At 73.1% G+C, this 107,736-nt stretch carries 91 protein-coding genes, 1 tRNA gene and 3 riboswitches; of the genes, 40 read left to right on the forward strand and 52 right to left on the reverse strand.

Features of this window, described 5'->3' with window-relative positions; translation table 11 throughout:
* Positions 1–156: 156 nt before the first annotated feature.
* The 3 genes from AB0F71_RS26260 to AB0F71_RS26270 are packed head-to-tail and all read right to left on the reverse strand — an operon-like array spanning position 157 to position 3,385.
* Positions 157–1,233, reverse strand: a complete 1,077-nt coding sequence (locus AB0F71_RS26260; protein WP_360238858.1) for a low specificity L-threonine aldolase — start codon at positions 1,231–1,233, stop codon at positions 157–159.
* Entirely contained in the window at positions 1,230–1,988 is a 759-nt protein-coding gene (locus AB0F71_RS26265; protein WP_360238703.1) for an SDR family NAD(P)-dependent oxidoreductase, read from the reverse strand. The genes AB0F71_RS26260 and AB0F71_RS26265 overlap by 4 nt, the downstream gene beginning before the upstream one ends.
* The gene (locus tag AB0F71_RS26270; protein ID WP_360238705.1) at positions 1,985–3,385 is read right to left on the reverse strand and encodes a DUF6421 family protein; all 1,401 of its coding nucleotides are present in this window, start codon (positions 3,383–3,385) and stop codon (positions 1,985–1,987) included. The genes AB0F71_RS26265 and AB0F71_RS26270 overlap by 4 nt, the downstream gene beginning before the upstream one ends.
* Before the next feature lie 502 nt (positions 3,386–3,887).
* Here AB0F71_RS26270 and AB0F71_RS26275 point away from each other — a divergent pair.
* The 5 genes from AB0F71_RS26275 to AB0F71_RS26295 all read left to right on the forward strand — a co-directional run bounded on the left by AB0F71_RS26275 (position 3,888) and on the right by AB0F71_RS26295 (position 8,330).
* Entirely contained in the window at positions 3,888–4,781 is an 894-nt protein-coding gene (locus AB0F71_RS26275; protein WP_360238707.1) for an ABC transporter substrate-binding protein, read from the forward strand.
* A 101-nt stretch (positions 4,782–4,882) separates the two neighbouring features.
* Entirely contained in the window at positions 4,883–5,704 is an 822-nt protein-coding gene (locus AB0F71_RS26280) for an amino acid ABC transporter permease (RefSeq protein WP_360238860.1), read from the forward strand.
* The gene (locus AB0F71_RS26285; protein WP_360238709.1) at positions 5,701–6,459 is read left to right on the forward strand and encodes an amino acid ABC transporter ATP-binding protein; all 759 of its coding nucleotides are present in this window, start codon (positions 5,701–5,703) and stop codon (positions 6,457–6,459) included. The genes AB0F71_RS26280 and AB0F71_RS26285 overlap by 4 nt, the downstream gene beginning before the upstream one ends.
* 159 nt (positions 6,460–6,618) lie before the next feature.
* A complete protein-coding gene (locus tag AB0F71_RS26290) occupies positions 6,619–7,197 on the forward strand; it encodes a DUF5134 domain-containing protein (RefSeq protein ID WP_360238711.1) in 579 nt (192 codons plus the stop codon).
* 185 nt (positions 7,198–7,382) lie between these two features.
* Positions 7,383–8,330: a M56 family metallopeptidase gene (locus AB0F71_RS26295; protein WP_360238713.1), complete on the forward strand. Its 948-nt coding sequence runs from the start codon at positions 7,383–7,385 to the stop codon at positions 8,328–8,330.
* A 53-nt stretch (positions 8,331–8,383) separates the two neighbouring features.
* On the opposite strand, the gene AB0F71_RS26300 is transcribed toward AB0F71_RS26295, so the two are convergent.
* On the reverse strand, positions 8,384–8,833 hold the full coding sequence (locus tag AB0F71_RS26300; protein WP_360238715.1) for a MarR family transcriptional regulator: 450 nt from the start codon (positions 8,831–8,833) through the stop codon (positions 8,384–8,386).
* An 87-nt stretch (positions 8,834–8,920) separates the two neighbouring features.
* On the opposite strand from AB0F71_RS26300, the gene AB0F71_RS26305 reads away from it, so the two are divergent.
* Both AB0F71_RS26305 and AB0F71_RS26310 read left to right on the forward strand, forming a co-directional pair.
* Positions 8,921–10,435: an MFS transporter gene (locus AB0F71_RS26305; RefSeq protein WP_360238717.1), complete on the forward strand. Its 1,515-nt coding sequence runs from the start codon at positions 8,921–8,923 to the stop codon at positions 10,433–10,435.
* A 200-nt stretch (positions 10,436–10,635) separates the two neighbouring features.
* Entirely contained in the window at positions 10,636–11,274 is a 639-nt protein-coding gene (locus AB0F71_RS26310) for a helix-turn-helix domain-containing protein (RefSeq protein ID WP_360238719.1), read from the forward strand.
* Positions 11,275–11,362: 88 nt separating this feature from the next.
* Here AB0F71_RS26310 and AB0F71_RS26315 read toward each other — a convergent pair whose 3' ends face one another.
* The gene (locus AB0F71_RS26315) at positions 11,363–12,229 is read right to left on the reverse strand and encodes a helix-turn-helix transcriptional regulator (RefSeq protein WP_360238721.1); all 867 of its coding nucleotides are present in this window, start codon (positions 12,227–12,229) and stop codon (positions 11,363–11,365) included.
* 418 nt (positions 12,230–12,647) lie between these two features.
* On the opposite strand from AB0F71_RS26315, the gene AB0F71_RS26320 reads away from it, so the two are divergent.
* Positions 12,648–13,217, forward strand: coding sequence for an ATP-binding protein (locus AB0F71_RS26320; protein ID WP_360238723.1), 570 nt, complete (start codon positions 12,648–12,650; stop codon positions 13,215–13,217).
* A gap of 346 nt (positions 13,218–13,563) precedes the next feature.
* Here the strand turns inward: AB0F71_RS26320 and AB0F71_RS26325 are convergent, their stop codons facing one another.
* Positions 13,564–13,827, reverse strand: coding sequence for a DUF397 domain-containing protein (locus tag AB0F71_RS26325; RefSeq protein WP_360238725.1), 264 nt, complete (start codon positions 13,825–13,827; stop codon positions 13,564–13,566).
* Between the two features lie 558 nt (positions 13,828–14,385).
* Between AB0F71_RS26325 and AB0F71_RS26330 the strand changes: the two genes are divergently transcribed.
* From AB0F71_RS26330 to AB0F71_RS26340, 3 genes are all read left to right on the forward strand, one after another.
* Entirely contained in the window at positions 14,386–15,333 is a 948-nt protein-coding gene (locus AB0F71_RS26330) for a hypothetical protein (RefSeq protein ID WP_360238727.1), read from the forward strand.
* Between the two features lie 505 nt (positions 15,334–15,838).
* Positions 15,839–16,001, forward strand: a riboswitch (cyclic di-AMP (ydaO/yuaA leader).
* 7 nt (positions 16,002–16,008) lie between these two features.
* On the forward strand, positions 16,009–17,310 hold the full coding sequence (locus AB0F71_RS26335) for a transglycosylase family protein (protein ID WP_360238728.1): 1,302 nt from the start codon (positions 16,009–16,011) through the stop codon (positions 17,308–17,310).
* Between the two features lie 160 nt (positions 17,311–17,470).
* The gene (locus AB0F71_RS26340; RefSeq protein ID WP_360238730.1) at positions 17,471–17,671 is read left to right on the forward strand and encodes a hypothetical protein; all 201 of its coding nucleotides are present in this window, start codon (positions 17,471–17,473) and stop codon (positions 17,669–17,671) included.
* Positions 17,672–17,869: 198 nt separating this feature from the next.
* Here the strand turns inward: AB0F71_RS26340 and AB0F71_RS26345 are convergent, their stop codons facing one another.
* The 5 genes from AB0F71_RS26345 to AB0F71_RS26365 all read right to left on the reverse strand — a co-directional run bounded on the left by AB0F71_RS26345 (position 17,870) and on the right by AB0F71_RS26365 (position 23,992).
* Positions 17,870–18,889: a LacI family DNA-binding transcriptional regulator gene (locus tag AB0F71_RS26345; protein WP_360238732.1), complete on the reverse strand. Its 1,020-nt coding sequence runs from the start codon at positions 18,887–18,889 to the stop codon at positions 17,870–17,872.
* 25 nt (positions 18,890–18,914) lie between these two features.
* The gene (locus AB0F71_RS26350; RefSeq protein ID WP_360238734.1) at positions 18,915–20,630 is read right to left on the reverse strand and encodes a glycoside hydrolase family 13 protein; all 1,716 of its coding nucleotides are present in this window, start codon (positions 20,628–20,630) and stop codon (positions 18,915–18,917) included.
* 55 nt (positions 20,631–20,685) lie between these two features.
* A complete protein-coding gene (locus tag AB0F71_RS26355; protein WP_360238736.1) occupies positions 20,686–21,591 on the reverse strand; it encodes a carbohydrate ABC transporter permease in 906 nt (301 codons plus the stop codon).
* 39 nt (positions 21,592–21,630) lie between these two features.
* On the reverse strand, positions 21,631–22,632 hold the full coding sequence (locus AB0F71_RS26360) for a sugar ABC transporter permease (protein WP_360238738.1): 1,002 nt from the start codon (positions 22,630–22,632) through the stop codon (positions 21,631–21,633).
* Between the two features lie 79 nt (positions 22,633–22,711).
* Entirely contained in the window at positions 22,712–23,992 is a 1,281-nt protein-coding gene (locus AB0F71_RS26365; RefSeq protein WP_360238740.1) for an extracellular solute-binding protein, read from the reverse strand.
* 309 nt (positions 23,993–24,301) lie between these two features.
* On the opposite strand from AB0F71_RS26365, the gene AB0F71_RS26370 reads away from it, so the two are divergent.
* The gene (locus tag AB0F71_RS26370; RefSeq protein ID WP_360238742.1) at positions 24,302–24,808 is read left to right on the forward strand and encodes a GNAT family N-acetyltransferase; all 507 of its coding nucleotides are present in this window, start codon (positions 24,302–24,304) and stop codon (positions 24,806–24,808) included.
* Positions 24,809–24,821: 13 nt separating this feature from the next.
* Here the strand turns inward: AB0F71_RS26370 and AB0F71_RS26375 are convergent, their stop codons facing one another.
* Positions 24,822–25,898, reverse strand: a complete 1,077-nt coding sequence (locus AB0F71_RS26375) for an aldose epimerase family protein (protein WP_360238744.1) — start codon at positions 25,896–25,898, stop codon at positions 24,822–24,824.
* A gap of 182 nt (positions 25,899–26,080) precedes the next feature.
* The gene (locus AB0F71_RS26380) at positions 26,081–29,086 is read right to left on the reverse strand and encodes an AAA family ATPase (protein WP_360238746.1); all 3,006 of its coding nucleotides are present in this window, start codon (positions 29,084–29,086) and stop codon (positions 26,081–26,083) included.
* Positions 29,087–29,419: 333 nt separating this feature from the next.
* On the opposite strand from AB0F71_RS26380, the gene AB0F71_RS26385 reads away from it, so the two are divergent.
* The 3 genes from AB0F71_RS26385 to AB0F71_RS26395 all read left to right on the forward strand — a co-directional run bounded on the left by AB0F71_RS26385 (position 29,420) and on the right by AB0F71_RS26395 (position 32,773).
* Positions 29,420–30,367, forward strand: a complete 948-nt coding sequence (locus AB0F71_RS26385; protein WP_360238748.1) for a terpene cyclase — start codon at positions 29,420–29,422, stop codon at positions 30,365–30,367.
* A 355-nt stretch (positions 30,368–30,722) separates the two neighbouring features.
* Positions 30,723–32,246 (forward strand): aldehyde dehydrogenase family protein, encoded by a 1,524-nt coding sequence (locus AB0F71_RS26390; protein WP_360238750.1) that lies wholly within the window; start codon positions 30,723–30,725, stop codon positions 32,244–32,246.
* 203 nt (positions 32,247–32,449) lie between these two features.
* Positions 32,450–32,773 (forward strand): nuclear transport factor 2 family protein, encoded by a 324-nt coding sequence (locus tag AB0F71_RS26395; RefSeq protein ID WP_360238751.1) that lies wholly within the window; start codon positions 32,450–32,452, stop codon positions 32,771–32,773.
* Between the two features lie 47 nt (positions 32,774–32,820).
* On the opposite strand, the gene AB0F71_RS26400 is transcribed toward AB0F71_RS26395, so the two are convergent.
* Positions 32,821–34,041 carry a serine hydrolase domain-containing protein gene (locus tag AB0F71_RS26400; RefSeq protein WP_360238753.1) on the reverse strand — a complete coding sequence of 407 codons (1,221 nt, stop codon included), beginning with the start codon at positions 34,039–34,041 and terminating at the stop codon, positions 32,821–32,823.
* 86 nt (positions 34,042–34,127) lie between these two features.
* On the opposite strand from AB0F71_RS26400, the gene AB0F71_RS26405 reads away from it, so the two are divergent.
* The 3 genes from AB0F71_RS26405 (at position 34,128) to AB0F71_RS26415 (ending at position 37,661) form a co-directional block, all read left to right on the forward strand.
* A complete protein-coding gene (locus tag AB0F71_RS26405; RefSeq protein ID WP_360238755.1) occupies positions 34,128–34,646 on the forward strand; it encodes an NUDIX domain-containing protein in 519 nt (172 codons plus the stop codon).
* Between the two features lie 215 nt (positions 34,647–34,861).
* Positions 34,862–35,686, forward strand: coding sequence for a TetR/AcrR family transcriptional regulator (locus AB0F71_RS26410; RefSeq protein WP_360238862.1), 825 nt, complete (start codon positions 34,862–34,864; stop codon positions 35,684–35,686).
* Between the two features lie 139 nt (positions 35,687–35,825).
* Positions 35,826–37,661, forward strand: coding sequence for a hypothetical protein (locus tag AB0F71_RS26415; RefSeq protein WP_360238757.1), 1,836 nt, complete (start codon positions 35,826–35,828; stop codon positions 37,659–37,661).
* A 105-nt stretch (positions 37,662–37,766) separates the two neighbouring features.
* On the opposite strand, the gene AB0F71_RS26420 is transcribed toward AB0F71_RS26415, so the two are convergent.
* The 12 genes from AB0F71_RS26420 to AB0F71_RS26475 form a co-directional block, all read right to left on the reverse strand.
* Positions 37,767–38,819: a TetR/AcrR family transcriptional regulator C-terminal domain-containing protein gene (locus AB0F71_RS26420; RefSeq protein ID WP_360238759.1), complete on the reverse strand. Its 1,053-nt coding sequence runs from the start codon at positions 38,817–38,819 to the stop codon at positions 37,767–37,769.
* 49 nt (positions 38,820–38,868) lie between these two features.
* On the reverse strand, positions 38,869–39,579 hold the full coding sequence (locus tag AB0F71_RS26425; RefSeq protein WP_360238761.1) for a spermidine synthase: 711 nt from the start codon (positions 39,577–39,579) through the stop codon (positions 38,869–38,871).
* A gap of 154 nt (positions 39,580–39,733) precedes the next feature.
* Positions 39,734–40,762: a putative sulfate exporter family transporter gene (locus tag AB0F71_RS26430; RefSeq protein WP_360238864.1), complete on the reverse strand. Its 1,029-nt coding sequence runs from the start codon at positions 40,760–40,762 to the stop codon at positions 39,734–39,736.
* 80 nt (positions 40,763–40,842) lie between these two features.
* Positions 40,843–41,424: a cysteine dioxygenase family protein gene (locus tag AB0F71_RS26435; protein ID WP_360238763.1), complete on the reverse strand. Its 582-nt coding sequence runs from the start codon at positions 41,422–41,424 to the stop codon at positions 40,843–40,845.
* Between the two features lie 110 nt (positions 41,425–41,534).
* A complete protein-coding gene (locus AB0F71_RS26440; protein WP_360238866.1) occupies positions 41,535–42,440 on the reverse strand; it encodes a LysR family transcriptional regulator in 906 nt (301 codons plus the stop codon).
* 141 nt (positions 42,441–42,581) lie between these two features.
* The gene (locus AB0F71_RS26445; RefSeq protein ID WP_360238765.1) at positions 42,582–43,448 is read right to left on the reverse strand and encodes an amino acid ABC transporter permease; all 867 of its coding nucleotides are present in this window, start codon (positions 43,446–43,448) and stop codon (positions 42,582–42,584) included.
* On the reverse strand, positions 43,445–44,089 hold the full coding sequence (locus tag AB0F71_RS26450) for an amino acid ABC transporter permease (protein WP_360238767.1): 645 nt from the start codon (positions 44,087–44,089) through the stop codon (positions 43,445–43,447). Before AB0F71_RS26450 ends, AB0F71_RS26445 begins: the two co-directional genes overlap by 4 nt.
* Before the next feature lie 12 nt (positions 44,090–44,101).
* Entirely contained in the window at positions 44,102–45,025 is a 924-nt protein-coding gene (locus AB0F71_RS26455; RefSeq protein WP_360238769.1) for a glutamate ABC transporter substrate-binding protein, read from the reverse strand.
* Between the two features lie 10 nt (positions 45,026–45,035).
* The gene (locus AB0F71_RS26460) at positions 45,036–45,764 is read right to left on the reverse strand and encodes an amino acid ABC transporter ATP-binding protein (protein ID WP_360238868.1); all 729 of its coding nucleotides are present in this window, start codon (positions 45,762–45,764) and stop codon (positions 45,036–45,038) included.
* A gap of 47 nt (positions 45,765–45,811) precedes the next feature.
* A complete protein-coding gene (locus AB0F71_RS26465; protein WP_360238771.1) occupies positions 45,812–46,057 on the reverse strand; it encodes a LapA family protein in 246 nt (81 codons plus the stop codon).
* A 129-nt stretch (positions 46,058–46,186) separates the two neighbouring features.
* On the reverse strand, positions 46,187–47,965 hold the full coding sequence (locus tag AB0F71_RS26470; protein WP_360238773.1) for an ABC transporter ATP-binding protein: 1,779 nt from the start codon (positions 47,963–47,965) through the stop codon (positions 46,187–46,189).
* Between the two features lie 88 nt (positions 47,966–48,053).
* On the reverse strand, positions 48,054–49,814 hold the full coding sequence (locus tag AB0F71_RS26475) for an ABC transporter ATP-binding protein (RefSeq protein ID WP_360238775.1): 1,761 nt from the start codon (positions 49,812–49,814) through the stop codon (positions 48,054–48,056).
* 452 nt (positions 49,815–50,266) lie between these two features.
* Here AB0F71_RS26475 and AB0F71_RS26480 point away from each other — a divergent pair, with 452 nt between their 5' ends.
* The gene (locus AB0F71_RS26480) at positions 50,267–51,130 is read left to right on the forward strand and encodes an aldo/keto reductase (RefSeq protein ID WP_360238777.1); all 864 of its coding nucleotides are present in this window, start codon (positions 50,267–50,269) and stop codon (positions 51,128–51,130) included.
* Positions 51,131–51,350: 220 nt separating this feature from the next.
* Here AB0F71_RS26480 and AB0F71_RS26485 read toward each other — a convergent pair whose 3' ends face one another.
* Positions 51,351–52,247 carry a MarR family winged helix-turn-helix transcriptional regulator gene (locus tag AB0F71_RS26485; protein ID WP_360238779.1) on the reverse strand — a complete coding sequence of 299 codons (897 nt, stop codon included), beginning with the start codon at positions 52,245–52,247 and terminating at the stop codon, positions 51,351–51,353.
* Between the two features lie 377 nt (positions 52,248–52,624).
* Here AB0F71_RS26485 and fabG point away from each other — a divergent pair, with 377 nt between their 5' ends.
* Both fabG and AB0F71_RS26495 read left to right on the forward strand, forming a co-directional pair.
* A complete protein-coding gene (gene fabG, locus AB0F71_RS26490; protein WP_360238781.1) occupies positions 52,625–53,392 on the forward strand; it encodes a 3-oxoacyl-ACP reductase FabG in 768 nt (255 codons plus the stop codon).
* Positions 53,393–53,737: 345 nt separating this feature from the next.
* The gene (locus AB0F71_RS26495; protein WP_360238783.1) at positions 53,738–54,385 is read left to right on the forward strand and encodes a phosphatase PAP2 family protein; all 648 of its coding nucleotides are present in this window, start codon (positions 53,738–53,740) and stop codon (positions 54,383–54,385) included.
* Between the two features lie 70 nt (positions 54,386–54,455).
* On the opposite strand, the gene AB0F71_RS26500 is transcribed toward AB0F71_RS26495, so the two are convergent.
* Positions 54,456–54,674, reverse strand: a complete 219-nt coding sequence (locus tag AB0F71_RS26500) for an I78 family peptidase inhibitor (protein ID WP_360238785.1) — start codon at positions 54,672–54,674, stop codon at positions 54,456–54,458.
* 77 nt (positions 54,675–54,751) lie between these two features.
* Here AB0F71_RS26500 and AB0F71_RS26505 point away from each other — a divergent pair, with 77 nt between their 5' ends.
* Positions 54,752–55,024 (forward strand): DUF6343 family protein, encoded by a 273-nt coding sequence (locus tag AB0F71_RS26505; protein ID WP_360238787.1) that lies wholly within the window; start codon positions 54,752–54,754, stop codon positions 55,022–55,024.
* Positions 55,025–55,128: 104 nt separating this feature from the next.
* On the opposite strand, the gene AB0F71_RS26510 is transcribed toward AB0F71_RS26505, so the two are convergent.
* From AB0F71_RS26510 to AB0F71_RS26580, 15 genes are all read right to left on the reverse strand, one after another.
* Positions 55,129–56,529, reverse strand: a complete 1,401-nt coding sequence (locus AB0F71_RS26510) for an aspartate aminotransferase family protein (protein ID WP_360238789.1) — start codon at positions 56,527–56,529, stop codon at positions 55,129–55,131.
* Complete coding sequence (dxs, locus tag AB0F71_RS26515) at positions 56,519–58,429, reverse strand: 1-deoxy-D-xylulose-5-phosphate synthase (protein ID WP_360238791.1); 1,911 nt, start codon at positions 58,427–58,429, stop codon at positions 56,519–56,521. The genes AB0F71_RS26510 and dxs overlap by 11 nt, the downstream gene beginning before the upstream one ends.
* 137 nt (positions 58,430–58,566) lie before the next feature.
* A complete protein-coding gene (gene hpnH / locus AB0F71_RS26520) occupies positions 58,567–59,595 on the reverse strand; it encodes an adenosyl-hopene transferase HpnH (protein WP_360238793.1) in 1,029 nt (342 codons plus the stop codon).
* A 2-nt stretch (positions 59,596–59,597) separates the two neighbouring features.
* Complete coding sequence (locus AB0F71_RS26525; protein WP_360238795.1) at positions 59,598–60,278, reverse strand: 1-hydroxy-2-methyl-2-butenyl 4-diphosphate reductase; 681 nt, start codon at positions 60,276–60,278, stop codon at positions 59,598–59,600.
* Positions 60,275–62,197 (reverse strand): squalene--hopene cyclase, encoded by a 1,923-nt coding sequence (gene shc / locus AB0F71_RS26530; RefSeq protein WP_360238870.1) that lies wholly within the window; start codon positions 62,195–62,197, stop codon positions 60,275–60,277. The genes AB0F71_RS26525 and shc overlap by 4 nt, the downstream gene beginning before the upstream one ends.
* 166 nt (positions 62,198–62,363) lie before the next feature.
* Entirely contained in the window at positions 62,364–63,434 is a 1,071-nt protein-coding gene (locus tag AB0F71_RS26535; RefSeq protein ID WP_360238872.1) for a polyprenyl synthetase family protein, read from the reverse strand.
* Positions 63,435–63,643: 209 nt separating this feature from the next.
* Complete coding sequence (gene hpnE / locus AB0F71_RS26540) at positions 63,644–65,086, reverse strand: hydroxysqualene dehydroxylase HpnE (RefSeq protein ID WP_360238797.1); 1,443 nt, start codon at positions 65,084–65,086, stop codon at positions 63,644–63,646.
* 154 nt (positions 65,087–65,240) lie between these two features.
* Positions 65,241–66,098 carry a presqualene diphosphate synthase HpnD gene (gene hpnD / locus AB0F71_RS26545; protein WP_360238874.1) on the reverse strand — a complete coding sequence of 286 codons (858 nt, stop codon included), beginning with the start codon at positions 66,096–66,098 and terminating at the stop codon, positions 65,241–65,243.
* 41 nt (positions 66,099–66,139) lie between these two features.
* Positions 66,140–67,087: a squalene synthase HpnC gene (gene hpnC / locus AB0F71_RS26550; protein WP_360238799.1), complete on the reverse strand. Its 948-nt coding sequence runs from the start codon at positions 67,085–67,087 to the stop codon at positions 66,140–66,142.
* Positions 67,088–67,386: 299 nt separating this feature from the next.
* Positions 67,387–68,196: an ABC transporter ATP-binding protein gene (locus tag AB0F71_RS26555; RefSeq protein WP_360238801.1), complete on the reverse strand. Its 810-nt coding sequence runs from the start codon at positions 68,194–68,196 to the stop codon at positions 67,387–67,389.
* Positions 68,189–69,130: an ABC transporter permease gene (locus tag AB0F71_RS26560; protein ID WP_360238803.1), complete on the reverse strand. Its 942-nt coding sequence runs from the start codon at positions 69,128–69,130 to the stop codon at positions 68,189–68,191. The genes AB0F71_RS26555 and AB0F71_RS26560 overlap by 8 nt, the downstream gene beginning before the upstream one ends.
* 142 nt (positions 69,131–69,272) lie before the next feature.
* Positions 69,273–70,175, reverse strand: coding sequence for a glycosyltransferase (locus tag AB0F71_RS26565; RefSeq protein ID WP_360238805.1), 903 nt, complete (start codon positions 70,173–70,175; stop codon positions 69,273–69,275).
* Positions 70,172–70,909, reverse strand: a complete 738-nt coding sequence (locus AB0F71_RS26570) for a CDP-alcohol phosphatidyltransferase family protein (protein ID WP_360238876.1) — start codon at positions 70,907–70,909, stop codon at positions 70,172–70,174. The genes AB0F71_RS26565 and AB0F71_RS26570 overlap by 4 nt, the downstream gene beginning before the upstream one ends.
* 91 nt (positions 70,910–71,000) lie before the next feature.
* Positions 71,001–72,062, reverse strand: a complete 1,062-nt coding sequence (locus AB0F71_RS26575; protein WP_360238807.1) for an iron-containing alcohol dehydrogenase family protein — start codon at positions 72,060–72,062, stop codon at positions 71,001–71,003.
* The gene (locus AB0F71_RS26580; RefSeq protein WP_360238809.1) at positions 72,050–72,805 is read right to left on the reverse strand and encodes a phosphocholine cytidylyltransferase family protein; all 756 of its coding nucleotides are present in this window, start codon (positions 72,803–72,805) and stop codon (positions 72,050–72,052) included. The genes AB0F71_RS26575 and AB0F71_RS26580 overlap by 13 nt, the downstream gene beginning before the upstream one ends.
* Before the next feature lie 503 nt (positions 72,806–73,308).
* Here AB0F71_RS26580 and idi point away from each other — a divergent pair.
* A complete protein-coding gene (idi, locus tag AB0F71_RS26585) occupies positions 73,309–73,956 on the forward strand; it encodes an isopentenyl-diphosphate Delta-isomerase (protein WP_360238811.1) in 648 nt (215 codons plus the stop codon).
* Positions 73,957–74,066: 110 nt separating this feature from the next.
* Here idi and AB0F71_RS26590 read toward each other — a convergent pair whose 3' ends face one another.
* Positions 74,067–74,486 (reverse strand): ATP-binding protein, encoded by a 420-nt coding sequence (locus AB0F71_RS26590; protein WP_360238878.1) that lies wholly within the window; start codon positions 74,484–74,486, stop codon positions 74,067–74,069.
* A gap of 521 nt (positions 74,487–75,007) precedes the next feature.
* Between AB0F71_RS26590 and AB0F71_RS26595 the strand changes: the two genes are divergently transcribed.
* Positions 75,008–75,092, forward strand: a tRNA-Leu gene (locus tag AB0F71_RS26595).
* 296 nt (positions 75,093–75,388) lie between these two features.
* Positions 75,389–77,056 carry an APC family permease gene (locus tag AB0F71_RS26600; RefSeq protein ID WP_360238813.1) on the forward strand — a complete coding sequence of 556 codons (1,668 nt, stop codon included), beginning with the start codon at positions 75,389–75,391 and terminating at the stop codon, positions 77,054–77,056.
* An 82-nt stretch (positions 77,057–77,138) separates the two neighbouring features.
* Here the strand turns inward: AB0F71_RS26600 and AB0F71_RS26605 are convergent, their stop codons facing one another.
* The gene (locus AB0F71_RS26605; RefSeq protein ID WP_360238815.1) at positions 77,139–78,122 is read right to left on the reverse strand and encodes a class I SAM-dependent methyltransferase; all 984 of its coding nucleotides are present in this window, start codon (positions 78,120–78,122) and stop codon (positions 77,139–77,141) included.
* A 399-nt stretch (positions 78,123–78,521) separates the two neighbouring features.
* Here AB0F71_RS26605 and AB0F71_RS26610 point away from each other — a divergent pair, with 399 nt between their 5' ends.
* Positions 78,522–79,052, forward strand: a complete 531-nt coding sequence (locus tag AB0F71_RS26610) for a DUF6624 domain-containing protein (protein ID WP_360238817.1) — start codon at positions 78,522–78,524, stop codon at positions 79,050–79,052.
* 115 nt (positions 79,053–79,167) lie between these two features.
* Positions 79,168–80,598: an aldehyde dehydrogenase family protein gene (locus AB0F71_RS26615; RefSeq protein WP_360238819.1), complete on the forward strand. Its 1,431-nt coding sequence runs from the start codon at positions 79,168–79,170 to the stop codon at positions 80,596–80,598.
* 73 nt (positions 80,599–80,671) lie between these two features.
* Here the strand turns inward: AB0F71_RS26615 and AB0F71_RS26620 are convergent, their stop codons facing one another.
* Positions 80,672–82,189, reverse strand: a complete 1,518-nt coding sequence (locus tag AB0F71_RS26620; protein WP_360238821.1) for a glycine hydroxymethyltransferase — start codon at positions 82,187–82,189, stop codon at positions 80,672–80,674.
* Positions 82,190–82,209: 20 nt separating this feature from the next.
* A riboswitch (ZMP/ZTP riboswitch) is annotated at positions 82,210–82,304 on the reverse strand.
* Positions 82,305–82,610: 306 nt separating this feature from the next.
* Here AB0F71_RS26620 and AB0F71_RS26625 point away from each other — a divergent pair.
* The 5 genes from AB0F71_RS26625 to AB0F71_RS26645 all read left to right on the forward strand — a co-directional run bounded on the left by AB0F71_RS26625 (position 82,611) and on the right by AB0F71_RS26645 (position 89,170).
* On the forward strand, positions 82,611–83,582 hold the full coding sequence (locus AB0F71_RS26625; RefSeq protein WP_360238823.1) for an ABC transporter permease: 972 nt from the start codon (positions 82,611–82,613) through the stop codon (positions 83,580–83,582).
* 144 nt (positions 83,583–83,726) lie between these two features.
* Complete coding sequence (locus tag AB0F71_RS26630; RefSeq protein ID WP_360238825.1) at positions 83,727–85,481, forward strand: ABC transporter substrate-binding protein; 1,755 nt, start codon at positions 83,727–83,729, stop codon at positions 85,479–85,481.
* Positions 85,482–85,608: 127 nt separating this feature from the next.
* The gene (locus AB0F71_RS26635) at positions 85,609–86,601 is read left to right on the forward strand and encodes an ABC transporter permease (protein ID WP_360238827.1); all 993 of its coding nucleotides are present in this window, start codon (positions 85,609–85,611) and stop codon (positions 86,599–86,601) included.
* Positions 86,602–86,648: 47 nt separating this feature from the next.
* On the forward strand, positions 86,649–88,373 hold the full coding sequence (locus AB0F71_RS26640; RefSeq protein WP_360238829.1) for an ABC transporter ATP-binding protein: 1,725 nt from the start codon (positions 86,649–86,651) through the stop codon (positions 88,371–88,373).
* A gap of 233 nt (positions 88,374–88,606) precedes the next feature.
* Positions 88,607–89,170 carry an EF-hand domain-containing protein gene (locus AB0F71_RS26645; RefSeq protein ID WP_360238831.1) on the forward strand — a complete coding sequence of 188 codons (564 nt, stop codon included), beginning with the start codon at positions 88,607–88,609 and terminating at the stop codon, positions 89,168–89,170.
* A 112-nt stretch (positions 89,171–89,282) separates the two neighbouring features.
* Here AB0F71_RS26645 and AB0F71_RS26650 read toward each other — a convergent pair whose 3' ends face one another.
* On the reverse strand, positions 89,283–90,317 hold the full coding sequence (locus AB0F71_RS26650) for an EamA family transporter (RefSeq protein WP_360238832.1): 1,035 nt from the start codon (positions 90,315–90,317) through the stop codon (positions 89,283–89,285).
* A gap of 134 nt (positions 90,318–90,451) precedes the next feature.
* Here AB0F71_RS26650 and AB0F71_RS26655 point away from each other — a divergent pair, with 134 nt between their 5' ends.
* The 6 genes from AB0F71_RS26655 (at position 90,452) to AB0F71_RS26680 (ending at position 95,015) form a co-directional block, all read left to right on the forward strand.
* Positions 90,452–90,895 carry a gamma-glutamylcyclotransferase family protein gene (locus AB0F71_RS26655; protein WP_360238834.1) on the forward strand — a complete coding sequence of 148 codons (444 nt, stop codon included), beginning with the start codon at positions 90,452–90,454 and terminating at the stop codon, positions 90,893–90,895.
* A gap of 195 nt (positions 90,896–91,090) precedes the next feature.
* Complete coding sequence (gene cbiE, locus AB0F71_RS26660; RefSeq protein ID WP_360238880.1) at positions 91,091–92,323, forward strand: precorrin-6y C5,15-methyltransferase (decarboxylating) subunit CbiE; 1,233 nt, start codon at positions 91,091–91,093, stop codon at positions 92,321–92,323.
* The gene (gene cobM, locus AB0F71_RS26665; RefSeq protein WP_360238836.1) at positions 92,320–93,081 is read left to right on the forward strand and encodes a precorrin-4 C(11)-methyltransferase; all 762 of its coding nucleotides are present in this window, start codon (positions 92,320–92,322) and stop codon (positions 93,079–93,081) included. The genes cbiE and cobM overlap by 4 nt, the downstream gene beginning before the upstream one ends.
* Complete coding sequence (locus AB0F71_RS26670; RefSeq protein WP_360238838.1) at positions 93,078–93,857, forward strand: cobalt-precorrin-6A reductase; 780 nt, start codon at positions 93,078–93,080, stop codon at positions 93,855–93,857. The genes cobM and AB0F71_RS26670 overlap by 4 nt, the downstream gene beginning before the upstream one ends.
* 57 nt (positions 93,858–93,914) lie before the next feature.
* The gene (locus tag AB0F71_RS26675) at positions 93,915–94,418 is read left to right on the forward strand and encodes a DinB family protein (RefSeq protein ID WP_360238840.1); all 504 of its coding nucleotides are present in this window, start codon (positions 93,915–93,917) and stop codon (positions 94,416–94,418) included.
* 90 nt (positions 94,419–94,508) lie between these two features.
* Positions 94,509–95,015: a protein phosphatase gene (locus AB0F71_RS26680; protein ID WP_360238842.1), complete on the forward strand. Its 507-nt coding sequence runs from the start codon at positions 94,509–94,511 to the stop codon at positions 95,013–95,015.
* A 25-nt stretch (positions 95,016–95,040) separates the two neighbouring features.
* On the opposite strand, the gene AB0F71_RS26685 is transcribed toward AB0F71_RS26680, so the two are convergent.
* Both AB0F71_RS26685 and AB0F71_RS26690 read right to left on the reverse strand, forming a co-directional pair.
* Entirely contained in the window at positions 95,041–96,570 is a 1,530-nt protein-coding gene (locus tag AB0F71_RS26685; protein WP_360238844.1) for a UDP-N-acetylglucosamine 1-carboxyvinyltransferase, read from the reverse strand.
* Between the two features lie 193 nt (positions 96,571–96,763).
* Positions 96,764–97,996: a cobalt-precorrin-5B (C(1))-methyltransferase gene (locus tag AB0F71_RS26690; protein WP_360238846.1), complete on the reverse strand. Its 1,233-nt coding sequence runs from the start codon at positions 97,994–97,996 to the stop codon at positions 96,764–96,766.
* A 303-nt stretch (positions 97,997–98,299) separates the two neighbouring features.
* Here AB0F71_RS26690 and AB0F71_RS26695 point away from each other — a divergent pair, with 303 nt between their 5' ends.
* A complete protein-coding gene (locus AB0F71_RS26695) occupies positions 98,300–100,039 on the forward strand; it encodes a TIGR03767 family metallophosphoesterase (protein ID WP_360238848.1) in 1,740 nt (579 codons plus the stop codon).
* A 143-nt stretch (positions 100,040–100,182) separates the two neighbouring features.
* Here AB0F71_RS26695 and AB0F71_RS26700 read toward each other — a convergent pair whose 3' ends face one another.
* Genes AB0F71_RS26700 through AB0F71_RS26710 form a run of 3 tightly spaced genes read right to left on the reverse strand, consistent with a single transcriptional unit; the run spans position 100,183 to position 103,675 of the window.
* A complete protein-coding gene (locus tag AB0F71_RS26700; protein WP_360238850.1) occupies positions 100,183–101,721 on the reverse strand; it encodes a precorrin-2 C(20)-methyltransferase in 1,539 nt (512 codons plus the stop codon).
* A complete protein-coding gene (locus AB0F71_RS26705; RefSeq protein WP_360238852.1) occupies positions 101,718–102,344 on the reverse strand; it encodes a precorrin-8X methylmutase in 627 nt (208 codons plus the stop codon). The genes AB0F71_RS26700 and AB0F71_RS26705 overlap by 4 nt, the downstream gene beginning before the upstream one ends.
* Positions 102,341–103,675 (reverse strand): hypothetical protein, encoded by a 1,335-nt coding sequence (locus tag AB0F71_RS26710; protein ID WP_360238854.1) that lies wholly within the window; start codon positions 103,673–103,675, stop codon positions 102,341–102,343. Before AB0F71_RS26710 ends, AB0F71_RS26705 begins: the two co-directional genes overlap by 4 nt.
* A gap of 259 nt (positions 103,676–103,934) precedes the next feature.
* Positions 103,935–104,020: riboswitch (cobalamin riboswitch) on the forward strand.
* Between the two features lie 157 nt (positions 104,021–104,177).
* Here AB0F71_RS26710 and cobN point away from each other — a divergent pair.
* The coding region (gene cobN / locus AB0F71_RS26715) for a cobaltochelatase subunit CobN (protein WP_360238856.1) at positions 104,178–107,736 on the forward strand (3,559 nt) is incomplete at its 3' end.

The following is a 107,736-nucleotide window of genomic DNA, read 5'->3' on the forward strand; positions in this document are numbered from 1 at the left end:
GGATTCGCTTTCCGCTTTGTCGCCCCGGTCTCCCGCGGCGACTCCGGAACTGTACGGGGACCGACCCGCCACATGCAAATCGCCTCCGCCCGGGGTCCGGGCGGAGGCGATGCGGTGTCAGATCCGGCTGTCAGGTCCGGCTGTCGGGCCCAGCTGTCAGGCCCGGCCCATCTCCTCGGCGATGGCCGCCGCGAAGGCGTCGATGTCGGCCTCCGTGGTGTCGAAGGAGCACATCCAGCGCACCTCACCGGTCTGCTCGTTCCAGAAGTAGAAGCGGTAACGCTTCTGCAGCCGCTCGCTGACCTCGCGCGGAAGGATCGCGAACACCGCGTTGGCCTGGACCGGGCGCACGACCTCGACGCCGTCGATCTGCCGGACCGCGGCATCCAGGCGGCGGGCCATCGCATTGGCGTGGCCGGCGTTGCGCAGGTAGAGGTCGCCCGCGAGCAGCGCCTCGAACTGGACGGAGACGAAGCGCATCTTCGAAGCGAGCTGCATCGAGGTCTTGCGCAGGTACTTGATGTTGCGCACCCGCTCCGGGTTGAGCACCACCACGACCTCACCGAGCAGCAGGCCGTTCTTCGTACCGCCGAAGGACAGCACGTCGACGCCCAGGTCGGTGGAGAAGGCCCGCATCGGCAGGCCGAGCGAGTCGGCCGCGTTCGCCAGGCGGGAGCCGTCCATGTGGACGAGCATGCCGAGCTGGTGGGCGTGGTCGATGACCGCGCGGAGCTCGTCGACCGTGTAGAGGGTGCCGAGCTCGGTGCTCTGGGTGATGGACACCGCGAGCGGCTGCGCGCGGTGCTCGTCGCCGAAGCCGTAGGCCTGCTGGTCGAGCAGCTCGGGGGTGAGCTTGCCGTCCGGGGTGGGGACGGTGTGCAGCTTGATGCCGCCCATCTTCTCCGGCGCGCCGCCCTCGTCCACGTGGATGTGGGCGGTGTCGGCGCAGACCACGGCGCCCCAGCGCGGCAGCAGCGCCTGGAGGGCGACCACGTTGGCGCCGGTGCCGTTGAACACCGGGTAGGCCTCGGCCTTGTCGCCGAAGTGGCGGCGGAAGACGTCCTGGAGGTGCGTCGTGTACTCGTCCTCGCCGTACGAGATCTGGTGGCCGCCGTTGGCGAGGGCGATCGCGGCGAGTACCTCGGGGTGCACGCCCGCGTAGTTGTCGCTGGCGAAGCCGCGAACGGCGGGGTCGTGCCGCCGTACCGCGTCCGTACGGGTGAGGTCGGTCATCGGGCTGTCAGCCACAGGTGCTGTCCGTTCAGTTCTGCTGCGGGGCGGTCCCAGAGGTCCGCCAGGTGTCCGGCGAGGTCGGCGGTGTCGGTGAAGCCCGTGAACTTGGCCTCCGGCTTCTCGGCCCTCATCTCGGGGCTGACCAGCGCCTTGATGACCAGGATCGCAGCTGCGGCGGTGGGCTCACCGTCCGGGGAGGTGGTCTCCTTCTTGAAGGAGTCGGCCATCGCGAGGGTCCAGGCCTCGGTGGCGGCCTTGGCGGCCGCGTAGGCGGCGCCGCCCGCGGTGGGCTTGTGGGCGGCCGCGGCGGAGACCATCGCGTACCGGCCGGCGGGGCTGCGGACCAGCGCGGGCTGGAAGGCCAGCGAGGTGTGCTGGAGGGTGCGCACCACGGTGTCGTGCAGGAAGTCCCAGTCGTCCAGGCGGCTGTCGAAGAAGGTCTTGCTGCCGCGCCAGCCGCCGACCAGGTGGAACAGGCCGTCGACGTGGCCGTGCTCGGCCTCCAGGTGGTCGGCCCAGTCGTGGACCTCCTGCGGGTCGAGCAGGTCGATCACCTGGCCGCTCACCTTAGCTCCGCGCACCGCGACCCGGGTGGCGTCCAGGGCGGACTCCAGGCGCCGGGGGTCGATGTCGGCGCCGATCACGGTGGCGCCCTCGGCCGCGAGGCGGCGCAGCACGGCCTGGCCGGCCGGGCCGCTGGCTCCGGCGACCGCGATGACCTTGCCGGCCAGCTTGGTGGAGGGGTTGGTGGTCACGCGGCGACTCCCTGGATACCGGCGCCGGTGATGCCGGCGGTGGCGGCGATGACGCCGCGGAGCTTCTTGGACAGGGCCTCGTAGAACATGCTCAGCGGGAACTCGTCCGGGAGCACGGCGTCGCACAGCGCCTTGTTCAGGGCCTTGCCGTCGGTGATGTCGAGCGGGAGGGCCTCGGGGCCCTTGGCCCAGGTCGAGGCCGGGTGCGGGGTGAGGTAGCGGGAGACCAGCTCGTAGGCGGCGATCCAGTGGGCCGGCTTGGGCCGGTCGATGCCGTCGCGGTAGAGGGTCTCGATCTCGGCGCAGAGGGCGTTGGTGACCTGCGGGGCGCGCTCCCAGTCGATGGTGAGGCGGTTGTCGCGCCAGCGCAGCGCGTCGTGCTTGTGCAGGTACGCGAAGAGCAGCTGGCCGCCCATGCCGTCGTAGTTGCGGACGCGGTCACCGCTGACCGGGAAGCGGAACAGCCGGTCGAAGAGGATCGCGTACTGGACGTCGCGGGCGTGCGGGTTGCCCTCGGCCTCCAGCTGCACCGCCTCCTTGAAGGTGGTGAGGTCGCAGCGGAGCTCCTCCAGGCCGTACATCCAGAACGGGCTGCGCTGCTTGATCATGAAGGGGTCGAACGGCAGGTCGCCGTGGCTGTGGGTGCGGTCGTGGACGAGGTCCCACAGCACGAAGGTCTCCTGCGCGCGCTGCTGGTCCTGGAGCAGGCCCTCGGCGTCGGCCGGGATCTCCAGGCCGAGCTGCTGGACGGCGCTGGTGGTGACGGCGCGGAAGCGGGCGGCCTCGCGGTCGCAGAAGATGCCGCCCCAGGTGAACCGCTCCGGCGCCTTGCGCACGGCGACCGTCTCGGGGAAGAGCACGGCGGAGTTGGTGTCGTAGCCGGCCGTGAAGTCCGTGAAGGTGATCGGCACGAACATCGGGTTGTCGAACCGGGTGCGCTCCAGCTCGGCCAGCCAGTCGGGCCAGACCACGCTCAGCAGGACGGCTTCCAGGTTGCGGTCCGGGTTGCCGTTCTGGGTGTACATCGGGAAGACGACGAGGTGCTCCAGGCCGTCCTCGCGCCGCTCGGCGGGCTGGAAGGCGAGCAGCGAGTCCAGGAAGTCGGGCTCGCGGTAGCCGGTGTCGGCCCACTTGGCGAGGTCCGCGTCGACGGCCTTCAGGTAGGCGGCGTCGTGCGGGAAGTACGGGGCGAGCTCCTCGATGGACGCCCGGACGTCGGCGACCAGCGGGTCGACGGTGTGGCGCTGGACCGCGGACAGGTCGATGGAGCCGTCCTTGGACTGCAGCGGGCGCAGCGTCTCGACGGCCTCCTTCAGGCGCAGCCACGCCGGGTGAGCGGCGAGGGTCGAGGCCGGGGCGTCGGCCGCCGCAGCGAGCCTTGGCGAAAGATTCTGCATCGTGGACTCACTTCGACAGGAGTTATTTCAACGAGGACACCATAAGTACGAAAGGTTCTCCCGTTCAAGGGGGTCCCAACCGGCAAACCTCCCGTGTACCGCCGCTCCGGCCCCGGAAGTTCCGCCGGAGCCCCGGGTTGTCCGGTATGTGGACGGTTTCCTGGATGTTCTGGACAGCCGCGCCGTTGTGATGCGAACCTCCCCGCATGCTCCCGGAGGTGATCACGGTGGCCGAGCGCCACGACAACCCGTTCCGGGCGCCCTCCCGTCAGCAGGCCTGTTGTCCCTGCCGCCGCGCGCCCAGCCGCTGCCACTGCCGCCGCTGTCGCTGATCCGGCCCGGGGCGCCGCGGACGCGGGCCCGTACGCCGACCATGCCGTGTGTGTTCCGGCGCCGCCACCGGGGGGAAGTGACCCGCCGGGAAGCGGCCCGCCCGGTCCGGCCGCAGTACCCCACCGGTCCCTCCCCCTCGTCCCGCCCGGTCCTCCCCTGGAGCCCTGCCATGAGCCTGCGCAAGCCGTCCACCCTCCTGCCCCTCACCGCGCTGGCGGTCGCCGCCGCCGTACTCACCGGGTGCGCGCCGCAGGACGCCAAGTCCGACGGGGCCGCCGCCTCCGGCGCCCCGGGCACCGCGGGTGCGGCGGCGGGCTGCGCGCCGGGGGCGCTGGCCACCCGGACCGCCGGGAAGCTGACCGTCGGCACCGACAAGCCGGCGTACGACCCCTGGTTCTCCGAGGACAAGCCGGAGAACGGGAAGGGCTTCGAGTCGGCCGTGGCGTACGCGGTGGCGGAGAAGCTGGGCTACCCGAAGGACAAGGTCGGCTGGGTGGTCGCGCCGTTCGGCAAGGCGACCGCGCCGGGCGCCAAGGACTTCGACTTCGACATCAACCAGGTGTCCATCAGTGACGAGCGCAAGCAGGCGGTGGACTTCTCCTCCGGCTACTACGACGTGCGCCAGGCCGTGATCGCCTTGAAGGGCTCCAAGGCGGCGGGCGCGAAGAGCGTCGCCGACCTCAAGGGCGCCAAGCTGGGCGCGCAGGTCGGCACCACGAGCCTGGACACCATCACCAACACCATCAAGCCGAGCACCCAGCCGGCCGTGTTCGACTCCAACGACCTGGCCAAGGCCGCGTTGAAGAACGGTCAGGTGGAGGCGCTGGTCGTCGACCTGCCGACGGCGTTCTACATCACCGGCGCCGAGGTGCCGGAGGCCCAGGTGGTGGGGCAGTTCGAATCCGCCTCGAAGACCGAGCAGTTCGGGCTGGTGCTGGACAAGGGCTCCAGGCTGACGCCGTGCGTCTCGCAGGCGGTGGACGCACTGCGCGCGGACGGGACGCTGGCCAAGCTGGAGAAGCAGTGGCTGTCGGACGCCGTCTCGGCACCGGTGCTCAAGTGAGTGCGGAGGCGGGCCCGCCCGGGCCGGTCGACACCGCCGGAGCCGCGGCCGGGTCCGCCTCCCCGGCCGGGGAGGACGGGTACCGCCCGTCCGAGCGGCGGCTGGCGCACGAGGCGTACCGGCGGGCGCGGGCCCGCCGTTCGGCGCTGGTGGCCACCGCCTCGACCGCGCTGACGGCCGTCGCCCTCTACCTGCTGGTCGTCAACTCCCCGGGCTGGGAGGTGACCAGGCGGACCTTCTTCAACCTGGACTACGCCCGCCAGGCGCTGCCCGAGGTGCTCCGGGGGCTGCGGCTCAACCTGGAGCTGATGCTCGGCTGCGGCGCCCTGATCCTGGTGTTCGGGCTGCTGCTGGCGGTGCTGCGGACGCTGCGCGGGCCGGTCTTCCTGCCGGTGCGGCTGCTGGCCACCGCGTACGTGGACTTCTTCCTCGGGCTGCCGATGATCATCTGCCTGCTGGTGATGATCACCGGGGTGCCGGCGCTCCGGCTCACCGGGGTGACCACCGACCCGCTGCTGCTCGGCGGGGCCGCGCTGGTGCTGACGTACTCGGCGTACGTGTCGGAGGTGTTCCGCTCCGGCATCGAGTCGGTGCACCCGAGCCAGCGGGCGGCCGCGCGCTCGCTGGGGCTGACCAACGCCCAGGCCATGCGGTACGTGGTGCTGCCGCAGGCGGTGCGGCGGGTGGTCCCGCCGCTGATCAACAACCTGGTGAGCCTGCAGAAGGACACCGGGCTGGTCTCGATCGGCGGCGCGATCGACGCGGTGTACGCGGCGAAGATCATCGCGGCGCACTCCTTCAACTTCACGCCGTACCTGGTGGCGGGGCTGGTGTTCATCGTGCTGACCGTTCCGCTGACCCGGGTCGCCGACTGGCTGACCGCGCGGATGAACCGTCGGCAGCTGCAGGGAGGTGCGGTTTGAGCGGGACGGAGGTGCTCCGGCTGGAGTCGGTGCGCAAGAGCTTCGGCGGCCAGGTGGTGCTGCGCGACGTCGGCCTCGCGGTGCCCGAGCACTCGGTGACGGCGCTGATCGGGGCGTCCGGCTCCGGGAAGTCCACCCTGATGCGGTGCGTCAACCTGCTGGAGGGGATCGACGACGGCGCGATCTTCCTGGACGGCGAGGAGATCACCGACCCGCGCGCGGACGAGGACGCCGTGCGGCGCCGGATCGGGGTGGTCTTCCAGTCGTACAACCTGTTCCCGCACATGACGGTGCTGGAGAACATCACGCTCGCGCCGCGCCGGGTGCACCGGGTCGGCCGGGCGGAGGCCGAGGAGAAGGCGCTCGCGCTGCTGGACCGGCTCGGGCTGACGGCGAAGGCCCGGGAGTACCCGGACCGGCTCTCCGGCGGACAGCAGCAACGGGTCGCCATCGTACGGGCGCTGGCGGCCGGGCCCCGGCTGCTGCTGCTCGACGAGATCACCGCCGCGCTCGACCCGGTGCTGGTCGGGGAGGTGCTGTCGGTGGTGCGGGACCTCAAGGAGCAGGGGATGACGATGGTCCTCTCCACCCATGAGATGGGGTTCGCCCGCGAGGTCGCCGACCAGGTCTGCTTCCTGGACGACGGGGTGGTGCTCGAACAGGGGCCGCCGGAGCAGGTGTTCGGCGATCCGCAGGAGGAGCGGACCCGGCAGTTCCTCAGCCGGATCGTCGCCTCGGGGCGGCTCCAGGGCTGAGGAACCGCCGGCCCGGGGGCGCTCGGCGGGGGCGTGGGTCTCCCCGGGTGGATCTCACCACGCCGGTCACCACTGTGCGCCCCCGTACGCGCCCTGGCCGCCTCGGGGCGGAGCGGTGATCGTGGACGGGACGATCGTCCGCGCCCCGGGAGGCCGCCGTTGCACGGACCCACCCTGGTCAACTGGCTCCTCGCCCTCCTCACCGCGACCGCCGGCGCCTACTGCCTGACCCGCCTGCGGCAGCCCTCCTGCGCCGCCGCGCCCCACGACGCGCCCCACGGCGCGCACCGCGCCCACCCGCCGCTCGCCCGGGAGTCCGACGCCGCCGAAGCCCTGATGGGGCTCGGCATGGCGGCGATGGCCGTCACCGGCGCCACCGTCCCGGCCACCGTCTGGGCCGTGCTGTTCGGCCTCCCGGCGGCCGTCTTCCTGCTCGCCGCCCTGCAGACGCCCCGCGGCCGCGGCCACCGGCTGCACCACGCCGTCGGCGCGCTCGCCATGACGTACCTGGCCCTGGCGATGACCGTCTCCCCCACCGGCCACCACCACCCCGCCGCCGCCGGAGCACCCCTGCTGACCGGCGCCCTGCTGCTCTACTTCGGCGGCTACGCGCTCTGGACCGGCGCCCGGCTGCTGCGCACCCCGGCCGGGACCCTCGTGGTCGGCACCACGGGTCTGCCGCAGGCCTGCCGACTGGCCATGGGGATCGGCATGTTCGCCATGCTCCTGACCATGTGACGCTCCCGGACCGGCCCGTCCCACGTCCGGACCGGCCCGGTACCGCTCGCTACGGCCCGGCCCGGGTCCCGGCCGCGTGGCGTTGGTCACTGGCTCGCCGAAAGCCGTTCCACCGGGCGTTGCCAGCGCATAGGTTGACAGGGAGCGCGCTGTCGCGCTCCGTGCGTACTCGGGGAGCCCATGCGATGACTGCCCTGACCGGCCTGCTGCTGCTCGGCCTGCTGCTCGCCACCGTGGTGCCCCGGCTGCTGGCCCGGGCCCGCTGGGTGGAGCGCGAACCGGTGCTGGCCCTGCTGGTGTGGCAGTGCGTCGTGGTGGCCGTCCTGCTGTGCTGCGCCCTGGGCCTGGTCCTCGCCGCCTCCGCCGCCGAGCCCGCGCTGCGCGCCTGGGTGTTCGCCGGGGCCCCGCACGGCGTGGAGGCCGCGTACGGTCTCCAGGACGCCGAGGGCTGGGGGCGGCTGTGCGCCGCGGTGCTGGCCGCGGGCGCATTGCAGACGGTGCTGGCGCTCACCCGCGAGGTCCGTACGGCCAAGGCCCTGCGCGACCGTCGGCACGCCCAACTGGCGACCAGGGCACCGGAGTTGCCCGAGGCGATCGAGGCCGCCCGGAGCCGCCGGGAGCGGCTGGTGGTACTGGAGAACGTCCGCCCCGAGGCCTGGTCGCTGCCCGGCCCGAACTCCCTCCTGGTGGTCACCACCGGTGCCCTCCAGCAGCTCACCGACCGGGAGTTGGCGGCCGTGCTGAGCCACGAGCGCGGCCACGTCCGTGCCCGGCACCACTGGCTGCAGCAGTTCGCCCAGGCGCTCGCCTCCGGCTTCCCCGGCATCCGGGTGTTCCGGGCCTTCCGGGACCAGGTGGCGGAGCTGGTCGAGCTGGCGGCCGACGACCGGGCCGCCCGCCGGCACGGGCGGCACACCACCGCCCTCGCGCTGGCCGAACTCAACCTGGACCGCGGGGTGTTCGGCTCCTGTCCGCCCGGGCTGGCACAGTCCCCGAAGCGGGTGGACCGGCTGCTCGCGGGCCGACCCCGGCTCTCCGCCCTGCACCGGCTGCGGCTGACCGCCGCCGCTCTGGCCGCGCCCGCCGCAGCCGTCCTGCTGGCCGTCGCCCCTGGGCTGAACTCGTTGCTCTAGGACCATCGCCAGGGCACTGAACGCACCCGCCGTACAGTGAAGTTGACGTAGCGTCAGCCGTGGGCCGAGGACTCCCCGCAGAGCGGGGCGAACCGGCCGCCGAGGGTCTGCCCGAGCACCTCGCGATGGAGCGGCCGGGCCTGGTCGTAGCGCTCCCGCCCGGCCGGAGTCAGGGCGATCATGATGCCCCGCCGGTCGCTCTCGCACATCGCCCGGGTCACCAGCCCGCCCTTCTCCAGGCGGGCGATCAGCCGGGAGAGCGCGCTCTGGCTCAGGTGGACGGTCGGCGCCAGCTCGCTGGACCGCAGGGCGGGCCGGCCGTCGCCCCGGCAGCCCTCCACCAGGCGTTCCAGCACCTCGAACTCGCTCATGCCCAGCCCGTACTTCTCGCCGAGTTCACGGTCGAGCGCACAGACGGCCGAGGCGTGCCGGGCCAGCAGCTCGCGCCATTCCGCGATCAGACCGGCCTCCGCCGAGGCCTCGAGGGGGTCGAGTTCAGCCACGCCGCCAGGTTAGCACGTGCACCGTAAATTTATGCGTTCACATCTAATTCATTTGCATTGAATGCACGTGCATGTACTCTCCTCCCCATGACCACCGCGACCGTCACGTCTCCCGACGCCCCGTCAACCAGCGGGCTGAACTGGACACCCCGCCTCTGGGGCACCCTGCTCGTGCTCTGCGCCGCCATGTTCCTGGACGCCCTGGACGTCTCGATGGTGGGCGTCGCCCTCCCCTCCATCGGCTCCGAACTGCACCTCTCGACCTCCACCCTGCAGTGGGTGGTCTCCGGCTACGTGCTCGGCTACGGCGGCCTGCTGCTGCTCGGCGGCCGCGCCGCCGACCTGCTCGGCCGCCGCCGGGTCTTCCTGGTCGCCCTCGGCGTCTTCGCCGCCGCCTCGCTGATCGGCGGGCTGGTCGACGACGGCGGCCTGCTGATCGCGGCCCGCTTCCTCAAGGGCGTCAGCGCCGCCTTCACCGCCCCCGCCGGGCTGTCGATCATCACCACGACCTTCGCGGAGGGCCCGGCCCGCAACCGGGCGCTGTCGATCTACACCACCTGCGGCGCCAGCGGCTTCTCGCTCGGCCTGGTGCTGAGCGGACTGCTCACCTCGGTCGGCTGGCGCTGGACCTTCCTGATGCCCGTCCCGGTCGCGCTGCTCGCCCTGCTGTTCGCCGTCCGGCTGCTCCCCCGCCCGGTCGAGGAGCCCGCCAAGGGCGGCTACGACGTGCTGGGCGCGATCACCGGAACCGCGACCGTGCTCCTGCTGGTCTTCACCGTGACCGAGGCCCAGGGCGCCGGCTGGCTGAGCCTGCGCACCCTCGGCTCGCTGGTCGTGGTCGCCGCGCTGGCCGCCGCCTTCCTGCTCGCCGAGAGCCGCGCCGCCCACCCGCTGGTCCGGCTCGGCATCTTCCGCAACGGCTCGGTGGCCCGGGCCAACATCGTCGCCTTCGCGATGGCCGGCGCGTACGGCGGCTTCCAGTTCGTCGTCACGCTCTACCTCCAGCACCTGCTCGGCTGGTCGGCCCTGGAGATGGCCCTGGGCCTGCTGCCGGCCGGCGCCTTCATCGCGTTCTCGGCCCCGTTCATGGGCCCGATCGTGGACCGCTTCGGCACCGGCCGGCTGCTGCCGATCGGCCTGCTGGCCCTGGTCGGAGCCTTCGCCCTGTTCCTGCGCCTGGACGAGCACAGCTCGTACCCGGTCCTGGTGCTGCCCTCGATGCTGCTGCTCGGCGTGGGCTTCGCACTGGCCTTCCCCTCGGTGAACATCGCCGCCACCGACGGGGTGGCCGACGAGGAGCAGGGGCTGGCCTCCGGACTGGTGAACACCGCGATCCAGGTCGGCACCGCGGTGGTGCTGGCCGGGGTGACCGCGATGCTCACCGCCGGGAGCGCGGGCGGCGACAGCCCGCAGGCCCAGCTGGACGGCTACCGGCCGGCGCTGGTCCTGGTCACCGCGGTCGCGCTGATCGGGCTGGCGGTCGCCGCGACGGGTGCCCTGGTGGACCGGCGCCGAAGGGCAACTCCCGTATCGGTGCCGGATTATGATTACCCGTCCGCCGCGCCGTCCGTGGCCCGTACCGAAGTCCTGACCGAGCGCTGACCCACTGGCCCCGCCCCGTACGGCCCCCGGCCGTCGGGGCACTGGTGCCGGCTCCACCAAACCCCCGTGTTGGTGGAGCCGGCCGTATGTGTACCGGCCGCCCGGGGCGGCACCCGCGTGAGGGCGCACGGTTCCACGGCGCGACTGCCGGCTGCGCAAGTATATTGGCCCGGAGTCAACGAACGTTCGGAGCAGACACGATGGCACCTCGCGGGGATTCGGTCAACGAGGAGATGCGGCAACGCTCCCGCCGACGCATCATGCGGGCCACCGTCGAACTGGTTGACCAGCACGGTTACGCCGGCACCACACTGACCGACATCGCCGAACGGGCCGGTCTCGCCCGCGGTCTGCTCTCGTACTACTTCGACGGCAAACGACTGCTGATGCAGGCCGCGACGCACCGGCTGATGCACCAGTCGCTCTCCGGCGCCCTGGCCGAACTGCCGCCGGACGCCACCCCCGAGACCCGGCTGGCCCGCGCGATAGACGCCGTCCTCGCCCTGGCTCTGGACCACCCCCGGGTGATGCGCTCGCACCTGGCGCTCATCCTCGATCCGGACACCGGCGCCTTCGTCCAGGAACCGGAGCAGCAGCAGCTCGGCGCGATCCTCCAGGGCCTGCTCGACGACTGGGGCGCACCGGACCCGGTCGCCGAACACGCGGTACTGCGCAGCGCACTGATGGGCGGCTGCATCGGGGTGCTGCTGCCGGGCGCGGAGATCCCGCTGGCGCCGATCCGGGCCGACCTGTTCCGCCGCTACGACCTGCCCTGGGAACTGGGCCGCCCGCCGCAGCCGCTGCCGCCGGAACGCGAGCGGCCGCCGGCCCGCGGTTGACGGGGTCGGCGGCCGACTCGGACTGCCGTGCGGACGAGCGCCTCCCGGGCGGGAGCGGGGGATCTCCCAGCCCCCGCCCGGGAGTTGCTCAGCGTTCCTTGAGGATCGAGGAGAGCAGGTCTATGGTGCGCTCCGGCGTGAGACTGTCCACGCAGAGCCGCTCCATGACCTGGACGTACGCGTCCACGTCGTCCCGCTTGTCCAGGTACAGCGCGCTGGTGAGCTGCTCCAGGTAGACCACGTCCGCGAGGTCCTGCTCCGGGAAGCGCAGGATCGTGAACGCCCCGGACTCGCCCGCGTGCGCGCCGAAGCGGAACGGCATGACCTGGATGACCACGTTGGCCTGCTCGGCGACGTCGATCAGGTACTGGACCTGGCCGCGCATCACCTTGGGCCCGCCGACCGGCCGGCGCAGCGCCGCCTCGTCGATGACCGCCCACAGGCGCGGGCTGGCGCCCTCGGTCAGCAGCTTCTGGCGGCGCAGCCGGAGACTGACCCGGCGCTCGACCTCCTCCTCGCTGATGACCGGCCGACTCTGGCCGAAAACCGCCCGTGCGTACTCCTCGGACTGCAGCAGTCCGGGGATGAACTGCACCTCGTAGGTGCGGATCAGCTGGGCGGCCTCCTCCAGGCCGACGTAGGTCTGGAACCAGCCCGGCAGCACGTCGTTGAAGCTGTGCCACCAACCGGACTTGTTGGCCTCGCGGACCAGGCCCAGCAGGGCCTCCCGCTCCAGGCCGTCGTCGACGCCGTAGAGACTCAGCAGGTCGGCGACGTCGCGCTCCTTGAAGCTGACCCGGCCGAGCTCCATGCGACTGATCTTGGATTCGGACGCGCGGATCGCGTAGCCCGCGTCCTCTCGGGTGATGCCGCGCGCCTCTCGCAGGCGACGCAGCTGCGAGCCGAGGAGGATCCGGCGGACCATCGAGCCGCCGCCCGGCTGAACTGTGGTCATGCGGTCGAAACCTCCACCTAGGGCAAACAGCGCACAGTCTGCCATCAGTTGAGCGCTCACGGTGCCGATACTGACGGATGTTCCTATCAGTTCCGCACTCCGCACACCAGGATGCACGTGCATCCGGCGCTTGCATATGCCAATAGTGCGACTGCACGTGAATCGACTCTTGCATCTGCAGTGAGCGCACACCACCATGGTGCACGTGCACCTGCACATCCCTGGCAATCCCGCGGGCTCCGCGTCGACCCCACGCGCGACTCCGTGCACCGGCCCGACGGCGTCCCCCGCGCCATCGGGCGTTCGAGTGCGCGCGCGCCTGGTCGAGGGGGCGGCCGAGCGGCCGAGCGAGTCGGAGGTGACCGGCATGACCCCGGCGGGTCCAGCCGTGTCCGCCCCCTTATGGGAGGAGCTCTTCATGAGCACCGGTACGGCTTTGGCAGTTGACCCCCATGTGGTCACCTGTACGCTCGCTCCTCGCTTCGAAGCCGTGAGATCCGCACGCGACTTCGCCCGGGCCTCGCTCCAACGCTGGGGCCTGATGGAGCTGTTCGACGACGTCGCCCTGGTGGCCTCGGAACTCGTCACCAACGCGCTCCGGCATGCGATCGGCGCACGGCCCGACCCGTCGGGCGGCGCCCTGGGCGAGTACGACTTTCCCACACAGCCGACCCCGGAAGGGCGGCTGCCGATCCGAATAAGCCTGGTGCACCGCTCCCCCCAGGTGGTCTGCGCGGTGAGCGACCCGAGCAGTGCCGGACCGGTGGCGCGGGAGGCGGACTTCGTCGCCGAATCGGGCCGCGGACTGCACCTGGTGGAGTCGTTCAGCCGCTCCTGGGGCTGGCACCCACTGGGCAGCGGCAAGGTCGTCTGGGCCGTGTTCGAGGCGGAGACCGGCTGCGGCAGCGGACTGGACGCCACCCTGCTCGACGGCACCGCGCCGGCCGGCCGGGTCGAAATCGGTGGTCGGCACCGGCGCTCGGCCTAGGGCGCGTCTTGTGGATCAGGCCAGGCCCGCCGCACGGCGCACGGCCGGCCGAGGAACGCCCCGGGAGGACCACACCCCGGGCCCTCCGGCCCGCCCCCGCGCCGGGCCGGCCCGCGACCCCGGCACCAGCGGCGACTACCCGCTCCGGGTACTGCGGCTCCGGACCCGCAGCACCGGCGGGAGCATCCGCGGCAGCACCCGCACCACCCCGGCAGGCCCCGCCGGACGGTCCGCCACCGGACCGCTCACGAACGCACGGGCCCGCCGCCCCCGGCCCCGGACAAAGACAAAGGCCGTCGTGGTGTCAGCACCCACGACGGCCCCCCGATGGTGGAGCAGCGGCCGGTCAGACCGCGAGGTGGTCGAACTCCCCGTCCTTGGCACCCAGCAGCAGGGCCGCGATCTCGGCCCGGGTGTAGATGAGCGCCGGGCCGTCCGGGAAGCGCGAGTTGCGCATCGCCACGTCGCCGCCCGGCAGGGCCGCGAACTCGACGCAGTTGCCCTGGGAGTTGCTGTGCCGGCTCTTCTGCCAGACCACCCCCGTGAGCTCGGCGGCGGCCATCCCGTTGTAGGCGTGGTTGGAGCCGTGCGTGTCCTGCGAGTCGTGCATAGAAGTCTCCCGAAGAGCTCCGGAGTTGTCGTCCAGCGCGGCGCCCCGGCACCCGCCGAACGAACGGACCGGCCCCGTACCGGCCCGGCACAACGCCTCACTTGACGCGATGATAGCCGCAGTGCACGTGCATCAGCACGGGACATTGCAGGTGCACGAGGCTTTTCGACGGTCGCCGCGAACTCTTCACGGACCCTTCTCCTGACGGTACGTAAACGGACATAGGCGATTGAATCGACGGTCCGTCCATAACCGGCCGTGAGCGCTTCCCCGCTGAATGTTGATCTTCGAATGCCGGGAGTCGCCCCGCCGTGACCCTCCGTCAGGTCGCCCGGCGACTGTGAGACATCTCACGCCAGACCGGTGCAACGCGCCGCCCCACCGGATACGTCAGGGCAACTGAGGGGCTCCGTACGGGGCTTGGGCGAGGAATGTCCGGATTGTAGGCAATCGCCCCGGACCGGAGCGGCATGAACACGACCCCCGCACCGTGACCACCCGAAACCCGTACGGCAGCCGACTGCAGGCCTGACGGGCAGATGTCCTACGATCTCCGGCATGAGCACCGCAGCCATCCCGGGCGCGCCACTGCCCGTCCGCACTCCAGGCTCCCGTGCGCGGGGGCGCCACCGCCGCCCCGAGCGCCCCGAGATCCGCACCGGCTCGCCGGCCCTGGTGCTCGCCGTACCCGCGACCGCGGGGCCCGAGTCCCGCTCGGTCGTCGCGGAGCTGCTCTCGATCGTCCGCAGCGAGCACGCCGGCGTCCAGGCCGCGGTCGGCTACCTCCCGGCCACCGACGCCGGGGCCGCGGAGCCGCAGGAGCACACCGTCGCGGAGCTGCTGGCGGCGGCCGCCGAGGCCGGACTGCCGACGCCCGTCGTGGTGCCGCTGGTCCCGGGCCCGCACGACTTCCTGACCGGGCTTCACGCCGTCGCCGCCGAGTACGGCGCGACCGTCACCGACGCGCTGGGCCCGCACCCGCTGCTGGCCGAGGCCGTCCACGTCCGGCTGTCCGAGGCCGGGCTGGCGCGGGCCGACCGGGCCCGGCTGTTCGCCATCGCGACCGCCGCGGACGGCGTGGTCCTGACCACCGTCGGCGGCGAGGACGCGGCCGCCGCGGCCGGGATCACCGGCGTGCTGCTGGCCGCCCGACTGGCCGTCCCGGTCGTCGCCGCCGCGCTGGACGTGCCCGGCTCGGTCGCCGCCGCCGTCGGCCACCTCAAGGAGACCGGCTCCGAGCGCCCGGCCCTGGCCCCGCTCGTGATCGGTCCGGAGGCGGACTCGGAGCTGCTCGCCGCGGCCGCCGAGGAGACCGGCTGCCCGTCGGCCGCGCCGCTGGGCGCCTATCCGACGGTCGGCCAGCTGATCGCCTCCACCTACCTGGCCGCCCTGCCGGTGCCGACGGCGGAGGAGCTCGCCGAGGCCGAGGCGGAGGCCGCGGCCACCGTCGGGGCCGAGGGTTCCCGGCGGGCCCACGCGGCCGCCGAAGGGCCCCTGGAGGGCTAGCACGACCCGCTGAACGCCCGTCGGCCGCCACCGGCGGAACCCGCACGGCCCGTACCGCCCATACCGTCGAAAGGGCCCGGAACGACTTCGTTCCGGGCCCTTTCGACGTGCTCCGATTCACCCCACTGGTGAGCTGGGCCGACAATGCGACGCAATGTCCGTTTCCGGTTCATTTGTCGATGAATATCCGACGGGTGGTGAGCACGTTCCCCGGCGCGCGATTCACGGCCGCTCCCCCCGTACCCCGAGCGTGCGCCCTTTGCGCTCCAACGCTCCGTCACCTCTTTCCTGAGGCGGAGCCAGTTATCAGAATCCGCTGCGATATTGCCGGAAAACGATCATTTACGATCATGAATTACGGGCCGTGCGGCGTTTCCCGCTAAACCGTGATGCGCATCACAGGTATTTGCAGATCTCACTTAAGTCTGCTTAACGTGCTCCCCGTTCGTGACCACACGGACCCAGTTCATCCGCGACGCCGAGTCCTGCCGTCGGATGTCCTGGCAGCGCGAAAACGCATCACGGCAGGAGCGGGGGAACCACAGGTAAGTCGCCCCGGACCGTTCTCCGGAACCGTCCAGGGCTAGGGGTGAAGCCGCGCCCACAGCGCGGCCGGGCAACTCCAGCCCGAATCCGACAGCTCACCTCGCAGGCGTGGGAGAGGACCGCGTCTTCATGCTGCCTTCCAACGGCAACCGCCTGTCCAGCCGCACCCGTCGCGTGATCGCCGCCCTCGGCGTCGCCGGCGTCGGCCTCACCGTCCCCTGCCTCACCACCGGCACCGCGAACGCCGCCTCCGTCGCCACCTGGGACAAGGTCGCCCAGTGCGAGAGCGGCGGCAACTGGAGCATCAACACCGGTAACGGCTTCTACGGCGGCCTCCAGTTCACCTCCAGCACCTGGGCCGCCTTCGGCGGCACCGCCTACGCCCCGCAGGCCAACCAGGCCACCAAGGACCAGCAGATCGCCGTCGCCGAGAAGGTCCTCGCCTCGCAGGGCCCCGGCGCCTGGCCGGTCTGCTCCGGCCAGGCCGGTCTGACCAAGGGCGGCGCCGCAGCCGCCGTCGACACCTCGGCCGGCTCCACCGCCGCCAAGCCCGCCGCCAAGCCGGCCACCCCGAGCAAGCCCGCCGCGAAGCCCGCCAAGCCCGCCGCCCCCGCGCAGGACCAGGCCCAGGCCTCCGGCGACTCCGCGGCCGCCTCCGCCCAGTCCGCCAACAGCACCTGGGCCCAGAAGCGCCAGGCGCAGGCCCAGGCCGGCAGCTACACCGTCGTCGACGGCGACTGGCTGTCCTCGATCGCCGACAAGCACAACATCCAGGGCGGCTGGCAGCGGCTGTACGACCTCAACCGCAGCACCCTGACCGAGGGCCCGGACACCATCTACCCGGGCGAGCAGCTGACCTTCGGTGACGGCGCCTCGGCCCAGGACGACCAGTCCGCCGCCAAGTCCGGCTCGGACTTCACCTGGTTCGACCGCTCGCAGAAGGCCGGCCAGGCCTCGAACGGCGGTGCCGTGAACGCCAAGCCGACCGCCCAGAGCAAGCCGTCCGCCACCAAGCCCGCGTCGAAGCCGGCCGCCCAGGCGCAGACCCCGGCCGCGGCCCCGGCCGCCACCGGCAGCATGGCCGCCGCGGTCTCCTTCGCCCAGTCGAAGATCGGCCAGGCGTACGTCTACGGCGGCACCGGCAACGGCGGCTGGGACTGCTCCGGCCTGACCCAGGCCGCGCTGCGCGCCGCGGGCATCAACATCCCGCGCGTCGCCGCCGACCAGGCCGCCGCCAGCACCCACGTCTCGCTGGACAGCCTGCAGCCGGGCGACCTGCTGTTCTGGTCCAACAACGGCCAGGACTCCGGCGTCTACCACGTCGCCATCTACATCGGCAACGGCCAGTACGTCGAGGCCGCCAACCCGAGCTCGGGCGTCCGCCTCCAGACCATCGCCAACTGGGCCCCGGACTTCGCCGGCCGGGTCTGAGCGACCGCGAACCGAGCGGCCGCCAACGGCTGACGCCGGAGCCCCGGGGAGAGCGCACCCGCTCCTCCCGGGGCTCCGGCGTGCCCGCAGGCCCGGATTCCGCATGGTCAAACCCCGGCCCACGGGGCATGCTGCTGCTCTGCACCCGAGGAGGAGTCACATGGCCCAGGTCACCATCACCCTCGACGCGAACCTCGCGATCGATGCGATGCTGCTCTCCGGCACCAAGAACCCGCAGGACGCCGTCGAACTGGTCGTACGCGACTACCTGGCCCGCGGCCGCCGTACCGGGACCAGGACCGGCGACGCGGCCGACGGCCACCGGGTCTCCACCGACCGCCCGGCCGCCCAGGAGGGCTGACCGACGGCCGAGCCCGGCCGGGCGGAGCGGAGCGGGCCGGGCCGCCCCCGAGCACCGCACGCCGACGGGCCCCGGAGAGCAACCGCCCTCCGGGGCCCGTCAGTTGGCCCGCTCTGCCCGGACCTGCCCGGCCAGCTCTGCCCGGCCAGCTCTGCCCGGCCCTGCCGGCCCCCCGGCCCCCCGGGCCGCGCCCGGTTCTCAGCGCGCGCAGGCCCCGGTGGAGCCCCGCATCACCAGCTCCGGCTGGAACATGAACTCCCCACGCTGGGCGGAGTTCCCGCCGACCTCCTCCAGCAGCGCGTCCACCGCCGCCGTCGCCATCGCCTCGACCGGCTGGCGGATGGTGGTCAACGGCGGCTCGGTGAAGGCGATCAGCGGCGAGTCGTCGAAGCCGACCACCGACACGTCCTGCGGCACCGACAGCCCGCGCTGGCGCACCGCCCGGATCGCGCCGAGCGCCATCATGTCGCTGCCGCAGATGATCGCCGTGCAGCCCTTGTCGAGCAGCGCGCCGGCCGCCGCGTGCCCGCCCTCCACGCTGAACAGCGTGTGGTGGACGAGGTCCTCGGCCTCCTCCCCGCTGAGCCCGAGCACCTCGCGCATCGCCGCCGTGAAGCCCTCGATCTTGCGCAGCACCGGCACGTACCGCCGCTGCCCGACCGCCAGCCCGATCCGCTCGTGCCCGAGCTCGGCCAGGTGCTGGACGGCCATCCACATCGCGGAGCGGTCGTCCGGCGAGATGAACGGCGCGTCGATCTTCTCGCTGTAGCCGTTGATCAGCACGAACGGCACCCCGCGCCCGGCCAGCCGGGCGTAGCGGTCGTGGTCGGCCGTGGAGTCGGCGTGCAGCCCGGAGACGAAGACGATGCCCGCCACGCCCCGGTCGACCAGCATCTCGACCAGTTCGTCCTCGGTGGACCCGCCGGGCGTCTGGGTGCACAGCACCGGGGTGAACCCGTGCCGGCTCAGCACCTGCTCGATCACCTGGGCCAGCGCGGGGAAGATCGGGTTGCTCAACTCCGGTGTGATCAGCCCGATCAGGCCCGCACTGCGCTGGCGCAGCCGGGTCGGCCGCTCGTAGCCGAGCACGTCGAGCGCCGCCAGGACGGTCTGCCTGGTGGCCGCGGAGACGTTCGCCTTGCCGTTGAGCACGCGGGAGACGGTGGCTTCGCTGACCCCCGCCTGCGCCGCGATGTCTGAGAGTCGCGCCGTAGTCACGGGCCCAGAGCCTATTGCACCCACGTCAGACCGCCCACCAGCCGGTGCTGTCCGGTGCGAGCACGGTCTCGCCGCCGTCCGTCCCGAGTTCGGTCGAGGAGAGCAGCAGTCGGCCGGGGACGGGTATCCGCACCGGCTCGCCGGTGGTGTTCACCGTGCAGACGAAGGAGCCGCGCCGGAAGGCGAGGGTGCCCTCGGGGGCGTCCAGCCACTCGACCCCGGTGCCGGCGCCGAGGTCGGGCTGCGCCCGGCGGACGGCCAGCGCGCTGCGGTAGAGCTCCAGGGTGGAGGACGGGTCGCCGGTCTGCGCCTCGACGCTCAGCCCGGCCCACTCGGCGGGCTGCGGCAGCCAGGACGGCCCGCCCGCGACCGGTCCGAAGCCGTACGGGGCCTCGGTGCCGGACCACGGGATCGGCACCCGGCAGCCGTCGCGGTAGCCGTCCTGGCCGGCCTGGCGGAAGAAGGACGGGTCCTGGCGGACCTCGTCGGGCAGGTCGGTGACGTCAGGCAGGCCGAGCTCCTCGCCCTGGTAGACGTACGCGGAGCCGGGCAGCGCGAGCATCAGCAGGGTGGCGGCGCGGGCCCGGCGCAGGCCGAGCGCACGGTCGCCCGGGGTGCGGATCTGGGTGCCGAGGCCGGGCTCGTTGGCGAACCGGGTGGCGTGCCGGGTGACGTCGTGGTTGGACAGCACCCAGGTGGTGGGGGCGTCGACCGGGCGCATCGAGTCGAGCGAGAGGTCGATCACCTCGCGCAGCGCGGCGGCGTCCCAGTCGGTGCCCAGGTACTGGAAGTTGAAGGCCTGGTGCAGTTCGTCGGGGCGGACGTAGTTGGCGGTGCGCTGGACGGTCGGGGTCCAGGCCTCGGCGACGCCGATCCGCTGCCCCGGGTACTCGTCGAGGATCCGGCGCCAGCTGCGGTAGATCTCGTGCACGCCGTCCTGGTCGAAGAACGGCATGACGTCGTTGCCGAGCAGCTTGAGCTGGTCGGCGCCGCCGAGGTCGGGCAGTCCGGGGGCCTTGACCAGGCCGTGGGCGACGTCGATCCGGAAGCCGTCCACGCCCATGTCCAGCCAGAACCGCAGGATCGAGCGGAACTCGTCGGCGACGGCCGGGTTCTCCCAGTTGAAGTCGGGCTGCTCGGGGGCGAACAGGTGCAGGTACCAGTCGCCGGGGGTGCCGTCCGGGTCCTCGGTGCGGGTCCAGGCCGGGCCGCCGAAGATGGACTCCCAGTCGTTGGGCGGGAGTTCGCCGTTCTCGCCCTTGCCGGGGCGGAAGTGGTAGCGGTCGCGCAGCGGGGAGCCGGGGCCCTCGCGCAGGGCGCGCTGGAACCACTCGTGCTGGTCCGAGGAGTGGTTGGGGACGAGGTCGACGATGATCCGCAGGCCGAGCCGGTGGGCGTCCCGGATCAGCGCGTCGGCGTCCAGCAGGGTGCCGAACATCGGGTCCACGGCGCGGTAGTCGGCGACGTCGTAGCCCGCGTCGGCCTGCGGCGAGGCGTAGAAGGGGGAGAGCCAGACGGCGTCCACGCCGAGGTCCCGCAGGTACGGCAGCCGGCTGCGGATGCCGGGCAGGTCGCCCATGCCGTCCCCGTTGGAGTCGGCGAAGCTGCGCGGGTACACCTGGTAGATGACCGCGTCCCGCCACCAGCCTCTGGGCGCGCCGCCGGTCACGGGAGCCGGGGTCGCCGTCTCCTGAGCGGTGTCGGCGGCAGGCCGGGAGGTGTCGGCCAGGTTCTGGGTCATGGACGGTATCCCTCGGGGATCGGAGGAGCGCTGGAAAGCAAGGGTGCTGGGAGCGTTACGACTTGGAGGCACCGGCGGTCAGGCCGGTGACCAGGTGGCGCTGCACCAGGTAGAAGAAGGCCGCGGAGGGGATCGCGATCAGCACGGCGGTGGCGGCCATCAGGTTCCACTGGGCGTCGTGCTCGCTGACGAAGCTCTGCAGGCCGACGGCCAGCGTGTACTTGTCCGAGCTGAGCATGAAGGTGGAGGCGAACGGCACCTCGGCCCAGTAGGTGAGGAAGGAGTAGAACGCGGCCACCGCCAGGCCCGGGCGGGCGAGCGGCAGCACCAGCCGCCAGAAGGTACCGAACGGGCTGAGCCCGTCGACCCGGCCGGCCTCGTCGATCTCCACCGGGATGGTGTCGAAGTAGCCCTTCATCAGCCAGGCGCAGTACGGCACGGTGGTGGTGGAGTAGACCAGGATCAGGCCGGCGTAGCTGTCCAGCAGGTCCAGTGCGGAGAGCATGGTGTACATCGGCACGATCAGCACCGCGATCGGGAACATCTGGGTGACCAGCAGCGACCACATCAGCGGCTTGTGCCCGGGGAACCTCATCCGGGACACGGCGTACCCGGCGGTGGCGGCGAGCAGCACGCCGAACACGGTGGTCACCCCGGCGACCAGCAGGGAGTTGCCGAACCAGGTGAAGAAGTCGGTGTCGCCCAGCACGTGCTGGTAGTTCGACAGCGTGATCTTGCCGAAGATGTCGCCGGGGTGGAGGTAGTCGTTCTTGTCCGGCCCGAGCGAGACGAAGAGGATCCAGCCGACCGGGAAGAGCGCGATCAGGCTGGCGAGGATCAGGACGCCGTGGGACAGCGCCTTGGACAGCGGGCCGCTCTCGCCGCGCGGCCGGAACTTCGCCGGCCGGGCGGCCGGGGCCGGGGCCGCCGCGGGGGCGGGGCGTTCGGTGGTGGTGCTCATCGGGTTACCTGCCTTCGTGGGTCAACTGGGTCCGGGGCCTCAGCCGTTGGCCTGCTCGTTGCGGGCGAGCCAGCGCCGGTAGAAGGCGGTGAAGACGATCAGGATGGACAGCAGGATCACGCCGTACGCGGCGGAGCCGGCGTAGTCCCGGGGGATCTGGCCGAAGCCCAGGCGGTAGGCCCAGGTGACCAGCAGCTGGGCGTCCGGGGCGCCCTTGCCGAACAGCAGGAAGATGACGTTGAACTGGTTGAACGTCCAGATCACGCCGAGCAGCACGACGGTCGAGGAGACGGTGCGCAGCCCCGGCAGGGTGATGTGCCGGAACTGCTGCCAGCGGGTGGCGCCGTCCATCTCGGCGGCCTCGTACAGCTCGGCCGGGATCGACTGGAGCCCGCCGAGCAGCGAGATCATCATGAACGGCACACCGGCCCAGGTGTTGACCAGGATCGCGGCCGCCTTCTGCGCCCACGGGTCGGTGAGCCAGCCGGGCTCGGGCAGGTGCAGGGTGGAGAGCACGGTGTTGACGACGCCGCCGTCGGAGAGCATCAGCCGCCAGGAGAAGACGGTGACGAAGGTCGGCACGGCCCACGGGAGGATCAGCAGCATCCGGTAGGCGGCGCGCCCGCGCAGCTTCTTGTTGAGCAGGACGGCAAGGCCGAGGCCGAGGGTGTAGTGCAGGCTGACGCAGATGGCCGTCCAGGCGATGGTCCACACGAAGTGGGACCAGAACCGGTCGTACGAGCCGGGGCCCCAGAGGATGTCGGCGTAGTTGTGGAAGCCGATGTACTGGTAGCTGGCCGGGATCTCGTTGACGCCGATCTTGCGGGCGACGTTGAGGCTGTTGGCGTCCGTGAGGGTGAGCCAGACGCCTTCGACGAGCGGGTAGAACACCAGGACGCCGAGCACCAGCACGACCGGGGCGATCATCGCGTAGGCGTACCAGTGCTTGGCGTAGGAGCGCTTGAGGCGTTCCAGCAGGCCCGGACGCTGATCGCGCTCCCGGCTGCCCTTGCCGGTGGCGCCCTGCACGGCGACTGACATCGTTTGCACCTTCTCGGGGGGAAGTCTCGGGGGAGCCGACGGCCCGGCCCGCCGGGGTCGGCGGGCCGGGCTGCGGGGACTACTTGGCGAAGCCCGGCAGGAGCTTGGCGTAGTCCGTGGCGACGGTGTTCAGCGCGTCCTGGGTACCGGTGCCCTGGACGGCCTTGCCGAGGTTGGTGCCGAGCGAGTCGAACAGCGAGCTGTACTCGGGCAGTTCGGGGCGCGGCTTGGCGCTGCCGAGGATGGCCTGGAAGCCGGCGATGCCCGGGTCGGCCTTGACGTCGGCGGTGTAGGCGTCGGAGCGGGTCGGCAGGGTGGAGTTCTTCTGCGCGATGAAGGCCTGGCTCTCGGCCGAGGTCATGAAGGCGGCGAACTTCTCGGCGGCGGCCTTGTGGGCCTTGTCCGCACCGGCGTAGACGGCGATGTTGTGGCCGCCGGTGGGGGCGCCGGCCTTGCTGCTGGAGCCGGCCGGGACGGCGGCGATGCCGAGGTTCTTCTTGTCGGCGAACGCGGAGCCCTTGTAGATGTTGGTGATCTCCCAGGGGCCCTGGATGATCGCCGCGACCTTGCCGCTGTTGAAGGCGTCCATCATGTGGGCGTAGGCGTCGGTGGTGACGTCGGCCTTGGCGGTGCCGGGCGAGGTGAACATCGACTTGTAGGTCTCGATGCCCTTGACGGCCTCGGGCGAGGTGACGGTGATCTTCTTGCCGGCGGCGTCGACGGTGTCGGTGCCCTCGCCGAACAGGAACGGCATCGCGTAGTAGCCGTCCGCGGCCTTCATCCAGAAGCCGTCGACGCCCGCCTTCTCCTTGACGGCGGCGGCGTCGGTCTTCAGCTCGTCCCAGGTCTTGGGGGCGTCGGTGATGCCGGCCTTGGCGAAGAGGTCCTTGTTGTAGAGCAGGCCGAGGGTGTCGGTGACCAGCGGGACGCCGTACAGCTTGCCCTCGTACTTGGCCTGCTGGATCAGGCTGGGCTGGAAGGCGGAGGTGTCGGCGGCGGCGGGGGTGCCGTCCAGCGGCTCCAGGAAGCCGGCCTTGGCGAAGGCGGCGGTCCAGCCGACCTCGGAGCGGAACACGTCGGGCGCGCCCTTGGCCCCCATGGCGGTCTGCAGCTTGTTCTGCGCCTGGTCGAACGGCACGTTGACGAAGTTGACCTTGATGTTCGGGTTGGCCGCGGTGAACTTCTTGGCCAGTTCCTCGTAGTTCGGAGCCTCGTTGGTGGCGTTCGACGTGTCCCAGTAGGTGAGGGTGACCGGGCCGTCGGCCTTGCCGTCGGAGCCGGAGCCGCCACTGCTGCCACAGGCAGCCATCGAGACCGCGAGGGCCACAACGAGGGCAGAGGCCGCGATGCCACGCCGCATGAGAACTCCTAGGAGGGTGGGGGTGCCCGAGATGTTCGGAGACAGGCGCATAATGGCTGCCTCGTGCCGACCGCACCGTTGCTGCCGTCGGGCTCGGGAAGGAAGTTAACAGCGGTGCAAGATCGACGGAAAGGTCTTGCAGCAAGTTTCTGCAAGAAGCCGCGATCGTTACATCCGCGTGTCCTGGACGTGGCCGCACGGTAGTGGACGGCGCGGCGCAATGTCCGTCTCCGTCCGCTTCGCCCCATCCCGGGGCGGCCGGCGCAGCCACCCTCCGTGGCCGGAAACCGCTTGCAGCAGACTGGACGCATGCGCATCAGAGCCGCCGTGAAGGACGAACTGCCCCTGCTGACCGAGTTGGAGCGGGCCGCCGGAGCCCCGTTCGCGGAGATCGGGATGCCGGAGATCGCCGCGGACGAGCCCCCGGCCCCGGCGGAGCTGGCCCGCTACCTGGAACACGGCACCGCCCTGGTCGCCGAGGCCCCCGACGGGACGATCGCCGGCTACCTGCTGGCCGAACCGGTGGACGGCGCGCTGCACGTCGAGCAGGTGTCGGTCCACCCCGACCACGCCCGCCGGGGCATCGGCCGGGCCCTGATCGAGCACCTCGCCGAGGGCACCGACGCCCCCGCGCTCACCCTGACCACCTTCGCGGACGTCCCCTGGAACGCCCCGTACTACGCCCGCTGCGGCTTCCGCCCGCTCGGAGAGGCCGAACTCACCCCGGGCCTGCGACGGATCCGTCGGCTGGAGGCCGAGCACGGCCTCGACCGCTGGCCCCGGCTCTGCATGCGCCGGGACCTCGACAGGTCCTAGGGATGCACAGGCCCTAGTTGACCCCGAGCCGCAGCACGGTGGTCGAGCGGAACTCCTCCCCCGGCCGCAGCACGGTGCTCGGGAACGCCGGGTGGTGCGGGGAGTCCGGGAAGTGCTGGGTCTCCAAGGCGATCCCGGCGAACGGCCCGTACGGCACCCCGCGCGCGCCGGTGACCGCGCCCTGGAACTTGTTCGCGGTGTAGACCTGGACGCCCGGCTCGGTGGTCAGCACCTCCAGGGTGCGGCCGCTGACCGGCTCCTCCAGCAGCGCCGCCCGCGCCGGGCTGCCGTCCGCCGGTCGGGCGCGCAGCACCCAGTTGTGGTCGTAGCCGCCCGGACCGGCCAGCTGCGGGTGCTCGTCGTGCACCGACTTGCCGATCGGGGTGGCCACGGTGAAGTCGAAGGGCGTCCCGGCCACCGGCTCGGTCCGCCCGTACGGGATCTGCCGCTCGTCGGCCGGGGTGTACTCGTCGGCGTCCAGGGTGAGCAGGTGGCCCAGGACGTCGCCGACGCCCTCACCCGCGAGGTTGAAGTACGCGTGGTTGGTCAGGTTGACGACCGTCGGCCTGGTGGTGACGGCGCGGTAGTCGATCACCAGCTCGCCGCCCTCGCCCGGGGTGTGCGCCAGGGTATACGTGACGGTGACGTCCAGCGCGCCCGGGAAGCCCTGGTCGCCGTCCGGGCTGTGCAGCCGCAGCCGCACCCCGCCGTCGACCGGCTCGGCCGCCCACATCCGCTGGGCGAAGCCGTCCGGCCCACCGTGGATGGTGATCCCGCCGCCGGTCGGGGCCAGCGGGTGGTCCTCGCCGTCGATGGTCACCACCGAGCCGTCGATCCGGTTGGCGTACCGGCCCACCACCGTGCCGTAGTGCCGGGCCGGGCCGAGGATCTGCGCCAGTTCGTCGGTGGAGAGCAGCAGTTGGGCCGGGCGGCCGGCCCGGTCCGGGGCGGTGAGGGTGTGCAGGGTGGCGCCGAGGTTGAGCACGCTCGCCTCGTACGGGCCGGAGGTCAGCGTCCAGCGCTGGATCGCCGCGCCCGCGCCCGAGGGGTCGAGGGGTTCGCGCCGCACACTGGTGGCCTCGCTCGCCATGGCCTGCTCCTCACTGGCGGCGGCGCTGCCGCCTCCGCCCGGTGTCCCGTTCCGTCCGGGGGCGTCGCAGCGGCCCCCCGTGGTGCCCGTCAGCCTAGCCAGAGTGGCCGCGGCGGGGGCGCTCCCACGCCACCGCGCGCCGCCCGGACGCCCCTACCGCTCCCCGCTCGCCACTCCGCCCGCTACTCCGCCGGATCCTCGCCCGGCTCCGCCCGCAGCCCGAGCGCCGAGGCCAGCCCGTCCGGCCCGGTGCCCGCCTTGCGGTAGACCGCCGCCAGCCGCCGGTTGACCAGGCTCAGGTGCACCCCGAGCCGCTCCGCGATCCGCTGCGGCGGCACGCCCTGGACGGCGAGGTTGGCGACGTCCCGCTCCGGCCCGCTGAGCGCCTCCAGCGTCTCCCGGAAGTCGTGCACCCCCAGCCGGTTGGGCCGCAGGCCGTAGTTGGCCAGCTCCCGCCGGGCCCGGTCGACCAGCCGCTCCGCCGAGCAGTGCTGGGCCAGTTCGATGCCCTGGTAGAGGTACTCCTGGGCGTCCTCCAGCCGGCCGACCCGGCGCTGCGCGGCGCCGAGCTCGACCAGCGCGACGGCGTGCTCGTACCCGGCCGGGGACTGCCCGAGCTGCTCCACGGCCTGCTCCAGCAGCTCCACCGCCTGCTGGCCGTCCGCGATCCGGGCCTGCAGCCGCAGCGCGCTGCCGATCGCCGAGGCGGTGCCGAACCGGCGGGCGTCGTCGACGGCCTTCTGGGCGTAGTAGCGGGCCCGCTCCGGCTCGTCGGCCGCGATCGCGATGGCCAGGTGCCCGGCCCAGGGCGCCCAGACGGTGTTGTGCCAGCCGCGGACCTCCAGCTGGGCCCCGGCCTCGGTGAGCGCGGCGGCCGCGCCGGCGTGCCGGCTCTTGGCGACCAGCAGTTTGCCGTACAGCGAGGCCGCGTCCGGCAGCACCATGGCCGTCGCGTGGTACGGCGGGTGGAAGCCGAACTCGTTGGCCAGCTCCCAGGCCTCCTCGACCCGGCCGCGGGCGATCAGGGTGTCCACCAGCACGCCGACGGCGTCCCAGGCCAGCGGCAGCTTGGAACCGATCCGTTCGGAGATCCGGTAGGCCCGGCGCAGGAAGTCCTCGGCCTCGGCGAGCAGTCCGCGGCGGAACCGGGCCAGCCCCATCAGGAAGTACGCGAAGCCCCGGTGGGCACCGCTCCAACCGGCCAGTTCGAACTGGATGATGGCGTCCGCGGCCAGCCGCTCGGCCTGGGCGATGCGGTCGTTGTAGATGTACGTGAGGCAGAGCATCGAGGGCAGTTCGAAGCCCCAGGTGGTGTCCGTCCAGCCGAGGCCCTTGGGCAGCCGGCCGCCGTCCAGGACCTCGTCGGCGAGCGCGAGCGCGTCGGCGGAGGGTTCGCCGCGCAGGGTCAGGTCCCAGGCCCGCATCACCAGCACGGCCCGGTCGGCGGCATCCCGGCCGGCCAGGTTGCGGTGGAGCTCCTCCAGCCGGGCGGAGCGGCCCGGTCCGTCCTCCTCGGACTTGCGGAAGGCGTGCCACATGAACGAGGCCGCCTGGAGCCGCTGGCGCCGGACCGGGTCGGTGGTCTGCTCCGCCTCCTCCTGGCAGACCAGGGCGGCCTGGCCCAGCTCACCGCTGCGGGCGAGCACCTCGGAGAGCCGGAAGGTGGCGTCCACCCGCAGTTCGGGGCGCAGCGGCCCCTCGTCGGGGTCGAGGGCGAGCCTGAGCTGGTTGACGGTGGCGCCGGGGTCGGTGAGCAGCGCGGAGCAGCCGAGCTCGTACAGCACCTCGGCCTTGATGTCGTCGGCGGGCGGCTCGTTGAGCGCCCGGTGCAGGCAGCGCTGGGCGGCCTCGGGGGCGCCGATCAGCTGGTGCTCGACGGCGGCGCGGCGCAGCTTCTTGACGATCCGGTCGTCGCCCTCGCCGGAGTGGGTCTCGACCAGGTGGCGGGAGGCGGCGAGCAGGCCGAGTCCGGCGTTCTCGATCTCGACGGCGGCGATGCCGTGCATGCCGAGGCGGGTGGCCTCCGGCATGGTGTTGTAGATGGAGCTGGCGATCAGCGGGTGGACGAACTCGAGGTTGCCGTTGGGGGCCTGGGTGAGCACTCGCTGCTTGCGCAGCTGCTTGATGGACTCGCGAGCGCCCTCGCTGCTCTGGGTGGAGATCCGGGTGACCAGGTCGATCCGGATGTCGGTGCCGAGCATGGCGCAGGCCCAGGCGAAGCGCAGGGTGGCGGGGCCGAGCCGGTCCAGCCAGCTCTTGAGGGTCATCCCGGTGGCGTCGACGGCGAGTTCGCGCAGTTGCCGGGAGTTCTCCTCGACGGGTTCGAGCTCCTGGTCGCGGACCTGGTCGAGCAGGGCGACGGCCTCGAAGGGGTTGCCGTTGACGACGTTCCAGAACTCGTAGCAGAAGGCGTCCTCGGCCCGGTCGCCGAGTTCCGCCCGGATCATGTCGGAGACGGAGTTCAGGGTGAGCCGGCTGAGTTCGTGCTTGCGGCTGGCGAGGCCCAGGATGCCGCGGCGCAGTTCCTGGGTCTCGCCGAACCAGTCGTTCTCGTCCTCGCGGAAGGCGAACACCAGCAGGACGGGCAGTTCGCCGGAGCGGACGGCGAACTTGGCGAGCCAGGAGAGGGATTCGGCGTCCGCCCAGTGCAGGTCGTCGACGATCATCACCATCGGCGCGCGGCGCGGTGCGAGCTGGGTGAGGACGTAGTCGAGGCCGTCGCGGACGCCCTGGGGGTCGAGGCGGCGGGCGCCGGCCTTGGGCTGCTTGAGGCCCATGGCCGGTCCGACGACCTCCTCCCAGGTGCCCATGACCTGGCTGAACTCGTCGGGCTCCAGCCGGGTCAGGACGGGCTGGAGGAGCTGGCGGAGCACGTGGTAGGGCTCCTTGAACTGCCGTTCGCCGCCGCGGGCGAAGAGCACGGTGGCGCCCTCGCGCAGGCTGGCGATCCGTCGGACCTCGTGCAGCAGGCTGGTCTTGCCGATGCCGGGACGGCCGGAGAAGGCGAGGAGTTCGCCGATCTCGGTGCCGCCGGCGGCGAACTCGCGGCAGAGCCGGTCGATGGCCGCTTCCACGGAGCGCAGTTCGGCGTCGCGGTCGCGCAGCCTGACCCGGGGGGCGGGGCCGTCCTCGTCCCGTTCGGAACCGGTTCCCGTCCGAAGTTCGTTGCCCTGATCGGTCACCGTCACGCCTCCGCCTCACCCGCTCGCGACTCCGCCCCGCCACCGCGCGCGGGGAGCCGGCCCATCACTACTGTTCGTGGAGCCGAGGTTAGCGCCGTGTACGGCTCGCTGTGCGGCATTCGCGCAGGCTGGGGCGGACGGTGAGGGTTCGGACGGCTTGCCAAGGGCAATTGCCCTATATCCCTAACGTCCGATCATTACATCAGATACCCTACGGCCCGCGAGGCGCGGATGATCTTGCGTAACCACCCTCACCCCCTGCACCCCGCTGCGTCAACTCCCCCCACACTCAGTGCTCGAACCACAAGCGCCCCCACCAACCGCTGCACCGGGAGTCCGATGTCTGACGACAACTCACTTCAGATCCCGTTCCCGCACCGCCGGAGTTCGCACGGCCCGTACGCCACCGTGGCGCACCGCGACTGGCTGGTCCGCCATCCGCTGCTCCCCGACGCCGACCACCCGGGCTACGCCCACTGGGAGGTGGTCGACCTCGCCGCGCTCGGCTACCCGGACGCCGGACCGGAGGAACTCGCCCTGGCGGCCGACCTGATGGGGTTCTACTTCCTCTTCGACGACCAGTTCGACGGCCCGCTCGGCCGCCGGCCGGCCGAGGTCGCGCCGATCTGCGAGCGGCTGATCGCCGTCCTGCACGGCGCCCGCCCCGACCAGCGCTCCCCGGTCGAGACCGCCTTCGCCGATCTGTGGAGCCGCAGCGTGCGCGGCATGCCCGCCCGCTGGCAGGCCCGCGCCGCCTACAACTGGGAGTACTACTTCGCCAGTCACCCGGCCGAGGCGGCCGGCCGGATCTCCGCCCGCCCGCCGGACCGGGACGGCTACCTCGAACTCAGACGGGGCACCGCGGCGATGGAGACCATCTTCGACATGGTCGAACGACTCGGCCAGTTCGAGGTCCCCGCCTCCGTGCTGCACCACCCGGTACTGCGCCAACTCCGCCAGCTGGCGGCCGACATACCGTCGCTCAGCAACGACGTGCGCTCGTTCCCGCTGGAGGCCCCGCGCGGCGACGTGAACAACCTGGTCATGATCGTCCAACGCGAGCGCCACTGCTCGTCCGAGGAGGCCTGCGCCGCGGTGATGGCGGAGGCCCAGCTGATGGTCGAGCGCTGCGCCGAGCTGCACGGTCGACTGCCGGACGTGTACCGGGAGTTGGGCCTGTCCCGGGTCGAGAGCGCGATCGCCCAGCGGTACGCCGACGGACTGATCACCTGGCTGGCCGGCTACCTCAGCTGGGAGGCCCGCACCGGCCGGTACCACGCGGTCTGACCCACCCCGGCCCGACGCCGTCCGGCTCCGCCCGGGCCCGTCCGAGGCGCGCCCGGGACGGCGCGCGCTCGGACGCGCCCCTGCGCGCCCGGTCCGGAACCTCCGAAACGTCGGAACATCTGGAACGTCCGGAAGCTGCGGAATCCCCACCGTCCGTACGAGCCGGTCGTACGGACCGTAGCCGCGCCGCGCGCCCGGCGGTTATCGTGCTCGTCGGCGGGCGCCCCGGCGGGGCGCCGGCCCGACTGCGTGTCCGCACCTCCGCCGGACCGCCCCCGACCGGGCGGCGCTCCGGCGTGCCGCCCCCGGCCCGCTCGGCGCCGGGGGCGCCCGACGTCGCGAGGAGACACAGAGCATGACGGTCTACCAGCCCCCCGGCGCACCCGGCAGCATCGTCGCCTACCGCTCCCGGTACGACCACTGGATCGGCGGCGGTTGGACGCCCCCGGCGCGCGGCGAGTACTTCGGCAACCCGACCCCGGTCACCGGCGAGGTCTTCACCGAGGTCGCCCGCGGCACCGCGGCGGACATCGAGGCCGCCCTGGACGCGGCCCACGCCGCCGCCCCGGCCTGGGGCCGCACCTCCCCCGCCGAGCGCGCCCAGGTGCTGCTGCGGATGGCCGACCGGATGGAGGCCAACCTGGAGCAGCTGGCGGTCGCGGAGAGCTGGGAGAACGGCAAGCCGGTCCGCGAGACGCTGGCCGCCGACCTCCCGCTCGCCGTCGACCACCTGCGCTACTTCGCCGGCGCGCTGCGGGCCCAGGAGGGCAGCCTCGCCCAGCTGGACGAGGACACCGTGGCCTACCACTTCCACGAGCCGCTCGGCGTGGTCGGCCAGATCATCCCGTGGAACTTCCCGATCCTGATGGCGGTCTGGAAGCTCGCCCCGGCGCTCGCGGCCGGCAACGCCGTGGTGCTCAAGCCGGCCGAGCAGACCCCGGCCTCGGTGCTGCTGCTCGCCGAGCTGACCGCCGACCTGGTGCCGCCGGGCGTGCTCAACATCGTCACCGGCTTCGGCGAGGAGGCCGGCGCCCCGCTGGCCGCCAGCCCCCGGGTCCGCAAGCTCGCCTTCACCGGCGAGACCAGCACCGGCCGGCTGATCGCCCGCGCCGCCGCGGACAACCTGATCCCGGCGACCCTGGAGCTCGGCGGCAAGAGCCCCAACCTGTTCTTCGCGGACGTCGCCGCCGACGACGACGCGTTCTACGACAAGGCCGTCGAGGGCTTCGCGATGTTCGCCCTCAACCAGGGCGAGGTCTGCACCTGCCCCAGCCGCGCGCTGATCGAGACCCCGGTCTACGAGCGGCTGCTCGGCGACGGCCTGGCCCGGGTGCGCGCGATGCGCCAGGGCAACCCGCTGGACACCGGGACCCAGGTCGGCGCGCAGGCCAGTGCCGAGCAGTTGAAGAAGATCCTCTCCTACTTCGAGATCGGCCAGGCGGAGGGCGCCAAGGTCCTGGTCGGCGGCGAGCGGGCCGAGCTCGGCGGCTCGCTGGCCGGCGGGTACTACGTGACGCCGACGGTCTTCGAGGGCGTCAACAGCATGCGGGTCTTCCAGGAGGAGATCTTCGGCCCGGTGGTCTCGGTCACCCGCTTCGACGGCTTCGACCAGGCGGTCTCGCTCGCCAACGACACCCAGTACGGGCTGGGCGCGGGCGTGTGGACCCGCAACATCAACACCGCCCACCGGGCCGGGCGCGCGATCCAGGCGGGCCGGGTCTGGACGAACTGCTACCACGCCTACCCGGCCCACGCGGCCTTCGGCGGCTACAAGAACTCCGGCATCGGGCGGGAGACCCACAAGGCGCTGCTGGAGCACTACCAGCAGACCAAGAACCTGCTGGTCAGCTACTCCCCCGACGCGGTCGGCTTCTTCTGATCGAGAGTGGAGCGGGAGGCCCGACCGCCGGGCCTCCCGCTCCACCGCCACTCCCCGCGGCGGGCCCATCGGGCAAATCGCCCGTTTCTGGATCTAAGCACATGAATCAGGTGATTTTGCCGACGCGCCGCCGACATGCCCGAACGGCCCGCGCGAACGCCCTAAACAAGGACTCCCGTCCCTTTTCCCCTCGGGAGTCCTCGATGACGATCGCCCCCAGCAAGCTCTCCGACCCCGCCGTCCGCGCCTTCGTGACCGCCGTCAACGCCGGTGACCGCAACGCCTTCCTGGCCACGCTCGCCCCCGGCGCGACCATGTCCGACGACGGCTCCGACCGTGAGCTGACGGAGTGGATCGACCGGGAGATCTTCGGCCCGCACGGCCGGATGGACGTCCAGACCGAGGCCAACGGCGGCCGCGGCCTGGTCGCCAACTTCACCAACGACACCTGGGGCGAGATGCGCACCGCCTGGCGCTTCACCGTCGACGGCGGGAAGATCACCCGCTTCGAGACCGGCCAGGCCTAGTCCCCCGGCATCCTCCGGCGTCCCCCGGCGTCCTCCGGCCCGCGGGCTCAGGACAGCCCCAGGCACCCCCGCACCGCGCGGATCAGGTTGCGCGAGCGCACGTCCCCGGTGACGCCCGGCTGCATCCCGTTGGTGACGTACCCGAAGCCGAGCCCGAGCTCCGGGTCGGCGAAGCCCAGCGAGCCGCCCCGGCCCGGGTGGCCGAAGCTCGCCGGGGAGGCCATCGGCGCGGTCGGGCCGTGCCGCCAGAAGCCCAGGCCGAAGGTCGAGTTGACGATCAGCACCCGGTCCGGGCCGTGCACCACCGGCCCGACCGCACGGGCCAGCACCTCCGGGCCGAACAGCGGCGGCAGCAGCCCGCCGGAGCCGTCCGGGCGGTCGGCCGCGCCGATCAGCGCCGCGTAGAACCGGGCCACCGAACGGGCCGTGCCGATGCCGTTCGCACCGGGGATCTCGGCGGCCTGCACCGCCGGGTCGTTCATGTTCACCCCGGGAAGCACCGAGGCGAAGGCGCGGGCGGTCAGCGAGGTCGGGTCCTGGTAGGCGTCCCGGACGGACTGCTTGGGCCGCAGCCGCAGCCCGCTCGGGCCGGTCCGGGCCGCCTCCGGGGCGGGCAGGTCGACCAGCTTGCCGACCCGGGGCGCGGCACCGGCCGGCAGTCCGATCCACAGGTCCAGCCCGAACGGCCGGGCGACCTCCTCGGCGAAGTACTGGCCGATGCTCCGGCCGCTCGCCCGCCGCACCACCTCGCCGACCAGCCAGCCGAAGGTGTACGGGTGGTAGCCGTGCGCCGTCCCGGGCTCCCAGGCGGGCTCCTGCGCGGCCACCGCGGCGACGGCGCGCTCCCAGGTCAGCACGTCCTCCAGGCGCAGCGGCGCGTCCAGCGCCGGCACCCCGGCCTGGTGCGACAGCAGCCAGCGCACCGGCACCGCGCCCTTGCCGGCCGCCGCGAACTCCGGCCAGTACAAGGACACCGGCGCGTCCAGGTCGAGCAGGCCGCGCTCGACCAGCAGCAGCGCGGTGGCCGCGCTCAGCCCCTTGGTGACCGAGCGCAGCACCTGGGCGGTGTCCGCCGTCCACGGCACCGCGGGCGCGGGCCGGCCGCCGACCTCGGGCCGGGCGTCGCCGCCCCACAGGTCGACCACCTTGCGGCCGCGCAGGTAGAGCGCGAAGGCCGCGCCCAGCTCGCCGTACTCGGCGAAGTTCCGCGCGAAGGCCTCCCGTACGGGCTCGAACCCCTCGGCCGTCTCGCCCCAGATCTCCACCATCGCGCGCCGTCCTCAGCTCGTTCGTCGACGTCAGAATTCCTCGATCCCGCGTTCGAAGCGGGCCCGGAAACCCTAACCTGTGGTTCATGACCAACCCTGCCGAAGAGCTGCTGGACATCGTCGACGAGAACGACCGGGTGATCGGGACGGCGCTGCGGGGGGAGGTCTACCGCCAGGGGCTGACCCACCGCTGCGTCTTCATCATGGTCCGCGACCCGGCCGGGCGGATCTTCGTCCACCGCCGCACCGACACCAAGCTGTTCGCCCCCGGTGCGTACGACATGTGGGTCGGCGGCGTGGTCGGCTCCGGCGAGAGCTACGCCGAGGCGGCCGTCCGCGAGGCCGAGGAGGAGCTCGGCGTCCGGGGCATCGCCCCGCGCCCGCTCTTCAAGTTCCTGTTCCGGGAGCCCGACGGCGGCAGGCTCTCCTGGTGGTGCGACATGTACGAGGCGGAGTGGGACGGCCCGGTCTCCCCGCAGGAGTCCGAGGTCGCCTGGCACGCCTGGCTCACCCCGGCCGAGCTCGCCGAACGCCTCGCCCGCGACACCTTCGTGGTCGACGGGCTGGAGGCCTACCGCCGCTATCTGGAGCTCAAGGCCGGGTAGCCCACCGGCCGGGCCGGTTCGGGCCGCTAGGCGCGGGACAGGCCGGTAAGCGCGGGACAGGCCGGTCGGCGCGGGAAGGCCGCATGGGCCCGCGGACGGCCGCCGGATAGGCTGCGCGCATGGCCTCCCGTACGCCGTCGCCGACGGCCGACCGCGCAGCACGGACCGCCGCCGCCCCCGACCGGGGGGCCGCGGGCGAGCGGCCGCGCCGGCGGCTGAGCGTCGACGAGCGGCGGGAACAGCTGATCGCCGTGGCCCTGGAGCTGTTCAGCCGGCGTCCCCCGGAGGAGGTGTCGATCGACGACATCGCCGCCGCCGCGGGAGCCTCCCGGCCGCTGGTGTACCACTACTTCCCGGGCAAGCAGGCGCTGTACGAGGCCTCACTGCGGCGCGCCGGGCGGGAGCTCTCGGCGCGTTTCGAGGAGCCGATGGAGGGGCCGCTGTCGGAGCGGCTGTTCCGGGTGATGGGCCGCTACCTGGATTTCGTGCAGAGCCACGGGCCCGGCTTCGCCGCGCTGCTGCGGGGCGGCTCGGTGGCGGCCAGCCCGGGGACCTCGGCGGTGATCGACGAGGTCCGCCGGGCGGCGCACGACCAGATCCTCGCCCACCTGGCCGTCCCGGCGCCGAGCCCCGGGCTGCGGCTGACCGTCCGGGCCTGGATCGCCAACGCCGAGATCACCTCGCTGGAGTGGCTGGCCGAGCGGTCCGTACCGCTGGAGGAGCTGCAGCTGCACCTGGTCCAGGAGTTCGTCGCCTCGCTCGCCCTCACCGCCGCCCGGGAGCCCGCGCTGGCCACCGAGCTGGCCGCCTTCCTCGCCGACGAGCGGCCCGAGGGGCCGTCCGGGCGGCTGGTCCAGGACCTCGCCGGGCTGCTCGCCGTCCCCGGCATCCTCGACGCGCTCACCGCGCTGGCCGCTCCGACGGTCGGTCCGGCGGAGAGTTCCGCGCCCGGTTCCGCGCCCGCTCCGACGACCTCCGGACCGGTGGACGAACCGTCCGCGCAGGCCACGGAAGGGTCCGCCGACGCCTCCCCGGCGTGATCATCGGGTGATCCTGCGGTTCGGTGCCGACAGTGGGCTCTGATAGGAATGGGCGGGGACCTGACGACCCGCCGCCCGGGCGGTTCCGGTCCCACCCGAACCACCGACCGCAGACGGAGCAGAGCGGGGGGCTCACCAGTTGACCCAGGACGTCCAGTTCAGTGCGGAGGCCAACCCCTTCGCGGCAGCCGAGCAGGTCTGCGCGACCCTCGGCACGCTCACCGACGCCCTCTTCGACGAGCACACCTCGCGCCTCCCGGCCGCCGCGCTCAGCACCCCGAAGCCGACTGAACACCCCGCCGCCGAGGCGCTGTTCGGCCTGCCGCTGGCACCCAACGGCCCGGTGCACGAGGCCGTCGACCGGCTCGGCACGGTGCTCACCGCCGGAACGGCCCGCCCCGGCACCGGCGCACGGGTCGCCGACCGGGTGACGACCGCACTGCACAACCGCTACGGCGGCGGCGCGGTGCGCGGCGCCATCGCCGACCGCGGTACCACCTCGGCCGCGCTGTTCCAGCTGCCGGTCACCGGCGAGTTCGCCGACGCCAAGCTGCGCCCGCCGTTCGCCCCGGCCCTGGCCGCGCTGGCGGCCGGTCAGCAGACCCGGCAGCCGGTCGAACTGGCCACCGGAGCGGGCACCGAGGTCCGGCTGGTCGTCCCGCCGGGCTTCCACCCGCTGACCTCCCCCGGCGGGCCCGCCGGGGTCTCCGCCCGTACCGTGCCCGCCCCTCCGGTGGACACCGCCGGGGACGCCGACGGCGCCGACCGGGCCACCCTCGCGGCGGCCGCCGAACTCACCGGGCACCTGGCCGAGGTCGCCGAGGAGTTGTTCAGCGCCACCGGGCCTGAGCCGCGCCGCGACTTCGCGGTGATCACCGCGACCCTGACCGACCTGCTCCAGGACGCGGGCGTCCGCTACGCGGGCGTCTGCGCGCTGGAGGTGGACGGGCGCGCCTCCGAGGCCACCCTGGTCATCTCGCTCGCCCGGCACCCGCTGCCGATCACCGCGCTCGCCACCGAACTGGCCACCGTACGGCGGCACGCCGAGGTCTGGACGGTGCTGCTGCCCGCCGGGCCGGCCGCCGTCCTGGTCGAGGGCCGGACCGTGCCGGTGCCCGGGGCGCTGGCCGCCGACGGGCAGCGCCGCTGGGTGGTCACCTCGGCCGTCCAGGCCTTCGTACCGCTGCCGGACGGCGGCACGGTGCTGTGCGCCCAGCTGTCCACGGCCCGGCCGGAGGACTGGGAGCTGTACACCGAGGCGTTCGCGGAACTGTTGAAGAGCATCCAGTTCGGCTGGGACGGCGAGTCGCTCCGGACACCGGCCGCGCCCGCCCCGGTGGCCGCCCCGCCCGTCCCGGTGACCCCGCCCGCCCCTCCGGCTACCCCTCCGGCCACCGCCCCCTCGGCGGCGGACCAGGAGGAGAAGCCGGTACACCTGCGCGGCACCCCGGTGCGCATCCCGCCCGCCGACTTCAACCCCTTCGCCCCGGTCGCCGAGGAGCCGACGGCGGCCCCCGCGGCGGAGGCGGCGGACGCTCCGGCCCCGCGCAAGGGCACCCCGGTGATGATCCCGCCGCCGGACTTCGACCCCTTCGGCATCTCCGGCACCACCCCCACCACGGACGAGCCCGCCGCACCGCCCGCCGGGGGCACCCAGGCACCGGACCCGTTCGGCACCACGGTCGCCGCCGAGCAGAAGCCCGACCCGTTCGGCACCACCGTCGCCGCCCAGGGCCCCGCCGTCCCGCCGCCGCCCTCGACCCCGCCGCTGATCCCGGCCCAGCCCGCTCCGACGGCGGCCCCCGCAGCGGACGCGGCGGACGCCCCGGCCCCGCGCAAGGGCACCCCGGTGATGATCCCGCCGCCGGACTTCGACCCCTTCGGCATCTCCGGCACCACCCCCACCACGGACGAACCGGAGGCGGAGGCCGAAGCCGCGGAGGACGCCGCCCCGGAGCACCGGCCGTTCGGCTGACCGGCGACGGCCGGGGGCCTTCCGGAGCGGCTCACCGCCTCGGAAAGCCCCCGGCCGTCCGTCCCGTCGGCCATCCGTCGGCCGCCATCCGTCGGCCGTCCGCCGTCAGGCGCTCCCCCGCGCCGCGATCAGCGCCGCCACGCCGTCCAGCATCCGCGCCAGCCCGAACTCGAACAGCGCGTCCAGGCCCATGTCGATCTCCGGCCCCCGGTTCAGCGCCTCGAACATCGGGAACCGCTCCGGGTCCGTCATCAGCCGGTCGTGGTCCCGGTCGTCCAGCCGGTCCATCCACTCGTCCGCGGACATCCCGCTGTCCTGCTCGGCCTGTGCCTCCCGCTCGAAGTGGACCGCCAGTCCGCAGGTGAAGGCCGCCAGGCTGACGGCGGCCTGGGCCATCTCCTCCATGCTCAGCCCCGTCCCCGCCAGCGCCGCCAGCGACCGCTCGGTGTGCAGCGCCGCGTCGGGCGCCAGCACCGGCCGGGTGAAGGACATGGTGGTGGCCAGCCACGGGTGGCGCCGGTAGATCCGCCACTGCAAGCGCGCGATCTCGTCCAGGCCCGTCCGCCAGTCCGGCGCGGGTGCTCCCGGGAGCGGATGCTCGGCGAAGGCCTTGTCCATCATCAGCCGCAACAGCTCGTCCTTGCCGGGCACATGGCGGTAGAGCGACATGGTGGCCACGCCCAGCTCGGTCGCGATCCGACGCATCGACAGCGCCGCCAGCCCCTCGGCGTCGGCCACCTGCACCGCCACCGCGACGATCCGCTCCCGGCCGAACTCCCGCTCCCGGCCGAACTCCCGCTCCCCGCCCTTCCCGCGCCGCCCGCCCGTCGGAGCCGGGGTCGCGACCGGCGCCACGGCGGGAGCGGCGGCCGGAGCCGGATTCCCGGTGGGAGCAGCCGTCGGAGCCGTCGGAGCCGTTGGAGCCGTCGACCGGGCCTCCGGCCGGGCCGCCACCACCGTCCCCACCCCGGGGACGGCCCGCACCAACCCCTCCTCGCGCAGGCGGTTCAGCACCTTGGTCGCGGTGGCCATCGCCACGCCCCACTCCTGCACGATCCGCCGCGTCGAGGGCACCCGGGCGCCCGGCTCCAACTCCCCCGCCGCGATCCGACGTCGGAGCTCCGCCGTGATCCGCTCCGAAGGCGATCCGCTCTCCACCACCACACCACCGCCCGCTCGACCCGACCGACCTGCGCAGCGCCCCGGTTCAGTCGGCCCGGCGCGCCAGGTGCACCACGTCCGGCACGCCCCGGCTCACCGGGACCTCCGCGGTCACGACGTCCGAGAACCCGGCGGTCCGCAGCGCCTCCTCGAAGGCCGCCGACGGCTGGGCGCTCCACACCGCCAGCACCCCGCCGGGCCGCAGCCGGTGCCACAGCACCGCGAGCCCGTCCGCCCCGTAGAGCCCGGAGTTGGAGTCGGTGACGGTCCAGTCCGGCCCGTTGTCGATGTCCAGGCACAGCGCGTCGTAGCGCTCGCCGTCGGCCGCGGCCAGGTACTCCAGCAGGTCGGTGTGGATCACCGAGACCCGCGCGTCGTCCAGCGCGCCACCGGAGAAGGCGCCCAGCGGGCCGGAGCGGTGCCAGTCGATGATCGCGTCCTCCCGCTCGACGACGGCGATCCGCCCCCAGCGCGGCTCGGCGGCCGCGTACGCGAGCGAGAAGCCGACGCCGAGTCCGCCGATCAGCACCGACGGCGCGGCCGGGCCGGCGCCGGTGCGGTCCAGTTCGTCCAACGCCGCCTGGATCAGCAGCCGTTCGGAGCGCCCGTCCGCGGTGTCCATCAGGAAGCAGCCGTTGGCGATGATCTCGTAGTGCCGGCCGCGCTGCCGCAGCACCACCTCGCCGAACGGGCCCTCCCGCCGGTCGAGCGTGACGACGGCCTCGTGGGCGTCGCGTTCGGGCAGTGCGGTGGTCATGCTTCCTCCTCGGCGGACTCGGCGGTGCTTCGCCTCGTCGGGGCGATCACCCACCCGACAATAACCGAGTCCCCGCCGGCCGGGCCGGAGACCGGATCCGGGCCGGCGGGCGGGCAGACGGGCGGGCCGGCGGGCGGCCGGACGCTGAGGACGCTCAGGTCGTGAGCAGCACCCCCGCGTACGACACCCCCGCGACCACCACCCAGGACCCGAGCCCGAGCAGCGCGATCCGCCCGCCGGTCTTCGCCATGGTCGGCAGGTGCACCGCGCTGCCGAGCCCGAACAGCGCGGCGGCCAGCAGCAGTTCCTGCGCGTCCCCGGCCAGGGTGAGGGCCCGCTCGGGCAGCACCCCGGTGGTCCGCAGCACGATCATCGCCAGGAAGCCGGCCACGAACAGCGGCACGATCGGCGGCCGGCTGCCGGTCTTCGCGGTACCGTCCGTACCGGCCGTACGGTCCGCACAGGCCGCACCGTTCGCACCCGCCCGGCGCGCGGTGCGCGCGTTGCGCCGCACCGTCACGGCCACGCCCGCGACCAGCGGCGCCAGCAGCACCACCCGCATCAGCTTGACCAGCACGGCCTCACGCAACGCGCCCGGGCCACCGGTCTGCGCCGTGGCGACCACCTGCCCGACGTCGTGCACGCTCGCCCCGACCCAGCGCCCGAACTCGAGCTCGCCGAGCCCCAACGGGTGCTGCAACAGGGGCAGTACGGCGATGGCCAGGGTTCCGCACAGGGTGACCAGGGCGACCGAGGAGGCGACGTCCTCCTCCTCGCTGCCCGCGGCCTGGCTGACCGCGCCGATCGCCGAGGCCCCGCAGATCGAGTACCCGGTGGCGACCAGCAGCGGCTGGTCGCCGGGCAGCCCGAGCCGCCGGCCCAGCCAGAGCGTGCCGGCGAAGGTGGCGGCGACCACGGTGAGCACCATGGCGACGGTGGCCCAGCCGAGGCCGAACACGTCGTCCAGGCTGAGCTTGAGTCCGAGCAGCACGATCCCGAGCCGCATCAGCCGCTTCCCGGCCGTCGACAGCCCGGACCGGGCGACCCCGCGGACCACCGGGCGCAGCCCAGGCAGGTGGGCCGCCGCCATGCCGAGCACGACGGCGGCGGTGAGCTTGGGCACGGCGGGGACGGCCGCGTGGACGGCGATCGCGGTGGCCACCCCGACCGCCGCGAGCAGCAGGCCGGGGGCGTCCCCGCCGAGCGGGGGGAGCGAGCGGGTGCGGGCGGCCCGCTCCCGGAGGGTGAGTGCCACGCCGCCGCTCACCGCTCCTGGTCGGCGGGGAGCCGGTAGACCCGCCGGATGCTGGTGCCGAGCCGGGAGACGTCCGCGCCGTACACGTGGATGGAGATGGCCGTGGTGCTGCAGGCGTTGCGTACCAGGTGGATGTCGCCGGGCGGGGCGAAGGCGGCGACCGTCCCGGCCGGGCCGGCCACATGCTCGGTCTCGACCAGGCGGGAGGTGCGCCCGTCGGAGATCAGCCGGTAGCGGGTCTCGCTCTCCTGGCCGCGGTGGACGCCGGCCACGCACCAGGAGACGTGGTCGTGGATCGGGGTCTGCTGGCCGGGCAGCCAGACCAGGGCGACGACGGAGAAGCTGCCGTCGGCCTCGGCGTGCACGACGTGCTGGCGGTAGCGCTGCGGGTCACCCTCGCACTGGGCGGGGGTGAGCAGCGCGTCGGGGCCGTCGGGGTCGGCGAGCAGGTGCGGGGCGAGGCGTTCGCCGACCAGGTACGCGGTGAGTTCGGGGGGCAGTCCGCGGTCCACGACGGAGCGGATCTCGCTGACCAGTGCGGTCATCCGCTCGGTGAGCCGGTCGCTGCCGACCGTGGCTGGGAGTGTCATGGCAGCAGGTTCGGACCACCCGACCTATCACGTCCAACGAGGGTTTCTAAGCATCACCCCCATCCGCGCTTATGGGTCGACCCGCCCGTCGAGCGCCCGCAGCGCCGGGGTCAGCAGCCGACCCGGCTCGCCGCCGCCTGCCGCAGGTGGTCCAGCACCAGCCCGGTGGCCGGGATCCGCCGGTGCTCACGCAGCACGTACGCGCTCACCTGCCGCCGCAGGTGCGGCTCGACGGCCCGCCCGGTGACCTTGCGGTGGCACATGAAGGAGAGCACCAGCGCGGGCATCAGCGCGATCCCCACTCCGGCGGCGACCAGGCTCTGCACCGCCAGGTTGTCGTCGGTGGAGAAGACGATGTCGGGCGCGAAGCCCTCCTCCGCGCAGACGTGCAGCAGGTTGGCCCGGCAGCGCGGGCAGCCGGCGATCCAGCGCTCGCCGTCGAGGTCGGCCAGCCGGACGGCGTGCCGGCGTCCGAGCGGGTGCCCGACCGGCAGCAGCACCGTGAGCAGGTCCTCCATCAGCGGGATCTCGTCCAGTCCGTCCGGCAGCTCGGTGGCCTGGCCCGGGTAGCGGAAGGCCAGCGCGATGTCGCACTCCCCGCGCAGCAGCCGCTGGACGGAGTCCGGCGGCTCCGCCTCCAGCAGTTCGACCCGGACGCCGGGGTGCTCGGCGAGCAGCCGGGCCATCGCCTCGGGTATCAGGGTGGCGTTGGCGCTGGGGAAGGCGCAGACCCGGACCCGCCCGGCGCGCAGCCGGGCGAGCGCGGCGAGCTGCTGCTGGGCCGCGGAGAGGCTGCCGAGGATCAGTTCGGCGTGCCGGGAGAGCGCCTCACCGGCCTCGGTGAGCCGCAGGCCGCGCCCGGCCCGGGTGAACAGCGGGACACCGACGGTGCGTTCGAGGGCCTTCATCTGCTGGGTGATCGCGGGCTGGGTGTAGCCGAGTTCCCGGGCCGCGGCCGAGTAGGAACCGGCTCTGACGACCTCGTGGAACGTCCTGATGTGCCGCGAGTCGAACACCGGCTCCATGGCCCCTCCGCCCGGTCGTCTGCCGCCTGCCTCCGCAATCATAAGAGGAATTTGGAGGTCCAGGCCTCGACCCCTTCGGCACCTATGGTTCAGCCCCGAACCGTCCTTCCCCCCACTGTGGATGCCGGGTCCTCACCGGGCCGACGGCGGCAGCCCCATCGCCACCCCCGCCTTGGCCACCGGCGCCCCGCCCCGCACGCTCGGACTGCGCCGGCTGCGCCGCTCGACCCAGCGGGCGAGCCAGGACAGCAGCAGACACATCCCGATGTAGATCGGCGCGATCACCATCACCACCGGGATGAACGGCAGGTCGTAGTCCAGGTTGGTGGCGATCAGCTTCCCCGCGTGCAGGAACTCCTCGTAGGTGATCAGGAAGCCGAGCGAGGTGTCCTTGAGCGCGACCACCAGCTGGCTGATGATGGCCGGCAGCATCGCCCGGTTGGCCTGCGGCACCAGCACGTACGCCATCACCTGGGTCTTGCGCATGCCCAGCGCGTACGCCGCCTCCCGCTGCCCCCTGGGCACCGCGAGCACGCCGGCCCGGAACACCTCGGCCAGCACCGAGCCGTTGTAGAGCACCAGCCCGGCCACCAGCGCCCAGAGCGGCTGCACCTTGAGGGCGACGAACACGAAGAAGATCATCACCAGCAGCGGCATGGCCCGGAAGAACTCCACCACCAGCGTGGAGAACCACCGCACCACCCGGTGGTCGGACAACCGCCCGGCCGCGAACAGCGCGCCGAAGGGCAGTGCGAACAGCACCGTCCAGCCGAAGGCCCGGAGGGTGTTGCCCAGCCCGCGCAGCAGCAGGTCCTGCACGCCCCGGTACTCGAAGGGCTCCCACTTGGCGTAGGTGAACTGGTGGGTGTGGAACAGCATGTAGACGATCCAGCCGATCAGCGCCGCGATCAGCAGCAGCGCGATCCCGCCGTACAGCCGGTGCCGGGCCAGCGCCTTCGGACCGGGGATGTCGTACAGCGCCGAGGATCCAACGGTCATCGGGACACCGCCACTCGTCGTTCCAGCAGGTTGAAGACGGCGCTGACGGCCAGGGTGATGATCAGGTAGCCGACGGCGATCCAGACGAAGGTCCAGATGATGCTGTAGCCCAGCTCGTTGATGGTCCGGTAGGTGCCCAGCAGCTCGGTGACGCTGAACGAACCGGCGATCGCCGTGTTCTTCGCCAGTGCGATCATCACGCTGCCGAGCGGCGCCACCACCGAGCGGTACGCCTGCGGCAGCACCACCAGGCCCATCGTCTGCCCGAAGCTCATCCCCAGGCTGCGGGCCGCCTCGCCCTGCCCGGACGGCACGGTGTTGATGCCCGAGCGCATCGCCTCGCAGACGAAGGCCGAGGTGTAGCAGCCGAGCGCCAGCACGGCGAAGGTGTAGAAGGGCAGCGTGATGTCGAACCGGGGCAGGCCCAGCACCACGATGAAGAACAGCAGGGTCAGCGGCGTGTTGCGCAGCAGCGTCACCCACACCGTCCCGAACGCCCGCAGCGGCCGGACCGGCGAGACCCGGAAGCCCGCGATCAGCACGCCCAGCAGCAACGACAGCACGGCGCTCACCGCGAACAGCGAGAGCGTGCCGAGGAAGCCGTCCCAGTAGGTCGACCAGTTGTCGGTCAGGGTTTTCACGGCGCGGCCCTCTCAGTACCGGTCGATCGGCGGCGGGGTGGGCGCGGGTTCCCCGGACAGGCCGAGGGTCGCGTCGAAGGCCTTCTTCCAGTCGCCGTTCTGCTCGTGGTACGCCAGCGCGTCGTCCAGCGCCCCGCGCAGCACGGTGTCGTTCTTCGGCGTGCCGATCCCGTACGGCTCGGTGGAGAACAGCGGGCCCACCACCTTGAGCTCGTCCGGGACCTTGGCCGCGTAGCCCAGCAGGATCGCGTTGTCCGTGGTGACGGCGTCGACCTGGTCGGTGATCAGGTTGTCCACGCAGGCCGAGTAGGTGTCGTAGCCGATCAGGTGCGCCTTGGGGTACTGCGACTGGATGCGCTGGTACGGCGTCGAGCCGGCCGCCGAGCACACCTTCCTGCCGTTCAGGTCCTGCGGACCGTGGATGCTGTCGTCGTTCTTGCGCACCAGCAGCGACTGCCCCGCGATGAAGTACGGCCCGGCGAAGCCGACCAGCTTCTTCCGGTTGTCGTTGATGGTGTACGTGCCGACGTAGTAGTCCACCTGGCCGTTCTGCAGCGCGGTCTCGCGGTTGGCCGAGGCGATGGTCCTGAACTGGATCCGGTCCGGCGGGAAGCCGAGCGAGGCGCCGACCATCTTGGCGATCTCGATGTCGAAGCCGGAGTACACGCCGGTGGCCGGGTTCTTCTGGCCCAGGTACGGCTGGTCCTCCTTCGCGCCGACCACCAGGTGGCCCCGGCCGCGGGCGGCGTCCAGGGTCGACGAGCCGGTGATCGAGGCGGCGTTCTGCACCTGGTAGCTGGGCAGCGCGCTGGGCTGGGGGCCCTTGGGGGGCGGAGTGCCGGCCTTGCCGCAGCCGGTCGCCAGCACGGCGAGCAGCAGGGCCGCGGCGGTCAGGCGTGCGCGCACCCGCGCGGCGGGCGTCGTCCTTCGGTTCACGGCACCGCCCTCAGTGCTTGAGGATCTTGGACAGGAAGTCCCGGGCGCGCTCGCTCTCGGGGGCGCTGAAGAAGGCCTCCGGGGCGCGGTCCTCGACGATCCGGCCGTCCGCCATGAACACCACCCGGTTCGCCGAGGCCCGGGCGAAGCCCATCTCGTGGGTGACCACGACCATCGTCATGCCCTCGCTGGCCAGCTGGCGCATCACGTCCAGCACCTCGTTGATCATCTCGGGGTCGAGAGCCGAGGTCGGCTCGTCGAACAGCAGCGCCTTGGGGTCCATCGCCAGCGCCCGGGCGATCGCCACCCGCTGCTGCTGGCCGCCGGAGAGCTGGGCCGGGTACTTGTCGGCCTGCGACGCCAGCCCGACCCGCTCCAGCAGTGCCCGCGACTTGGTCTCCGCCTCGGCCTTGGCCCGGCCGCGCACCTTGATCTGGGCGAGCGAGACGTTCTGCAGCACGGTCTTGTGCGCGAACAGGTTGAAGGACTGGAACACCATGCCGACCTCGGCGCGCAGCCGGGCCAGCCCCTTGCCCTCCTCGGGCAAGGGCTGCCCGTCGATCAGGATGGTGCCGCGTTCGATCGGCTCCAGCCGGTTGATCGCCCGGCAGAGCGTGGACTTCCCGGAGCCGGACGGTCCGATCACCACGACGACCTCGCCGCGACCGACCGTCAGCTCGATGTCCTGCAGCACGTGCAACTCGCCGAAGTGCTTGTTGACCCCGCGCAGCTCGATCAGCGGGGCGAAGGCTGGGGAACCGGTCGGGGCCGGTTCGGGGGCGGTGCTCACCGGCCGCGCCGTCCCTGCAACAGCCAGCCCAGCACCCCGCCGGCGAGCAGCGTCGCCAGCAGCGCGATCCAGAGTGGCGCGGTCACGGTGAACACCCAGAACTGGATCTTGACCTTGTCGAGGTTGGCGAACAGGAACCACACCGCGAGGATCACGATGACGCCGATCCCGATGTACCGCGTGGGGATCCCGCCGATCTCGCTGCGCTGAGGCCGGGACGAGCCGTCTGAAATCTTGGTCACCGGAGCAGTCTGCTGTCCGGGCCGACGATTTGCCCGGTTACGCGCCCTTACCGGCGGGGGAGTAACCCGTACGGGGCAATCCGGCCCCGTACGGGTTTGGAACCCGCGCTACCCTCCTCCGCCCGGCGCCTACGGCCGGCCTTCGTCCCGCCAGGAGCGCCAGAGCGCCGCGTACGGGCCACCGGCCGCGACCAGCTCCGGGTGGCTGCCGTACTCGCTGATCCGCCCGCCCTCGACCACCGCGATCACGTCCGCATCGTGCGCGGTGTGCAGCCGGTGGGCGATCGCGATGACCGTACGGCCCTCCAGCACCCGGGACAGCGACCGCTCCAGGTGCCGGGCGGCCCTCGGGTCCAGCAGCGAGGTGGCCTCGTCCAGCACCAGGGTGTGCGGATCGGCCAGCACCAGCCGGGCCAGGGCGAGCTGCTGCGCCTGGGGCGCGGTCAGCGCGGTGCCGCCGGAGCCGACCTCGGTGTCCAGCCCGTCCGGGAGGGCGTCCACCCAGCCCCCGGCGTCCACCGCGTCCAGCGCGGCCCGCAGTTCGGTGTCGTCCGCCTCGGGCGCGGCGAGCCGCAGGTTGTCCCGCAGGGTGCCGACGAACACGTGGTGCTCCTGGTTGACCAGGGCGACCTCCGCCCGCACCCGCTCGGCGGGCATCCGGGACAGCGCCGCCCCGCCGAGGGTGACGCTGCCGCGGCCGGGCGCGTAGATCCCGGCCATCAGCCGCCCGAGGGTGGACTTGCCCGCCCCGGACGGGCCGACCAGCGCGACCCGGCTCCCGGGGGCGACGTCCAGGCTGATCCCGTGCAGCACGTCCGCGCCCTCGCGGTAGCCGAAGCGGACGTCCCGGGCCTCGACCCGGCGGCCGTCCGGGCGGGCCGACTCGTCGCCCTCGTGGTCCGGCACCTCGTGCACGCCGACCAGCCGGGCCAGCGAGGCCTGCCCGATCTGCAGTTCGTCGTACCAGCGCAGGATCAGGTCGACCGGGCCGGTGAGCATCTGCGCGTACAGCACGCCGGTGGTCAACTGGCCGACGGTGAGCCAACCCTGGAGGGTGAACAGCCCGCCGACCACCAGGGTGGCCAGCACCGCCGCGGTGTAGACGGCGTCGATGGTCGGGAACCAGACCGAGCGCAGCCACAGGGTGTAGCGCTCCCAGGCCAGCCACTCGCGCAGCTTGCGGTCCGTCAGCCGGACCCGCTGCTCGCCCAGGCGCAGCGTCTCGACCGTCCGCCCGGCGTCCACCGTCTCGGCCAGCACGTTGCTGACCGCCGCGTACCCGGCCGCCTCGTTGCGGTAGGACTGCGGGGCGCGCCGGAAGTACCAGCGGGAGCTGGCCAGCAGCAGCGGCAGCCCGACCAGCGAGGTCAGCGCGAGCAGCGGCGAGGTGACCAGCAGGGCGCCGAGCACCAGCAGCAGGGACACCACCGCGACGGCGAGTTCGGGCACCGCCTCGCGCACCGACTTGTCCAGCCGGTCGATGTCGGTGGTGCCGCGGGAGACCAGGTCCCCGGTGCCGGCGCGTTCCAGCACGCCGGTCGGCAGCGCGACCGAGCGGACCAGGAAGTCCTCGCGCAGGTCGGCCAGCACCCGCTCGCCGAGCACCGCCCCGCGCAGCCGCGACCAGCCGGTGAACGCGGTCTGCACGGCCAGCGCCAGCAGGTACCAGCCGACCGCCACCGCGATGGTGGCCCCGGCGGTGCCGGTGGCCAGCGACTCGACCAGGTTGCCGAGCACCCAGGGCCCGACCAGCCCGGCCAGGGTGGCCACCGAGTGCAGCGACACCACCGCGGCGAACCCGCCCCGGTGCCGCCGCGCCAGCACCCCCAGGTAGCCGCGCACGGCGGCCGGGGAGCCGACCGGCAGGGTGGTGGCCGGCCCCTGCTCCTGGTGGACGGGGGGCTTCATGACGTACTCCTCACGTACGGCTCCGGACGGTTGACGGTGGCGCCCCCAGCGGGGGCGCTTCCCAGGTCGCTGTTCATCACGGCGCTGTTCATACCGGCGCCGCCTCCTCGTCCCGGGTGACCACGGCCCGGTAGGCCGGCTCGGTGCGCAACAGCTCGCGGTGCCGCCCGGCCGCCACCACCCGCCCCTCCCGCAGCAGCACCACCCGGTCGGCCCGGTCGAGCAGCAGCGGGCTGGTGGCGAACACCACGGTGGTGCGCCCGGCCCGGGTGTCCCGCAGGCCGGCGGCGATCCGGGACTCGGTATGGGCGTCCACCGCGCTGGTGGGCTCGTCCAGCACCAGGACGGGCGGGTCCGCCAGCAGCGCGCGGGCCAGGGCGAGCCGCTGGCGCTGCCCGCCGGAGAGCGAGCGCCCGCGTTCGGTGATCCGGGCCCGCATCGGGTCGCCCGCGCAGTCCGGCGAGCCGTCCACCAGCGCCTCCAGTACGTCCTCGGAACGGGCCGCGGCGAGCGCGTCCTCGACCGGGACCCGGCCGGAGGACGGCACGTCCAGCAGTTCGGCCAGCGTGCCGGAGAGCAGCACCGGCTCCTTGTCGTGGACCAGCACCGCCGCCCGGGCCTCGCCCAGCGGCACGGTGTCCAGCTCGGTGCCGCCGAGCCGCACCGAGGGCAGGGCCTGCTCGCCCTCGGCCAGCGGGACGTGGCCGCCGAGCCGCTCGGCGAGCGCCCCGGCGAAGTCCGGGTCCCCGCAGACCACCGCGGTCAGCTCGCCGGCCCGGACGGTCAGCCCGGTGGTCGGGTCGTGCAGGTCGGAGCGGCCCGGCCTGGTCAGCACGCCCTCGGCCTCGCCGCTGGTCCGGCTGAGCGAGAGCACCCGCACGGCCCGCCCGGCGGAGACCCGGGCGACGCTCCAGGCGTGCGCCGCCTCGCCCAGGATCCGCAGCGGTGCGGCCAGGAAGGCGGTCGCGCCGTACACCGCGATCAGGGTGCCCACGCCGAGCTCGCCGGAGGCCGCCAGCCGGGCGCCGTACCACGTCACCCCGACCACGAACAGCCCGGGCAGCAGCACCTGTTGGGCCTGCATCAGCGACCACAGCCGGGCCGAGCGGACGGCCGCCGCCCGGACCTTCTGGGAGGCCGCCCGGTACCGCTCCAGGAAGAGGTCCTCGCCGCCGATGCCGCGCAGCACCCGCAGCCCGGCCACCGTGTCGGCGGCCAGCTCGGTCGCCTTGCCGCCGAGCTCGCGCTGCTTGGCGTAGCGCCGCTCGAACGGCCCGATCAGCGGCCACACCGAGGCGGCCAGCACCGGGACGCCGAGCAGCACCCCGATCCCGAGCACCGGCTCGACCACCAGCACCGCCGCGCTGACGGCCAGCCAGACGATCACCGCGGCCCGGACCCGGGCGACCAGTTCGACGTACCAGCCGATCCGCTCGACGTCCCCGCTGCCGACCGCGACCACCTCTCCGGTGGCGATCCGCCGGGACAGCCCGGCGCCCAGGTGCGAGGCCTGCCCGGCCACCAACTGCCGCACGTGACAGGCGCCGTGGATCCAGTTCCAGACCGCCTGCCGGTGCAGCAGCACGGAGCCGAGCGCGGCGGTGGCGGCCAGCAGCAGGGCCAGCGCGCCGGCCCGCCAGATCCCGCCGGCGTCGCCGTCGACGGCGGCCTGGACGCCGCGCCCGAGCGCCACCGGCAGAGTGGCCTGGGCGCCCATCTCGACCAGCGCCCAGCAGGTGGCGCGGACCTGCCCACGCCGCTGGGCGCGCTGCAGCCAGCGCAGGAAGGCCATCGGTGAGGAGAGGTCGGGACTGCCGGGATCGGCCAGCGGCAGTGGGGTGAGCGGCATGACACTCCGATACGAGGGGTGCAAGCGGTGCGAGGGGTGCGGATGGTGCGAGGTGTGCAAGGCGTGCGCGGGCACGGGAGGTACGGGCGGCACGGGTGGCCCGCGGTCGCGCGGGAACGGACACCCGGAGGCGCGGCGCAACGGCGCGGCGACATCGACACGTCCGGCGACAGGCGGCCGGACCGGCAGCAAACGGGTACGAAGGACCCGGATTTCAGGAGGTCATGTCCGCGAGCCTGCCAAGCCCACTGTGATCCACGCAACAGGTTTTCCGCCGCCCCTGACACACGCCCCCCACGCGCCCCGGCGCGCACCCCGTGGCACGGCCCCCGACGCACGCCACGCCGCCGTAAAGCTTCCCCAAAGATTCGCCCGAACGGCGGGAACAATCGTGCCGGGGCACCAGTTGCCCCCTCTGGAACCAACGGACAACCAGGAAGGCACCCCTTCCCGTGAGCAACATCCCCAGCGTCACCCTGAACGACGGCGCTCAGATCCCACAGCTCGGCTTCGGCGTGTGGCAGGTCGAGGACGCCCAGGCCACCCCCGCCGTGCGCGAGGCGATCGCGGCGGGCTACCGCTCGATCGACACCGCGGCGATCTACCAGAACGAGGCCGGCACCGGCGCGGCCATCAACGAGGCACTGGCGGGCGGCCTGGCCCGCGAGGACCTCTACGTCACCACCAAGCTGTGGAACTCGGGCACCCGCGACTGGTCGGGCGAGCAGGGCCGCGACGCGGTGCTGCGCGAGTTCGACGCCTCGCTGGACAAGCTCGGCCTCGACTACCTCGACCTGTACCTGATCCACTGGCCGCGCCCGATGCACGGCACCTTCCTGAACGTCTGGAAGGCCCTGGAGCAGTTGAAGGAGGGCGGCCGGGTCAAGTCGATCGGTGTCTCCAACTTCGGCCAGGAGCAGCTGACCCGCCTGCTGGACGAGGCCTCGGTCGTCCCGGTGCTCAACCAGGTCGAGCTGCACCCGTACTTCCCGCAGGAGGAGCTGCGCGCCTTCCACGCCGAGCACGGCATCGCCACCGAGGCGTGGAGCCCGCTGGGCCAGGGCGGGGAGCTGCTGGCCGAGCCGGCGCTGGCGAAGATCGCCGAGAAGCACGGCCGCACGGTCGCCCAGGTGGTGCTCCGCTGGCACCTGCAGAGCGGCGTGATCGCCATCCCGAAGTCGGTCACCCCGTCCCGCATCCGGGAGAACCTGGACGTCACCGGCTTCGAGCTGGACGCCGAGGACATCGCGGCGATCGCGGGCGTGGCCACCGGCAAGCGGATCGGCCCGGACCCGCAGGGGTTCGACTGGAACTGACGAGCGCCGCGGGGGCGCCGGCCGACCAGGCCCGGCGCCCCCGACAACGACGACAGTAATTCTGACTGTCGGTCATATCGAAGTACCGCTCATTCCGGTCAGGGACGAGCGGTACTTCGGCGTACCCGGATTCACCGACCCCGACCATCGGTCGCTGCCGACGGCCAAGGGCCTCATGAGACTTGGTGAATCGTTTTGGCTGTTGTTACCAAAGCTTGGGCTAGAGCCTGGCCGCCTTGGCGATGAGTGCGAGCGCCGTCTCGTGCTCCTCCTCCGCGAGCGGAGCGAGCAGCAAGCGCTGGACCTCGGCCACTCCGGCGGCCGAGCGGTGCAGCAGGTCCTGACCCGCCGGTGAGAGCGAGAGCAGGTTGCGCCGCCCGTCCGAGGGGTCCCGCCGACGCTGCACCAGACCGCGGCGCACCAGCCGGCTGACCATCTCGGCCATCGTGGCCTTGTCCAGCGAGGCCAGCTCGCCGACCGTGCGCTGGTCCGCGCCCGGTTCCAGCTCCAGGGCGTCCAGCACGGCGTACTGCGGGGCCGTCAGCTCAGCCCCGACGTGCTCCGACCAGAGCTTGGTGTGCACCTGCTGGCCGACCCTGATCAGGTAGCCGATCGCCCGCTGGGCGTCCAGTATCGGCCGCGCGTCGGTGAAGACGGCCACCGCCGCGGGTTCCAGCCTGGCTATCTTGGCCATCACCCGGACGATTTCGACCTGCTCGTCCGGCGCGAGCGGCTCGAACAGCACCCGCTGGACACGGACCACACCACCGGTGGCCTCGCGCACCGCCTGGGCGCCGCTCTGCGAGAGGGCGAGCAGTTTGCGCCGGCCGTCGGCCGGGTCGCGCCGTCGCAGCACGAGGCCGCGGCGGACCAGCCGCGCGACCATCTCCGCCATCGTGGCCTTGTCCAGCGAGGCTCGCTCGCCGACGGTCCGCTGGTCCGCGCCCGGTTCGAGGGCGAGCACCAACAGGACCGCGAACTGCGGAGCCGTGAGATCGGCTCCGACGTGCTCGGACCACAGACGGGTGTGAACCTGCTGTGCAACGCGAATGAGGTGTCCGGGCGACTGCTGCAGTCGCGCGGACACGCGGGTTGTCGGGATCTCCCCCAGCACCATGTATCCGTCCCGATGTCACACCCGGTGTGTGTGGGACACCCGGGTGGGGCAGTAACGGCGAGTGGGCGTCCAGCTATGAGGGAGGGCGCTCCAGCCGTGCAGCCGGTGGCTGCTGGCGGACACTATACAAACGGCAGGCCCTTGCTGGCAGGCAGGGGCGGATAGTAGACGCAGGTTCGGCAACATTGGCATATTTACGCGCCCGCCACGCCCTTGCAGTAACCCGTTCTCAGCAGAAACCCGACCGGTCGGTCCTTACCGACCGTCACCTGGGCCTCTCCACCCTGGCCGCCTCCCCTACCCGCCGGTAGGGTGTGGGCACCCTCCCCGGGGGCACTCCCCCCGGCGGGACCCCCGAGAGAGAGACGAGAGCGAGCATGACCGAGCAGAGCACCGCCACCCGGGTGGCCATCGTCACCGGCGCCGCCCGCGGCCTCGGCGCCGCCACGGCCGTCCGACTGGCCGCCGACGGCTACGCGGTGGCCGTCCTGGACCTGGACGAGGCCGCCGGCAAGGACACCGTCGACCGGATCACCGCCGCCGGCGGGCGCGCACTGGCCGTCGGCGCCGACGTCGCGGACGCCGAGCAGGTCCAGGCCGCCGTCGACCGCGTGGCCGCCGAACTCGGCGCCCCCGTCGTGCTGGTCAACAACGCGGGGGTGCTCCGCGACAACCTGCTCTTCAAGATGTCCGAGTCCGACTGGGACACGGTCATGAACGTCCACCTCCGCGGCGCCTTCCTGATGACCCGCGCGGTGCAGAAGCACATGGTGGACGCCGGCTTCGGCCGCATCGTCAACCTGTCCTCCTCCTCCGCCCAGGGCAACCGCGGCCAGGCCAACTACTCGACCGCCAAGGCCGGCCTCCAGGGCTTCACCAAGACTTTGGCCATCGAGCTGGGCAAGTTCGGCATCACGGCCAACGCGGTGGCCCCCGGCTTCATCGCCACGGACATGACGGCGGCCACCGCCGCCCGGGTCGGCATGGACTTCGAGGACTTCAAGCGGGCCGCGGCCTCCCAGATCCCGGTCCAGCGCGTCGGAGAGCCCGAGGACGTCGCCAACACCATCTCCTTCCTCGCCGGCGAGGCCGCCGGCTTCGTCTCCGGCCAGGTGATCTACGTCGCGGGCGGCCCCCTCGACTGAGCACTGAACCTACACAGGGTTACCACGGAGTGGGAAGCCGGTCGAACCGGCCGCCCACTCCGTTTTCTTTACCGGGGCTTTTGCAGAATCATTCGAAGACCACACGGGCATTCGATCCTGGAATACTGGAAATCACTCCCCGGGTCACCGCGGGCGGACCCAATTGTCGATTTCCCGGGAAAATGACAATTCCCTCAGGAATGGCCTCGCCCGGATGGGTATGGTCACCCCGTGCAATCCAGAAGTACCGCCGCTCGCATTCCGCGACAGGGGCCGGATCGCTGCACCGCCGACCGCCGCCGGGAGCTCCCCGGTCCCGTCCGCGGCGAGCCCGGGTGGCCGCCGATGAGCCGCCGCCGGGCCACCCTGTTCGCCGTCACCCTCGCCGCCTACCTGCTGGTCCTGGCCGGCGTCCTGCTCAACACCGACCTGGTCGACCTCGACTGGTCGGTGCGCCTGCTCCGCCCGTACGAGCGGTGGCCCAGCCTGGAGCCGCTGCTCGACACCTGGGTGATCGCCGGGCAGCGCGGGCCCAGCGCCGTCGCCGCGTTCGCCTGGCTGCTCTGGCGCGCCCACCGCCTCGGACGGCTTCGCCCGCTGCTGGTGATGGGCGTCGCCCTGCTGCTGCTCAACGTCACGGTCGGCGCCGTCAAGATCGTCACCGGCCGGCTCGGCCCGCACTACGCCCAGTACGTCGGCTCCCCCGAGCTGTTCTCCGGCGGCACCATCTTCCCCTCCGGCCACACCGCCAACGCCGTGGTGACCTGGGGCGTGCTCGCCTACCTCGCGGTCCGCTGGCAGCGCACCGGCGCGGTGATCGCCGCCGCCACCGCCTGCTCGATCGGCCTCACCACGGTCTACCTGGGCACCCACTGGGTCTCCGACGTGCTGGCCGGCTGGGCCGCCGGGCTGCTGGTGCTGCTCTCCCTGCCCCTGCTGGAGCCGCTGCTCGCAGTCGCCGAACAACGGCTGCACCGCCGCTTCGCACGCTGAGCCCCGCCGCCCCGTCACCCCAGCCGGCTCCGTCACCCCCCGCCGGCTCCGCCCGCGCCGCGAGCGGACGCTACCCCTCCCAGCTGCGCTCGACCACACCGTCCCGCACCGCGAGGTTCAGCCGCCCCTCCCGGTACTCCATGGTCATCAGCTGCCCCGGCTCCAGCACCCGCACCGAGGCCCAGCCGTGCCGCCGGGCCAGCTCCCGGGCCCGCTCGATCCGCAGCCCCGCGTAGCCCTCGGCGTCCTCCCCCGTCGTGCCCGCCCCCACGGCGTCCGAACCCGTCACAGCGCCTCCCCGGCTCTCCCCCTCGGACGTACGCTGGAATGGTAGCCCCCACCCGCGCGGCCCGGAGGTGAACGCCCATGCGTGCCACGACGCCGCGACGGTGGCGCAGCGGCACCGCGCCGGCCACCGCCCGCAGCGACCTCAAGCTCCGCTACCTGCTGTCGCTGACCTTCACCCCGCTGTTCGCCCTGGGGACGGCCGGCTTCGCGTTCTGGGCGGCCTCCTCCCCGGTGGACGGCGCCCCCAGCCGGGGCACCCTGACCGGCTTCGCCATCGCCCTCGGGCTGATCACCCTGTTCGCCGTCGTCGATCTCGTCGTGGTCGTCCGGCGCCGCCGGACCGAGCTCTGACGCGGTGTCTCCCACGGAGTGGGAAGTCGGCCCGGCCGACTTCCCACTCCGCGCGACTTCCCACTCCGCGCCGCACTACCTGTTGCCGAGCACTCCGCGCCGCACTACCTGTTGCCGACCGCCTGCTTCACCAGCGTCCGGCCGAAGTCCCACATCAGGCCGTTCCCCCGGTGGGCCTCGTCCATGATCTCGGTGAACGCGTCGACGAACCGGTCCACGTCCCGGTCGGTGATGATCAGCGGCGGGATCAGCTTGATCACTTCCAGATGGTCCCCGGACACCTGGGTCAGGATCCGGTGGCGCTGCAGCAGCGGGACGACCACCATCTGCGCGAACAGCCCCTTGCGCGCCGCCTGGAGGGCCGTCCACCCGGTACGCAGCTTCAACGACCTGGGCCGGCCGAACTCGATGCCGATCATCAGCCCCCGGCCACGCACCTCGGCGAGCAGCTCGTACCGGTCGATCAGCGCCGTCAGCCGCTCGCGGAACCGGTCGCCGACCTGCCGGGCGTTCTCCACCACCTTCTCCTCGCGCATCACCTCCAGGGTCGCCAGCCCGGCCGCCATCGCCTGGGCGTTGGACCCGAAGCTCGCCGAGTGCACCAGCACCCGGTCCATCGAGGAGTACACCTTCTCGAAGATCCAGCTCTTGCCGAGCGTGGCCCCGACCGGCACGTACCCGCCGGAGAGCGCCTTGGCCGCGCACACCAGGTCCGGCAGCACGCCCTCCTCGTGCTGGTAAGCGAAGAACTCGCCGGTGCGGCCGATCCCGGTCTGCACCTCGTCGCAGATCAGCAGCGCCTTGTGCTCGTGCAGCAGCGCCTGGGCCGCCCGCAGCCAGCCGGGCGGCGGCGCCTGGACGCCCTTGCCCTGGATCGGCTCGACGATCAGCGCCGCGACGTCCCCGCGCTTCAACTCCTTGGCCAGCGCCCCGATGTCGCCGAGCGGGATGGCGGTGTCCGGCAGCAGCGGGTCGAAGCCCTTGCGGAAGCCGCTCTCCCCGTTGACGGACAGCGAGCCGGTGGTCAGCCCGTGGAAGGCGTGGTCGGCGTAGAGGACGCGCCGGCGGCCGGTGGCGTACCGGGCGAACTTCAACGCGGTCTCCACCGCCTCGGTGCCGCTGTTGCCGAAGAACACCCGGTCCAGTCCGGGCGCGTACGAGAGCAGCCGCTCGGCCAGCAGCCCGGGCAACGGCGAGCAGTCGAAGCGGACCAGGTCCGGCAGGTCCAGGTCCATCACCTGCTGGACCGCCGAACGCACCGCCGGATGGTGCCGGCCGAGCGCGAAGATGCCGAAGCCGGCCAGCATGTCGAGGTACTCGTTGCCCTCGGCGTCGTAGAAGTACTGGCCCTGCGCGCGCTCGTAGTACTTGTCGAAGCCGATCGTGCGGAGCATCCGCGGCAGCTGCGGGTTGAGGTGGCGGCTGTGCAACTCGTAACGCTCACCGCCGCGTTCGGCGAGGAGGGCGGCGAGGTCGAAGGCGGGGCGGTCGGGGTCAGCCGGCATGGCGCGGGTTCGCTCCTCGGGTCGGTAGCAGGTTCTTGGCGAAGACGGCGGTCTGGGCCGCGACCCCGGTGCCGGTCAGGCCGGTCTCCTCCAGGATCTCGCCGCGGGCGGCGTGGCCGAGGAACTCCTGCGGCAGGCCGAGCACCCGCACCGGGACGTCCACGTCGGCGTCGCGCAGCGCCTGGGCGACGGCCGAACCGACGCCGCCGGTGCGGCCGCCGTCCTCGACGGTGACCACCAGGCGGTGGGCGGCGGCGAGGCCGGCCAGGGCCGGGTCGACCGGCTTGACCCAGCGCGGGTCGACCACGGTCGCGGTGAAGCCCTCGGCGAGCAGCAGCCGGGCGGCGTCCAGGCAGGCGGAGGCGGTGACGCCGACGGCCACCAGCAGGATCTCCGGTGCCGGCCCGGTGCGCAGCAGCACGTCCGTCCCGCCGATCCGTTCGACCGCCTCGACGACCGGCCCGACGTTGCCCTTGGGGAAGCGGACCACGGTCGGCGCGTCCTCGACCTCGACGGCCTCCCGCAGCTGGGCCCGCAGCTGCTCGGCGTCGCGCGGCGCGGCCAGCCGCAGCCCGGGGACGACCTGGAGCACCGACAGGTCCCACATGCCGTTGTGCGAGGCGCCGTCCGAACCGGTGACCCCGGAGCGGTCGAGCACGAAGGTGACACCCAGCCGGTGCAGTGCGACGTCCATCAGGACCTGGTCGAAGGCCCGGTTCAGGAAGGTCGCGTAGACCGCCACCACCGGGTGCAGCCCGCCGGTGGCCAGCCCCGCCGCGCTGGTCACGGCGTGCTGCTCGGCGATCCCGACGTCGAAGGTCCGGTCCGGGTACGCCTTGGCGAACGGCGCCAGCCCGACCGGCTGGAGCATCGCCGCGGTGATCGCCACCAGGTCGGGCCGCTCGGCGCCGAGCGCGAGCAGTTCCTCGCCGAACACCGAGGTCCAGGAGACCCCGGCGCTGGGCGAGATCGGCAGGCAGGTGTACGGGTCGATCGGGTTGACGGCGTGGAAGCGGTCCGCCTCGTCCTGTTCGGCGGGCCGGTAGCCGCGCCCCTTGACGGTCAGGCAGTGCACGATCACCGGGCCGCCGAAGTTCCGGGCCTGCCGCAGCGCCTGCTCGACCGCGCCCAGGTCGTGGCCGTCGATCGGACCGAGGTACTTGAGCCCGAGGTCCTCGAACATGCCCTGCGGGGCGAAGGCGTCCTTGAAGCCCTTCTTGGCGCCGTGCAGCGCGTCGAAGATCGGCTGGCCGACCAGCGGGGTGCGCTGCAGTGCCTCCTTGCCGAGCGCGAGGAAGCGCTCGTAGCCCTGGGTGGTGCGCAGGGTGGCCAGGTGGTGGGCCAGTCCGCCGACGGTCCTGGCGTAGGAGCGCTCGTTGTCGTTGACGACGATGACCAGCGGCCGGTCGCGGGCCTCGGCGATGTTGTTCAGCGCCTCCCAGGCGAGCCCGCCGGTGAGCGCGCCGTCGCCGATCACCGCGACGGTGTGCCGGTCGTGCTGGCAGAGCAGCTGGGCGGCCTTGGCGAGCCCGTCGGCGTAGGAGAGCGCGGTGGAGGCGTGCGAGTTCTCCACCAGGTCGTGCTCGGACTCGGCCCGGGACGGGTAGCCGGACAGGCCGCCCTTCATCCGCAGCCTGGAGAAGTCCTGCCGGCCGGTGAGCAGCTTGTGGACGTAGCTCTGGTGGCCGGTGTCGAAGACGATCCGGTCGTAGGGCGAGTCGAAGACCCGGTGCAGCGCGATGGTCAGCTCCACCACGCCGAGGTTGGGCCCGAGGTGGCCGCCGGTGCGGGTGACGGCGTCGATCAGGAAGTCTCGGATCTCGTCGGCGAGCAGCGGCAGTTCGGCGGCCGGGAGCTTGCGCAGCTCGGCCGGGGACGTGACGCGGGAGAGCAGTGACATGGGTACACCTCACGACTCGGAGCGGTGCGGTGGTGCCTCCGCCCACCGGGGGCGGGGCCGGCCCGGGCACGACGGCCCGGGCCGGACGGGAGCTCAGGACGCGGGACGGCTGCGGTGCCGGGCGGCCCGGCCCGGGTTCAGCGCCCCCGGTTGGAGCTGACGGTCTCGGTGATGGCGCGCAGCGACTGCTGGAGCGAGCCCATGGTGGCCAGGACGGCGGTCGGCTCGTAGCCGCAGTGGGCCATGCAGTTCTCGCAGCGCGGGTCCTTGCCGCGCCCGTACTTGCTCCAGTCGGTCTTCTCCACCAGCTCGCGGTAGGTGGGCACGTAGCCGTCGGCCATCAGGTAGCAGGGCCGCTGCCAGCCGAACAGCGAGTAGTTGGGGATGCCCCAGGGGGTGCACTCGAAGTCGGCCTTGCCCTCCAGGAAGTCCAGGAAGAGCGGGCTGTGGTTGAGGCGCCACCGCTTGCGGTTGCCGCCGGCGAAGGCTTTGCGGAAGAGCTCCCTGGTCTGCTCGACGCCGAGGAAGTGCTCCTGGTCGGGGGCCTTCTCGTAGGCGTAGGCCGGGGAGATCATCATCTCGTCGACCTTGAGCTCGTCGTTCAGGAAGTCCAGGACGTCGATGACGGTCTGCGGGGTGTCGGTGTTGAAGAAGGTGCTGTTGGTGGTGACCCGGAAGCCGCGCCGCTTGGCCTCCTTGATCGCCGCCACTGCCTCGTCGAAGGTGCCCTCCTTGGCCACCGACTCGTCGTGCCGCTCGCGCAGCCCGTCGATGTGCACGGCGAAGGTGAAGTACGGCGAGGGCTTGAACTTGTCCATCTTCTTGCGCATCAGCAGCGCGTTGGTGCAGAGGAAGACGTACTTGCGGCGCTCCACCAGCTGTCGGACGATCTCGTCGATCTGCGGGTGCATCAGCGGCTCACCGCCGGCGATCGAGACCATCGGGGCACCCGACTCCAGGACCGCGCCGACCGCCTGGGCGACCGGCATCCGCTGCTTGAGCACGCCCGCCGGGTGCTGGATCTTGCCGCAGCCCTCGCAGGCGAGGTTGCAGGCGAACAGCGGTTCCAGCTCGACGATCAGCGGGAACTTGTCCCTTCGCTTGAGCAGCTTCTGCTGCATCAGGTAGGTGCCGACCCGCACGGTCTGGCGCAACGGCATGGCCATGGCTAGCTCGCCTCCTGGGGGAGCGTCGAGGATGTGGGGTGGTTCAGGACTGCGGAGCGGGTGTCGAGCTCCTGCCGGTACCAGTCGACCAGGGCGGGTACCGTCGCCCGCAGGGTCCGCCAGGCGCGCACCCCGGCCGGGAGCGTGCCCGGCCGCAGCAGCTCGTGCTCGGGGGTGTCCACCACCACCCGCAGCACGGCCACCGGCAGCGCCGGGCGCACCTCCCGCAGTGCGGCCAGCACGGCGGCGGCTTCCATGTCGACGGCGAGCGCCCCCTGGACGTGCAGGGCGCGCCGCTCGATGCCGCGCACCACGTGGTCGGCGGTGTGGTGCACCCCGGTGTGCGCGGTCAGGCCGTGTTCCTTGAGCGCCCGGGCCAGCTCCGGCCCGGAGTCGACCGGGTAGAGGTGGCCCTCGGCGTCGCGCACGCCGTCCGCGGCCACCACGTCGCCCGGCGCCACGCCCGGCCCGACCGCGGCACCGAAGCCGGCCACCACGACCGCGCCGTAGCCGCCCGGCGCGGAGCCGAGCAGTCGCCGCACGGCCGTCCCGGCGCGCCGCCGGCCGACCCCGGTGCGCACCAGCGCCGGGGGCCCGCCGGCCGAGCCGCGCCAGTCGCCGCCGCGCAGGGCCCACACCTCGGGGCCCAGCGCGCAGAGCACCAGCAGCGGGGCGGTGGTCACCGGTTCGCCCCGATCGCCGGCGTGCCGCCCGGCCGCACCATCCCGGGGCTGCCGTTGAGGTAGCGGCCGAGCGCGGTGACCGGGAAGACCAGCCGGTACAGGTGGTAGTTGATGGAGAAGTCCCACGGGAAGCCGGTGCCGGTGAACTGCGGCTCGTCCCAGGTGCCCTCGGGCAGCTGGGTGCGCACCAGCCACTCGACCCCGCGCTCCACCGCCGGGTTGGCCCGGCCCTGCGGGCCCTCGCCCGCCGCGAGGAGCGCCATCAGCGCCCACGCGGTCTGCGAGGCGGTGGAGTCGCCGCGCCCGGCCCAGCGCGCCGGGTCGTCGTAGGAGCGCATGTCCTCGCCCCAGCCGCCGTCGGCGTTCTGCCGGTCCTCCAGCCAGCGCACCGCCCGGCGGATCGCCGGGTGCTCGTCCGGGACGCCGGCCGCGACCAGGGCGGGCAGCACCGAGCCGGTGCCGTAGATGTAGTTGGTGCCCCAGCGGCCGAACCAGGAGCCGTCCGCCTCCTGGTCACGCAGCAGCCACTCGATGCCCCGGCGGGTGCGCGGGTCCCGGGCCCGGCCGGTCTCGGCGAGCATCTCCACCACGTGGGCGGTGACGTCCGCGGACGGCGGGTCGACCACCTCGCCGAAGTCGCAGAACGGCAGCTTGTTCGGCAGCAGACTGGTGTTGTCGACGTCGAAGGCGCCCCAGGCACCGTTCTTGGACTGCATGCCGAGGTTCCACAGCACGCCCCGTTCCACCGCCGCGTCGACCTTGGCCTGGTCGGGGTGGGCGACCCGGCGCAGCGCCAGCACCACCTCGGCGGTGTCGTCGATGTCGGGGTAGGTGTCGTTCTCGAACTCGAAGGCCCAGCCGCCGGCCGGCAGGGTGGGCCGCTGGACGGACCAGTCGCCGCGCTTGCGGATCTCCTCGCCGAGCATCCAGTCGACGGCGGAGACCAGTGCCGGGTGGTCGGCCGGCACCCCGGCGTCGACCAGCGCGATGGTGGCCAGGCAGGTGTCCCAGACCGGGGACTGGCAGGCCTCCATCCAGCGCATGCCGTCCTCGGTGTGCACGGTGAAGCGGTCGAAGGAGGAGAGCCCGGCCTTCATCACCGGGTGCTCCAGTTCGTAGCCCTCCAGGTGCAGGGCGATCAGCGAGTAGACGGCGGGCGGCTGGATGCCGCCCCAGCAGCCGTCGGCCTCCTGCCGTTCGACGATCCAGCGGCAGGCCTGGGCGACGGCGAGCCGTCGCAGCGGCCGGAAGGCCCGGCGGTGGTAGGCGTGCAGCAGCTTGTCGAGGCGCGCGAACAGGCCGTCCCAGCTGGTGGCGGGGGCGAGCGGCCGCTCGGGGTACGGGTGGTCCGGGTCGGTGTGCAGCTCGGTGATCGCGAAGGGGGCCGGACGGACCGGGCGGTGCGAGGAGACCACGGTCAGCGGGACGATGGTCTGCCGGGCCCAGCAGCCGAAGGCGTAGATGTTCAGCGGCAGCCACTTGGGCAGGAAGATGATCTCGGGCGGCATCTCGGGCAGCCGGTCCCAGGGCCACCAGCCGAAGAGCGCGAGCCAGATCCGGGTGAACACCCGGGCGGCCGCGATGCCCCCGGCGGAGCGGACGTAGCGCGCGGCGGCCAGCATGTGCGGGGCCTCCGGGTCGTCGCCGGCGAGCTTGAGGGCGACGTAGGCCTCGACGGTGGTGGAGAGTTCGGGCGGTCCGCCGTGGAAGGTGGCCCAGGTGCCGTCCTCCCGCTGCTGGGAGCGGATCCACTCGGCGGTGGCCCGGGTCTGCTCCTCCGTCCTGATGCCCAGGAACTGGCGGAGCAGCAGGTCCTCGGCGTCCATGGTGACGTTGGTCTCCAGGTCGCCCTTCCACCAGCCCTCGGAGGACTGCAGCGAGAGCAGGTGGGTGGTGGCGCGCGCGAGGGCCTCGCGCACGTCGCCGGGCTGCCGGTCCGCCTCACCGGCCGGCCGGGGCCGGTCGGTGTCCTCGGGCTGCCACCGCCCCGCACCCAGCAGGGTCGGGGGGCGGTCGCCCACCGCGACCGGCTCGGAATCGTACTCAGGGTCGAGCCGGCCGTCCGCGGTTGCTGTCAACGTAACGTCACCTCTCTCGTACCACCACGAATTCGGCGAGTGCGACGAAGTGCTCGCGCACCTCGTCGGACATGGGCACCTCGTCCAGGGCGGCGAGGGCAGTCGTGTGCTGGCGGCGGGCCTCCTCCTGGGTCCAGGCCCGGCCGCCGGCCGCCTCGATCAGCGCGGCCCGGGCGGCGAGCTCGGGCTCGCCCTCCTCGCCCCGGCCCTTCGGGTCCGCGAGCTGCTCGGCCAGCCGGCGCGAGGCGGCGCCGCCCTCGGCGAGCGCGGCGGCGACCGGCAGCGACTTCTTGCGCTGGCGCAGGTCGCCCCAGTGCGGCTTGCCGGTGACCTCGGTCGCGCCCCAGATGCCGAGCAGGTCGTCCACCGCCTGGAAGGCCAGGCCCAGGTGGTAGCCGTAGCGCTGGAGGGCGTCGGAGACCTCGTCGTCGGCCCCGGCCAGGACGGCGCCGATCGCCGAGGCGGCGGCCAGCAGGGCCGCCGTCTTGCCGCCCTCCATCTCCAGGCACTCGGCGACGGTGACGCTGTCGCGCTGCTCGAAGGCGACGTCCATGGCCTGGCCGTCGATCAGTCTGCGGGTCGCGGTGGTGAGCAGCCGGACGGCGCGCGCGGCGTCGGCGGGGCTCGCGCCGCCGGTCACCCCGGCGTCGAGCAGCACCTCCGTGCCGAGCGTCGCCAGGGCGTCGCCGACCAGGATCGCCTGGGCCGGGCCGAAGACCGTCCAGGCGGTGGCCCGGTGCCGCCGGGTCTCGTCACCGTCCATCAGATCATCATGGAGCAGGGAGAAGTTGTGCACCAGTTCAACGGCCACTCCGCCGGGCACCCCGACCTCGGGCGCCGCACCGGCCGCCCGGGCGGACAGCAGGGCCAGCGCGGGGCGCACGGCCTTGCCGCCGTCGCCCTCCACCGGGGTGCCGTCCCGGTCGATCCAGCCGAAGTGGTAGGCGGCGACGGTGTCCATCGGTGCGGCCAGACGGGCGACGGTGGCCCGGAGCGGCGGGGCGCAGAGCGTCCGGCTGCGGGCCAGCAGCTCCGGCACCGAGACCGGTTCGGCGTGCGCCGTGCCTCCGACGGCGATGCCGGTGCGTGACTCCACGTGCGTTCCCTCTCCCTCGTGGTGCCGGACCGCACGGGGCGGCCGGGTACTGTCGGTGCGGCTGGTGTCGAAGCTGGCGGTGTCGAGGCGGGCGGTGCCGCGGCGATCGGTGTCGGTGCGGCCGATGGAGCCGATGGGGCCGACGGTACGCCCGTCGGCTCTGGCGGGCTCTCCGGCGGCGGGCCCCGCCGTCACCTGGGCCACCGCCCGTCGCCCCGGTCCACCGGCACCCTGGCACCGGCCGCGGCGAGCACCGCGTCCGCGGCGGCGTGGCCGCTGCGCACCGCGCCCTCCATGGTCGCGGGCCAGCCGGTGGCGGTCCACGCACCCGCCAGCAGCAGGCCGGGGACGCCGGTCACGGCCCCGGGCCGCAGCGCGGCACTGCCGGGCGCCCCGTCGAAGGTCGCGGTGCGCTCCCGGGTGACGAAGAAGTCCAGCACCTCGGCGTCGGCGGCGGCCGGCAGCAGCCGGGCCAGCTCGGGCAGGTAGCGGTCGCGCAGTTCGGCGACCGGCAGGTCGATCTCGTCCTGGACGGCCGACTGGGACAGCGCCAGGTACTGGGCGCCGGGGTGGGCGCGTCCGATCGGGGTCCCGGCCAGGCCGGAGTGGGTGGTGCGGTCGAAGACCCACTGGACCGGGCTGTCGAGCGCGGCGAAGAACGGCCGGCGCAGCACCTTGCGGTCGTAGACCACGTGCACGTTGAGGATCGGCGTGGTGCCGAGGTCCTCCAGCCGGTGGGGGACGGCGCCCGGCGGCAGCAGGGCGGCGGCGGTGTCCTGGGCGCCGGCCAGCACCACGGTGTCGGCGGTGAGAAGCTCGCCGTCCCCCGGTCGGCCGCCCTCCAGCCGGAGGGCGTGCTGGGGCGCGGCCGGCTTGAGCTCCGCGACGCGGGCGCGCAGCAGCACCCGCACGCCGGCGCGTTCCAGCTCCGCGAGCGCCCGGTCGTGGTGGATCACGCCGAGCGGGACGGCGGCGATGCCGATGTCGGACGCCCCCGGGTCGGAGAGCAGCCCGGTCTTGAAGACCATCGCGGCGAGCGCCAGGGACACCTGGTCGGCCCGGGCGTTCAGGGTGGCGACGCCGACCAGGTCCCAGAGCGCGGCCGTGGTGGCGGCGTTCTGCCCGTTGCGGCGCAGCCACTCGCCGAAGGAGAGCCCGTCCAGCGCCGGGTCGGCGAGGTCCAGGCCCTTGAGGGCGAGCGCGCCGCGGACCACCCGGGCGCGGTCGGCCGGGGACAGGTGCGGGTAGCGGGCGAGGCTGCCGGCCAGGTGCAGCGGGACGGGCAGACCGGCCCGCCGCAGTCGGCCGAGGGTGCGCACCGGGGCCCCGGCGGGGCCGGTGACGGAGAGCACCGGGACGTCCAGCCGGTCCTGGAGGTGGGTCATCCGGGTGGCGCCCAGGCGCTCCAGCAGCCCGCGGTAGGCGGTGCAGCAGCGCAGGAAGACGTGCTGGCCGTTGTCGACGGTCAGGTCGCCGCGCTGGAAGGAGAAGGCCAGGCCGCCGAGCCGGGGACGCCCTTCGGCGAGGGTGACCCGGTGGCCGGCCTCGGCCAGCCGCAGGGCGGTGGTGATCCCGGCCAGGCCGCCGCCGACCACGACGGCAGCCGGGCGCGCGGCATCGGCTCGCCCGGTCATCGGCCCTCCCCCTCGCAGTCGCCGGACCGCCCGGCGACGGTCGCTGTCGCCGGCGCGCTCACGGCCGGCACCGTCGTGGACGGCACCGTGGTCAACACGGCGCCACCCTGATGTGATTCCTCGCTGACACAGCGTGACAGAACCGTGGCGAGAATCAAGAACGCCCCCCGGCGAGCCCGGAAAGCGCCACGTACGCCTTCTCCCAGCCCGGGAGCGACACCCGGCCGCGCAGCACCGACTCCGGATCGGCGGCGATCCGGCCGAGCAGCCGGTGGTAGATCCCGGCCATCGCGGCGGTGCAGGCGCGGCTGCGGCGGTCGAGCAGGGGCAGCAGCCGCAGGCCCTCCTCGAAGGCGGCCTGGGCCCGGGCGGCCTCGAAGGCCACCAGCCCGGTGAAGTCGGCGCCGACCGGCGGCCTGGGCAGCGCGAAGCCCTGCTCGCAGCCGAACCGGACCAGGTCCTCGGTGGGCAGGTAGGTGCGGCCGGTCAGGGCGTCCTCGCGCAGGTCGCGCAGGATGTTGGTGAGCTGCAGGGCCAGGCCCAGGGTGTCCGCGTACTGCGCCCCGCGCTCCGGGTCCTCGCAGCCGTAGACGCCCAGCGAGAGCCGGCCGATGGCGCCGGCCACGCAGCGGCAGTAGACCTTGAGCTCCTCGTAGGTCTGGTACTCGGCGCCCTTGAGGTCCATCTCCACGCCGTCGATCAGCTCGTCGAAGCCGCCGAGCGGGATCGGGAAGCGCCGGGCCGCGTCGGCCAGGGCGACCTTGATCGGGTCGGTGTCGTCCTCGGCGACCGCCCCGGAGCGGACCTCGTCCACCAGCTCCCGGGTGCGCACCAGGGCCTCGGCCTTGCGGTCGGCCGGGAGGTCGCCGTCGCCGATGTCGTCCACCCGGCGGGCCAGCGCGTACAGGGCCGACATGGCCAGTCGCTTGGGCTCGGGCAGCAGGCGGATGCCGTAGCTGAAGTTGCGTGCCTGCAGTCCGGTGACTGCCTCGCAGTACCGGTACGCCGCCATGACCGGGGCCGACGCCAGTGGTGATGCCGCCACTCGGGCGTTCACCTTCCCTTCGCGAAGATGGCCGCCGCCTTCGCTGCGAGGCGGCGCTTGTCCGGCTTCGCCTGCCGGGCGAGCACGTCGTACCCGGCGTCCTCGACGGCCGCCAGGGCCGCGTAGCCGCCTGCGGTGAATCCCGCCAGGAGCAGTCGAAGCCTCCCCCGAACCGTACCTACCAATGGTGCGCCGCGGTCGAGCAGGGTGCGGGCCCGTTCGGCCTCGAAGGCGATCAGTTCCCGGACCGCACCGGTCGCGGTGGGCTCGGCGAGCTCCTCCTCGGTGACGCCGAAGCGTTCCAGGTCCTCGGCGGGGAGGTAGATCCGGCCGTGGGAGAGGTCCTCGGCCACGTCCTGGAGGTGTTCGACCAGCTGGAGCGCGGTGCAGACGGCGTCCGAGAGGGCGATCCGCTCGGGGGTGGAGACGCCCGCGATGGACAGCACCAGGCGGCCGACCGGGTCGGCGGAGAGCGTGCAGTAGCCGACCAGGTCGTCGTAGGTGGCGTAGCGGGCGGTGGTCTGGTCCACCCGGTTGGCCTCGATCAGACGGCGGAACGGCTCGGGCGTCAGGCCGTGCCGGTCGACCAGCGGGACGAGGGGGCCCAGCAGCGGGTGCCGGGGCGGCTCGGCGCCGGCGGGGCGCAGCGCGGTCTCGAACACCCGGTCGAGGTCGCGCTCCAGTCCGTCGAGCAGCGCGAGCCGGAAGGAGACCTCCGCCGGGCTCGGCGGGCCGGGCTGGGCCGAAGGAGTGACGGGGGGCCGCTGCTCGATCCCGAGCAGGGCCGCGGTGGCGGCCGGATCGGCCAGGTCGCCGTCGCCGGCGTCGTCGACCAGCCGGGCGAAGCCGTAGACCGTCATCAGGTCACCGCGCCAGGCCGCGGGCAGGAAGAAGGGGGCGACCGGGAAGTTCTCCGCACCCGCCTTCTCCAGGGTCTGTCCCGTGGAAGGGTTCACCGGCGTATCTCTGGGCTGGGCCGAAGCCGACACTGCAGTCACTCCCCCGTTCTACACCGCTCGGTACCACCGGTCCGACTCGGACACGCGTCCGAGCGCGGGCGTCACGCAAGGCACACCGCCCCCGCGCCCCCAGCCTGACACCACGCGCCGCGCCCGAGAAGAGCGCCCCGCCCGGCGCACTGTGGCGCTCACCCCCGCGGCGGCGGGCCACCCGGGGGAGCGGCGCACGCCGAAGGGCCGGCCCCGGAGTGTTCCGGGGCCGGCCCTTCGGTGCCGGGCGCTGCGGCGGCGGGGTGTTACGGGCGCTCGCCGCGCTCGTACCGGCCGACGACCTCCTCGGTCGGACCGTCCATGACCAGCTCGCCGGCCTCGATCCAGATGGTCCGCTCGCAGACCTCGCGGATCGAGTTGTTGTCGTGGCTGACCAGGAAGACCGTACCGGCCGAGCCGCGCAGCTCGTCGATGCGCTTCTTGCTGCGCTGCTGGAAGGCCTGGTCACCGGTGGCCAGCGCCTCGTCGATCAGCAGCACGTCGTGGGTCTTGGCGGCGGCGATCGAGAAGCGCAGCCGGGCGCCCATGCCGGAGGAGTAGGTGCGCATCGGCAGGGAGATGAAGTCGCCCTTGTCGTTGATCCCGGAGAACTCGACGATGTCCTGGTAGCGCGCCCGCACGTCGGCCGGGGACATCCCCATCGCCAGGCAGCCCAGGACGACGTTGCGCTCACCGGTGAGCTCGTTCATCAGGGCCGCGTTGACGCCCAGCAGCGAGGGCTGGCCGTTGGTGTAGATGCCGCCCTTCTCGGTCGGCAGCAGGCCCGCGATGGCGGCCAGCATGGTCGACTTGCCGGAGCCGTTGGAGCCGATCAGGCCGACCGCCTCGCCCTTGTACGCGGTGAAGCTGATGCCCTTGACCGCGTGCACCTCGCGCACCCCGGCGGCGCGCTTGCGGCTGATGATGCGGCTCAGCGCCGAGGTGGCGCTGCCCTTGCCGGAGCCGGCGCCGTGCACCCGGTAGACGATGTGCACGTCGTCGACGACGACGGTGGGCTCGCGGGCCACGCTCGTGGCCGGGACGGCGTCGCGCTTGCTCAGGTCGGTGTCAGCCACGGCCGTACTCCTCCTCGGCCTTCCAGAAGAAGACGTATCCGATGACGAACATCCCGACCGCCCAGGCGATGCCGTACGTCCACTGGTGCGGCGGCAGCGACTGGTGCGCGGGCTGGTGCTTGTTGTAGATGATCGGCGCGAAGGCGTGCCGGAGCAGGTCCATGTAGACCGAGGCCGGGTTGATGTTGCAGATCACCTGGATGTAGTGCGGCCACTTGTGGACCCGGTCCTGGATGCTGAACATCACGCCGGACAGGAACATCCAGGCCCGCATCACGAACGGGATCAGCTGGGAGATGTCACTGGTCTTGGCGCCGATCCGGGCGAAGATCAGCGAGACGCCGGTGTTGAACAGCGTCTGCAGGAGCAGCGCCGGGATGATCAGCAGCCAGGTCTTGCCCGGGGTGATGCCGGCGGCCAGCACGGTGACCACCAGCACGACCGTCGAGATCAGCAGCTGCTGGAGCTGGATCACGGTGAAGGCGATCGGCAGGCTGGCGCGCGGGAAGTGCAGGGCGCGGATCAGGCCGAGGTTGTCGGAGATCGCCCGGGTGCCGGACTGCACCGCGTTCTGGGTGAACTGGAAGATGAAGACGCCGATGCACAGCCAGGCGATGTAGGTGTGCGGCGGGAAGCCGTCCTTGTTCTCCAGGATGACGCCGAAGACCAGGTAGAACACGCCGCAGTTGAGCAGCGGGGTCACGACCTGCCACAGCTGGCCCAGCTTGGCGTCGGTGTACTGGGCCACCAGGCGGGCGGTGGCGAAGGCCCAGATGAAGTGGCGCCGGGCCCAGAGCTGCTTGGTGTAGGCGAGCAGCCCGGGCCGGGCACCGCTCACCGACAGGCCGTACTTGTCCGCAAGCTGCTTGGGGGTCAGGCCCGCGTCCGCCCCCCTCGGGGCTGAGAGGCTGACGGGTTCACTCACTGTCGACACATTCGTCCTTCGCGCGGGATCTGTCGGGGCGGCCGGTCGGCGGGGGTCCGCCGGCCTTGCGCCGATGGGGATCCACTGGGATCACGGGGGGATTCCGGCCGGCGTGTGGTCACCGGCCGTGGCGATCGATCACCTGATCCAATCAGATGATCGGAGGACGTCCCATCCTGGTCAGTCGCCAGACGGTACGCCATCGCATGGGCTTGCGCGGACCGCAGGGTTCGCGGAAACCCGCCCGGAATCCGCTCAGCCAGGCCCTCAACCCCTCCGCGGAGGGACGTCGGGCCAGGGTCAGCAGAAACCAGGTTCCCAGATAGAGAGGCACCAACGGGGCCGGAAGGTTCCGCCTCGCGAGCCAGACCCTGTTACGGGCCACGTTGTGGAAGTAGGCGGCGTGCCGGGCCGGCGAGGTCGCGGGGTGGTGCAGCACCACGTCCGCCCGGTAGTCGATGGCCCAGCCGGCGTCCAGGGCGCGCCACGCGAGGTCGGTCTCCTCGTGGGCGTAGAAGAACTCGGCCGGCAGCTGCCCGGCCTGCTCGAACACCTTGCAGCGCACGGCGCTCGCACCGCCCAGGAAGGTGGTCACCCGGGAGGAGCGCATCGGGTCGCTGGCGCGCAGCCGGGGGACGTGCCGGCGCTGGGTGACGCCGGTGTCCGGGTCCTCGATCCGGAAGGACACGATGCCCAGCTCCGGGTCGGCGGTGAAGGCCTCGCGCAGCAGGCGGGCGGAGTCGGTGCGCGGCAGCAGGCCGTCGTCGTCCAGGAAGAGGACGGCGTCCACCTCCCGGCCGTCCGGCCCGAACAGCTCGATGCCCACGTTGCGCCCGCCCGGGATGCCCAGGTTCTCCGGCAGCTCGACGGTGCGCACACCGGCCGGCAGCGGGGGCAGCTTCGCGCCCTGGCCGACCACGGCGAACTCGACCTCCGGGCCCTCCTGGGCACGGACGGACTCGATCAGGGCGTTGAGCTCGGCGGGCCGGTTGCCCATGGTGATGATCACGACGCCGAGGCGGAAGTCCTCCGCGGTGGTGGTGGAGGTGGTCATCGGAGCCTGCTCGAGAGGACGATGCTCAGCAGGTGCAGCACGGTCTGCAGCATGGCGATCGCCGCCAGCACCACGACCGCGATCCGGGTGAAGAACAGTCCGCCGTGCACGGCGTCGGCGATCCCGGCCGCCAGGATGAACAGCGAGGCCTCGACCGCGCCGACCAGGCGGTGGAACTTGAGCAGCGAGGCGGCCCGGCGGGCCTTGGCCACCGAGGCGGACCGCGGCACCGAGGCGCTGTCCTCGACGGCCGTCAGGCCGCTGCGGGCCCGGGCCACGTCCACCAGGTCCGTCTCGGACTTGATCAGGATCGCGCCGAGCGCGGCCAGCGTGCCCAGGAACGCCCACTCCCAGTGCGAGCCGCCGCCCTCGCGGTGCAGCAGGTCGGTGGCGCGCAGGCCGAGGCCGGTCAGCAGGGCCGCCTCGGACATGTAGTGGCCGACCCGGTCCAGGTAGACGCCGGTGAGCGAGGTCTGCCGGCGCCAGCGGGCCACCTCGCCGTCCACGCAGTCCAGCAGCAGGTAGACCTGGATCAGCAGGGCGCCCAGGACGGCGCCGGTGATGCCCGGCACGACCAGGGCGGCGCCGGCCAGGATGCCGGTGAACATCATCAGGTAGGTCAGGCCGTTGGGCGTGATCGCCGTCATGGTGGACAGCACGCGGGTGATCCGCAACGAGATCTTCCGCATGTAGAGGCGCCCGGCCCAGTGCTCGGCGCTGCGGCGCTGGAGCATGCCCTCCGGGTGGATCACCGCCCGCAGCTCCTCGATCGAGGGCCGGCGGGTCAGGTCCACCGGGGGCCGCTCGGCGCCCGCGGTGGAGGGGTCAGCTGTTGACGGCTTGGACATAGTCGGCGTACGCGTCCCTGATTGCGGAAGGGGAGAGGTCGAGGTGTTCCAGGATGGTGTAGCGGCCCGGGCGGGTGTTCGGAGCGTAGTGCACCGCCTCGGTGAACTCCGTTTCGGTGAAACCCATCTGAGCTGCGGTCACCGGCAGCCCGTGGCTCCTCAGTCGCTCCACGATCAGACCGGTCAGCTCGCGCTCGCCCCGCAGGAAGCTGGCGAACGCCGCGCCGAGGCCGACCTGTTCGCCGTGCTGGGCGGAGCGCTTGGGGTACATCACGTCCAGGGCATGGCAGATCTCGTGGCAGGCACCCGAGGAGGGCCGGGAACTGCCCGCGATGTTCATCGCGATGCCGGACAGTACCAGGGCTTCCGCGAGGGCCGTCAGGAGGTCCTGGTCCTGAGTGCTTCCTGGGTGCCGCAGCAGGTTCTCGCCCGCCGAGCGGGCCATCGCGACGGCCAGTCCGTCCACCGGTTCGCCGGTGACGGCGTGCGACAACTCCCAGTCCGCGCAGGCCGAGATGTTGGAGACGACGTCCCCGATGCCGGCCGCCACGAAGCGCTGCGGGGCCTGCCGGATCACGTCCAGGTCGACGATGATGCCGATCGGGCTGGGGACCCCGTAGGAGCCCCGGCCGGCGTCGTTGTCGAGGGTGGAGACCGGGGAGCAGATGCCGTCGTGCGCGAGGTTGGTGGCCACCGCGACCACCGGCAGGCCGACCCGGGCAGCGGCGTACTTGGCGGCGTCGATGATCTTGCCGCCGCCGAGGCCGACGACCGCGTCGTAGTGCTTGCCGCGCATCTCCTCGGCGAAGCGCACCGCGCTGTCGAGGCTGCCGTCGTCCACGTTGTACCAGTCGGCGCCGGGCAGGGCCGGCTCCAGGCGCTCGCGCATCGCGGCGCCGGAGCCGTTGCTGATCGCCACCGCGATCCGGCCCGAGGCCGACAGCCTCTGGTCCGCGAGGATGCCGCCGAGCGCGTCCAGCGCGCCCGGGCGGATCTCCGCGAACAGCGGCGACGGGACCAGTCGGGTCAGTACTGGCACGCGATCTCCCGGGCCTTCGCCAGGTCGTCGTGGTTGTCGACCTCGACCCAGGACACCTCGCCGATCGGCTGCACGTCGATCCGCAGGCCCCGGTCGACCATCTCCTGGTAGCCGTCCTCGTAGTACAGCTGGGGGTCGCGCTCGTAGGTGGCGCGCAGCGCGTCGGTCAGGTCGGCGGCCGCGGCCGGGTTGATCACGGTGACGCCGATGTACTCGCCGGTCGCCTCGGCCGGGTCCATCAGCTTGGTGATGCGGCGCATGCCGGCGGCCGGGTCGACGACGACCTTCATCTCCTCGTCGGCGAGCTTCTTCACCGTGTCCAGGGCGAGCAGGATGCCGGGGGCCCGGCCCTCCTCGACGAGGCGCCGGTTGCCCTCCAGCATGGTGCGCTGGACGGAGGCCGGGTGGACGGTGTCGCCGTTGGCCAGCAGCAGGCCCTCGGCGAACAGCTCGCGGGCGCACCAGAGCGAGTAGGCGTTGTTCCACTCCTCCGCCTTGTCGTTCTCGACCAGGTGGAGCTTGACCCCGTACTTGCGCTCCAGGGCGTCCTTGCGGTCGTACACCGCCTCCTTGCGGTAGCCGACGACGATCGCCGCCTCGCGCAGTCCGACCTCGGCGAAGTTGCCCAGGGTGAGGTCCAGGACGGTCCGCTCCCCGTCGACCGGCACCAGCGCCTTGGGCAGGGTGTCGGTGTACGGGCGCAGCCGGCGGCCGGCGCCGGCTGCCAGAACGAGGCCGATCATGCGGGGTCTCCTGATCCGTGGTGCGTCGTGCGGTCCGCGCGGGGATGTGCCGACGGGCCCGGCGGCGCTGTTGCCGGTCGGGACGGCGTACGGCCGGGCCCTGCGGCGGCGCGCCGGACCGGCACAGATCCGGGCAGCGTGTCGTAAGCGATGGTAGGCGACCCGGGCGACGCGCCCGAACGGGACCGGAGGCGCCGAGGTGACGACACGGTGGAGGTGCGGTGATCGAACAGAATGGGAACGGATACCGAACTGGTCTCCGGGACGAATGACCCTTCCGGGGACTTCCCCGACCGTTTCCGGTACGGATCCGGACTCCCCCGCGTCATGATCCGCCCGGTTGTGCGTGGGACCCGTCCGGACCGCCACCCATACGGCAGACTGGAGCCCGACGCCGGCGCCGGTGCCCGCGCCGCGTCCCGAGCCGCCCGACGGGTGCCCACGGCGCGCTCGACGCGCTCGACGCTCCCGTTGCTCCCGCTCCCCCTCCCGAAAGAGGCCCCATGCCCCAGAGTCCGCCGACCGACCCGACCCACTTCGCCGCCGAGATCGACAGCGGCCTGGACGTGGAGACAGACGTGACGGTCGACCCCGGGGCCACCGCCCCCTCGAGCACCGAGATCCTGCTGGAACTGGTCGACGACGAGGGCGTCACCATCGGCACCGGTGAGAAGCTCTGGGCCCACCAGCAGCCGGGCCGGCTGCACCGGGCCTTCTCGGTCTTCCTGTTCGACCGCCAGGGCCGGCTGCTGCTCCAGCGCCGGGCGCTCACCAAGTACCACTCCCCCGGCGTCTGGTCGAACACCTGCTGCGGGCACCCGTACCCGGACGAGCCGCCGTTCGTGGCCGCCGCCCGGCGCACCGCCGAGGAGCTGGGCATCGCGCCGGCGCTGCTCTGCGAGGCCGGCACCGTCCGCTACGACCTGCCGGACGAGGCCACCGGGCTGATCGAGCGGGAGTGGAACCACCTGTTCGTCGGGCTGGTCACGGCGCCGGTCCAGCCGGACCCGGAGGAGGTCGAGGACTTCGCCTTCGTGACCGCGCAGGAGCTGCGCGAGCTGCGGGCGGAGCGGCCGTTCTCGGTCTGGTTCGAGACCGTCTTCGAGGCCGCGCTGCCGGGGATCCGGGAGATCGCCGGTCGGGACTGGTAGCGGACGCGGGTCCGTGGGGGTGGCCGTCCCCGGCCGGGGGCGGCCGTCTTCGTGCGGGGCGCCGCCCGCGGCGGCCGCTGCGGCGGTGAGCGCCGTCGAGGGGGCGCCCGTCAGGGCTCGGGCTCCGGGGGGACGGGCAGCGAGGCCCAGATGACCTTGCCGCCCTCCCCCGTGTGCTCCACGTCGCACACCCCGCCCGCCTGGAGGGTGACGCTCTTCACCAGCAGCAGGCCGCGCCCGCCGGTGCGGCCGGTGTCGCTCTCCAGGGCCTTCGGCCGGTACGGGTCGCCGTCCTCGACCGAGACCCGCACCCAGCCCCGGCGCACCGACAGCTCGGTGGTCACCTCGGGCGACAGCTCGGCCGCGTGCCTCACCGCGTTGCCGACCAGCTCGGAGACGATCAGCAGCACGTCGTCCACCAGCTCCTGGTAGCGCACCCCGGTCATGCCCTGGGCCAGCAGGCGGTCCCGCACCGCGTGGCGGGTGCGCGGCACGGAGGCCTCGACGGCGGGCACCCGGAAGCGCCACACGCCCTCGGCGGGACCGTCGGCGGTCGGTCGGCGGCCCGATCGGGCGCCGCGTCTCGGCTCGGCCTTCGCCGCCCCGCTGATCTGCTCCACGTCCAGCCGCCCTTCGTCCGCGACCCGGGAATCAGGCGATCCGCATCATGGCGCCCTCGGTCCACAGAGGCTAGGAGAGCGGTCGGTGCGGCCGTGGCACCGTCGACAAGTTGCCCGTGTCGGATCGGTTCCGACCGGAACCGATCGCGGACTGGGGCGTAATCGATCGTTTGCTTCACCCTCGCCACCGCTTCGCCCGGCGTTCGAGCGCCCTCGCGAGCCGTCCCAGCCAGTCCGGACGGACCGGGCGTCCCACGGCTCCTGCCCCCTTGCGGCGGGGGCGCGACGGGGGCGCGGTGGGTCGGCGGCCCCGGCGAGGTGGGGGCGGGGCCGGGGGCCGAGGAAACGCAGGTGAGAAGCACTCCGGAAGCCTGGTAATGTTCTCTCTGTCGCCGAGGGGGCGAGAGAAAAGCCCCCGAAGCACACACCCTGTCCGGGTGGCGGAATGGCAGACGCGCTAGCTTGAGGTGCTAGTGCCCTTTATCGGGCGTGGGGGTTCAAGTCCCCCCTCGGACACAACCGAAATTCCCCGTGGAATCCGAAAGGATCCCGCGGGGAATTTCCTTTTTCCGGCCCACGGCCGACTCCCCCTCGTGATCCACCGCCGATGGCGGTGTGGCGCCGGTCTCGTTGAGCGGTACCGGCCGTCCGGAAACCGGACACGAGATGGCAACGATCGGGCGGTTTGAGCTTCCTCTGAGGTATTCGCCCCATTTGAAACCATAGGCTGCTGGGGTTTGTCCGGAATACCGACCCAAAACCGTAAAAGCGCCGACACCATCCGCTGAACCCCGAGCGAGAGGACCGATACGTTGAGTGAGCCCGATTCGCCGACGGCATCACACCAGAACTACCGCCGATCGCTCGGCACGATCAGCCTGACCGCGGTCGGGCTCGGCTCGATCATCGGCTCCGGCTGGCTGTTCGGCGCCGAGCGGGCCGCCAGGCTGGCCGGCCCCGCCTCGATCCTCGCCTGGGTGATCGGCGCCGCCGTGGCGCTCACCATCGCGCTCACCTACAGCGAGCTCGGGTCGATGTTCCCCAAGGCCGGCGGCATGGTCCGGTACGGCCAGTACTCGCACGGCTCGCTGGCCGGCTACCTGGCCGCCTGGGCCAACTGGATCGCCATCGTCTCGGTCATCCCGGGTGAGGCCACCGCGTCCGTCCAGTACATGAGCTCCTGGCACTTCGGCTGGGCCAAGGGCCTGTACGACGGCAAGGAACTCACCCTCAGCGGGGTGGCGCTGGCCAGCGTGCTGCTGGTCGTGTACTTCGTCCTCAACTGGTTCGCGATCACGCTGTTCGCCAAGACCAACACGGCGATCACCGTGTTCAAGGTCGTCGTGCCGACGCTGACCGCCGGCGCGCTGCTCCTCGCGCACTTCGACACCTCGCACTTCACCCAGCAGGGCGGCTTCGCCCCGAACGGCTGGAGCGCGGTGTTCACCGCCGTCGCCGTCTCCGGCATCGTCTGGGCCTTCAACGGCTTCCAGTCCCCGCTCAACCTGGCCGGCGAGGCCCGCAACCCCGGCAAGTCGCTGCCCAAGGCCGTCATCGGCTCGATCCTGATCGCCCTGGTGATCTACGTCGCGCTGCAGGTGGCGTTCATCGGCGCCATCCCGGCCGCGGACCTGTCGAACGGCTGGAGCAGCCTCTCCTACACCTCGCCGCTCGCGGACCTCGCGATCGCCTGGGGCATCAACTGGCTCGCACTGCTGCTGTACGCGGACGCCTTCGTCTCGCCGTCCGGCACCGGCATGATCTACGCCGCCACCACCTCGCGCATGATCCACGGCGTGCAGGAGAACGGCCACCTGCCGAAGCTCTTCGGCAAGGTCGACGCCAAGACCGGCATCCCGCGCCCGGCGCTGCTGCTGAACCTGGTGGTCGCCTTCCTGTTCCTCGCGGTCTTCCGCGGCTGGGGCTCGCTGGCCGAGATCGTCTCCGTCGCCACCGTGATCTCGTACATCACCGGCCCGGTCGCCGTGATGGCGCTGCGCCGGCTCGCGCCGGACCTCCAGCGCCCGGTGAAGCTCAAGGCCATGCCGGTGATCGCGCCGATCGCGATGGTCTTCGGCTCGCTGGTGCTCTACTGGGCCCGCTGGCCGCTCACCGGCAAGGTCATCCTGCTGATGGCCGCCGGTCTGCCGATCTGGGCCTGGTACGAGCTGCGCAAGCCCTTCGAGCAGTTGAAGCCGCACCTCAAGGCGGGCGCCTGGATGGTCGCCTACCTGTTCGTGATGGCCGGGGTCTCCTGGGCCGGCAGCTCCGACTTCGGCGGGCACGGCTACCTGCCGGAGGGCTGGGACCTGCTGATCGTGGCCGCGATCGGTCTGGCCTTCTACTACTGGGGCGTCGCGAGCGCCTGGGCCAACCCCTCGCTGGCCGAGGTGCGCCGCGAGCTGGCGGCCGAGGCTGAGGCGGAGGCGTCCGCCTCGGTCGCAGGCAACGCCGGGGACGCGGAGCCCTCGCGGGTCTGAGCGGGTACGCAGCTGGGAAGGGCCGGTCGGGTTTCCGACCGGCCCTTCGGCGTCTCCGGGGTGGGGGCCGGAGCGGCTCCGGTCAGCGGTTCCGGGCACGGCTCCGGGCGCGGCGGATCGCCGAGGTGACCAGCGGGGGCAGCAGGTCCTTGGCGGCGCGCTTGGCGACGTTGACCGGGCGGCGCGCCTCGGCGGCGCGGGCGCGGCGGGCGGCGAGCTCCAGCGCGGCCTCGTCCCGGGCCGTCCGGTCCGCGTCCCCGGGCATCGGCGCCTCGACCCCCGGGGGCCGGTGCCGGGAGGGGCGGAACGGCTGGATGCCTTCCGAGCTGCCGGTCATCCGCAGCACCTGCCGGTGGTTGAGGGTCTCGGTGCTGAGCTCGCAGCCGACCGCGAGGCCGACCCGGTCGAGCAGGTCGCGCTGGAACGGCTCCGGGTCGCCCCAGGTGCCGTAGAACTTGCACTCGGTGAGCAGGATCGGCCGGAGTCCGTGGTTGAACACCGCCTCCCAGGTCGCCGCCGCGACGCCGGGGGTGTGCTGGGCCCGGTAGTCGTCCAGGGCCACGACGCCCTCGTCCCGCAGCGCGGTGCGGGCCACCTGGAGGTCGCCCACCACGTGCTCGTACAGGTGCGAGGCGTCGATGTGGACGAAGCGGTAGGCCCCCGCCGGGACCCGTCCGCCCGCGAGCGCCGAGGTCGGGGCCTGGACGATGTCCGGCAGCCGGTCGTGGAAGGACAGGTAGTTGGCCTCGAAGGCCGACCGGGTCAGCGTCTTCCGGTAGGAGTGTTCCATCTCGCCGGAGTTCTCCTCGTCCGGCGCGTCCGAGTCGAACAGGTCACAGACGGTGAACCTCTCGCCGGGCCGGAGGTGCTCCCCGATCACGATCGCGCTGCGGCCGAGGTAGGCGCCCATCTCCATGAGGTCGCCGGTGACGCCCAGCCGCTCCTGGCGCCCGAGGAACCACTCGAAGGAGTGCCGGTCGTGGTCCCAGAACCACCCCGGAACGTCGTCCAGCACGGCCGGTCCGCCGGGCTGCTGCGGTTCGCCCTTCAATGCGGTGTCGGTCACGGGATGCTCCTTAGCAGTACGGATGACCTGCGGGTCCTGAGCCGGCACCTCGGCGCGGTGACGGCCGGCCCGGCCCCGGGCCCGAACCGGACCACCGCTCGTGCACGGGGCGCTCCCCATCGACAGTAGGCCCCCGCCGCGGAGTCCGCCGCAAACCGCGGGGGGTGCTCCGTCCGGGGCGTCCTCCGGCTCACCCGTCCGCTCGCCGGTCCGCTCGGCCGTCCGCTCGGCCGTCCCGCGGCCGGAGCTGAACACGGCCCGGCGGGTGGCGTACATCCATTCTGTCCCGAACGGCCACCCCGTGTCACCGGCCCTGCGGATGATCTTCGTCGCATCCGCCGCGCCTACCGTGGAGCGGACGGCCCGGACGGCGGGCCCGGACGCGGGGAGCGGATCGGTATGACGACGGAACAGCAGGATCTGACTGACACTCAGAAATCTTCCATCGCCGCCGAGTTGGTGGCGATGATGGCCGAGGACAACGCGGCCGCGCGGCTGGCGCACAGCCCCGACCTGGCCGAACAGGCCCTCTGGCGGCGGCTCACCGCCCGGCACGGGGACCGGCTCTCGGAGATCGTGGCGGAGCACGGCTGGCCCACCGAACGGGCCGTCGGCGCCGAGGCCGCCCGGGCCGCCTGGCTGCTCGCCCAGCACGCGGATCGCCAACTGGACGTCCAGCGGCGGGCGGTGGAGCTGATGGCCGAGGCGGTCGCGGAGGGCGCCGCGAGCGCCCGCGACCTGGCCTTCCTCCAGGACCGACTGGCCGTCAACGAGGGCCGGGAGCAGCGGTACGGGACCCAGATCGGCGCGGTGGTGGACGGCCGGCCGGTGCCCTGGCCGTGCGAGGACCCGGAGCGGCTGGACGAACGCCGGGCGCAGGTCGGGATCGAGGCGTTCGACGAGTACACCGCGCGGTTCGCCCCCGAGTGACCGGCCGGTCAGCTCGGCGGGATTGGCTCTTGCGCACGGCTGTCCGGCCGCCTTGACTGACCTTCCGACTCGCACAGTCGGCCGATGAGCGGCTGACCAGCTGAAAGGATGATCCGTGCAGCAGGAGTACGCGGAGTACGGCGACCAGTACATCGACGGCGCCTGGCGGCCCTCCCGGGACTCCGGCACGATCCCCGTGCTCAACCCGGCCACCGAGCAGGTGCTCGCCACCGTGCCGGCCGGCGCGGCGGCCGACGTTGACGCCGCAGTTACCGCGGCCCGCCGGGCGGCCCGGGGCTGGGCCGCCACCACCCGCGAGGAGCGGCTGGCGCTGCTCACCCGGCTGCGGGACGGACTGGCCGACGCCCAGGCGGAGATCACCTCGACCGTGGTCGCCGAACTGGGCGCCCCGGTCGGCTTCGCGGGGGCCGTGCACGCCGGGCTGCCGCTGACCGTGGCGACCTCCTACTTGAGCCTGCTGGCCGGGTACTCCTTCGAAGAGCGGATCGGCAACTCGGTGGTGTTCGCCGAGCCGGCCGGGGTGGTCGCGGCGATCACGCCGTGGAACTACCCGCTGCACCAGATCGTCGCCAAGGTCGTCCCGGCGCTGGCGGCCGGCTGCCCGGTGGTCCTCAAGCCGGCCGAGGACACCCCGCTGGTGGCCCGGCTGTTCGCCCGGCTGGTGGACGAAGCCGGCTTCCCGGCCGGGGTGTTCAACCTGGTGACCGGCATCGGGGCGGTCGCGGGCGCGGCGCTCGCCGCCCATCCGGAGGTGGACGTGGTGTCCTTCACCGGCTCCACCGCCGTCGGCCGGCAGGTCGCCGAGACGGCCGGGCGCGGGCTCAAGCGGGTCGCCCTGGAGCTGGGCGGCAAGTCCGCCAACGTGGTGCTGCCGGGCGCCGACCTGGCCCGGGCGGTGAACGTGAACGTCGCCAACGTCTTCGCCAACTCCGGCCAGACGTGCAGCGCCTGGACCCGGCTGCTGGTGCACGTGGACCAGTACGAGGAGGCGCTCGCGCTCGCCGCCAAGGCCGCCGAGAAGTACGTCCCGGGCGACCCGGCCGACCCGCGGACCCGGATCGGCCCGCTGGTCAACGCCCGGCAGCTGGAGCGGGTGCGCGGCTACCTGGAGGGCGCGCTCGCCCAGGGCGCCCGGCTGGTGGCCGGCGGCCCGGAGCCGCTGGCCGAACTCCCCACCGGCCACTACGTCCAGCCGACCGTCCTCGCCGACGTCACCCCGGAGATGACGGTCGCCCAGGAGGAGGTCTTCGGGCCCGTCCTGGCGGTCCTCCCCTACCGCGACGAGGACCACGCGGTCGAGATCGCCAACGGCACGGCCTACGGGCTGGCCGGCGGCGTCTGGGCGGCGAACACCGACACCGCCGCCGCCTTCGCCCGCCGCCTGGACACCGGACAGGTGGACCTCAACGGCGGCCGGTTCAACCCGCTGGCGCCGTTCGGCGGTTACAAGGACTCCGGGCTCGGCCGCGAGCTGGGTCGGCACGGGCTGGAGGAGTTCCTGCAGTACAAGTCGCTCCAGTACTAGGGCGTGTCTTGACCGCCGGGCCGCCGAACTTCCCTTCGGCGGCCCGGAGCCACGACCGGCGCTGCCGGTCCGGTCAGACCAGGTCGACGCCCGGGTAGAGCGGGAACGGGGCCAGCAGGTCGGCGGCGCGCTTGGCGACACCGTCGCGGAGGGCCTCGTCGAGCGCGTAGTTCGCCTTGGACGGGGCGCCGTTGGCCGCGGTGGTGGGGGTGGTGCCGCGCAGGACGGTGTCGATCAGGGCCGCGATCTCGTCCATCTCGGCGGCGCCCAGGCCGCGGGTGGTCAGCGCCGGGGTGCCCAGCCGCACGCCCGAGGTGTACCAGGCGCCGTTCGGGTCCTGCGGGACGGAGTTGCGGTTGGTGACGATGCCCGAGTCCAGCAGCGCCGCCTCGGCCTGACGGCCCGTCAGGCCGTAGTCGGAGACGTCGGCGAGCACCAGGTGGTTGTCGGTGCCGCCGGTGACCAGCTTGCCGCCGCGGCGCAGCAGGCCCTCGGCGAGCGCCCGGGCGTTGTCGACCACGGCCTGGGCGTAGGACCGGAACTCGGGGCGGCGGGCCTCGGCGAGGGCGACGGCCTTGGCGGCCATCACGTGCGAGAGCGGGCCGCCGAGCACCAGCGGGCAGCCGCGGTCGACGTGTTCGGCCAGCTCGGCGGTGCTGAGCACCATGCCGCCGCGCGGGCCGCGCAGGGACTTGTGGGTGGTCGTGGTGACGATGTGGGCGTGCGGCACCGGGTCGTGGTCGCCGGTCAGCACCTTGCCCGCGACCAGGCCGGCGAAGTGTGCCATGTCGACCATGAGGGTCGCGCCGACCTCGTCCGCGATCTCGCGCATCCGGCGGAAGTCCACCAGCCGCGGGTAGGCGGAGTAGCCGGCCACCAGGATCAGCGGGCGGAACTCGCGGGCGGTCTCGCGCAGCGCGTCGTAGTCGATCAGGCCGGTGACCGGGTCGGTGCCGTAGCTGCGCTGCTCGAACATCTTGCCGGAGATGTTGGGCCGGAAGCCGTGGGTGAGGTGGCCGCCGGTGTCCAGCGACATGCCGAGCATCCGCTGGTTGCCGAGCTCCTGGCGCAGCTCGGCCCAGTCCTGCTCGGTGAGGTCGTTGACGTTGCGCACCTTGGCCCGCTCCAGGGCCGGGCTCTCGACCCGCTGGGAGAGCACGGCCCAGAAGGCGGTGAGGTTGGCGTCGATGCCCGAGTGCGGCTGGACGTAGGCGTGTTCGGCGCCGAACAGCTCGCGGGCGTGCTCGGCGGCGATCGCCTCGACGGTGTCGACGTTGCGGCAGCCGGCGTAGAAGCGGCGGCCGACGGTGCCCTCGGCGTACTTGTCGCTGAGCCAGTTGCCCATGGCGAGCAGGACGGCCGGGGAGGCGTAGTTCTCGCTGGCGATCAGCTTGAGCGAGGCGCGCTGGTCCTCCAGCTCCCGGCCGATGGCGGCGGCGATCCGGGGCTCCACGCCGGCCACCACGTCCAGGGCGCTGCGGAAGGAGGTGTCGGCGGCGGGGCTCGCGGTGGTATGCGGCTGTGCGGGGGTCGGCTGGGGCTGGGGCTGCGACTGCGCGGGGGTCCGGTCGGACTCGGGGTGCTGGGCCATGGCGGTCTCCTGGTGGGGATGCGGGCGGCCCAGGCGCTCGGCAACGACGTGAGGATCCACGGGACCGCTTCCCGATGGTCGATTCCATCCCTACGCGCCAGTCGCGGTCCTCCGGGATCGTACCAATACCCTGGGGACTGTGGCGGAGGTCTCAGAATGCGGAACGGGCGGTCCGCTTCGATGCGGTATGTCCGTTCTCCCGCAACGGCCGTGTTGCGGGGAAATGAAGCCGCCACAATTCCCGAAACAGTCCGGAAGGAATTGCCGTGGAGCGCCTTCCGGTGATTTGCGGAAGGCCGGACGCATCCGATCTGATGTCGCTCGAACGGCCGCCGGGAAACCCCCGGGAGCCGGTTCGGAAATGCCCACCAGCGCACCCTCACCCATGGGGCGGCGGAGAAATTCGGGGAGTACGCCTCTCATGGCAGCGGTCGACACAGTCGCAGTTACCGGCCCGGCCCCCGGGCCCGCCGCACCGAGCCTGCTGCGCCGGGTGCTGCGCGACCGGGTCGGCGCCGCCGCCTGCGCCGTCGTCCTGCTGTTCCTGCTGCTCGCCCTGGCCGCGCCACTGGTCGCCGCCCTGTACGGGAGGAACCCGGTCGAGCACTACGGCCAGAACACTCCGGGCCTGCTCAGCGACGGCGGCCTGCCCGTGCTGCCGAACGGCGGGATCTCCGGCGAGTTCTGGTTCGGCCTGGAGCCCGGCCTCGGCCGGGATGTGCTGACCCAGCTGCTGTACGGCATCCGCACCTCGCTGCTGATCGCCTTCGCCGCGGCCGCCGTGACCACCACGCTCGGCGTGCTGGCCGGGGTCGCGGTCGGCTACCTCGGCGGGATCGCGGACCGGCTGTTCGGGTTCCTCGCCAATGTGCTGCTGGCCTTTCCGACCCTGCTCCTGCTGCTCGCGCTCAGCCCGGTGATCCAGTCCCGGCTGGTCGATCCGGGCGCCGCGGAACCGGAGTGGATGCAGTTCCTGGTGCTGATCCTGGTATTCTCCGCGTTCGGCTGGATTCCGCTCGCACTTTCCCTCCGGGCCACCGTCCGCTCGCTCCGGGAAAGGGATTTCGTGCAGTCCGCCCGGGCGCAGGGGGCGAGCCGCTTCCACATCGTCGTCCACGAACTGCTGCCGAACGTCCGCTCCCAGCTGATCGTGCACGCCACCATGGCCGTACCGACCTTCGTCGCCTCCGAGGCCGCGCTGTCCTTCCTCGGCGTCGGCGTCACCGAGCCCGTCCCCGACTGGGGGCGGATGATCTCGCGCGGCTCGGAGGTCTTCCAGGCCGACCCGACGTACCTGGTCTTCCCGGGCGCGGCCCTGCTGGTGTTCGTGCTCGCCTTCAACCTGCTCGGCGACGCCGTCCGGGACGCCCTGGACCCGCGCCGCGCCCGCTGAGCCCCTCCGCTTCCCCGCTCCTTCCGCTTCCCCCTTCCTTCCGTTCTCCCTTCCTTGCGTTCCTCCTTCCTTGCGTTCCCCTCCCCTGATCAACCATCCGAGCCCGCCCCGATCCGAACGAGTCGGGGCAAGGAGAGATTCGTCATGCGCTGGACCAAACCGTCGCTCGCCGTCATCGCCACCGCCCTGCTGGCGACCTCCTGCTCGGCCGGCGCGGGCAGTACCGGCTCCGCCGCCGGCGGGGCCCCGGCCAAGGAGACCTCGCCGCTGACCGCCGCGCTCGGTACCGAGAAGGACAGCGCGGGCCCCGCCCCGGCCGTCCCCGGCGCCCGCCCGGGCGGCACGGTCAACGTGTACAACAGCGTCGAGTTCCGCCACCTGGACCCGCAGAAGGTCTACGCGGGCGCCGGGTACAACGCCTCGCTGCTCTGGGGCCGCCAGCTGACGCAGTACCAGGTCGTCGACGGCAAGGCCAAGCTGGTCGGCGACCTGGCCACCGACACCGGCACCCCGACCGACGGCGGGCGCACCTGGACGTACCGGCTCAAGGAGGGCGTGGCCTGGGAGGACGGCAAGCCGATCACCGCCCAGGACGTCAAGTACGGGATCGAGCGCACCTTCGGCAAGGGCTACGAGGTCGGCCCGCCGTACTGGCCGCAGTGGCTCACCGGCGAGGCCAGCTACGAAGCCGCTCGCGCCAAGTACGCCGGACCGCAGGCCGGCGAGCTGGACGCGATCCAGACCCCGGACGAGCGCACCCTGGTCTTCCACTTCCCGCAGCCGCAGGCCGACGTGCCGTACATGGCCGCGCAGTCCTCCTCCTCGCCGGTGCGCCGGGACAAGGACACCGGGACGGACTACGACCGGCTGCCGTTCGCCACCGGCCCGTACCGGATCGTCGAGCACATCCAGAACACCCGCATGGTGCTGGAGCGCAACCCGGCCTGGAAGGCGGACACCGACCCGATCCGCAACCAGTACCCGGACAAGTTCGTGTTCACGTACGGCAAGGAGGCGCTCAACGGCAACCAGCAGATCCTCTCCGGGCGGGACGGCGGCGCCAACGCCACCACCGCCTCCGACGAGCTCTCCCCCGAGCTGTACCAGACCACCGACACCGACCCCAAGGCCAAGGACCTGGTCGTCTCCGGCCGCCGGGGCGCCTTCGTCACCCAGCTGGTGATCAACAACGAGCGGGTGCCGGACATCCAGGTGCGCAGGGCGCTCAACCTCGCCTACCCGCGCCAGCAGGCCCGGCAGGTCCAGGGCGGCTCCCGGACCGGCGAGCTGGCCACCACGCTCAGCTCGCCCGCGCTGATCGACTGGCAGAAGTACGACCTCGACCCGGCCCCGCCCGCGGGCGACCCGGAGGCTGCCAAGGCCGCGCTCGCCAAGGCCGCGCAGGCGCCGACGAGCCTGACCTACGCGTACAAGAACACCCCGGACGGGCAGCGCGTCGCCCAGGTGCTGGTGGACGGCTTCGGCAAGGCGGGCATCACCGTGGTGCCCAAGCCGATCGACCCCAAGGCCTTCCTGGACGAGGTGCACCGGGCGGACTCCCCGTACGACCTGTTCGAGGAGACCAGCTCCGTCGACTGGCCAACCCCGTCCACGCTGATCCCGTTCTCCTTCGACGGCCGGGCCGGCAGCGACATCAACTCCGCGCGCTACCGCAACCCTGCGGTTGACAAGGAGATCAACCGGATCAACCAGATCGGCGAGCCGCGTGCCAAGGCCAAGGAGCTGTACGCGCTGGAGCAGACCGTGATGAAGGACCTGCCGGTGCTGCCGCTCACCTACCCGACGGTCAACCAGCTGCGCGGCAGCAACGTCGGCGGGGCGGTCATCCACCCGATCTACGGGGCGGTCGGGCTGACCTGGCTGTACCTGAAGTCCTGAGGGGCTGAGGACTGAGGGCCTGAGGTCCGTGCCCGGTGCCCGCTGCCCGCGGGAACGGGCCTCCCTGCCCTGCGCGCGTCCCGCTCCCGTCCTGCTCCCGTCCCGTCCCGTCGACCCTGGATCGGCCATGCTCTCCTTCGCCCTGCGGCGCACCCTCCAGGCGCTCGGCGTCCTGCTCGCGGTCTCCGCCGCCGCCTTCGCCCTCTTCTACGCCGCGCCCGCCGACCCCGCCCGGGCCGCCTGCGGCCCGCGCTGCGACAGCGGACAGATCGCGGCGGTGCGCCAGAGCATGGGCCTGGACCAGCCGCTGCTCGCCCAGTACACCGACTACCTGGTCGGCGTGGTCGCCGGGCGGGACGTCAACGACGTGGACGGCTCGGTCATCCACTGCGCGGCCCCCTGCCTCGGCTACTCCTACCGGCTGCACCAGCCCGTCACCGAGGCGCTGACCGAACACCTGCCGGTCACCCTCTCGCTGACCGCCGGGGCGCTCGCCGTCCTGCTGGTCCTCGGCCTCGGCACCGGGTTCGTCTCCGCGCTGCGGCACGGCCGCCGCACCGACCGGCTGCTGTCCGGCTTCACCCTGGTCGGCGCGAGCGTGCAGATCTACTTCCTCGGCTACCTCGCGCAGTGGGCGCTGGTGTACTCGACGGGCCTGCTGCCGCTGCCCTCCTACACCCCGCCGGGCGAGGACCCGGCGGCCTGGGCGGGCGGGATGCTGCTCCCCTGGCTCGTCCTCGGTTTCGTCAACTCGGCCGTGTTCGCCCGGCTCTCGCGCTCCCAGCTGCTGGAGACCATGAACGAGGAGTACGTCCGCACCGCCCGCGGCAAGGGGCTGGGGCGGCTGCGCGCCCACCTCAAGTACACCTCGCGCGGGGCCGCCGGGCCGCTGGTGCAGCTGCTCGGGCTGGAGGCCGGGGTGCTGCTCGGCGGGGCGGTGATCACCGAGACGGTGTTCGGGCTGAACGGGGTCGGCCGGTTCGCCGCCCAGGCGGTGTCCGGGCAGGACCTGCCGGCCGTGGTCGGCGCGGTGCTGCTGGCCGCCTGCTTCGTGGTGCTGTTCGTCGCGCTGGCGGACCTGGCGGTGGCCTGGCTCGACCCGCGCATCCGGCTGGACTGAGAGGAACCACAACGATGAAGTCTCCCGAATCCCAAGGTGGTCGTCCGGTGAACGCCGAACCGGTGCTCAGTGTGCGGGACTTGACGGTCGAGTTCGCCGATCCGCGCGGCGGTGCCCCGGTGACCGCCGTCCGGGGCCTGTCCTTCGACCTCGCGGCGGGTGAAGTCCTCGGCCTGGTCGGCGAGTCGGGCTCCGGGAAGTCCACCGTCGGACTGGCCCTGCTCGGCCTGCACGACCCGCGGACCACCGCCGTCACCGGCTCGATCCGGCTGGACGGAACGGAGTTGGTGGGCGCCGGGGAGTCCGTACTGCGCGGCGTCCGGGGCGGCCGGGCCGCACTGGTCTTCCAGGACGCGCTCACCTCGCTCAGCCCCTTCCACGGCGTCGGCGCCCAACTCGCCGAGATGTACCGGCTGCACCATCCGGAGGCCGGGCGGGCCGAGGCCCGCCGACGGGCCGCCGCGATGCTCGACCGGGTCGGCATCCCCGCCGCCCGGCTGCGCGACTACCCGCACCAGTTCTCCGGCGGGATGCGGCAGCGGGTGATGATCGCGATGGCGCTGATGAACGACCCGAAGCTGCTGGTCGCGGACGAGCCGACCACCGCACTGGACGCCCGGGTCCAGCGCCAGGTCCTCGACCTGCTGGGCGAGTTGCAGCGCGAGCATGGCACGGCGGTGCTGCTGGTCAGCCACGACCTCGGCGTGGTCGCCGGGACGACGGACCGCACCCTGGTGCTGCGCGACGGCGCCGAGGTCGAGTCCGCGCCGACCGGCGAGCTGCTCGCCGCGCCGCGCCGCCCGTACACCCGCGCCCTGGTGGGCGCGGCGTTGCGGCTGGACTCGGTACCGGGCAGCGCGCTTCCGACGGTCGACGATCCGTCGCCCACGCGGAAGTTCGCGCCCAGGCCGACGGCGGCCGGGCGTCCCGGGCATCCTGAGCGCCTCGGGCGCACCGGGCGCACCGGGCGCACCGGGCGCACCGGGCGCACCGGGCGGTGGCTGGTGGAGGTGGAGGAGCTCTCCGTGCACTTCCCCGGGCGGCGGCGCCTGCCCTCGCTCCGGGCCGAGCCGGTCCGGGCGGTGGAGGGGGTGAGCCTGCGGATCGCACCGGGCGAGACGCTCGGACTGGTCGGCGAGTCCGGCTCCGGCAAGTCCACCACCTCCCGGGTGCTGGCCGGGCTGCAACGCCCCACCGGCGGACGGGTCCGCTACGACGGCCAGGACGCCACCCGACCGGACCGGGAGCTGCGCCGCTGGCTCAGCCGGGAGATCCAGCTGGTCTTCCAGGACCCGTACGCCTCGCTCAACCCGCGCCGCACCGTCGCCCAGACCCTCGACACCCCGCTGCGGCTGCACACCCCGCTGGGCCCGGCGCAGCGGCGCGAGCGCGCGGCCGAGCTGCTGGAGCAGGTCGGGCTGCCCGCCGGGCACCTGGACCGCTACCCGCACGAGTTCTCCGGCGGGCAGCGGCAGCGGATCGGCATCGCCCGGGCCCTGGCGCCCGAACCGCGGCTGATCATCGCGGACGAGCCGGTCTCGGCGCTCGACGTGTCGGTGCAGGCGCAGGTGCTCAACCTGCTGATGGAGCTGCGGGAGCGGCTCGGCGTCGCCTTCTTGTTCGTCTCGCACGACCTCGCGGTGGTGCGGCACTTCTGCGACCGGGTGGCGGTGATGCACCGGGGGCGGCTGGTGGAGTCGACCGACCGGGAGCGGCTGTTCGAGGCGCCGCACACCGAGTACACCCGGGAGTTGCTGGCGGCGGCGCACTGAAGGCGGGTGCCGGGGTGGCGGGGCAGGGGTGGCGGCGCGGCGGCCGGAGTCGTACGTCTGGGCCGACCACCAGGGGGCTGAGCACCAGACGGCTGAGCAGCCGCCCGGGCGCCGTCGTTCGAATTTCGTTCTGCTGCGCGAGCGCGGCTCCAGGCGTTAGCGTGCTGGCGACGTGACGTCGCTCAACGCGCCGCGGACGTGGAGCCGCAGCGCCGGCCACCGAAGGGGGCACATTGTCGGACGACCTGCTCATCGCGAAGATCAATCACGGTTTCGACCACCTCGACGCCGACGGGGACGGTCTGCTCACCGAGCGGGACCACGTGCTGATGGGCCACTCGGTGGCCCGCTCGCTCGGCCACCAGGAGGGTTCGGAGGCGGAGGCCGTGATCGTCCGCGCCTACCTGACGGTCTGGCACGACCTCCACCTCGTCGGAAAGCCCGCCGGCACGGAGGCCATCACCCGCGAGCAGTTCGTCGCCTCGACCGGCGCACTCGCCGACGACCCGCAGGCCGCCCGGGAGATCCTCGGCGCCCTGGCCGAGGCCTTCCTCACGGTCGCCGACGCCGACCGCAGCGGCACCGTGGACGCCGGCGAGTTCTTCGTGTTCCAGCGCGGCCACTTCGCCGGGCTCTGCCGTGACGACGCGGACGAGGCCTTCCGCCACCTCGACCTCGACGGGGACGGGACGCTGTCGGCCGCCGAGTTCACCAGCGCGATCGTCGAGTACTGGACCAGCCGCGACCCGGAGGCACCGGGCAACTGGTGGACGGGGAAGCCGCCCGCCGCGCTCTGACCGCGCGGGCGCGGCACCGGCCTGTACGGGATGCGGACGCGGGCTCGGAGCCCGGCGCGGGCGGATCGTCCGGGTCAGCCGGTCGGGACGATCTGCCCGGCCACGGTGCCGATCAGCGCCGACCGGCCTTCGACGGACCCCGGCTGACGCTCACCACCAGACAGACCCCGGCCACCACGATCGCCCCGCCCACCAGGGTCGGCGCGGTCAGCGGCTCGGCCAGGATCAGCCAGCCCAGCAGCACCGCGACCACCGGGTTCACGTACGCGTAGGTACCCACCAGGGTCAGCGGGGCCGAGCGCAGCAGCCAGGCGTACGCGGTGAAGGCGAGCAGCGAGCCGAACAGCACCAGGTAGGCGAGGGCCAGCCAGGACCGGCCGGAGACGGCCCCCGGGTCGAACCCGTGCTGCTCGCCGCGGGCCAGCCCGACCAGCAGGTCGCAGAGGCCGCCGGCCAGCATCTGGTACGCGCTCGCCGCGAGCACGTTGCCCGGCATCGGGATCTTCTTGCTCGCGAAGGAGCCGGCCGCCCAGCACAGCGTGGCGCTGATGATCAGAACCACACCCAGCGGCTCGATCGAGCCGCCGATCGCGGGGGCGGACAGCACGCCGAGGCCCACCAGGCCGAGCAGCACCCCGGCCAGCTCGGCGCGCTTCGGGCGCTCCCCGCCGCCGAAGGCCGTCAGCACGACCATCCAGAGCGGCACCGCGGCGACCAGCAGGGCGGTCAGTCCGGAGGGGACGGAGGTCTCGCCGAGCACCACCAGGCCGTTGCCGCCGGTCAGCAGCAGCAGGCCGACCAGGGCCGCGGAGGCCAGCTGGCGACGGCTCACCCGCAGGCCGGCCGGGCCCTGGCGGATCAGCAGGAAGCCGACCAGCAGCAGTCCGGCGGTGAGGAAGCGGGCGGCGGCCGAGAAGAAGGAGGGCATCGTCTCGACCACGATCCGGATCCCGAGGTAGGTCGAGCCCCAGACCACGTAGACCACGGCGAGGGCCGCCCAGACCGCGCCGGAGAGCCGGGCGGCGGGGGCGGGCGCGGGGGCTGCGGCGGTGGCGGCGGCAGGAGCGGTGACGGGCGCGGCGGCGGTGGGACCGGGCGGGGTGCTGCCGGGGGTCGCTGCCGGTGACGGGGAGGCGGGCGATGTCATGTGTGTCCCCCTAGGACGGTGCTGGCCGAATATCCGATATGACAGCGCATCGGCGGCCCGGAGCGCCAGTGGGTTCCACGGATCGGTCGGCTGCACGTACCGTGGGCGCTCCCCCCAGCGAGGAGGTCGAACCCGTGTCCGCGCCCGAGCAGGCCCCACCGGCGGAAGCGGCCCTGCCGTTCTTCGTGTACGGCACCCTGCGCAGCGGCGGCCGCAACCACGCCGTCCACCTGGCCGGACGCTGCGCCGCGATCCGCCCGGCGGTACTGGAGGGCGCCGCCCTGCACGAGGGCCCGGGGTTCCCGTACGCGGTGCCGGACCCGACGCCCGGGCGCCGGGTCGTCGGCGAACTGGTCACCGTACGCCCTGGCGCTTACCCCGGGGCGCTCGCGGCCCTGGACCGGCTGGAGGAGTGCCGGGCGGACGGTACGGGGCTGTACGTACGGCGCCGACTGGTGGTCCGGACGGCGGCGGGCGAACCGTGCGAGGCCTGGGTGTACCTCGCCGGACCGGCGGCCGAGGCACGGTTGCGGGCCCGGCCCGCGCTGATCCCCTCGGGGGACTGGGCCGACCGGTGAGAGCCGGCAGGTGACAGGTAACAGGTGACAGCGTTCAACTTTCAGATTTCAGATTTCAGATGTTGAAATCTGAAATCTGAAAGTTGAACGCTGAAAGTTGAAACCTGTCAGCCCACCGGGCTGCCGCCCGCAGACCGCCAGGTAGGCTGCCCCGGCCAGCAGGAACGAACCACGAGGAGCGACCCGGTGCCCGAGCTGCCCCCTCCGATCACCGTCGTCGGGATCGGGGCCGACGGCTGGCCCGGCCTCGCCGCCGGATCCCGGGCCGCCCTGCAGTCCGCCGAGGTGGTCATCGGCGGCCCCCGGCAGCTGGAGCTGCTCCCCCGCGACGCCGTCCCCGCCGAGCGCCTCGCCTGGCCGTCCCCGCTGCGCCCGGCCGTCCCGGGGCTGCTCGCCGAGCACGCCGGGCGCCGCATCGCCGTACTGGCCAGCGGCGACCCGATGTTCTTCGGGATCGGCCGCACCCTCGCCGAGACCGTCGGAGCCGAGCGGCTGCGCGTCCTGCCGCACCCCTCCTCCGTCTCCTACGCCTGCGCCCGGCTCGGCTGGCCGCTGGAGGCGACCGAGGTGGTCAGCCTGGTCGGCCGGCCGCCGGCCACCCTCGCCCTCGCCCTCCACCCCGGCCGCCGGCTGCTGGTGCTCAGCACCGACGCCGGCACCCCCGCCGCCGTCGCCGCCCTGCTCACCGAGCACGGCTTCGGCACCGCCCGGCTGCGCGTGCTGGAGCAACTCGGCGACGACGCCCGCGAGCGGGAGCTCGACGGTCGCGCCGACGACTGGCCGCACCCGCCCGGCGACCCGCTGAACCTGATCGCCGTCGAACTCGGCGAGGGCCCGCGCAGGTCGCTCGTCCCCGGTCTGCCCGACGAGGCGTACGAGAGCGACGGCCAGCTCACCAAGCGGCACGTCCGCGCCGCCACCCTGGCCACCCTCGCCCCCTCCCCCGGCGAACTGCTCTGGGACGTCGGCGGCGGCTCCGGCTCGATCGCCGTCGAGTGGCTGCGCGCCCACCGGGACTGCCAGGCCGTCAGCATCGAGCGCGACCCCGTCCGGGCCGAACGGATCGCCCGCAACGCCACCGCGCTGGGCGTCCCCCGGCTCCGGGTGGTGACCGGCCGCGCCCCCGATGCACTCGCCGAACTCCCCGCCCCCGACGCCGTGTTCATCGGCGGCGGTCTCACCGCCCCCGGTCTGCTGGACAGTTGCTGGGCCGCACTGCGCCCCGGCGGACGGCTGGTCGCCAACACCGTGACGCTGGAGTCCGAGGCACTGCTCACCGAGTGGTACCGGCGCCACGGCGGGGAGTTGGTCAAACTGGCCGTCGCCCACGCCGTCCCGGTCGGCGGTTTCACCGGGTGGCGGCAGGCCATGCCGGTCACCCAGTGGTCCGCCGTCAAGCCCAACACCCCCCAGGAGGAAGCCTCGTGACCGTCTACTTCATCGGAGCCGGCCCGGGCGCCGCCGACCTGATCACGCTGCGCGGCCAGCGCCTCCTGGCTCGCGCCGAGGTCTGCCTCTACGCCGGCAGCCTCGTCCCGCGCGAGCTGCTGGACGAGTGCCCGCCCGGCGCCCGGCTGGTCGACACCGCCCAGCTCAACCTGGACCAGATCGTCGCCGAGCTGGTCGCCGCGCACGAGGCCGGCCGGGACGTGGCCCGGCTGCACTCCGGAGACCCCTCCGTCTTCTCCGCCGTCGCCGAGCAGATGCGCCGGCTGGACGCGGCCGGGGTGCCGTACGAGGTGGTCCCCGGCGTTCCCGCCTTCGCCGCCGCCGCGGCCGCGTTGAAGCGGGAGTTGACGGTGCCGACCGTCGGCCAGACCGTCATCCTCACCCGGATCGCCAAGCGCGCCACCCCGATGCCGGAGGGCGAGGACCTCGCCACCCTCGGCCGCAGCGGCGCCCTGCTGGTGCTGCACCTGGCCGCCGGCTACGTGGACGACGTGGTCGAGCAGTTGCTCCCGCACTACGGCGCCGACTGCCCGGCCGCCGTGGTCGCGATGGCCAGCCGCCCCGACGAGCTGGTGCTGCGCGGCACGCTGGCCGACATCGCCGGGCAGGTCAAGGCGGCGGGCGTGGTGCGCACCGCCGTCATCCTGGTCGGCCGCACCCTCGCCGCCGAGCAGTTCCGCGACAGCCACCTGTACTCGGCGGACCGCGAGCGGCCGCACGAGCCCTGCGGCGCATGAGTCGGCCGGACCGGGCGTCCGCGCCCCTCCACCGACCGACCCACGTACTGGTCCTCGGCGGGACGACGGAGGGGCGGGCGCTGGCCGTCGCACTGGACGGCCGGCCGGGCCTGCGGGTCACCAGTTCGCTGGCCGGACGGGTCGCCCGGCCCCGGCTGCCCGTCGGCGAGGTGCGGATCGGCGGCTTCGGCGGCCCGGAAGGGCTGGCCGACTGGCTGCGGACCGAGGCGGTGGACGCCGTGGTCGACGCCACCCACCCGTTCGCCGCCGGGATGTCGCACAACGCCGCGCTCGCGGCCGCCGCCACCGGCGTCCCGCTGCTGGTGCTGCGCCGCCCCGGTTTCGCGCCCGTCGCCGGGGACCGCTGGCACCTCGTCCCCTCCCTCACGGCCGCCGCCGAGCTGCTGCCCGGCCTCGGCCGCCGGGTCTTCCTCAGCTCCGGCCGCCAGGGCATCGCCGCCTTCGCCGACCTGGACGGGCTGCACTTCCTGGCCCGCTCGGTGGACCCACCCGAGCCGCCGCTGCCGCCCTCGCTCCAAGTGCTGCTGGACCGCGGCCCGTTCACCCTCGACGGCGAGCGGGCGCTGCTGCGCGAGCACCGGATCGACGTGGTGGTCACCAAGGACAGCGGCGGCGCCGCGACCGCGCCCAAGCTGACCGCCGCCCGTGAACTCGGGCTGCCCGTGGTCGTGGTGGAACGCCCGCCGGTGCCGGCGGGCCTGCCGGTGGCACCGGACGTGGCGGGCGCGGTGAGCTGGCTGGAGCGGTCGGCCTGACGCGTCCACCCAGTGGAATGGTCAGCGGCACCGCCGACCGCCCGGCACGATGGCGCGATGACCGCTGATCAGCGCACCACCACCCTGCGGACCGCCGACGAGCGGGCCACCCTGGCGAGCTTCCTCGACCACCAGCGCGACACCCTGGCGATGAAGTGCGCCGGGCTGAGCCCCGAACAACTCCGCACCCGGGCACTGGAACCCTCCGGGCTCTCCCTCCTCGGCCTGGTCCGCCACCTCGCCGAGGTGGAGCGCAGTTGGTTCCGCAACGTCCTCGCCGACGACGCCGTTCCGGCCTTCTGGAAGAACCCCGACGGCAGCTTCGCCGAGTGGGACGCCGAGACCGCCGACCCGGAGGAGGCCTTCGCGATCTGGCGCCGCGAGTGCGCACACGCGCGGGAACTTGTCGCCGCTGCGGAGTCGTTGGACGTCCAGGGCCACTACGGCGAGGAGGTGTTCTCGCTGCGCTGGATCCTCACCCACATGATCGAGGAGTACGCCCGCCACAACGGCCACGCCGACCTCCTGCGCGAGCACCTCGACGGCAGCACGGGCGAGTAGCCGGACGGGCGAGAAGACGCGCGGGCGAGAACGCACGCGGGCGAGGAGACGTAATGGGGCCGACGCGTCGCCGGGCCGGAAGGAGCAGGAATGCGGACCCGCCAGAAGGACCGCGACGTCCACGGGCCGCAGGAGCCCTGGAACGAGATCGTCCCCAGGCTCTGGATGGGCGGACACTACTGCACCCCGCCCGGCGGTGAGCTCCAACCCGTCGTCGCCGGGCGGCAGTTCGACCTGGTCGTCAGCCTCTTCACGCTCCCCGGCCACGGCCCGGCCCCGGGGGTCGAGCACGTCGTCCGGGAGGTGCCCGACCGGCCGCTCTCCCCCGGTCAGCTGCTCGCCGTCCAGGAGGCCGCGGAACTCACCGCCGCCGCCGTACGCGGGGGCCGCCGGACGCTGGTGCGCTGCCACTCGGGCTACAACCGCTCGGGCCTGGTGGTCGCCCAGGCGATGGTCGGCCTCGGGCACGAGCCGGACGGGGCGGTCCGGCTGATCCGGGAGCGGCGCTCGCCCTGGGCGCTGAACAACCAGGTGTTCGTGGAGTACCTGAACAGCGGGTTGGACGTGGCGATCCTGCTGACCGGCCTCAGCAGCTGAGGCCGGTCAGGGAGATGACGGTCCGTCAGATGTCGCGGAAGGTCTCGATCTGGGCGCCGATGGAGTTGAGGCGCTCGGCGAGGTCCTCGTAACCGCGGTTGATGACGTAGACGTTGCGCAGCACCGAGGTGCCCTGCGCGGCGAGCATCGCGAGCAGGATGACCACGGCCGGGCGCAGTGCGGGCGGGCACATCATCTCGGCGGCGCGCCAGCGGGTCGGGCCCTGGACCAGGACGCGGTGCGGGTCGAGCAGCTTGACGTCCGCGCCGAGCCGGGTCAGCTCGGTGAGGTAGATCGCGCGGTTGTCGTAGACCCAGTCGTGGATCATCGTGGTGCCGTGCGCGGCCGCGGCGATGGCGGCGAAGAACGGCACGTTGTCGATGTTGATGCCGGGGAACGGCATCGGGTGGATGGTGTCGATCGGCGCGGTCAGCTTGGAGGGGCGCACGGTGAGGTCGACGAGCCGGGTGTGGCCGTTGTGGGCCCGGTACTCCGGGGTCCGGTCGTAGTCGAGGCCCATGCCCTCCAGCACCGCGAGCTCGATCTCCAGGAACTCGATCGGCACCCGGCGGATCGTCAGCTCGGAGGAGGTGACGACGGCGGCGGCGAGCAGGCTCATCGCCTCCACCGGGTCCTCGGCCGGGGTGTAGTCGACGTCACAGCTGATCTCGGGGACGCCGTGGACGGTGAGGGTGGTGGTGCCGATGCCCTCGATCTTCACGCCCAGCTTCTCCAGGAAGAAGCAGAGGTCCTGGACCATGTAGTTGGGCGAGGCGTTGCGGATGACGCTCACGCCGTCGTGCCGCGCGGCGGCCAGCAGGGCGTTCTCGGTGACGGTGTCCCCGCGCTCGGTCAGCACGATCGGGCGGTCCAGCGGGGTACCCGGCTCGACCGAGGCGTGGTAGGCGCCACCGGTGGTGGCGACCTCCAGGCCGAAGCGCCGCAGCGCCGTCAGGTGCGGCTGGACGGTGCGGGTGCCGAGGTCGCAGCCGCCCGCGTACGGGATGGCGAAGCGCTGGGCGCGGTGCATCAGCGGGCCGAGGAACATCAGCACGCTGCGGGTGCGGCGGGCCGCCTCGACGTCCATCGCGGCGAGGTCGAGCTCGGCCGGCGGGGTGAGTTCGAGGTCGCGGCCGTCGTTCAGCCAGCGGCTCTTGACGCCGATGCTGGTGAGCACCTCGAGGATGCGGTAGACCTCCTCGATCCGGGCGACGCTGCGGATCGTGGTGCGGCCGGTGGTCAGCAGCGAGGCGCAGAGGATCGCGACGCAGGCGTTCTTGCTGCTGCGGACCTCGATCGCGCCGGAGAGACGGGTGCCGCCGGTGACCCGCAGGTGCATCGGGCCGGAGTAGCCGAGGGAGACGATCTCGCTGTTGAGGGCATCGCCGATGCGCGCGATCATCTCAAGGCTGACGTTCTGCTTGCCCTGTTCGATGCGGTTGACCGCGCTCTGGCTGGTGCCGAGTGCCTCGCCGAGCTGCGCCTGGGACCAGCCGCGATGCTGGCGCGCGGTACGGATGAGGGTGCCGATACGGGTGAGGTAGTCGCCTGTCACTCGGCAGACCATATCTCATGGTTGAGATGGCACCAGAATCAAGAATGGGCGCGGCGCCACTTTTGTCCGTTTCTCGCCCCGTATGACTCCTGGATCTTCACATCACCACACGATAGTTCTGAGCTTCCGCTGTACGGGTGAGGCGGCCAACTGGGCGCCGTTCAGGGGCCAACCGCTGTGGGCCGGGCGCCGTTCAGGGGCCGAGCGGCTCCGCCCGGCCGACGACGGCGCCGGCGCGGTCGATGCAGATGACGTCCACCGCGACCGGCGAACCGCGCAGCACCCCGAGCGCCGTCGCCCGGGCCGCCTCGGCGACCAGGTCCCCCAGCGGCACCCCGGCCGCCCGGCACAACTGCACCGCCTCCAGGCCGGTGTTGGCCGCCGCCACCGCCGCGGCCAGGTCCTCGTCCGCCCCGCCCTGCCGGGCCAGTTCGGCCAGGTAGCCCTTGTCCACCTGGGAGCGCGCCGAGTGCAGGTCGAGGTGCCCGTGGGCGAGCTTGGACAGCTTGGCGAAGCCGCCCGCGATGGTCAGCCTCGGCACGGGGTGGCGCTTGAGGTACTTGAGGACGGCCCCGGCGAAGTCGCCCATGTCCAGCAGGGCGTCCTCGGGCAGTCCGTGCACCGCGACCGCGACCTTCTCCGAGGTCGAACCGGTGCAGCCCGCCACGTGGGTGCGCCCGGCCGCCCGGGCCACGTCCACACCGCGACGGATCGAGTCGATCCAGGCCGAGCAGGAGTAGGGGACGACGATCCCGGTGGTGCCGAGGATGGACAGCCCGCCGAGGATGCCGAGCCGGGGATTCCAGGTCGAGCGGGCGATCTCCTCGCCGTGGTCGACGGAGATCTCCACCACCACGTCCCCGCCACCGCCGTGCGCCGCCGCCACCTCGGCCACCGCCTCGCGGATCATCTGCCGGGGCACCGGGTTGATCGCGGGCTCACCGACCGCCAGCGGCAGGCCGGCCTTGGTGACGGTGCCGACCCCGGGGCCGGCCCGGAACACCACGCCGGCGCCCGGCTCGCCGAGCCTTACGGTCGCGCGGATCAGGGCGCCGTGGGTCACGTCGGGGTCGTCGCCGGCGTCCTTGACCACTCCGGCCGTGGCGGCGACCGGCCGCTGGGGGGCGGCGGGCGGGCGGTCGGCGGAGGTCGGGCCGTCGGCGGGCGGGTCGCCGGCGGAGGCCGGGCCTGCGTCGGCGGGCCGCTCGGCGGGGAGGACAAGCTCCTCGACCGCGAGGGCGAAGGCCGGCTGCTGGCCCTTGGGGAGGGTGATGGTCACCGGGTCCGGGAACTCGCCGGTGAGCAGCGCCGTGTACGCGGCCTTGGTGGCGGCGGTCGCGCAGGCACCCGTCGTCCAGCCGTGCCGCAGACCGCTGCTCCTCAGCTGGCCGGCCCGGCCTCCCGCCTCGGCTCCCGCTGCGGCCACCTGCGCCTCGCTTCCGCGTTCCGTTCACGCCCGCCCCGACCACCTCGGTCGCACCCGCCGATTCTCCCCCATCCGCACCACCACCCGGAGCCCGGGGCCCGGGGCGTCCGGCCGAGGACGGCGCCCGGCCCGGGGCCGGAGCGGGGAGCCCCCGCCGTTCTCGAACTGTTCTTCGCACGGGTCTCGCTCCGTGCGACTACCAGCGAGTAATCTGTCGCTCCGTTATTTAGCGGGTTCATGACGTGGTCCGGCGACTGGGGCATCCGGCCGGGCCGCCAGTATGTGGGGGTTTCTGTGGCAGGTATGAGACGTCGTACGTTCCTGACCGGCACCTCGGTGGCCGCCGCCTGGTCGGCCCTGTCGCTGGGCGGCGCCCAGCTCGCCACGGCCGCGGGCCGGGACCGGGCGTTGGCGACCACGGCCGCGCGGGCCGTCAACGTCACCGGAACCACCCTGGAGCAGGTGGCCACCCCGACCGGGGCCGGCTCCTACAAGCGGCTGGCGGCCGGACCGGGTTGGCCGCTGATGGTGCGCGGGGAGCTCGCGGCCCCCGGCAGCGGGCGGGACGACCGCCGCACCGGCTTGGCCAGCTTCGTCCAGTTCAGCGACCTGCACCTGGTGGACACCGAGTCCCCGGTGCGCTTCGAGTTCCTGGCCAAGTTCAACGACAGCGCCTACCGGCCGCAGGAGGCCCTGAACGCCCGTGGCGTCTCGGCCCTGGTCGAGCGGGTCAACTCGCTGGCCGGCGGCCCCTACACCGGAATGCCGTTCAGCCTGGTGATGGCCACCGGTGACAACACCGACAACCACGAGCTGGCCGAGCTGGACTGGTACCTCACCGTCATGGGCGGCGGGCGGATGGCCCAGAACACCGGCGACCCGACCCGCTACGAGGGCGTGCAGAACTCCGGCAACTCGGCCTTCTGGAACCCCGAACTCTCCTACGCCGACGTCTACAAGGCGAAGGGCTTCCCGCAGGTGCCCGGCTTCCTGTCCGCGGCCGGCCGGCCCTTCGACGCGCCGGGCCTCAAGACCCCCTGGTACACCACCGTCGGCAACCACGACGACAGCATCGAGGGCTCGCTGCCCGACTTCGGGCTGCTGAACGACCTCTACACGGGCGGGCTCAAGCTGGAGGGCTGCGACGACGCGACCGCCGCCCAGCTGATGGACTCGCTGCGGCGCGACCCGGCGGGCGCCGTCCTGCTGCTCGGCAAGCTGCTCGCGAACGGCGAGGCGGTGCGCCGCATCACCCCGGACGAGCGCCGCCACCCGTTCACCCTCAAGCAGTTCGCCAAGGCCCACCTCGACCCGGCCGTCACCGGCGCCGGCCCGTACGGGCACGGCTTCACCTCGGACATGGTGAGCAGCGGCAAGCTCTACTACACCTTCCGGATCTCGGAGAAGGTCCTCGGCATCAGCCTGGACACCACCAACCAGGCCGGATTCGCCGACGGTTCGCTCGGCACCGCTCAACTGCGCTGGCTGGAGCAGCAGTTGAAGAACCACAGCGGGCACTGGTACGACACCAACGGGAACCGGGTGAACGGTGGCAGCACCGACGACGTGATCCTGGTGTTCAGCCACCACACCAGCGGCTCGATGGGCAACCTGCTGCCCGACCCGCGCAACATCTTCGAGAAGCGGCACGACGGCAACGAGTTGGTCGCCCTGCTGCAGCGCTACCCGAACGTGGTCGCCTGGGTGAACGGGCACACCCACATGAACAAGATCACCGCGCACGGCCACGCGGTGCCGGAGCGGGCGTTCTGGGAGATCAACACCGCCTCGCACATCGACTACCCGCAGCACGGGCGGATCATCGAGATCGCGGACAACGGCGACGGCACCCTGTCGCTGTTCACCACGCTGATCGAGTCCTCCGCGCCGTACGCGACGGACTTCGGCAGCACCTCGGACACCAACCTGGCCGCGCTGTACCGGGAGCTCTCGTACAACGACCCCAACGGCCGGGTCTCCGCGCTGCTGGGCGCCGGGGAGGACCACAACACCGAGCTGCTGATCACCAAGCCGACCCGGTGACGGCCGCGGCGGGAACGGGCCGACGGCTCACGAGCAACGACAAACGCTGACGACCAACGGCTGACGACTGACGGCTGACAGAAAACAGGGAACAGATAACAGCTGACAGATTTCATTATCTGTCAGCTGTTATCTGTCATCCGTTACACGTCCTCCGGGTACCGCCGAGGCGTCCAGACGACCTCGACCCCGCCGCCCCGCTCGACCGCCCGGGTCTGCGAGGAGCCGATCAGCAGGATGGTCCGCATGTCGACCAGCGCCGGGTCCAGCTCGCCCAGCCGGACGATCCGGATCCGCTCGGTCGGCCCGCCGACGTCGCGGGCCATCACCACCGGGGTCTCCGGAGCGCGGTACTCCAGCAGCAGGTCCCGGGTCAGGCCGACCTGGGTGGTGCGGGACTTCGAGCCCGGGTTGTACAGCGCCAGCACCAGGTCCGCCTCGGCGGCGGCGCGCAGCCGCTTGGCCACCACATCCCAGGGCTTGAGCCGGTCCGAGAGCGACACCACCGCGTAGTCGTGCCCGAGCGGGGCGCCCGCGCGGGAGGCGGCCGCGTGGGCGGCGGTCATCCCGGGGACGATCCGCACCGGTACGTCCCGGTAGTCCGCCTCGCAGGCGACCTCCAGCACGGCGGTGGCCATCGCGAACACCCCCGGGTCGCCCGAGGACACCACGCAGACCCGGTGCCCGCGCCGGGCGAGGTCCAGGGCGAACTCGGCGCGCTCCGACTCGACCTTGTTGTCCGAACCGTGCCGCCGCTGCCCCGGCCGCTCGGGCACCCGGTCCAGGTAGGTGGTGTAGCCGACCAGGTCGGTGGCCTCGGCCAGCGCACCGCGCGCCTCGGCGGTGAGCCAGAGCGGCCCGGCCGGCCCGGTGCCGACCACGGTCACGCTGCCGACGCCCTCCGCGAGCCGGACGACCGGCTCCAGCGGCGCGACCTTGCTCGGCAGCACCGCCACCGAGAAGTAGGGGACGCTCTCCCCCTCGACCTCGGCGAGCGGGGCGATCCGCTCCCCGTCCATGAAGGCGCGCTCCACGTACTGGGCGTCCTCCAGCCGGCCGGCCCGCTCCAGCGCCCGCCGGACGGCCGGGAAGGTGCGGCCCAGCTTCATGATCACCGCGGAGTCGGCGGCGGCGATCCGCGCCGTGAGCTCCTCCTCGGGCAGCGTGCCGGGGATGACGGTGAGGGTCTCCTCGGCCTCGGTCAGCGGCTGCCCGAGCCGGGCGGCGGCCGCGCTGACCGAGGTCACGCCGGGCACCACCTCGGTCGGGTAGCGGTGCGCGAGACGCTTGTGCATGTGCTGGTAGGAGCCGTAGAACAGCGGGTCACCCTCGGCGAGGACGACGACGTCGCGCCCGGCGTCCAGGTGGGCGGCCAGCCGGGCGGCGGCCTCCTCGTAGAACTCGTCCAGGGCGCCCCGGTAGCCGCCGGGGTGGTCGGTGGTCTCCACGGTGAGCGGGTAGACCAGCTTCTCCTCGATCTGACCACCCGTCAGATAGCGCTCGGCGATCGAGCGCGCGATGGAGCGGCCGTGCCGGGCGCTGTGGTACGCCACCACGTCGGCCTTGCCGATGAGTTCGGCCGCGCGGACGGTCACCAGCGAGGGATCGCCCGGGCCGAGCCCGACGCCGTACAGTCGACCGGTGCCCTCGGGCCCGGCGGTAGCGATCTGACGGTCCGTCACTCTTCTTCGCTCGCAATCGCGTTGATGGCGGCTGCGGCGATCGCGCTGCCGCCGCGTCGGCCGCGCACCACCAAGTGCTCCAGGCCGGAGTGGTGTTCGGCCAGCGCCTGCTTGGACTCGGCGGCGCCGATGAAGCCGACCGGCACGCCGATCACCGCGGCCGGGCGCGGTGCGCCGGCCTCGATCATCTCCAGCAGCCGGAACAGCGAGGTCGGCGCATTGCCCACGGCGACCACCGCGCCCTCCAGCCGGGGCAGCCACAGCTCCATGGCCGCCGCGCTGCGGGTGTTGCCCATGGCGCGGGCCAGTTCGGGCACCGAGGGGTCGGTGAGGGTGCAGATCACCTCGTTGTCGGCGGGCAGCCGCTTACGGGTCACCCCGCTCGCCACCATGTTGACGTCGCACAGGATCGGCGCACCGGCGTGCAGCGCCGCGCGCGCCGAGGCGACCACGCCGGGCGAGTACACCAGGTCCTCGACCAGGTCGGTCATCCCGCAGGCGTGGATCATCCGCACCGCGACCTGGGAGACGTCCGCCGGGAGGGCGGCCAGATCGGCCTCCGCACGGATGGTGGCAAAGGACTGGCGGTAGATGGACGCGCCGTCCTTCTCGTACTCGATCACTTCGTGGTCCTCCTGGCCTCGGCGACCGCCTCGGCCATCTCCTCGTTCGTCACGTCCACCGGAACGCCCGCGGGGGTGCCCGCGGTCGTGGCCGGCCCGTTCACCGTCACCCGGTAGCCGTGCCCCGTGGCGAGCACGTCCACCCACTGCCCGGCCGGGTGGCCGCAGCGCCGCTCGCAGCCCGACCAGTGGACCGGCAGTGCGCCGCCCCCGGCCTCCAACGCCCCGGCCTCCGACGCTCCGGCCTCCGACGCCGCGCGCTCCAACGCCCGGGCCGCGTCGGCCCGTACGTCGGCCAGCGACTTGGCGCAGCCCGGCAACCCCGTGCAGGCGGTGGCCCGCTCCCAGGCCGAGCCGGGCTCGGTCCGCAACCCCGCGGCCGCCAGTGCGGGCAGCCGATCGGCGGGTGCGCCGGGCAGCACCGCGCCCCGCCAGGGGGTCAGCCGCAGTTCGCCGGTCGAGGCGGCGACCAGCGCTCGCCACTGGCCGGCGTCGGCCCGCCCGAAGCGCATGCCGACCGAGAGCCCGCCGGGCAGCGCACCAACCGCGGGCAAAACACCGACCGCAGGCAGCGCACCGGCCGCGGGCAGCACACCGACCGGGACGGCGGCGGCCCCGGCGAACGCGGGCAGCGGCACCGTGCCGGGCGGCAGCAGCTCGGGCACCTCACGCAGGTGCCAGGCCTTGCGGCCCCCGCTGCGCAACGCGTCCAGGAAGGCACGGGCCGCGTCCAGCACGGCCGTCACCTCCCGCCCGGCCTCGACCGGCCGCCCGCGGGCGGCCCGCCCGAGCCGCAGCAGCGCCGGGCCGTCCGGGGCTGCGATCAATGTCACATCGGCGTCGAGCGCGGCGACGTCGCCCCGCCCGTCGTCCAGCGCGAACAGGAACTTGCCGGAGAGCCCGGCCGCCCAGTCGCTCGCGCACAGCCGCGCGTCCAGTTCCCGCACCCAGGCCTGCACATCGGCGTTCCCGGCCGCGTCCAGCCCGGCCAGCGGCGAGGCGACGATGTTGCGCACCCGCTCATGGGTGTCCGAGGGCAGCAGTCCGACGGCGCGCAGCCGGTCGGCGAGTTCGGCCCCGCAGTCCGCGGCCAGGCCGCGGAGTTGGACGTTGCCGCGCGAGGTGGTCTCCAACTCCCCGTCGCCCAGGGCCTCCGCGGCCTCGACCAGGGCCAGCGCCTGACGGTCCGTCAGCAGTCCGCCGGGCAGTCGGACCCGGGCGAGGCCGCCGTCGTCGGCGGTGTGCAGGCGAAGGGCCCCGGGGCAGGCGTCGGCGCGCCCCCGGTCGGGCACGGCGGCGCCCGGCGCGGTGGCGTCGGGTGTCGGTGGCATGGCGGCGAGCATACAGATGATCCGATCGCTTGCCTCCGTCCGCTGCGTCACACCGGCGGCTCACCGGGCGGCACGGCCGAAGCACACCGAACCGGCCGCCCGGCGCCGGTGAGCGCCGTGCGCCCGCCCGTGCGCCGGGCGGCGGACAGCCCGTGCCCCGGGCCCGGCGAAGCCGCCCCTCCCCCCAGGTCAGCCGCACCCCGTACGATGCTGGCGGGCGGTCCCCAGCGGGCCGCCCGACGCCAGCGACGGCGCAGGGGAGGAAACCGGTGCAAGCCCGGTGCGGTCCCGCCACTGTGACCGCGGTTCACCGGGAGACCGGTCGGCCGCGGGAGCCAGGAACTCCCGCCGTCCTCCACCGGCCCGGGGCGCGGACCCCGAGGAAGGCAGAAATGCACCAGCGCTGTCGCATGCCCGCGCCCGTTCCACCGGCCACCACCGCGGCCGACCCGGCCACCACCGAGGCCATCCTGGCCACCGAAGAGGCCGGGAGGGCCTTCGCATGATCCTGCTGCTGTCGACGTCCGACACCGACCTGCTCAGCGCCCGGGCCGCGACCGGACCGGTCCCGTACCGGCTCGGCAACCCGGCCCGGCTGACGCCCGAGGACCTGCCCGCACTGCTGGAGGGCACCGACCTGGTCGTGGTCCGCCTGCTCGGCGGCCGCCGCGCCTGGCAGGAGGGCCTGGACGCGCTGCTGGCCGGCCCCCGCCCGGTGGTCGTGCTGACCGGTGAACAGGCCCCCGACGCCCAGCTGATGGAGCTCTCCACCGTCCCGGCCGGCATCGCCGCCGAGGCGCACGCCTACCTGGCCCACGGCGGCGCGGCCAACCTGGCCGAGCTCGGCGCCTTCCTCTCCGACACCGTGCTGCTCACCGGCCACGGCTTCGCCCCGCCCGCCTCCGCCCCGGCCTGGGGCCCGCTGGAGCGCGAAGCCCGTACGGAGAGCGGCCCGACCGTCGCGGTGCTCTACTACCGCGCCCACCACATGAGCGGCAACACCGCCTTCGTGGAGACCCTCTGCCGGGCGATCGAGGACCAGGGCGCCCGGGCGAGGGCCTACTACTGCGCCTCGCTGCGCGGCGCCGAGCCCGAGCTGCTGGCCGCGCTCGGCGAGGCCGACGCGATCGTCACCACCGTGCTCGCCGCCGGCGGCACCCGCCCGGCCGACGCCCAGGCCGGCGGGGACGAGGAGGCCTGGGACGCCGGAGCGCTGGCCGCCCTCGACCGCCCGATCCTCCAGGCGCTCTGCCTCACCTGGTCGCGCGCCCAGTGGGAGGCCAGCGACGACGGCCTGTCCCCGCTGGACACCGCCACCCAGATCGCCGTGCCCGAGTTCGACGGCCGGCTGATCAGCGTCCCGTTCTCCTTCAAGGAGCTGGACGAGGACGGCCTGACGGTCTACGCCGCCGACCCGGAGCGCGCCGCCCGCGTCGCCGGCACCGCCGTCAAGCACGCCCGGCTGCGGCACGTCCCGGCCGCCGAGCGCCGCCTCGCGCTGGTGCTGTCCGCCTACCCGACCAAGCACTCCCGGGTCGGCAACGCCGTCGGCCTGGACACCCCGGCCAGCGCGATGCGCCTGCTGGAGCGGCTGCGCGCGGACGGCATGGACCTCGGCTCCGCCCTGCCCGGCTTCAACGCCCCCACCGACGGCGGCGAGGAGGACGGCCACGAGGGCGACGCCCTGATCCACGCCCTGATCGCGGCCGGCGGCTACGACCAGGACTGGCTCACCGAGGACCAGCTGGCCCGCAACCCCGTCCGCATCCCGGCCGCCGACTACCGCCGCTGGTACGCCACCCTCCCCGGCGCCCTGCGCGAGCAGGTCGAGCAGCACTGGGGCCCGGCCCCCGGCGAGCTGTACGTGGACCGCTCGCAGAACCCGGACGGCGACATCGTGCTCGCCGCGATCCGCTCCGGGAACCTGCTGGTGCTCATCCAGCCGCCGCGCGGCTTCGGCGAGAACCCGGTCGCGATCTACCACGACCCGGACCTCCCGCCGAGCCACCACTACCTGGCCGCCTACCGCTGGATCGAGGCCGCCCAGGAGGACGGCGGCTTCGGCGCCCACGCCGTCATCCACCTCGGCAAGCACGGCAACCTGGAGTGGCTGCCCGGCAAGACCGCCGCGCTGTCGGCCGAATGCGGCCCGGACGCCGTCCTCGGCGACCTTCCGCTGATCTACCCCTTCCTGGTCAACGACCCGGGCGAGGGCACCCAGGCCAAGCGCCGCGCCCACGCCACCCTGGTCGACCACCTCGTCCCGCCGATGGCCCGCGCCGACTCCTACGGCGACATCGCGCGGCTGGAGCAGCTGCTCGACGAGCACTCCAACATCGCCGCGATGGACCCGGCCAAGCTGCCCGCGATCCGCGCCCAGATCTGGACCCTGATCCAGGCCGCCAAGCTGGACCACGACCTCGGCCTGGACGAGCGCCCCGAGGACGACGGCTTCGACGACTTCCTGCTGCACGTCGACGGCTGGCTGTGCGAGATCAAGGACGCCCAGATCCGCGACGGCCTGCACGTCCTCGGCCAGGCCCCGGCCGGCACCGACCGGGTCAACATCGTGCTCGCCATCCTGCGCGCCCGGCAGATCTGGGGCGGCGTCAGCGCGCTGCCCGGCCTGCGCGAGGCGCTCGGCCTGGACGAGGCGGCCCTCACCCTCGGCGCCACCGACGCGGCCGAGGCACAGGCCCGCGCCCTGGTCGAGGCGATGGAGGCCGAGGACTGGGCACCCGAGGCGGTGGAGAAGGTCGCCGCCGAACTGCCGGAGGCCGTCCGCGCGGCCGTCGGCGAGGTGCTGACCTTCGCCGCCACCCAGGTGGTGCCGCGACTGTCCGCCACCACCGACGAACTGGACGCCGTGCTGCACGCGCTCCACGGCGGCTTCGTCCCGGCCGGCCCCTCCGGCTCGCCGCTGCGCGGCCTGGTCAACGTGCTGCCGACCGGCCGCAACTTCTACTCCGTCGACCCGAAGGCCGTCCCCAGCAAGCTCGCCTGGGAGACCGGCCAGGCGCTCGCCGCCTCGCTGGTCGAGCGGTACACCGCCGACAACGACGGCGCCTACCCGCCCTCGGTCGGGCTCTCGCTCTGGGGCACCAGCGCGATGCGCACCGCCGGCGACGACATCGCCGAGGCCTTCGCCCTGCTCGGCGTCCGCCCGGTCTGGGACGACGCCTCGCGCCGGGTCACCGGCCTGGAGCCGATCTCGCTCGCCGAACTCGGCCGCCCGCGCATCGACGTCACGCTGCGCATCTCCGGCTTCTTCCGGGACGCCTTCCCGCACGTGGTCGCCCTGCTGGACGACGCGGTGCGCCTGGCCGCCGCCCAGGAGGAGCCCGCGGCCGACAACTTCGTCCGCGCCCACGTCCAGGCCGACCTCGCCGTGCACGGCGACGAGCGCAAGGCCACCGTCCGCGTCTTCGGCTCCCGCCCGGGCACCTACGGCGCGGGCCTGCTCCAGCTCATCGACAGCCGCGACTGGCGCACCGACGCCGACCTCGCCGAGGTCTACACCGTCTGGGGCGGCTACGCGTACGGCCGCGGCCTGGACGGGCGACCGGCGCGCGAGGAGATGGAGACCGCGTACAAGCGGATCACCGTCGCCGCGAAGAACACCGACACCCGCGAGCACGACATCGCCGACTCGGACGACTACTTCCAGTACCACGGCGGCATGGTGGCCACCGTGCGCGCCCTCACCGGCAAGGCCCCGACCGCCTACATCGGCGACTCGACCCGCCCGGAGACGGTCCGCACCCGCACCCTGACCGAGGAGGCCGCCCGCGTCTTCCGCGCCCGGGTGGTCAACCCGCGCTGGATCGAGGCGATGCGGCGCCACGGCTACAAGGGCGCCTTCGAGATGGCCGCGACGGTCGACTACCTGTTCGGCTACGACGCCACCACGGGCGTGGTCGCGGACTGGATGTACGAGAAGCTCACCCAGGAGTACGTCCTCGACCCGGTCAACCGCGAGTTCCTGGCGGGCGCCAACCCGTGGGCGCTGCACGGCATCAGCGAGCGCCTGCTGGAGGCGGCGAGCCGCGGGCTGTGGGAGC

The sequence above is a fragment of the Kitasatospora sp. NPDC028055 genome, assembly GCF_040637885.1.
Taxonomy (GTDB): domain Bacteria; phylum Actinomycetota; class Actinomycetes; order Streptomycetales; family Streptomycetaceae; genus Kitasatospora.

Excerpts from the sequence above, each read along its gene's own strand:
- AB0F71_RS26260 (WP_360238858.1), bottom strand. The coding sequence starts at position 1,233 with ATGACCGACCTCACCCGTACGGACGCGGTACGGCGGCACGACCCCGCC.
- AB0F71_RS26270 (WP_360238705.1), bottom strand. The coding sequence starts at position 3,385 with ATGCAGAATCTTTCGCCAAGGCTCGCTGCGGCGGCCGACGCCCCGGCC.
- AB0F71_RS26275 (WP_360238707.1), top strand. The coding sequence starts at position 3,888 with ATGAGCCTGCGCAAGCCGTCCACCCTCCTGCCCCTCACCGCGCTGGCG.
- AB0F71_RS26295 (WP_360238713.1), top strand. The coding sequence starts at position 7,383 with ATGACTGCCCTGACCGGCCTGCTGCTGCTCGGCCTGCTGCTCGCCACC.
- AB0F71_RS26305 (WP_360238717.1), top strand. The coding sequence starts at position 8,921 with ATGACCACCGCGACCGTCACGTCTCCCGACGCCCCGTCAACCAGCGGG.
- AB0F71_RS26310 (WP_360238719.1), top strand. The coding sequence starts at position 10,636 with ATGGCACCTCGCGGGGATTCGGTCAACGAGGAGATGCGGCAACGCTCC.
- AB0F71_RS26315 (WP_360238721.1), bottom strand. The coding sequence starts at position 12,229 with ATGACCACAGTTCAGCCGGGCGGCGGCTCGATGGTCCGCCGGATCCTC.
- AB0F71_RS26320 (WP_360238723.1), top strand. The coding sequence starts at position 12,648 with ATGAGCACCGGTACGGCTTTGGCAGTTGACCCCCATGTGGTCACCTGT.
- AB0F71_RS26325 (WP_360238725.1), bottom strand. The coding sequence starts at position 13,827 with ATGCACGACTCGCAGGACACGCACGGCTCCAACCACGCCTACAACGGG.
- AB0F71_RS26330 (WP_360238727.1), top strand. The coding sequence starts at position 14,386 with ATGAGCACCGCAGCCATCCCGGGCGCGCCACTGCCCGTCCGCACTCCA.
- AB0F71_RS26335 (WP_360238728.1), top strand. The coding sequence starts at position 16,009 with ATGCTGCCTTCCAACGGCAACCGCCTGTCCAGCCGCACCCGTCGCGTG.
- AB0F71_RS26340 (WP_360238730.1), top strand. The coding sequence starts at position 17,471 with ATGGCCCAGGTCACCATCACCCTCGACGCGAACCTCGCGATCGATGCG.
- AB0F71_RS26350 (WP_360238734.1), bottom strand. The coding sequence starts at position 20,630 with ATGACCCAGAACCTGGCCGACACCTCCCGGCCTGCCGCCGACACCGCT.
- AB0F71_RS26355 (WP_360238736.1), bottom strand. The coding sequence starts at position 21,591 with ATGAGCACCACCACCGAACGCCCCGCCCCCGCGGCGGCCCCGGCCCCG.
- AB0F71_RS26360 (WP_360238738.1), bottom strand. The coding sequence starts at position 22,632 with ATGTCAGTCGCCGTGCAGGGCGCCACCGGCAAGGGCAGCCGGGAGCGC.
- AB0F71_RS26365 (WP_360238740.1), bottom strand. The coding sequence starts at position 23,992 with ATGCGGCGTGGCATCGCGGCCTCTGCCCTCGTTGTGGCCCTCGCGGTC.
- AB0F71_RS26370 (WP_360238742.1), top strand. The coding sequence starts at position 24,302 with ATGCGCATCAGAGCCGCCGTGAAGGACGAACTGCCCCTGCTGACCGAG.
- AB0F71_RS26375 (WP_360238744.1), bottom strand. The coding sequence starts at position 25,898 with ATGGCGAGCGAGGCCACCAGTGTGCGGCGCGAACCCCTCGACCCCTCG.
- AB0F71_RS26385 (WP_360238748.1), top strand. The coding sequence starts at position 29,420 with ATGTCTGACGACAACTCACTTCAGATCCCGTTCCCGCACCGCCGGAGT.
- AB0F71_RS26390 (WP_360238750.1), top strand. The coding sequence starts at position 30,723 with ATGACGGTCTACCAGCCCCCCGGCGCACCCGGCAGCATCGTCGCCTAC.
- AB0F71_RS26395 (WP_360238751.1), top strand. The coding sequence starts at position 32,450 with ATGACGATCGCCCCCAGCAAGCTCTCCGACCCCGCCGTCCGCGCCTTC.
- AB0F71_RS26400 (WP_360238753.1), bottom strand. The coding sequence starts at position 34,041 with ATGGTGGAGATCTGGGGCGAGACGGCCGAGGGGTTCGAGCCCGTACGG.
- AB0F71_RS26405 (WP_360238755.1), top strand. The coding sequence starts at position 34,128 with ATGACCAACCCTGCCGAAGAGCTGCTGGACATCGTCGACGAGAACGAC.
- AB0F71_RS26425 (WP_360238761.1), bottom strand. The coding sequence starts at position 39,579 with ATGACCACCGCACTGCCCGAACGCGACGCCCACGAGGCCGTCGTCACG.
- AB0F71_RS26435 (WP_360238763.1), bottom strand. The coding sequence starts at position 41,424 with ATGACACTCCCAGCCACGGTCGGCAGCGACCGGCTCACCGAGCGGATG.
- AB0F71_RS26445 (WP_360238765.1), bottom strand. The coding sequence starts at position 43,448 with ATGACCGTTGGATCCTCGGCGCTGTACGACATCCCCGGTCCGAAGGCG.
- AB0F71_RS26470 (WP_360238773.1), bottom strand. The coding sequence starts at position 47,965 with ATGAAGCCCCCCGTCCACCAGGAGCAGGGGCCGGCCACCACCCTGCCG.
- AB0F71_RS26475 (WP_360238775.1), bottom strand. The coding sequence starts at position 49,814 with ATGCCGCTCACCCCACTGCCGCTGGCCGATCCCGGCAGTCCCGACCTC.
- AB0F71_RS26485 (WP_360238779.1), bottom strand. The coding sequence starts at position 52,247 with ATGGTGCTGGGGGAGATCCCGACAACCCGCGTGTCCGCGCGACTGCAG.
- fabG (WP_360238781.1), top strand. The coding sequence starts at position 52,625 with ATGACCGAGCAGAGCACCGCCACCCGGGTGGCCATCGTCACCGGCGCC.
- AB0F71_RS26495 (WP_360238783.1), top strand. The coding sequence starts at position 53,738 with ATGAGCCGCCGCCGGGCCACCCTGTTCGCCGTCACCCTCGCCGCCTAC.
- AB0F71_RS26505 (WP_360238787.1), top strand. The coding sequence starts at position 54,752 with ATGCGTGCCACGACGCCGCGACGGTGGCGCAGCGGCACCGCGCCGGCC.
- AB0F71_RS26510 (WP_360238789.1), bottom strand. The coding sequence starts at position 56,529 with ATGCCGGCTGACCCCGACCGCCCCGCCTTCGACCTCGCCGCCCTCCTC.
- dxs (WP_360238791.1), bottom strand. The coding sequence starts at position 58,429 with ATGTCACTGCTCTCCCGCGTCACGTCCCCGGCCGAGCTGCGCAAGCTC.
- hpnH (WP_360238793.1), bottom strand. The coding sequence starts at position 59,595 with ATGGCCATGCCGTTGCGCCAGACCGTGCGGGTCGGCACCTACCTGATG.
- hpnE (WP_360238797.1), bottom strand. The coding sequence starts at position 65,086 with ATGACCGGGCGAGCCGATGCCGCGCGCCCGGCTGCCGTCGTGGTCGGC.
- hpnD (WP_360238874.1), bottom strand. The coding sequence starts at position 66,098 with ATGGCGGCGTACCGGTACTGCGAGGCAGTCACCGGACTGCAGGCACGC.
- AB0F71_RS26565 (WP_360238805.1), bottom strand. The coding sequence starts at position 70,175 with ATGACCACCTCCACCACCACCGCGGAGGACTTCCGCCTCGGCGTCGTG.
- AB0F71_RS26570 (WP_360238876.1), bottom strand. The coding sequence starts at position 70,909 with ATGCTCCAGCGCCGCAGCGCCGAGCACTGGGCCGGGCGCCTCTACATG.
- AB0F71_RS26580 (WP_360238809.1), bottom strand. The coding sequence starts at position 72,805 with ATGATCGGCCTCGTTCTGGCAGCCGGCGCCGGCCGCCGGCTGCGCCCG.
- idi (WP_360238811.1), top strand. The coding sequence starts at position 73,309 with ATGCCCCAGAGTCCGCCGACCGACCCGACCCACTTCGCCGCCGAGATC.
- AB0F71_RS26610 (WP_360238817.1), top strand. The coding sequence starts at position 78,522 with ATGACGACGGAACAGCAGGATCTGACTGACACTCAGAAATCTTCCATC.
- AB0F71_RS26620 (WP_360238821.1), bottom strand. The coding sequence starts at position 82,189 with ATGGCCCAGCACCCCGAGTCCGACCGGACCCCCGCGCAGTCGCAGCCC.
- AB0F71_RS26625 (WP_360238823.1), top strand. The coding sequence starts at position 82,611 with ATGGCAGCGGTCGACACAGTCGCAGTTACCGGCCCGGCCCCCGGGCCC.
- AB0F71_RS26630 (WP_360238825.1), top strand. The coding sequence starts at position 83,727 with ATGCGCTGGACCAAACCGTCGCTCGCCGTCATCGCCACCGCCCTGCTG.
- AB0F71_RS26635 (WP_360238827.1), top strand. The coding sequence starts at position 85,609 with ATGCTCTCCTTCGCCCTGCGGCGCACCCTCCAGGCGCTCGGCGTCCTG.
- AB0F71_RS26650 (WP_360238832.1), bottom strand. The coding sequence starts at position 90,317 with ATGACATCGCCCGCCTCCCCGTCACCGGCAGCGACCCCCGGCAGCACC.
- AB0F71_RS26670 (WP_360238838.1), top strand. The coding sequence starts at position 93,078 with ATGAGTCGGCCGGACCGGGCGTCCGCGCCCCTCCACCGACCGACCCAC.
- AB0F71_RS26675 (WP_360238840.1), top strand. The coding sequence starts at position 93,915 with ATGACCGCTGATCAGCGCACCACCACCCTGCGGACCGCCGACGAGCGG.
- AB0F71_RS26680 (WP_360238842.1), top strand. The coding sequence starts at position 94,509 with ATGCGGACCCGCCAGAAGGACCGCGACGTCCACGGGCCGCAGGAGCCC.
- AB0F71_RS26695 (WP_360238848.1), top strand. The coding sequence starts at position 98,300 with ATGAGACGTCGTACGTTCCTGACCGGCACCTCGGTGGCCGCCGCCTGG.
- AB0F71_RS26710 (WP_360238854.1), bottom strand. The coding sequence starts at position 103,675 with ATGCCACCGACACCCGACGCCACCGCGCCGGGCGCCGCCGTGCCCGAC.